This window comes from Labilibaculum euxinicum (assembly GCF_963678175.1).
GTDB classification, from domain to species: Bacteria; Bacteroidota; Bacteroidia; order Bacteroidales; family Marinifilaceae; genus Labilibaculum; species Labilibaculum euxinus.
Map to the genome: position 1 here is coordinate 3,921,656 of NZ_OY782756.1, position 115,343 is coordinate 4,036,998.

At 35.5% G+C, this 115,343-nt stretch carries 97 protein-coding genes (2 of these 97 running past the window's edge); 46 read left to right on the plus strand and 51 right to left on the minus strand.

What is annotated here, in order from left to right:
* From ACY0M5_RS15710 to folP, 8 genes are all read right to left on the minus strand, one after another.
* Positions 1–1,507, minus strand: the start of a protein-coding gene (locus tag ACY0M5_RS15710) for a T9SS type B sorting domain-containing protein (RefSeq protein WP_461629780.1). It extends 3,257 nt beyond the left edge of the window; the window shows 1,507 of its 4,764 coding nt (coding positions 1–1,507); it begins with the start codon at positions 1,505–1,507; the stop codon falls past the left edge of the window.
* A gap of 209 nt (positions 1,508–1,716) precedes the next feature.
* Positions 1,717–1,905 (minus strand): helix-turn-helix domain-containing protein, encoded by a 189-nt coding sequence (locus tag ACY0M5_RS15715; RefSeq protein WP_101308296.1) that lies wholly within the window; start codon positions 1,903–1,905, stop codon positions 1,717–1,719.
* A 160-nt stretch (positions 1,906–2,065) separates the two neighbouring features.
* The gene (locus ACY0M5_RS15720; protein ID WP_124992673.1) at positions 2,066–2,491 is read right to left on the minus strand and encodes a hypothetical protein; all 426 of its coding nucleotides are present in this window, start codon (positions 2,489–2,491) and stop codon (positions 2,066–2,068) included.
* Positions 2,492–2,840: 349 nt separating this feature from the next.
* Positions 2,841–4,226 (minus strand): sigma-54-dependent transcriptional regulator, encoded by a 1,386-nt coding sequence (locus ACY0M5_RS15725; RefSeq protein WP_124992672.1) that lies wholly within the window; start codon positions 4,224–4,226, stop codon positions 2,841–2,843.
* Between the two features lie 22 nt (positions 4,227–4,248).
* Positions 4,249–6,717 carry a response regulator gene (locus ACY0M5_RS15730; RefSeq protein WP_461629781.1) on the minus strand — a complete coding sequence of 823 codons (2,469 nt, stop codon included), beginning with the start codon at positions 6,715–6,717 and terminating at the stop codon, positions 4,249–4,251.
* Between the two features lie 191 nt (positions 6,718–6,908).
* Positions 6,909–7,787: a TIGR01777 family oxidoreductase gene (locus ACY0M5_RS15735; protein ID WP_461629782.1), complete on the minus strand. Its 879-nt coding sequence runs from the start codon at positions 7,785–7,787 to the stop codon at positions 6,909–6,911.
* Positions 7,788–7,797: 10 nt separating this feature from the next.
* On the minus strand, positions 7,798–8,589 hold the full coding sequence (gene cdaA / locus ACY0M5_RS15740; RefSeq protein ID WP_156195904.1) for a diadenylate cyclase CdaA: 792 nt from the start codon (positions 8,587–8,589) through the stop codon (positions 7,798–7,800).
* A gap of 52 nt (positions 8,590–8,641) precedes the next feature.
* Positions 8,642–9,517, minus strand: coding sequence for a dihydropteroate synthase (gene folP, locus ACY0M5_RS15745; RefSeq protein WP_461629783.1), 876 nt, complete (start codon positions 9,515–9,517; stop codon positions 8,642–8,644).
* Positions 9,518–9,616: 99 nt separating this feature from the next.
* On the opposite strand from folP, the gene ACY0M5_RS15750 reads away from it, so the two are divergent.
* The 4 genes from ACY0M5_RS15750 to prmA all read left to right on the plus strand — a co-directional run bounded on the left by ACY0M5_RS15750 (position 9,617) and on the right by prmA (position 13,125).
* The gene (locus ACY0M5_RS15750) at positions 9,617–10,159 is read left to right on the plus strand and encodes a DUF1599 domain-containing protein (RefSeq protein WP_124992667.1); all 543 of its coding nucleotides are present in this window, start codon (positions 9,617–9,619) and stop codon (positions 10,157–10,159) included.
* A gap of 16 nt (positions 10,160–10,175) precedes the next feature.
* Positions 10,176–11,429: a BT_3928 family protein gene (locus ACY0M5_RS15755; protein ID WP_461629784.1), complete on the plus strand. Its 1,254-nt coding sequence runs from the start codon at positions 10,176–10,178 to the stop codon at positions 11,427–11,429.
* Positions 11,426–12,181 (plus strand): triose-phosphate isomerase, encoded by a 756-nt coding sequence (gene tpiA / locus ACY0M5_RS15760; RefSeq protein ID WP_156195907.1) that lies wholly within the window; start codon positions 11,426–11,428, stop codon positions 12,179–12,181. Before ACY0M5_RS15755 ends, tpiA begins: the two co-directional genes overlap by 4 nt.
* Before the next feature lie 101 nt (positions 12,182–12,282).
* Positions 12,283–13,125: a 50S ribosomal protein L11 methyltransferase gene (prmA, locus tag ACY0M5_RS15765; protein WP_461629785.1), complete on the plus strand. Its 843-nt coding sequence runs from the start codon at positions 12,283–12,285 to the stop codon at positions 13,123–13,125.
* An 82-nt stretch (positions 13,126–13,207) separates the two neighbouring features.
* On the opposite strand, the gene ACY0M5_RS15770 is transcribed toward prmA, so the two are convergent.
* The gene (locus ACY0M5_RS15770; RefSeq protein WP_154675805.1) at positions 13,208–13,357 is read right to left on the minus strand and encodes a hypothetical protein; all 150 of its coding nucleotides are present in this window, start codon (positions 13,355–13,357) and stop codon (positions 13,208–13,210) included.
* Between the two features lie 25 nt (positions 13,358–13,382).
* Here ACY0M5_RS15770 and ACY0M5_RS15775 point away from each other — a divergent pair, with 25 nt between their 5' ends.
* Entirely contained in the window at positions 13,383–17,726 is a 4,344-nt protein-coding gene (locus ACY0M5_RS15775) for a hypothetical protein (protein WP_461629786.1), read from the plus strand.
* Positions 17,727–17,779: 53 nt separating this feature from the next.
* Here the strand turns inward: ACY0M5_RS15775 and ACY0M5_RS15780 are convergent, their stop codons facing one another.
* Complete coding sequence (locus ACY0M5_RS15780) at positions 17,780–17,977, minus strand: YwbE family protein (RefSeq protein WP_124992662.1); 198 nt, start codon at positions 17,975–17,977, stop codon at positions 17,780–17,782.
* A gap of 371 nt (positions 17,978–18,348) precedes the next feature.
* Here ACY0M5_RS15780 and ACY0M5_RS15785 point away from each other — a divergent pair, with 371 nt between their 5' ends.
* The 4 genes from ACY0M5_RS15785 (at position 18,349) to ACY0M5_RS15800 (ending at position 22,126) form a co-directional block, all read left to right on the plus strand.
* Positions 18,349–18,816: a hypothetical protein gene (locus ACY0M5_RS15785; RefSeq protein WP_461629787.1), complete on the plus strand. Its 468-nt coding sequence runs from the start codon at positions 18,349–18,351 to the stop codon at positions 18,814–18,816.
* 139 nt (positions 18,817–18,955) lie between these two features.
* Complete coding sequence (gene ppk1 / locus ACY0M5_RS15790; RefSeq protein WP_461629788.1) at positions 18,956–21,067, plus strand: polyphosphate kinase 1; 2,112 nt, start codon at positions 18,956–18,958, stop codon at positions 21,065–21,067.
* Between the two features lie 32 nt (positions 21,068–21,099).
* Positions 21,100–21,606, plus strand: coding sequence for a SixA phosphatase family protein (locus tag ACY0M5_RS15795; protein ID WP_461629789.1), 507 nt, complete (start codon positions 21,100–21,102; stop codon positions 21,604–21,606).
* A 49-nt stretch (positions 21,607–21,655) separates the two neighbouring features.
* Positions 21,656–22,126, plus strand: a complete 471-nt coding sequence (locus tag ACY0M5_RS15800; protein WP_461629790.1) for a hypothetical protein — start codon at positions 21,656–21,658, stop codon at positions 22,124–22,126.
* Positions 22,127–22,203: 77 nt separating this feature from the next.
* Here the strand turns inward: ACY0M5_RS15800 and ACY0M5_RS15805 are convergent, their stop codons facing one another.
* From ACY0M5_RS15805 to ACY0M5_RS15820, 4 genes are all read right to left on the minus strand, one after another.
* Positions 22,204–24,561 (minus strand): type IA DNA topoisomerase, encoded by a 2,358-nt coding sequence (locus ACY0M5_RS15805; protein WP_461629791.1) that lies wholly within the window; start codon positions 24,559–24,561, stop codon positions 22,204–22,206.
* A 103-nt stretch (positions 24,562–24,664) separates the two neighbouring features.
* Positions 24,665–25,069, minus strand: coding sequence for a response regulator (locus tag ACY0M5_RS15810; RefSeq protein WP_124992656.1), 405 nt, complete (start codon positions 25,067–25,069; stop codon positions 24,665–24,667).
* Between the two features lie 64 nt (positions 25,070–25,133).
* On the minus strand, positions 25,134–28,748 hold the full coding sequence (locus ACY0M5_RS15815) for a BamA/TamA family outer membrane protein (RefSeq protein WP_461629792.1): 3,615 nt from the start codon (positions 28,746–28,748) through the stop codon (positions 25,134–25,136).
* Between the two features lie 44 nt (positions 28,749–28,792).
* A complete protein-coding gene (locus tag ACY0M5_RS15820) occupies positions 28,793–29,725 on the minus strand; it encodes an SdiA-regulated domain-containing protein (RefSeq protein ID WP_461629793.1) in 933 nt (310 codons plus the stop codon).
* A 180-nt stretch (positions 29,726–29,905) separates the two neighbouring features.
* Here ACY0M5_RS15820 and ACY0M5_RS15825 point away from each other — a divergent pair, with 180 nt between their 5' ends.
* From ACY0M5_RS15825 to ACY0M5_RS15845, 5 genes are all read left to right on the plus strand, one after another.
* Positions 29,906–31,099, plus strand: a complete 1,194-nt coding sequence (locus ACY0M5_RS15825; RefSeq protein ID WP_124992653.1) for a Pycsar system effector family protein — start codon at positions 29,906–29,908, stop codon at positions 31,097–31,099.
* A gap of 82 nt (positions 31,100–31,181) precedes the next feature.
* On the plus strand, positions 31,182–31,883 hold the full coding sequence (locus ACY0M5_RS15830) for a 16S rRNA (uracil(1498)-N(3))-methyltransferase (protein WP_124992652.1): 702 nt from the start codon (positions 31,182–31,184) through the stop codon (positions 31,881–31,883).
* Between the two features lie 7 nt (positions 31,884–31,890).
* Entirely contained in the window at positions 31,891–32,547 is a 657-nt protein-coding gene (locus ACY0M5_RS15835; RefSeq protein ID WP_124992651.1) for a DUF4159 domain-containing protein, read from the plus strand.
* Between the two features lie 128 nt (positions 32,548–32,675).
* Positions 32,676–33,872: a 6-phosphofructokinase gene (locus ACY0M5_RS15840; protein WP_124992650.1), complete on the plus strand. Its 1,197-nt coding sequence runs from the start codon at positions 32,676–32,678 to the stop codon at positions 33,870–33,872.
* A 121-nt stretch (positions 33,873–33,993) separates the two neighbouring features.
* Positions 33,994–34,638, plus strand: coding sequence for a hypothetical protein (locus ACY0M5_RS15845; RefSeq protein ID WP_461629794.1), 645 nt, complete (start codon positions 33,994–33,996; stop codon positions 34,636–34,638).
* A gap of 42 nt (positions 34,639–34,680) precedes the next feature.
* Here the strand turns inward: ACY0M5_RS15845 and ACY0M5_RS15850 are convergent, their stop codons facing one another.
* From ACY0M5_RS15850 to ACY0M5_RS15865, 4 genes are all read right to left on the minus strand, one after another.
* Positions 34,681–34,866 (minus strand): type II toxin-antitoxin system antitoxin, encoded by a 186-nt coding sequence (locus ACY0M5_RS15850; protein WP_156195918.1) that lies wholly within the window; start codon positions 34,864–34,866, stop codon positions 34,681–34,683.
* A gap of 10 nt (positions 34,867–34,876) precedes the next feature.
* On the minus strand, positions 34,877–35,731 hold the full coding sequence (locus ACY0M5_RS15855; RefSeq protein WP_101308323.1) for an SPFH domain-containing protein: 855 nt from the start codon (positions 35,729–35,731) through the stop codon (positions 34,877–34,879).
* Positions 35,732–35,836: 105 nt separating this feature from the next.
* Positions 35,837–36,076, minus strand: a complete 240-nt coding sequence (locus ACY0M5_RS15860) for a hypothetical protein (RefSeq protein WP_461629795.1) — start codon at positions 36,074–36,076, stop codon at positions 35,837–35,839.
* A 120-nt stretch (positions 36,077–36,196) separates the two neighbouring features.
* Complete coding sequence (locus ACY0M5_RS15865; RefSeq protein WP_425436058.1) at positions 36,197–36,784, minus strand: RNA polymerase sigma factor; 588 nt, start codon at positions 36,782–36,784, stop codon at positions 36,197–36,199.
* Between the two features lie 201 nt (positions 36,785–36,985).
* Between ACY0M5_RS15865 and uvrA the strand changes: the two genes are divergently transcribed.
* Entirely contained in the window at positions 36,986–39,790 is a 2,805-nt protein-coding gene (uvrA, locus tag ACY0M5_RS15870; RefSeq protein WP_461629796.1) for an excinuclease ABC subunit UvrA, read from the plus strand.
* A gap of 16 nt (positions 39,791–39,806) precedes the next feature.
* On the opposite strand, the gene ACY0M5_RS15875 is transcribed toward uvrA, so the two are convergent.
* Together ACY0M5_RS15875 and ACY0M5_RS15880 are read right to left on the minus strand one after the other, a co-directional pair.
* A complete protein-coding gene (locus tag ACY0M5_RS15875) occupies positions 39,807–40,238 on the minus strand; it encodes a hypothetical protein (protein WP_461629797.1) in 432 nt (143 codons plus the stop codon).
* A gap of 40 nt (positions 40,239–40,278) precedes the next feature.
* Positions 40,279–41,139 (minus strand): hypothetical protein, encoded by an 861-nt coding sequence (locus ACY0M5_RS15880; protein ID WP_461629798.1) that lies wholly within the window; start codon positions 41,137–41,139, stop codon positions 40,279–40,281.
* A gap of 409 nt (positions 41,140–41,548) precedes the next feature.
* Here ACY0M5_RS15880 and ACY0M5_RS15885 point away from each other — a divergent pair, with 409 nt between their 5' ends.
* The gene (locus ACY0M5_RS15885) at positions 41,549–42,070 is read left to right on the plus strand and encodes a hypothetical protein (RefSeq protein WP_461629799.1); all 522 of its coding nucleotides are present in this window, start codon (positions 41,549–41,551) and stop codon (positions 42,068–42,070) included.
* A gap of 37 nt (positions 42,071–42,107) precedes the next feature.
* Here ACY0M5_RS15885 and ACY0M5_RS15890 read toward each other — a convergent pair whose 3' ends face one another.
* From ACY0M5_RS15890 to ACY0M5_RS15905, 4 genes are all read right to left on the minus strand, one after another.
* A complete protein-coding gene (locus ACY0M5_RS15890) occupies positions 42,108–43,112 on the minus strand; it encodes a dihydroorotate dehydrogenase-like protein (RefSeq protein ID WP_156195925.1) in 1,005 nt (334 codons plus the stop codon).
* Between the two features lie 107 nt (positions 43,113–43,219).
* The gene (locus ACY0M5_RS15895) at positions 43,220–43,885 is read right to left on the minus strand and encodes a YggS family pyridoxal phosphate-dependent enzyme (protein ID WP_461629800.1); all 666 of its coding nucleotides are present in this window, start codon (positions 43,883–43,885) and stop codon (positions 43,220–43,222) included.
* 72 nt (positions 43,886–43,957) lie between these two features.
* Positions 43,958–44,650: a response regulator transcription factor gene (locus ACY0M5_RS15900; protein ID WP_124992640.1), complete on the minus strand. Its 693-nt coding sequence runs from the start codon at positions 44,648–44,650 to the stop codon at positions 43,958–43,960.
* A gap of 9 nt (positions 44,651–44,659) precedes the next feature.
* Positions 44,660–45,904, minus strand: a complete 1,245-nt coding sequence (locus tag ACY0M5_RS15905) for a sensor histidine kinase (protein ID WP_461629801.1) — start codon at positions 45,902–45,904, stop codon at positions 44,660–44,662.
* Between the two features lie 211 nt (positions 45,905–46,115).
* Here ACY0M5_RS15905 and ACY0M5_RS15910 point away from each other — a divergent pair, with 211 nt between their 5' ends.
* Positions 46,116–46,472, plus strand: coding sequence for a hypothetical protein (locus ACY0M5_RS15910; RefSeq protein WP_124992638.1), 357 nt, complete (start codon positions 46,116–46,118; stop codon positions 46,470–46,472).
* Between the two features lie 117 nt (positions 46,473–46,589).
* A complete protein-coding gene (locus ACY0M5_RS15915) occupies positions 46,590–47,168 on the plus strand; it encodes a tetratricopeptide repeat protein (RefSeq protein WP_124992637.1) in 579 nt (192 codons plus the stop codon).
* Here ACY0M5_RS15915 and ACY0M5_RS15920 read toward each other — a convergent pair.
* Positions 47,157–49,175 carry a monovalent cation:proton antiporter family protein gene (locus tag ACY0M5_RS15920; RefSeq protein ID WP_461629802.1) on the minus strand — a complete coding sequence of 673 codons (2,019 nt, stop codon included), beginning with the start codon at positions 49,173–49,175 and terminating at the stop codon, positions 47,157–47,159. The genes ACY0M5_RS15915 and ACY0M5_RS15920 overlap by 12 nt on opposite strands.
* A 483-nt stretch (positions 49,176–49,658) precedes the next feature.
* Between ACY0M5_RS15920 and ACY0M5_RS15925 the strand changes: the two genes are divergently transcribed.
* Positions 49,659–50,624: a hypothetical protein gene (locus ACY0M5_RS15925; RefSeq protein WP_461629803.1), complete on the plus strand. Its 966-nt coding sequence runs from the start codon at positions 49,659–49,661 to the stop codon at positions 50,622–50,624.
* 123 nt (positions 50,625–50,747) lie between these two features.
* Complete coding sequence (locus tag ACY0M5_RS15930; protein ID WP_156195931.1) at positions 50,748–51,017, plus strand: 4a-hydroxytetrahydrobiopterin dehydratase; 270 nt, start codon at positions 50,748–50,750, stop codon at positions 51,015–51,017.
* Here the strand turns inward: ACY0M5_RS15930 and ACY0M5_RS15935 are convergent.
* Positions 51,014–51,853, minus strand: a complete 840-nt coding sequence (locus tag ACY0M5_RS15935) for a prephenate dehydratase (protein WP_124992633.1) — start codon at positions 51,851–51,853, stop codon at positions 51,014–51,016. The genes ACY0M5_RS15930 and ACY0M5_RS15935 overlap by 4 nt on opposite strands.
* A 626-nt stretch (positions 51,854–52,479) precedes the next feature.
* On the opposite strand from ACY0M5_RS15935, the gene ACY0M5_RS15940 reads away from it, so the two are divergent.
* Together ACY0M5_RS15940 and ACY0M5_RS15945 are read left to right on the plus strand one after the other, a co-directional pair.
* The gene (locus ACY0M5_RS15940) at positions 52,480–52,974 is read left to right on the plus strand and encodes a TlpA disulfide reductase family protein (protein ID WP_461629804.1); all 495 of its coding nucleotides are present in this window, start codon (positions 52,480–52,482) and stop codon (positions 52,972–52,974) included.
* Positions 52,975–52,985: 11 nt separating this feature from the next.
* Positions 52,986–53,585 carry a thioredoxin family protein gene (locus tag ACY0M5_RS15945; RefSeq protein WP_461629805.1) on the plus strand — a complete coding sequence of 200 codons (600 nt, stop codon included), beginning with the start codon at positions 52,986–52,988 and terminating at the stop codon, positions 53,583–53,585.
* A 93-nt stretch (positions 53,586–53,678) separates the two neighbouring features.
* Here ACY0M5_RS15945 and ACY0M5_RS15950 read toward each other — a convergent pair whose 3' ends face one another.
* Both ACY0M5_RS15950 and ACY0M5_RS15955 read right to left on the minus strand, forming a co-directional pair.
* Complete coding sequence (locus ACY0M5_RS15950; RefSeq protein WP_461629806.1) at positions 53,679–54,626, minus strand: NAD(P)-dependent alcohol dehydrogenase; 948 nt, start codon at positions 54,624–54,626, stop codon at positions 53,679–53,681.
* A gap of 313 nt (positions 54,627–54,939) precedes the next feature.
* Positions 54,940–55,512: a nitroreductase family protein gene (locus ACY0M5_RS15955; RefSeq protein WP_124992629.1), complete on the minus strand. Its 573-nt coding sequence runs from the start codon at positions 55,510–55,512 to the stop codon at positions 54,940–54,942.
* Positions 55,513–55,645: 133 nt separating this feature from the next.
* Between ACY0M5_RS15955 and ACY0M5_RS15960 the strand changes: the two genes are divergently transcribed.
* Positions 55,646–56,911, plus strand: a complete 1,266-nt coding sequence (locus ACY0M5_RS15960) for a metallophosphoesterase (RefSeq protein WP_461629807.1) — start codon at positions 55,646–55,648, stop codon at positions 56,909–56,911.
* Between the two features lie 918 nt (positions 56,912–57,829).
* Here the strand turns inward: ACY0M5_RS15960 and ACY0M5_RS15965 are convergent.
* Positions 57,830–58,531: a DNA-binding domain-containing protein gene (locus tag ACY0M5_RS15965; protein ID WP_461629808.1), complete on the minus strand. Its 702-nt coding sequence runs from the start codon at positions 58,529–58,531 to the stop codon at positions 57,830–57,832.
* A 760-nt stretch (positions 58,532–59,291) separates the two neighbouring features.
* Here ACY0M5_RS15965 and ACY0M5_RS15970 point away from each other — a divergent pair.
* The 9 genes from ACY0M5_RS15970 (at position 59,292) to ACY0M5_RS16010 (ending at position 72,526) form a co-directional block, all read left to right on the plus strand.
* Positions 59,292–61,298, plus strand: coding sequence for a DUF4365 domain-containing protein (locus ACY0M5_RS15970; protein ID WP_461629809.1), 2,007 nt, complete (start codon positions 59,292–59,294; stop codon positions 61,296–61,298).
* Between the two features lie 186 nt (positions 61,299–61,484).
* The gene (locus ACY0M5_RS15975) at positions 61,485–62,708 is read left to right on the plus strand and encodes a DUF3825 domain-containing protein (protein WP_461629810.1); all 1,224 of its coding nucleotides are present in this window, start codon (positions 61,485–61,487) and stop codon (positions 62,706–62,708) included.
* A 667-nt stretch (positions 62,709–63,375) separates the two neighbouring features.
* Positions 63,376–63,999 carry a helix-turn-helix domain-containing protein gene (locus tag ACY0M5_RS15980; RefSeq protein ID WP_461629811.1) on the plus strand — a complete coding sequence of 208 codons (624 nt, stop codon included), beginning with the start codon at positions 63,376–63,378 and terminating at the stop codon, positions 63,997–63,999.
* 507 nt (positions 64,000–64,506) lie between these two features.
* The gene (locus ACY0M5_RS15985) at positions 64,507–65,733 is read left to right on the plus strand and encodes an alpha/beta hydrolase-fold protein (protein WP_461629812.1); all 1,227 of its coding nucleotides are present in this window, start codon (positions 64,507–64,509) and stop codon (positions 65,731–65,733) included.
* A gap of 483 nt (positions 65,734–66,216) precedes the next feature.
* Positions 66,217–66,732, plus strand: a complete 516-nt coding sequence (locus tag ACY0M5_RS15990) for a DUF3124 domain-containing protein (protein ID WP_156196590.1) — start codon at positions 66,217–66,219, stop codon at positions 66,730–66,732.
* A 765-nt stretch (positions 66,733–67,497) separates the two neighbouring features.
* Positions 67,498–69,120 (plus strand): alpha-L-fucosidase, encoded by a 1,623-nt coding sequence (locus ACY0M5_RS15995; RefSeq protein ID WP_461629813.1) that lies wholly within the window; start codon positions 67,498–67,500, stop codon positions 69,118–69,120.
* A 709-nt stretch (positions 69,121–69,829) separates the two neighbouring features.
* Positions 69,830–70,399 (plus strand): hypothetical protein, encoded by a 570-nt coding sequence (locus ACY0M5_RS16000; protein ID WP_461629814.1) that lies wholly within the window; start codon positions 69,830–69,832, stop codon positions 70,397–70,399.
* A 161-nt stretch (positions 70,400–70,560) separates the two neighbouring features.
* Positions 70,561–71,664, plus strand: a complete 1,104-nt coding sequence (locus ACY0M5_RS16005) for a lipid II:glycine glycyltransferase FemX (RefSeq protein ID WP_156196587.1) — start codon at positions 70,561–70,563, stop codon at positions 71,662–71,664.
* A gap of 139 nt (positions 71,665–71,803) precedes the next feature.
* Positions 71,804–72,526, plus strand: coding sequence for a hypothetical protein (locus ACY0M5_RS16010; protein ID WP_461629815.1), 723 nt, complete (start codon positions 71,804–71,806; stop codon positions 72,524–72,526).
* A 75-nt stretch (positions 72,527–72,601) separates the two neighbouring features.
* Here ACY0M5_RS16010 and ACY0M5_RS16015 read toward each other — a convergent pair whose 3' ends face one another.
* Positions 72,602–75,643 (minus strand): hypothetical protein, encoded by a 3,042-nt coding sequence (locus ACY0M5_RS16015; RefSeq protein WP_461629816.1) that lies wholly within the window; start codon positions 75,641–75,643, stop codon positions 72,602–72,604.
* A gap of 206 nt (positions 75,644–75,849) precedes the next feature.
* Here ACY0M5_RS16015 and ACY0M5_RS16020 point away from each other — a divergent pair, with 206 nt between their 5' ends.
* The 3 genes from ACY0M5_RS16020 to ACY0M5_RS16030 all read left to right on the plus strand — a co-directional run bounded on the left by ACY0M5_RS16020 (position 75,850) and on the right by ACY0M5_RS16030 (position 78,731).
* Complete coding sequence (locus ACY0M5_RS16020) at positions 75,850–76,707, plus strand: PPK2 family polyphosphate kinase (protein ID WP_461629817.1); 858 nt, start codon at positions 75,850–75,852, stop codon at positions 76,705–76,707.
* Between the two features lie 319 nt (positions 76,708–77,026).
* Positions 77,027–77,806 carry a type I methionyl aminopeptidase gene (gene map, locus ACY0M5_RS16025; RefSeq protein WP_461629818.1) on the plus strand — a complete coding sequence of 260 codons (780 nt, stop codon included), beginning with the start codon at positions 77,027–77,029 and terminating at the stop codon, positions 77,804–77,806.
* Positions 77,807–78,035: 229 nt separating this feature from the next.
* A complete protein-coding gene (locus ACY0M5_RS16030; protein ID WP_461629819.1) occupies positions 78,036–78,731 on the plus strand; it encodes an IspD/TarI family cytidylyltransferase in 696 nt (231 codons plus the stop codon).
* A gap of 7 nt (positions 78,732–78,738) precedes the next feature.
* On the opposite strand, the gene ACY0M5_RS16035 is transcribed toward ACY0M5_RS16030, so the two are convergent.
* From ACY0M5_RS16035 to ACY0M5_RS16060, 6 genes are all read right to left on the minus strand, one after another.
* A complete protein-coding gene (locus ACY0M5_RS16035; RefSeq protein WP_461629572.1) occupies positions 78,739–80,079 on the minus strand; it encodes an IS5 family transposase in 1,341 nt (446 codons plus the stop codon).
* Between the two features lie 139 nt (positions 80,080–80,218).
* Positions 80,219–81,307, minus strand: coding sequence for a phosphonoacetaldehyde reductase (locus ACY0M5_RS16040; RefSeq protein ID WP_461629820.1), 1,089 nt, complete (start codon positions 81,305–81,307; stop codon positions 80,219–80,221).
* Positions 81,307–82,428: a phosphonopyruvate decarboxylase gene (gene aepY / locus ACY0M5_RS16045; RefSeq protein WP_461629821.1), complete on the minus strand. Its 1,122-nt coding sequence runs from the start codon at positions 82,426–82,428 to the stop codon at positions 81,307–81,309. The genes ACY0M5_RS16040 and aepY overlap by 1 nt, the downstream gene beginning before the upstream one ends.
* 7 nt (positions 82,429–82,435) lie before the next feature.
* Entirely contained in the window at positions 82,436–83,737 is a 1,302-nt protein-coding gene (aepX, locus tag ACY0M5_RS16050) for a phosphoenolpyruvate mutase (RefSeq protein ID WP_461629822.1), read from the minus strand.
* Complete coding sequence (locus ACY0M5_RS16055) at positions 83,649–84,821, minus strand: CDP-glycerol glycerophosphotransferase family protein (protein WP_461629823.1); 1,173 nt, start codon at positions 84,819–84,821, stop codon at positions 83,649–83,651. Before ACY0M5_RS16055 ends, aepX begins: the two co-directional genes overlap by 89 nt.
* A gap of 11 nt (positions 84,822–84,832) precedes the next feature.
* Complete coding sequence (locus ACY0M5_RS16060) at positions 84,833–86,233, minus strand: capsule assembly Wzi family protein (protein ID WP_461629824.1); 1,401 nt, start codon at positions 86,231–86,233, stop codon at positions 84,833–84,835.
* Between the two features lie 255 nt (positions 86,234–86,488).
* On the opposite strand from ACY0M5_RS16060, the gene ACY0M5_RS16065 reads away from it, so the two are divergent.
* Together ACY0M5_RS16065 and ACY0M5_RS16070 are read left to right on the plus strand one after the other, a co-directional pair.
* Entirely contained in the window at positions 86,489–87,523 is a 1,035-nt protein-coding gene (locus tag ACY0M5_RS16065) for a CDP-glycerol glycerophosphotransferase family protein (protein ID WP_461629825.1), read from the plus strand.
* The gene (locus ACY0M5_RS16070) at positions 87,523–88,281 is read left to right on the plus strand and encodes a hypothetical protein (RefSeq protein ID WP_461629826.1); all 759 of its coding nucleotides are present in this window, start codon (positions 87,523–87,525) and stop codon (positions 88,279–88,281) included. The genes ACY0M5_RS16065 and ACY0M5_RS16070 overlap by 1 nt, the downstream gene beginning before the upstream one ends.
* 36 nt (positions 88,282–88,317) lie before the next feature.
* On the opposite strand, the gene ACY0M5_RS16075 is transcribed toward ACY0M5_RS16070, so the two are convergent.
* From ACY0M5_RS16075 to ACY0M5_RS16085, 3 genes are all read right to left on the minus strand, one after another.
* Positions 88,318–88,851 (minus strand): NUDIX hydrolase, encoded by a 534-nt coding sequence (locus ACY0M5_RS16075; protein ID WP_461629827.1) that lies wholly within the window; start codon positions 88,849–88,851, stop codon positions 88,318–88,320.
* A 384-nt stretch (positions 88,852–89,235) separates the two neighbouring features.
* On the minus strand, positions 89,236–90,933 hold the full coding sequence (gene ggt / locus ACY0M5_RS16080; protein ID WP_461629828.1) for a gamma-glutamyltransferase: 1,698 nt from the start codon (positions 90,931–90,933) through the stop codon (positions 89,236–89,238).
* 105 nt (positions 90,934–91,038) lie between these two features.
* On the minus strand, positions 91,039–92,070 hold the full coding sequence (locus ACY0M5_RS16085; RefSeq protein ID WP_461629829.1) for a carbohydrate-binding family 9-like protein: 1,032 nt from the start codon (positions 92,068–92,070) through the stop codon (positions 91,039–91,041).
* 219 nt (positions 92,071–92,289) lie between these two features.
* On the opposite strand from ACY0M5_RS16085, the gene ACY0M5_RS16090 reads away from it, so the two are divergent.
* Positions 92,290–92,808 (plus strand): nitroreductase family protein, encoded by a 519-nt coding sequence (locus ACY0M5_RS16090; protein WP_156196573.1) that lies wholly within the window; start codon positions 92,290–92,292, stop codon positions 92,806–92,808.
* A 190-nt stretch (positions 92,809–92,998) separates the two neighbouring features.
* Here the strand turns inward: ACY0M5_RS16090 and hisIE are convergent, their stop codons facing one another.
* The 8 genes from hisIE to hisG all read right to left on the minus strand — a co-directional run bounded on the left by hisIE (position 92,999) and on the right by hisG (position 100,272).
* The gene (gene hisIE / locus ACY0M5_RS16095) at positions 92,999–93,619 is read right to left on the minus strand and encodes a bifunctional phosphoribosyl-AMP cyclohydrolase/phosphoribosyl-ATP diphosphatase HisIE (protein WP_461629830.1); all 621 of its coding nucleotides are present in this window, start codon (positions 93,617–93,619) and stop codon (positions 92,999–93,001) included.
* A gap of 20 nt (positions 93,620–93,639) precedes the next feature.
* Positions 93,640–94,395, minus strand: a complete 756-nt coding sequence (gene hisF, locus ACY0M5_RS16100) for an imidazole glycerol phosphate synthase subunit HisF (RefSeq protein ID WP_124994318.1) — start codon at positions 94,393–94,395, stop codon at positions 93,640–93,642.
* Between the two features lie 2 nt (positions 94,396–94,397).
* Positions 94,398–95,129, minus strand: a complete 732-nt coding sequence (hisA, locus tag ACY0M5_RS16105) for a 1-(5-phosphoribosyl)-5-[(5-phosphoribosylamino)methylideneamino]imidazole-4-carboxamide isomerase (RefSeq protein ID WP_461629831.1) — start codon at positions 95,127–95,129, stop codon at positions 94,398–94,400.
* 90 nt (positions 95,130–95,219) lie between these two features.
* Positions 95,220–95,810 (minus strand): imidazole glycerol phosphate synthase subunit HisH, encoded by a 591-nt coding sequence (gene hisH, locus ACY0M5_RS16110; protein ID WP_461629832.1) that lies wholly within the window; start codon positions 95,808–95,810, stop codon positions 95,220–95,222.
* 76 nt (positions 95,811–95,886) lie between these two features.
* A complete protein-coding gene (gene hisB, locus ACY0M5_RS16115; RefSeq protein ID WP_461629833.1) occupies positions 95,887–97,041 on the minus strand; it encodes a bifunctional histidinol-phosphatase/imidazoleglycerol-phosphate dehydratase HisB in 1,155 nt (384 codons plus the stop codon).
* The gene (hisC, locus tag ACY0M5_RS16120) at positions 97,038–98,105 is read right to left on the minus strand and encodes a histidinol-phosphate transaminase (protein WP_461629834.1); all 1,068 of its coding nucleotides are present in this window, start codon (positions 98,103–98,105) and stop codon (positions 97,038–97,040) included. Before hisC ends, hisB begins: the two co-directional genes overlap by 4 nt.
* Entirely contained in the window at positions 98,102–99,394 is a 1,293-nt protein-coding gene (hisD, locus tag ACY0M5_RS16125; RefSeq protein WP_461629835.1) for a histidinol dehydrogenase, read from the minus strand. Before hisD ends, hisC begins: the two co-directional genes overlap by 4 nt.
* A gap of 17 nt (positions 99,395–99,411) precedes the next feature.
* Positions 99,412–100,272 (minus strand): ATP phosphoribosyltransferase, encoded by an 861-nt coding sequence (gene hisG / locus ACY0M5_RS16130; RefSeq protein ID WP_124994322.1) that lies wholly within the window; start codon positions 100,270–100,272, stop codon positions 99,412–99,414.
* Positions 100,273–101,088: 816 nt separating this feature from the next.
* On the opposite strand from hisG, the gene ACY0M5_RS16135 reads away from it, so the two are divergent.
* The 4 genes from ACY0M5_RS16135 (at position 101,089) to ACY0M5_RS16150 (ending at position 106,305) form a co-directional block, all read left to right on the plus strand.
* Positions 101,089–101,436, plus strand: a complete 348-nt coding sequence (locus ACY0M5_RS16135; RefSeq protein WP_101308369.1) for a P-II family nitrogen regulator — start codon at positions 101,089–101,091, stop codon at positions 101,434–101,436.
* A gap of 35 nt (positions 101,437–101,471) precedes the next feature.
* Entirely contained in the window at positions 101,472–102,713 is a 1,242-nt protein-coding gene (locus ACY0M5_RS16140) for an ammonium transporter (RefSeq protein WP_461629836.1), read from the plus strand.
* A 185-nt stretch (positions 102,714–102,898) separates the two neighbouring features.
* Complete coding sequence (locus tag ACY0M5_RS16145; RefSeq protein WP_461629837.1) at positions 102,899–103,480, plus strand: DUF3332 domain-containing protein; 582 nt, start codon at positions 102,899–102,901, stop codon at positions 103,478–103,480.
* 164 nt (positions 103,481–103,644) lie between these two features.
* Entirely contained in the window at positions 103,645–106,305 is a 2,661-nt protein-coding gene (locus ACY0M5_RS16150; protein ID WP_461629838.1) for an ABC transporter substrate-binding protein, read from the plus strand.
* A 191-nt stretch (positions 106,306–106,496) separates the two neighbouring features.
* On the opposite strand, the gene ACY0M5_RS16155 is transcribed toward ACY0M5_RS16150, so the two are convergent.
* From ACY0M5_RS16155 to ACY0M5_RS16170, 4 genes are all read right to left on the minus strand, one after another.
* The gene (locus ACY0M5_RS16155) at positions 106,497–107,954 is read right to left on the minus strand and encodes a glycosyltransferase family 2 protein (RefSeq protein WP_156196564.1); all 1,458 of its coding nucleotides are present in this window, start codon (positions 107,952–107,954) and stop codon (positions 106,497–106,499) included.
* Complete coding sequence (locus ACY0M5_RS16160) at positions 107,951–109,144, minus strand: HEAT repeat domain-containing protein (RefSeq protein WP_461629839.1); 1,194 nt, start codon at positions 109,142–109,144, stop codon at positions 107,951–107,953. Before ACY0M5_RS16160 ends, ACY0M5_RS16155 begins: the two co-directional genes overlap by 4 nt.
* A 196-nt stretch (positions 109,145–109,340) precedes the next feature.
* Positions 109,341–110,630 (minus strand): YaiO family outer membrane beta-barrel protein, encoded by a 1,290-nt coding sequence (locus ACY0M5_RS16165; protein WP_461629840.1) that lies wholly within the window; start codon positions 110,628–110,630, stop codon positions 109,341–109,343.
* A gap of 98 nt (positions 110,631–110,728) precedes the next feature.
* Positions 110,729–111,901 (minus strand): hypothetical protein, encoded by a 1,173-nt coding sequence (locus ACY0M5_RS16170; protein ID WP_461629841.1) that lies wholly within the window; start codon positions 111,899–111,901, stop codon positions 110,729–110,731.
* 393 nt (positions 111,902–112,294) lie between these two features.
* On the opposite strand from ACY0M5_RS16170, the gene ACY0M5_RS16175 reads away from it, so the two are divergent.
* The 4 genes from ACY0M5_RS16175 to ACY0M5_RS16190 form a co-directional block, all read left to right on the plus strand.
* Positions 112,295–112,555 (plus strand): DsrE family protein, encoded by a 261-nt coding sequence (locus ACY0M5_RS16175; RefSeq protein WP_461629842.1) that lies wholly within the window; start codon positions 112,295–112,297, stop codon positions 112,553–112,555.
* Between the two features lie 9 nt (positions 112,556–112,564).
* The gene (locus tag ACY0M5_RS16180) at positions 112,565–113,227 is read left to right on the plus strand and encodes a DUF2461 domain-containing protein (protein ID WP_124994331.1); all 663 of its coding nucleotides are present in this window, start codon (positions 112,565–112,567) and stop codon (positions 113,225–113,227) included.
* Positions 113,228–113,650: 423 nt separating this feature from the next.
* Positions 113,651–113,962, plus strand: a complete 312-nt coding sequence (locus tag ACY0M5_RS16185; protein ID WP_461629843.1) for a hypothetical protein — start codon at positions 113,651–113,653, stop codon at positions 113,960–113,962.
* Positions 113,962–115,343, plus strand: partial view of a DUF3857 domain-containing protein gene (locus tag ACY0M5_RS16190; RefSeq protein ID WP_461629844.1) — the 5' portion only. The gene runs 235 nt beyond the window's last position; only the first 1,382 of its 1,617 coding nucleotides appear in the window; its start codon is at positions 113,962–113,964; its stop codon lies off the right edge, out of view. Before ACY0M5_RS16185 ends, ACY0M5_RS16190 begins: the two co-directional genes overlap by 1 nt.

Consider the following 115,343-nt stretch of genomic DNA (forward strand, 5'->3'; position numbering starts at 1 on the left):
CATCAGAATACCATGTAAAAGTTGATCCTGCCATACTATTTACAGCAGCTTCCAAAATAGTCAAATCTACACCTGTTGCTATTCCCGTGCCTTGAACATCTTCCCAAACAGATTGCGATTGATCATTAACTATTGGCAAAGAACGTATTATTACAGCTTGAGTAACATTATCTGTTCCTCCTGAAATCAAACTAACTTCTAAATTAACATTGTAGGTGTTTGCTGTTCCGTAAATATGATTTACTGTGAAAGGACTGGTATTAGAAGTTAATACAGTTCCATCACCAAAATTCCAGGTTGCACTTGAAATATTTGCCAGATCGGAACTGATTGTAAACTCAGTATTGTCTCCCGTGCAGTCAAACTGATAGGCAAACTCAAGAGTGAAAATACTAGTCACAAAATTTGGTAAACCTAACCGACATCTTCTTCCAGATAAATTTTTCGAATCAGCAACGAAATTAGCTCCAGCCCCAGCTACATCCGGATTATTAATCACATCAAGATTAAGACTTCCGGTTGTTCCGTCCGTATTGGTTTTGGCCATGTAAATTCTATTATCCGGAGCTAATTGCAATGCCCCGTACAACCACGATCCGTTTCCGATAATTTGAGCAGATCCATTTATAGTAGTCTGATTATTAGATGAAATATTAAACTGATACAAATTGCCACCTAAAAATGAACTTAGATATAAAAATTCCCCCGAAGGAGAAAATTCAATACCATAAGGAGTGCTGTAATTATTCAGCTGAATTGGATTTGAAACAACTCCTGAGGCAGTATTAAAATCGAATAACTCAGCCCGATCCTGAGTATAAATAGCAACAGCCAATTTCGATCCGCCCGGAGAAGTTTTCATATATCCAATAGCAGATTTCCGATCACTATTATGCCGTACTCCAACCGTGCTGATTACAGGAGTTGAAATACCTGTGGCTGTAAATTGATAAGCATAAAAATCCCGACTGTCCCATGGATGCATAAGAACCCAAAAATCAGTACCATTAGCATGTTTCACCGCGGTTACTTTTTCACAAACTTCACTTCCATACAATACCGTATTTTTAACTGTTACAGCTCCAAGTCCTCCATTTTGTGACAAATCAACAATCGAGTAATTTAAACCATTTCGAAGAGCATTTTGATGAGCATCAACAGTAAAAATATAATAGAGTATCGCACTTCCCGGTTGCTGTACAATTATTGAAGATTGGGTTGCTGAAGAATTGCCATCCAAACCTGTTCCATTAGCCATTATTGCATGGTTTTTATTATACACAGTAACTCCATCTGTATAAAATAACAGGTCTCCTTGCACTGTACAAACAGTTGAACAACCTTCCTCTGTATTTAAACTACCATCAGTTAACGCAACGGAAGGGGTTACATTAAAATCCAAACCTGCATTCTCACCAAAATACCATATCCCAGCCTGCCCCTGACCAAATGCTAAATTTGAAGACAAAAAGAGATAAAAAAGTACTATTCGAAATACAGATTTCATACTTGACAGATATTAAAAAATGGAAAGCAAATAAGCTGTTTAAGGTTGCTTAAATCTTGACCTTCTACCACTTACATGTAATTTACAAAATATATCCAATCAATTAATCAGATGCTGATTGTAATTAAATAAAAATCAGGTAATCCTTCCATGAGTCATGAATAATTACCTGATTATTAATATTAGTTAAACGGCATTGGTCAAAAAAATTAACTAAGGCCTAAGTAATCAAAGAGTTTTGACTTAACTGTTGTAGTCAATGGTCGTTTTCCATTAAGAATATAAGACAAATACACATCTGTTACACCAATAATCTTGGCAACTTTCTTCTTCTTGTCATCAAGGATTCTGAGTCTGTCTTTAATTCTAACTAAATCATCCTGAACTTCCTGCTTCATAACTTCAGTTTTATAATTTAACAATTGAGATTAAGGTTTCTTTTTTAAAATTTGAACCGGAAACAAATGATTGTTTCATTTGCTTCCGAGATTCAAATTCAATTTTTGTAAATTTTTAATCAATCTACATGGTTGGTTGAAAAGTGAATAGAGCAAAACATCAGTTCGGACTATAATCAAGACCGGAACCAATAGCTTTTTTTAAGTCGAATAAACGAAGTTGCTTCTGCAGCAGTTCGTAATTCATATAGAGTGCTTTTCGGTTTTCCAATTTGGAATTCTGTTCCTCACGGTCAACCGTAATCACAACTTTGGTTTCCTTAAAATTATCATTAATGTATTTTAGCATATCTAAATTGGATAAAGCCTTCAATGGCAAAATCACCAAATCAATTGTCGTCTGATTTAAAATAATTTCCATCTCGACCGGATCATCAGCAAAATATGCTCTGGCGTCTAAGCTCTGAATGTATTCTTTCAGCTCATCAATAAGTGATCTATTTTCTTTAACAAACAGGATATTCATAGGTTCATCTGATGAAGGAATAATTTTCAATAAGTTGCCTTCCAATATTAACAAATCCATACACTAATAATTGATAATAACATACTTCCTATATCAATCGACATACCACAAAACATATTTGCCTGTAAATCAATCAATTAAAGCAATTACAACTATTGATCTGTATTGAAAAAATTATCCGTTTACGGATATGTATGTTTAAGGAAACTAAAACCATAACCTTAACTGCCTGATCTACTTACAAACAAGTCATTTTTCAATATTTTATCCATTATCGGATACAATAAAAAACGGATACAATGGGAAACTTGGAAAATCTTGATTCTATATGCTTTTACTAAAAATAGAGCTAATCGTAAATGCAATTCACCAATTTTGGAGAAAAAAAATATCTGATCGGAACCAGATATTAAACTTCAATTTTATATTTTTTTATTCGCCTATCGAGAGATTGCCAGGTAATATTTAGGAGGTCGGCAGCTTTAGATTTATTATTATTGGACCTTTCCAGTGCTTTACGAATACAATCCATTTCAACCAATTCCAGATCCAGATTTTCATCAGTAGAAAAATCAATTCTTCGTTTTTCTTCTTTCGGGTGAGTAAGTTGGAAATGCGATAAGCTTAATCGATTCACATCACAAATAATAACAGCTCGTTCCACCATGTTTTTTAATTCCCGCACGTTGCCGGGAAATTCATAAGTCAGTAATCGCCTAATAACGGCACCATCAATCTCACTAATGTTTTTCCCCATTACACGATTAAAGTATTTCACAAAATAATCCAGAAGTAAGGGAATATCTTCTTTTCTGTTTCGCAAAGGCTCCAAATGGATAATAAAAGAACTGATTCGGTGATATAGATCCAAACGAAATCCTTTTTCGGAATGAAGTCCTTCAATGTTTTGATTCGTGGCAGCAATAATTCTTGTATCAAATGGAATTTCGATATTAGAACCAACTTTCATGATTTTCCGATCTTCTAAAACCCTTAAAAATTTGGTTTGAAGATTAAGTTGCAAATCACCAATTTCATCCAAAAAAAGAGTTCCTTTATTAGCAGCTTCAAACCATCCTACTTTAGATGCGGAAGCTCCGGTAAATGCTCCTTTGGTGTGCCCGAAAAATTCACTTTCAAAAAGTGACTCTGGAATAGCACTGCAGTTTACGGCATAAAAATAATTTTCCTTTCTACTGCTCAGATAATGAATAGCTCTGGCAACCAACTCCTTACCCGTTCCACTTTCACCCGTTATGAGCACCGAAGTATTCTCAGTCTTAGCCACTTTTCCAATAAGATTAATCAAATTCTTCATTTGAGGACTATCCCCGATGATTTCATACCCCATTGCTTTTTGAAACTCTTCTGAAATTATAGAGTAGTTTCGTTTAACTTCTATTAAACTTTTCTTTAGGTGAACAAACTTCTTGGTTCGTTCGATTGCACTTTCGACATCACGCAGGCGAAAAGGTTTTGTGAAAAAATCTGAAGCTCCCAAACGCATCGAATGAATAACAGAATCCATCTCACTGTATCCGCTAATCATAATCACTTCAATTTCAGGAAAATCGTGCTTCACTTTCTCCAGAACATCCAAGCCATTCATCTCAGGTAAATTAACATCAATAATGGCTATATGGATTTCGTTCTTATCCATAATATCGAAAGCTTCAGAAGGGCTTCCTGCTTTAAATATTCTAAAATTGGGATCAATTAAAAATTCTTCCAATTCATCACGAACCAGCTTCTCATCATCTAAAATCAATATTCTTAAATTACTTATAGACACCATATTAAGCAGACTTTACTGATGATTAATTATTTTCAAATTTGATTGCTTTTTTTGAATTCTCGAATTCAAAAGGCAATATCAATTTCATTTCCGTGAATTCGTTCTTTTCACTGCTAACTGTAATTTGCCCATTCATCTTCTGCACAATTCCTTTACTAATATACAACCCTAGTCCTGAGCCAATACCTGATTGTTTGGTCGTAAAAAATGGTTCAAAAATATACTTGAGGTTATCCGGATCAATTCCACTGCCATTATCTTTAATTGCTATTACTACATTTTCATCCACTAATTCAGCAGTAATTTTTATCCATTCAACTTTTTTCTTTGCATCTGAAGATTGTTGTCTGTACTCAATAGATTCGTAAGCATTGTTTAATATATCCACAATAACCTTCTGAAACTTATACTTGTTACCTGTTACGTATAAATCATCAGAACATGCATCAAACGAAACCTCAACAGTTCGTGTCTTATACTGTTTATTAATCAGGTTTAAAGAATCATGAACAAGACTTTTCACATCAATTAGCTCCTGCATATTTTCCTTTTGAGAAGAGTTATAAATGCCAATTTGAGACAAGTACTTCTTGATGCGGTCGATGTCGGCAAATACCTGCAAACATTTTTCCCGGATGTAGTCCTCGTCAATATTATTCGTCGATAAACGCAAAAGAATGTTATCCATAATCATCGAAATTCCAGTTAAGGGCTGATTGATCTCATTCACCATTGAGCCTGCCATTTTCCCAAGGGATTCAAGCTCCGATTTCTTCAATAATAACTGACGATGAAAATCATTGATTCTAAGTTCTTGTTCAACTTTCTCTTTTAGCTTGTTGGTTTTATCTTCAAATTCCTGCTCCTGCCGCTTCAAACCGGTTATAATATCCTTATAATCAACAGAATTATTTTCAACTTCACCATTCGTAACTATTTCCATCATTATGCCACGCACACCTTTTTCATTATTTACCAAGGTTGAATGGGCTGCTAAAACAATTCGTTTCAGTGCATGTTTTTTGGTAACAATCGACAATAATTCAAACACAAAGCCTTTTTTAGAACTGGACAGATTCAATATCTTCTTAATTTTCTTAGTGTCCTCGCCCTTAAAAAACTGTATAAATTCCATTCCCTTAGAGTCTTTTAGCGATTTACACTCCAGAAATTTACATGCGTAATCATTCAAATAGCTGATTTGATTTTTTGCATTCAACTCAAAAATGGCCTTGTCACTGTACGCATCATTTTCAAGACTTAAACTCTCTTTAAATGTCAACTCCAAAGCTTTCTTCTGAGAAATATCCGAAACAAGACCATACAGATGAAATATGTCCTCTGCTTCACGGTACTCACTGTACATCTCAATTTTGAAATGTTTAACCTCTCCGCTGTTATAAATATATCGATGTTCAAATTCAATTTTTTGATTTTTTTCAGGAAGATTTAAAAGCATGCGTTCAATTGCCTCCTTATCATCAATATGGGTTTTCAACTTAATTTCCTCAAAAATATTTTCTTTATCAATTGAAGAAATATCATAGAGTCGTAAAAATTCATCTGAACCACGAATAATCTTAGAATAGGAATCCCATTCAAAACTTCCTATTTTGGCTTTCTTTTGAATCTTTCTTAAAACACTTTCTTTTTTAACTAATGTATCTTTTAATTGTTTCCGTTCCGAAACATCACGGCCAATTGCCAAATAGTGGGTATCATCGAATTCTATCTCCTTAAAAACAGTCCATTCCAAACAAACATTATTTCCAGCAAAATTGATGATATGACCTTCAAAAGTTGTGAATTTATTCTTGCCATTCAGCTTCTCAATTCCCTGAATCAATTGTTCCTGCAAAACTAAATTAACAGAAGCCAAAGAATCTCTGGAAATACCATCTAAAATATAATTGAAAAAATCTGTAAATGCCTTGTTCGCAAATTCCACCCTATGGAGACTGTCCATTTTCAAAATGAGTTCCGATTGTCCCTCCAAAATAGATCGGTAATTGGATGCAAGATTTCGTAAACGTCCCTCCAATAAATCCTTCTCGTTAAGAGCGGTAGTTAACTTCTTGTTCTGAGATTCAATCAATCTCCGGTTTTTATATAGTTCCAAAAAGATATTGATCTTATTAATTAAGATCGTATTATCAAATGGTTTCATAATAAAATCAACACCACCGCATTCATATGCCTTTGATTCACTTTGTTTATCCAAAAATATTGCTGTTAAAAAAATAATCGGAGTTGATTTATTCACGTAACCACTTCTAATTTTTTGAGCAAGTAAAAACCCATCCATCTGTGGCATTTGAACGTCGAGAATGATAAGAGCATACTCCTTATTCTCGATATCCTGTAAAGCTTTTATTGGTGATTGAATTAACTCTAAACCAACATGTAACTTCCCTAACAAGGCTTTTAGTAATTCCAAGTTTTCAGCGCGGTCATCAACAATCAATAATTGGGGAGTAAAATCCAATTTCATAGGTTTTGAGTTAGTGGTTTACACACTTTAAAAGAAAAAAAATACCCTTACAGGGCACTAATTATTTCATACTAAGGTTGTTTAATCAAAATTAAAACTAATGCATCACAAAATCAACCCCTTTATGATTAAAGGTAACTTAATTTCCTTAGGAATACATATAACAGCGACTAACTATCCGAAAACGGCTATTAAGAATTTGATAATTTATGACTTGAAAATGAATTAAGAGTCGCACGTAAAGTTGGAAAACCGAACTGAAACCCAGCATTTAAAAGACGTTCAGGCACAACTCGCTGGCCCGAAAGAAGAACATTTGCACCTTCCCCAAAAAGGACTCTGAGAATTAATGCAGGAACATGGAAAAATGCAGGTCTATTTAAAAAAGAACTAAGTGCTTTGGTATAGTCCCGATTCGTAATTAATTCAGGTGCAATTAGATTGTAAGTCCCTTCCATTTCCTTATTTAAAATAACATAAGAATAGGCATTAATAAGATCTTTTATATGAATAAACGGAAATGCCTGACTTCCATTTCCCAATTTACCGCCTAAGGCATAGCGAAAAACGGGCAGAGCTTTTGCCAAAGCTCCTCCTATGTCACTCAAAACAACACCTAATCTAAAAATAACAGTTCGAACACCTTGTCTTTTTATCTCATTAGCAGCATTTTCCCAATCAATACAAAGTTCACCCAAGAAATCATCCGAAAAATTTTTACTATACTCGTTGTGTGTATGTTTGTTGTCGTAAATACCAACTGCTGAAGTTGAAATAAATAGCTTTGGTTTAATTTCCATCAAAGCAATAGCACTATTAAGATTTTTAGTTGTAGTAATCCGGCTATTGCGCAGAACCTGTTTATTTTTGGAATTCCACCTGCAAATTACAGGGGCGCCCGAAAGGTGAATTATGACTTCACAGCACTTAATAAATTCGGAAAGATCCTGAACATTACCATAAAGAAGTTTTCTTGAAATCAAAAGAATATCAGCATTTAGATCTCCTGCCAATTTTTCTGTTAGATGAGAACCAATCAAACCAGATCCTCCGGTAATTCCAATTTTCATTTCTTTGGATTTAAATGATAAAACTTGAAAAATCTCCTTCCAAAAATGTTCGTAATTCGTTTGTGGTAATCCTCACCTTAATATTTCCTCCCATAACATAGGAAATATTTCCAGTTTCCTCAGAAACAGTAATTACATGAGAGTCGGTCGCCTGAGTCATTCCAATCGCCGCCCTATGTCTCAATCCGAGGCTGCCCGGAATATTCGTATCATCTGTAACAGGCAATATACAGCGAGCTGCTAGTATTCTACTATTTGACCAAATCACAGCACCATCGTGAAGAGGTGAATTCTTAAAAAATATGGTTTCCAAGAGGTTTTTAGATACTCTTGCTTTTATAATTTGTCCTGTATCCGCATAATTTTGTAAATCCATGTTTTTTGCGATTACAATGAGAGCTCCCGTTTTCGTTTTTGACATGTGTTCGCATGCGCTAACGACCGATCTGATTTCGATATCCGGAATTCCTCTTTCATCAAGAGCAAACCAATTATTCAATGTGAATTTTTGACTTAAGTTGTATTTAGTTCCAAGCAAAAGAAAAAATCTCCTGATTTCGGGTTGAAATACAACAATTAATGCAATTACACCAACCCCCATAAACTGACCAAGAATACCACTTAGCAATTCCATATTAAGTGCCCGAACCAACAACCACATTAGGTAAAAAAGAGACAACCCAACAAATATGTTGATGGCAACAGTCCCCTTAATTAACATGTAAATCTGGTAAAGCAGAAAGGCTACAAGTAATATATCAAGAATATCAAAAAGTCCAAGTGTAATAAATGCTGTGGTCATTCTTTTCTATTAAATTCAGTATGTTAACAAAATTACAATTTTATTGGACATATTACTGCAATGAGGATTTGATCTTTGAATACAGCTTTACGCATTCAACAGCTTCTTTTACATCGTGTACTCTCAGAATATCCGCTCCCCGATCCAATGCCATCATATTCAACGCAGTAGTGCCATTCAAACTCGTAGACGGATCCCCACCTAAAAATTTATAAATCATCGACTTACGCGACACTCCAATCAATATCGGCAAGTTCAGCTGATTAAATTCCTGTAAATTAGCTATAATTTCATAATTGTGATCCAATGTTTTCCCAAATCCAAATCCGGGATCAATAATAATGTCTTTGGCTCCAAATTCATTCAGGCTTTTAATCTGCGATCGAAAAAAAGTAAGCATGTCATTCACTAAATGATGATAAACCGGATTTTGCTGCATTGTTTGGGGCGTTCCCTTGATATGCATCATGATATATGGAACTTTTAGTTCTCCAATAACAGAGAACATTTTATCATCCATGGTTCCTCCTGAGATATCATTAATAATGCAGGCTCCAAAATCGGTGACAGTTCTTTTAGCTACTTCTGCTCTAAATGTATCGATAGATAATATCACATTGGGGAATTCCTTTCGAATACATTCTACTGCCGGAATCATTCTGAGAATTTCCTCCTCAGCTGAAACCTCTGCAGCACCAGGACGAGTAGAGTAAGCCCCTAGATCAATAATTTCAGCTCCTTCGGACAGAATTTGCTCGCTTCTTTTCAAAATGGCTGTTTTGTTAAGATAAGAACCTCCATCATAAAATGAGTCGGGAGTGAGATTCAGAATCCCCATAACCAAAGGCTTTTCAAAATTTATTGACCGATCCCCACACTTAATAGAAAGATTATCGCTGTTAAAACAATTTGTTTTGTAATTTTGCATCACCGTTTTTTTTGAACAAATTTCGAAGCAAAAGTAAAATAAAATACCATGTCTTAAGCTATTTTCTTACTTTTACAAAGGAAATTTCTAACACTAATTATGAATAAAACAGACCAACAGTACAATTCGATTATTAAAATCTGTACGGATATCTTCACAAAAAAAATGCACGATTACGGAACTGCCTGGAGAATTCTTCGTCCAAGTTCCATAACCGACCAAATATACATTAAAGCACAGCGAATAAGAAGTCTTGAGACCAAAGGAGTGAGCAAAATCGAGGATAACATTCGGGATGAGTTTATCGGAATTGTAAACTATGCCGTTATGGGTATTATACAGCTGGAACTTGGCCCCTCAGAAAATGAGCTCCCTAATGAAAAAGCTCTTGAGTTGTATTCAAAATATTTTGCTGAGGCTAAAGAATTAATGGAAGCCAAAAATCACGATTATGATGAAGCATGGCGAAGTATGAGGGTGAGCTCTTATACCGACTTAATTCTGATGAAAATTAACAGAACCAAACAAATTGAAGATCTGCAGGGAAAAACATTAATATCGGAAGGTATTGATGCCAACTATTTTGATATGATTAACTACGCAGTTTTTGGTTTAATTAAAATTGAGTTCGAAAACGCCTGATAAGATTCGCTGAATTATGAGAATATTACAATTTGTAAGTCGCCTTTTTGTTGGTCTTATTTTTATCTTTTCCGGATTTGTAAAAGCTGTTGACCCAATGGGATCAACCTTCAAATTCACAGATTATTTTCTGGCCTTTGGTATGGATGCTTTAAAGGAGACTGCCTTTCCTCTTGCAATTCTTTTATCTACTCTCGAATTTACCGTTGGAATGGCATTGATTTTCAACAGCAGAAAAAATATTACTGCCTGGTTGGCTCTCCTGTTTATGCTTTTTTTCACACCTCTTACATTCGTTTTAGCAATTAGTAATCCGGTAACCGACTGCGGATGTTTTGGAGATGCATTGGTTCTTAGCAATTGGGAAACTTTCTGGAAAAACATTGTAATTCTTGCTTTCACTTTAGTGATCTTTTCGAGGAGAAAAAAAGATAAAAATCAGCATCCGGTTTGGGAACAAAATTTACTGGTTGGATTCGCCCTTGTTGTTTCTATATGGATCTCAACCTACTCATATCGTCATTTGCCTCTTATCGATTTTAGACCGTACCATATCGGCGCCAATATTTCTGATGGAATGAAAATTCCGGATGGAGCACCTGCTGATGAATACCGAAGTCTTTTTAAGTATCAAAAAGATGGCGTGGTAAAAGAATTTGACGAAACCAATTATCCCTGGCAGGATACAACCTGGAAATATGTAGATTCGGAACAAATAAAAATAAAAGAAGGATACACTCCTCCGATTCATGATTTTTCAATCTCGAATGAGACAGAAGGAGACATTACCAATATGGTTTTATCCGACAATGGATATACTTTCCTTTTGGTTTCGAAAAATCTTAGTGAAATCAACGAAAGTGCTTTGCTAAAAATTAAAGAACTTGCATTTTACGCTCTTGAAAACAACATACAGTTTATTGGACTGACTGCTTCGGGTGAAGATGCTATGAAAAGTTTTAAAACTACTAATGAATTGCCTTTTGAATTTTACAATACCGATGAAATTCAATTAAAAACAATCATTCGTTCGAATCCAGGTTTGCTTTTACTAAAAAAAGGAACTATTCTTGACAAATGGCATTTTAGAGATTTTCCCGAAGCAAATCAACTTCAAGGCGATCTTGTGGCCTACTCTATTACAAAACATCAAACACTAAATATCAATCTATTAATTATTAGTATTACATCAACTTTGCTATTGCTTCTTGTTCTTTTCAGTTTGTTAAGAATTCAATTTGCAGAAGCAAAAAACAGATTACGATTATGAGAAAGAAAATTGTTGCAGGAAACTGGAAAATGAACAATACACTTGAAGAAGGTATTGTATTGGCGGGACAAATCAATGATTTAGTTGAAAAGACTGAGCTTAATGGTGTAGATGTTGTTATTGGTACTCCTTTTATTCACCTGACTGAAGTAAATAAACTTGTTGGCGGTAAAATTGGTGTTGCTGCTCAAAACTGTGCAGATGAAGTTAGCGGAGCTTATACCGGAGAGATTTCGGCTTCGATGATTAAATCAACCGGCAGCAAATACGTAATTCTAGGTCACTCGGAACGCAGAGAATACTATGGCGAAACCAGTGAGAAGTTAGTTAAAAAAGTAGCACTAAGTCTTGCTAACGGTTTAACTCCAATTTTCTGTTTTGGTGAGGTTTTGGAAGAACGTCAGTCAGAAAAACATTTTGATGTTGTAAAAAGCCAGATTGCAGAAGGATTATTCCATTTATCAGCAGAAGAATTTGGAAAAATTGTTTTGGCTTACGAACCAGTTTGGGCTATTGGAACAGGAGTAACTGCTTCTTCAGCTCAGGCACAGGAAATGCACGCATTTATCCGTAAGACTTTGGTAGCTCAATACGGACAAGAAGTTGCAGACAATACATCTATCCTTTACGGTGGCAGCTGTAAGCCTTCCAATGCTAAAGAATTATTCGAAAACCCTGATGTAGACGGAGGTTTAATTGGTGGAGCTTCTCTTAATGCAGAAGATTTCATGGGAATTATTACCGCTTTTTAATAGCGTAAATACATATAATTAAAGCCGATACACTTGTGTCGGCTTTTGTTTTTTGATCAGGATTAAATTAACTTGTTGCCTTATATTATTAGACAAATAAAATGGATTATATCGAACTGAAATGTCAGATCCAACCTTTCTCGGAAGAAATCGCAGAAATATTAATTGCAGAACTTGGCGAGTTGGATTACGAGAGTTTTACACAAAGTGAAGATGCTGTTGAAGCATACATACAGGCGCCTCTGTTTGATATGAAAGAGGTAGAGCAACTTAGCATTAATCAGTTGCCGAATGCTCCTTTTAAATTGAGCTACTCGAACAAAACAGTTGCATCTCAGGATTGGAACGCGCTTTGGGAATCCAATTTCAGTCCGGTTATCATCTCAGATCAGGTAGTGATCAGAGCCTCTTTCCATACCGACACTCCAAAAGTTCCTTACGATATCGTAATTGATCCCAAAATGTCGTTCGGAACAGGACACCACTCTACCACTTCGTTAATGGTTCAGAGCATTCTTGAATTGGATCTGGAAGGGAAATCAGTCTTGGATATGGGCTGTGGCACCAGTCTGCTTGCAATTTTGGCATCGAAACGAAACGCTGAAAAAGTAGATGCGATTGATATTGACGAATGGCCTTATACCAACTCACTGGAAAATATCAAAAACAATAAGGCTGATAATGTATCTGTTTTTTTGGGTGATGCAGCTTTATTGGAAGGAAAACAATATGATGTTGTTTTGGCCAACATCAACAGAAACATATTGCTTAATGACATGAAACATTACGTTGCCTGTCTTCCGCAAAACGGAGAATTGGTGATGAGTGGATTTTATACTGAAGATTTAAAGCACATTAAAGAGGAAGCTGAAAAAAACAATTTAGAATACATCAGCCACAAAGTTGATTTAAATTGGGTTGCTGTTCGTTTCTCAAAAAAGTAAAACACAATATTTTGCCGGTATCTGTTATTCTATAAAGAAGACAGAGAACCGGCGTTTTACTTTCCAGATCCCATCAAATTTGTTAAATTGCCTTTGCAAATATATCCATACCCGAAACTTCATTTACAATGAATAAGCTTCTCTTCTCCGCTATTCTTTTTTTGGGAATAATAATTTCAACCCAATCCGTTTTAGCACAAAGTATCAATTCATTTTCCCATGACTCAATCATCTTTCAAGATGAATTTTTGAAGTTCATGGATCATCCAACCAAAAAAAAAGAAAGCAAAGAGTTTAAAGAGCAATTCCCCGCCTTCTGGTTTTCGCCGGAAATGACAAAAGACAGACGACAGAACATCTACCAGATATGTGATATTTTCCTGTCGAGAAAAGCAAGATCGTTTCCTGATTTTTACAACTATTTCGAAACACTGATGTTGTTTCAGCAACAAAATCGTGACAAAAAGGATTATTCCAATTGGGAGAAGGGTTTAATCCATCAGATCAGTGATAAAAAGAATAAGTTAAGTGCAACACAAGACTTTCTAATTCAAACACAAAACCTTTTAAAGGATACAATAATAAATGAATCGTACGCTGCCAAATGGAAATGTGAGAATGCAAAATTCAAGTTTCTCTTCGATAAAGTACTAAGTATCCAGTTCGATCAGGCCGACCTATATTGCATCGCACAACGCGACAGTTCCTGCATATACAATACAAGCGGAATATATCATCCGTTTGAAAAAATCTGGAATGGAAACAAAGGAAAAGTAACATGGGCCAGAGCCGGGAAAAGCGATACAGAAGAATACGCTGTATTTGATTCTTACACTGTTGACACCCAAAAAACATCTTTCCAGGTTGATACTGTCAGCTATTACAACAAAGAACTTTTTAATGATAAAATTGAGGGCAGTCTCTCTGAGAAGATGAACTCAGTGAAAGATCCATCTTTGGCAATCTACCCTCGTTTTGAATCCTTCGAAAAAGAAATCGAAATTAAAAATCTATTCGAAAATCTTAATTACAAGGGAGGTGTTGCCATTCACGGGGCAAAATTTTTGGGAAAAGGAAGTCCCGAAATCCCATCTGTAATAGAGTTATCCAGACATGATACCTTATTTTTACGGGCACGATCGGAACACTTCTCATTTAACAACAATCGTGTTGTTGGAAAAGATACCGAAATTGAAATCCTGATCGACACCTGTCAAATTTATCACCCCGGACTGTTGTTTCAATACTACCCAGACAAAAAAGAAGTCAATTTAATCCGAGAAGGAGAAGGAATTGCCTTGAGTCCCTACTTCAACACCTATCACAATCTGATTATGGATTTTGGAATGTTGGTATGGAATATGGATGAAAATTTAATGCACTTTGGAAGTATGAAAGGCGCTACCAGTCGTCAGGCTCATTTCGAGTCGATGAATTATTTTAGTCTCAACCGATTCATGAAAATTCAGGGCATGGATCAGGAGAATCCGCTGGTTTTACTGCGTAAATATGCCGATTATTCTTACGTAGAAACATTTACCGCAATGGAATACGCCAACTTCATTAAAAAACCGGTTAACCATGTGCGCCAGCAAATTATTGGCTTATCGTTTCAAGGCTTCGTAATCTACAATAGAAACACCGATGAAGTTACATTACAACAACGACTTACCGATTACATTAAATCGGGAATGGGACGACAGGATTATGACGTAATTCGTTTCACTACGCAAACAGAAAATAATGAAGATGATGCTACTCTTCGAATGGGAAGTTACAATTTAGATATTAACGGTGTTAAACACATTGCTGTAAGTGATTCTCAAAATGTGGTGATCTTTCCGAAGCATCAGAAAATAACCCTTAAAAAGAATCGTGATTTCCAGTTCGATGGAAAAATAATGGCCGGATTACTGGATATGTACGGGAAGGATTTTAATTTCTCTTACGAAAAGTTCAAAATTGACCTCGACCTGATTGACTCTCTGCAAATAAACATTGTAACTGATTCACTTTCTAACTATGGCAGAAGATACACAACACAATTGGGAAGTGTATTGGAAAAAATAACAGGAAATTTATTAATTGATGATCCCAATAACAAGTCGGGATTAAAAAACTACGCGGAATATCCGATTTTTAATAGTTCTGATTCTTGTTTTGTGTACTACGACAGCAAAAAAATACAGGATGGAGCTTATAAAAAGGAAGAATTCTATTTCAAGGTTGATCCCTACACAATCAACAATATAAACGACTTTAAAAAGGAAGACATTTCGTTAAAAGGAACTTTTGTTTCCGACAGCATATTCCCAACATTTAGAGAAACTCTAAGTATTAATGATGATAATTCGCTGGGATTCTACCACGTAACGCCTAAAGAAGGATTGCCTGTTTACGGGAAAGGAACTTTTACTGATAGCATACACCTTTCTAACGAAGGATTAATTGGTGATGGAACACTAAACTACCTTACCTCTATTACAAAATCTGAAAAATTAGTATTCAGACCGGAAATTATGACCACTCAGGCCGAAAGTTTCGAATTAAAGGAACTGGCTTCGCATATGAACAATCCTGAGGTAAATGGCGAGAAAATTTTTGCAACATGGTATCCGTACAAAGAAGAACTTTACGTGAAGAGTACGGCCTTACCTATCGACATGTATAAAAAGCTGGCAACCCTTGCCGGAACGCTGAAAATTACTCCAACAGAAATTACAGGAGTTGGTGACATGGAATTGGTTAATGCGGAACTTCAATCGAATTATTTTACCTACACACCTAAAACCATTGTTGCTGATACAGCTGTTTTTAAGTTGAAAAATGCAGATTCGGAAGGTTATGCATTCGAAAGTAAAGATGTTAGAGCACATATCGACTTTATCAACAGAACCGGGCAATTTACAAGCACAACAGGAGGAAGCAACAGTGAGTTTCCATCGAACAAATACATGGCCTACATCAATAGTTTTGGTTGGGAAATGGATCAACAGGAGCTTTTGTTCGGAAACGAGGATGAAAATACACTGGCCTCTTTGTGGGATCAGGATAAAATGGAAAGCTTACCTAAAACAGCCTATAACGAATTTATTTCGACAAGTTTAAAACAGGATTCCCTGAGCTTTCTCACCCCATTGGCCAAATACAGTTCCATAGACCATACAATTAAAGCAAAATTTGTAAGAGATCTGGCTGTTGCTGATGCAAAAATATATCCCGACAAGGGAGATGTAAACATTGAAAAAGAAGGACTAATGCAAACACTTCGAAACTCGAAAATACTTGCCGACACCCTGAATTCATATCACAATATTTTTAATGCTACCATAAATGTTCACAGCAAAACTTCCTATTCCGGATCGGGTAGTTACACTTATTTAGATGCCGAAGAAAATGAGCAGGAACTGTTTTTTGATGTGATAGATGTGGACAGTCTCGGACAAACCATTGCCATGGGAAATTTGCCGGAAGAAAAATCGTTTAGCTTAAGTCCCGATTTTGATTACAAAGGAAAAGTTAGGTTAGAAGCACGCGAGAAATCACTTTTCTTTCATGGTCAGACCAAAATTCATAACAAATGCGAAAGTATTGGCGACAAATGGCTTGATTTCAATTCACAGATTGATCCGAAAGAAATTTACATCCCTGTTGATTTGCACGTAACCGATGATGAAAGCCTGATGCTTTACAATAGTTTTTTCTTAACGAATGATTCCATTCATATCTATTCTTCGTTTTTATCACGCAGAATATTTTATACGGATAACGTGCTATTGGAAGCCAGAGGATTTCTTACCTATAAGCCGAATTTGCAGGCCTATCAAATTGCACCGAAAGACAAATTACAAGATATGGACGCAACCGGAAATATCCTTTCTTTCTATCCAGGCAATTGTAATATGAGAGGAGAAGGTTTAGTTAATTTAGGTGCCGAATTAGGACAAATAAAACAGATTTCAGCCGGAGCTATCGAACACGATTTATCGAGTGATCTTGTGACTCTGGACTTGATATTTGGTGTTGATTTCTTTATGAATGATCAGGCCATGAAGATTATGGAAACAGCATTTACGCAGGCAAATTTAAAACGCACGAACATCAACAAACAGAACTACACCAGAAAACTGGCTGAAATAATGGGGCGCAAAAGAGCCGAATTAGCCGTGCAGGAAATGGATCTCAACGGCACTTTTAAAACCTTGCCCAATGAACTTTTGCATACCCTGTATTTCAATAATCTCGATTTTATCTGGGACAAAGAAGCCAAGGCATATCAATCAATTGGAGAGATTGGAATTGGAAATATTAACGGCAAACAAATCAATAAAAGCATAAAAGGTAAAATTGAACTGGACAAAAAACGAAGTGGTAACCGTCTTACTATGTATCTTGAAATTGATAAATCTCCATGGTTCTTTTTCGAATATCACCATGGAGTGATGTTTGTAAGATCATCGAACGAGGAATTTAATACCATATTGCACGAAACCAAAGAAGACAAACGTGAATTTAAAGATCCGCTAAAGAAAAATCCTTATTCATATATTATCTGTCCGCGATCTCAGAAAACGAAGTTCCTGAAACGATTTAATTTGTAGAACTTAAATTCATTAGAGGTGCAGCATGCTGCACCTCTAATATTATAATATTGCTATTCTATTATTTCCTTTACACGACCAACCTGTCCATCTTCAAGCATTACCTTTATGCCATGCGGATGTAAATGCGAATTGGTTAATAACTTTTTTACAACCCCCTCTGTCAACTTTCCTGATCGCTGATCTGCTTTCAGCACAATTCGAACCTCAAGTCCTGGATGAATATCTGCCCTCTTTGTTCCGTCTTTCATTTCTTTTTTTTTTGATTTATCCTTACTACAAATATACAGGCTTTTGGGGATTTTGTATTCTTAATTAAGTAAATCATTGGTTAGACAAACAAGACCTGTTTTATTTAAGTATCATTCCAATCAAAATTCAACACCATTGTTACAATCAACCTAAAGAGGATCCCTCACTCTTCTCCACAAAATTTAGTTTTAGAAAGCCTGCAAAAAAATGCATCTTCTAACAATCAGACATTTTGCGTGTAATATTAAAAAAACCAAACAATCAGAAATAAATACAAAACTAAATATAACTAATTCCATATTGTAAAATTTTCATATATTTACATGAACATAACACAAAAACCAAATACGTTTCATAATTAGGCAAAAGAATGAACACCACTAATTATCAGTCCGTAAAAGCAAAGTTCTCATTTAACGGTCATATTTTTTTCTCTTACACCAAACTAAGTTTCCAAAAGAATCTTTTTAGTTTTGCTGTACCTGTTATTCTTATTCCAATATTAATTGTATCAAATTCGCTAAATCTTTACAGTGCATACAGAGATGAAGCAAATTACGAAATGATTTTTTTCTTATCGATTCTAATAATCAGCCTAGGTCTTACGATTGTCACAATTTTCAAATATAAAGAGGTTAAAACAATGGATGGTAAGGAGTTCACATTCCGAGAAATAAAAATGATCCGCATTAGAGAATCGAGAACGAATGCCAAATTAGCCTTTGAATTTACAAATGGTATAAAGCATAAAATGTCGATTAAAAAGGACGATGCCTATTCCGATTTCTTTAAGAACCTAAGCTATGCCAACGTAAAAATTTCAACAACTAAAAGTTAGTAAACCTGAACTGCCTTTAGCTTACAAAAAGCACCTAATTCTTCAAAATCTCCTTGTATTAGCTGAGATTGATTGCTGTGGAAACAAAAAATTGATTAATTTTATCTTACTAGTTAAACAGTCCATAGTCAATCATCATATGCAAAAATATCAATTCTTAAATAGAGATTTAAGCTGGTTATCCTTCAATAAAAGAGTACTGCAAGAGGCTTCGAATACAAGATTGCCACTATACGAGAGAATTAAATTTTTAGCTATATATTCTTCAAACCTCGATGAATTTTATAGGGTACGCTTGGGCACCTACAAACGGTTTACCGAATTGCCTGCCGAAGATAAAGGTATTTTGAGAGAGAATCCTGATGCAATATTAAAAAATATCAATGCTGAAGTTGATCGTCAGCAGAATGAATTTGGGAACATTTTTACACAGGAAATTATTCCGGCATTGGAAGAGGAGGATATTATTCTGATTCGGGACCAATCTCTATGCGAAGAACATCATCAGTTCGTGAAAGATTTTTTTCTTGATAATTTGTTGCCTCACGTTCAACCCATACTATTATTAAAAAAGCAGATTCAGCCTTTTCTTCAAAATAACGTGATTTATATTGCGGTTAAATTGTTTAAAAAAAGAAAAAAAGAAGAGGAAGAAGGTGCTCCCAAATCTCGTCGCTCCAGATATGCGATTATAAAAGTTCCGAGTCATCGTTTCCCTCGCTTTATTGAATTGCCTGATAGGGATGGCAAGCACTTCATCATGTTTTTAGACGACATCATTAAATTGAGGATGAAGCTGTTGTTTCCCGGTTACAAGATCGATTCCAGCTACAGTTTTAAGCTTAGCCGCGATGCGGATTTACTGATTGAAGATGAGTATTCGGGCGATTTAATTAAAATGATCGAGAACAGTTTAAAAAAACGGGAAACAGGTTCTCCTTCGCGTTTTTTATATGATGCATCGATTCCTAAGGATTTTCTGAAATTTTTAAAAGACTCTTTTAACCTGCAAAACAATGACATGGTGAAAGGAGCCCGATATCATAATTTTCAGGATTTTTTCTGTTTTCCAAATCCAAAATATCCTGAACTGGAACCGGAATCGTTTCACCCCTTAAAGGTGGATGATTTGCAGGGTAATAAATCTGTTTTTAAAACCATTCGGCTAAAAGATCAGATTCTTCATTTTCCTTATCAGTCGTACGAATATGTAATTCGCTTTTTAAACGAAGCAGCAGTTGACCCGAAAGTTGTAGAAATTAAAGCGACTCAATATCGGGTTGCTGATAATTCGGCCGTTGTAAATGCATTAATTAACGCAGCATTAAACGGTAAAAAAGTGACTGTATTTGTTGAAGTAAAAGCGCGCTTTGATGAAGAAGCCAATCTTAGATCGGCAAATGAAATGCGAAAAGCCGGCGTAAAGATTATTGACAGTATTCCCGGTCTAAAAGTTCATGCAAAACTAGCTTTGGTATTGCGTAAAGGAGATAAAAAAGATTATGCCTTTTTAAGTACTGGAAATTTCAATGAGAAAACAGCCAAAATTTATTCCGACCATGGTTTACTAACTTCAAATGAAGTAATTATTACTGAGTTGAAACAACTCTTCGATTATCTTGAAAACCAAACTGAAGGATATGAGTTCAGAAAACTTTTGGTTGGACGATTTAATTTGAGAAGAAGCTTAATTGAATTAATTGATCAGGAAATTCAGAATGTAAAAAATGGACACAAAGGCTATATTATTCTGAAAATGAATGGCCTTCAGGAACGTGACATGATCACTAAATTATATGAAGCCAGTGAAAAAGGGGTGAAAATTGACCTTATTATTCGCGGAATTTGTTGTCTGAAACCAAACAAAACATACGCAAAAAACATTCGGATTATTCGTATTGTCGATCAATTTCTGGAGCACGGAAGAATCTTTTATTTTCACAATTTAGGAGAAGAACTTCTGTACCTGTCTTCGGCCGATTGGATGAATCGGAATTTGCACCGACGAATTGAATGTGCTTTCCCGATTCAGGATAAGAAAATAAAAAAAGAATTGATTGATATCTTAAACATACAGCTTAATGATAATGTTAGTGCCCGAATATTAGACGGAAAATTGAATAACCTGCCCATTCCAATCAATGGAAAAGTAAAGAAAATTCAATCGCAGAAGGAAATTTTCGCTTATTTAAATAAAAAAGAAACAGCGAGTAAATCAAGAAAAAACCGAACAGCAAAAGATTCCGTGTAAATTTGTATTGTTTTAACCCAAATTAAAGCCCAATGAAACGACTTATTCTTGTAAGACATGCTAAAACAGAAGTTATTCGATACGACATTTCAGACTATCAGCGCAGCTTGGTTAACAGAGGAATAAATGATTCCAAATTGATTGCCAACAAGCTGTTCTTAAAGAATATCATTCCTGACTTGATGATTTCGAGTCCGGCCAACAGAGCTATTGAGACTGCTTTGCTGTTTGCTGATGCGCTGCAATACCCAGTTGATGAAATCGAGCAAAATGATGATTTATACGATGGTTTTACAACCAACGAATTTCTCGCTTTACTCGATCAGTTGGGAAAAGAAAATGAAACAGTTATGGTGGTTGGACACAACCCCAGCATTGAATATTTAGCCTTTAACCTAACCGAAGAGTTTTATAAGGCTGTTCCAACATGCACAGTTATCGGTATCGATTTTCAGGTTGATGAGTGGGCTGACATTGAAGTAAGAACAGGAAAACTGGCCTTTTACGAGTACCCAAAGAAATATAAAGAGGTAAAGTAGGTATAAATCTTAAGCTCAAATAGTATATGAACAATTTTGCTCTAAGCTTATGATTTCAAAACTTAACTATTTAGAATTTAAAAATAGATTAAAAGCCAATACAAAGAATGGAAATCCTAAAAGCTTTGGAACAATATTTAGCATTCTATCAATATTCTCAAAACCCAGAAAAAAATATATTGGAGAGATTAATTCGGTAAGTTTTAATTTAACAGAGAATACAACACTATTGCCAATACCATACATAATTGATGGAACTTATAAATCCAAAAGCAAATCAACAACAGAAATTTCTTTCAAAATCAAGATCATTTGGTTTGGATATTTGTGGATAAGGATTTTACCAGTTTTAGCTTTAGGATTAATTAACAGCCTTTTACTAATGCAAGGAAATAATATCAAAACAGAGATTTTTGTTATTGTGAATTTATTTCTCCTACTAATGTTTCTACCTGTTTTGATTGTATCCCGTAAGAAGAAAAAAATGATTGGTGACTTCTGTAAGCTATTTGAAATATAATTTTTAAATGATTCTAATTAACTAATCATTATTTATTCTCCAATTAGCAAAAACAACCACCTATAACTCATTTAATATTACTGCTTCCCAAAAATGATCTGTCCCTGATTATCCAAGATTAATTTGCCATCAACAGTTTCCTGCGATTGTGGATCTTTAAAACCTTTAATTAATGATGTTTTTCCTTTAGTAGCCAACGATTTTATTTGGGCTTCGCTCAATTTTTTCTCCATAAAAACAAAAGGAACAATAAACTTGCAGCCATTTCGGTAATTGGAACAACCATAGGCAGCATTCCCCTTTAAGAGTGTGCCCGTTTTGCAAAGCGGGCAAGTCCATGCTTCTGCTTCCTCGGCTATAAGTTCAATACTAAAATCGGGTGTTAAGCCTAATTGTCCATTTTGTTTTTTCCCATCAATTTCGAATCCTTTAATTTTGGGCGTTATTTTTTTCAGCACCAATGCCTCAACCTGCTTATCGGTTAATTTCTTTCCTTCAAATTCAAAAGGAATAAGAATTTTACATCCATTTCCCCAATTGGAGCATCCCCAGGCATTATTGCCTTTTAAAATCTTCCCTTCTCCGCATTTAGGGCAAGTTAATTCCTTCTTGGTTGCTGGTTTTGCCTTTGCTTTTTTCTTTTCTTTTTCCTTCTCCTCATCAATCACTTCAATTTGACTGATGTTTTTCCGCGATTTTACATCCCAAACAATTCCAACAACCATATTTTTCAATTCGGCCATAAACTGATTTACTTCGTAGTTGCCCAGCTCAATTTCCCGAAGCTTCTTTTCCCATTGTCCGGTAAGTTCTGCCGATTTTAGCAGCTCATTTTGTATGGTATCAATTAGCTGAGTGCCCGTAACTGTTGCCTCAAGTCGTTTCTTGTCTCTTTTAATGTATTTTCTTTTAAACAATGTCTCAATAATATTCGCCCGGGTGGAAGGACGGCCAATTCCGTTCTCTTTCATTAAATCCCTTAACTCATCATCATCGACCTGTTTGCCGGCGGTTTCCATGGCACGAAGCAAAGTTGCTTCCGAATAATATTTAGGAGCCTGCGTCTGTTTCTCGGCCAAATCGGGCGTATGTTCTCCACTCTCCCCTTTCACAAAATCAGGAAGAATAACTCCATCGCCAATATTACCGTCTTTAGCATATAAAACGCGCCATCCTGGTTCCAAAATCTGTTTCCCGGTTGCTTTAAAATCTATGGTGGTCACCTTTCCCAAAACGGTGGTATTACTCACTTTACAATCCGGATAAAATACTGAAATAAACCTGCGGGTTACAATATCGTAAACCTGCTTCTCATCATACGACAAAGTCCCAGGCACAACACCTGTTGGAATAATGGCATGGTGATCGGTCACCTTTTTATCATCAAAAACCTTCTTCGATTTTTTAATTTTTGCTTTTAAAAGTGGCTCGGTAAATTCACTAAATGATGTTAGCTTTTGAAGAATTCCCGGGATCTTTTTATACAAATCATCGGTAAGGTAAGTCGTATCAACTCTTGGGTAAGTGGTTAATTTCTTCTCGTATAAACTTTGAATCATTCGCAGTGTATCTTCTGCCGAAAAACCCAGTTTCCGGTTACAATCTACCTGCAATGAGGTTAAATCATATAATCTGGGAGGTAGTTCTGTCCCACTTTTTTTCTCAACAGAAACAATTTCGAATGGCTCCGAATTAATTTTATCAAGAAACTCAATTCCTTGCTCTTTTTGTTCAAACCGCCCATGAGTTGCAGCAAAACTCACATCACGATAAGTGGTTTTTAATTCCCAATAAGTTTGAGGAATAAAATTATCAATCTCTTTTTGACGATTTACAATTAAAGCCAAAGTAGGCGTTTGCACCCGACCAATGGAAAGTACCGACTTACCGTTTGCGTATTTTAGTGTGTAAAGTCGTGTTGCATTAATTCCCAACAGCCAGTCTCCAATCGATCTTGATGATCCTGCAGCATATAATTTATCAAACTCCTTACTATCACGTAAATTATTAAAGCCGTCACGAATAGCCTCTTCCGTTAGAGATGAAATCCAAAGTCGTTTAACGGGAACCTTACACTTAGCTTTGTGCAAAACCCATCGTTGAATCACTTCCCCTTCTATTCCGGCATCACCGCAGTTTATCACTTCGGTGGCATTGGCAATTAGCTTTTCAAGAATATCAAATTGTTTCTGAACTCCTTTATCGGGAATTACCCGAATTCCAAAACGCGGAGGAATAATTGGCAAATCATTTAAATGCCAGTATTTCCAATTAAGATCGTATTCATGAGGTTCTTTCAAGCCGCACAGATGACCAAAAGTCCACGATATTTGATATCCGTTTCCTTCGTAATATCCATCTTTTTTACTTTTGGCACCTAGTATCAGGGCAATTTCACGTGCTACACTTGGTTTCTCAGCTATACAAACTATCATGCTTTACTCCTCTTGTTTTTAAGGCAATATATTTTTGAATATTTCACAAAAAATCAGATTCCTGATGCTAAGGAACCAAACCATTTATTCTGTAATATAATTTTTATTTCTTTCTTTCCCGCTTCATCCACTTTTCAACCATCATGAACAATTCCATTTTTGAAACTGGTTTCATAATAAAATCGTCCATACCTGCTTCAGCAGATTTCACATGGTCATCCGAAAAAGCATTTGCTGTCATAGCAATAATCGGCCTGTCGAATCCATTCTCCCGCAATGCTGCGGTTGCCTGATAACCATCTACAATAGGCATTTGCAAATCCATAAACACCATCAAAACAGATTCTTTATTTTTCTGATAAAAATCGAGAGCTTCCCTGCCATTTTTCACCCAATGGGTAGGAATATTATCCATTTCCAACAGACGGGATATAATTTTCCCATTCACAAAATCGTCCTCTGCCAACAGTATTCTCCCATTCCCAAACACAGGCTTTTCTTCGTCCATTATTTTGATTTTTTAATTTTCAATGTAAATATGTATTGTTTTATCCAATTATCATATTCAATCGCTAAAACAAGTATTTAAATTCGATAGAAAGAATATCATCTTCTATTGAATGGCTAAAATTAGCAGTAATTACCATTAATTTATAAGGTGCGAGCCAAATTCCACCTCCATATCCATGGTGCCATTTGCTAGAACTCTCATTATCAACCCAAACCTTGCCGAAATCATTAAAACCCAAAATACCCACTTCTCCCCCCAAAAAATAAGATTTAAAACGAGCAATCCTAAGTCTCAAATCAGTATTTTGAAATACAATATCATCTCCTGCAAACCGATCCTGACGATATCCTCTTAAATTTGATTTTAAACCTAATTTATTCGCCTGATAAAATGAATATCCATTACTGTTATGACTGGCACCGGCCCTTACCGCCAATATTGTTCTTTGAGGTCTGCCAAAACTAAGATACATTCGCATATCAGTCTCCATTTTATGAAAATTATTATCATTCCTCTCCAATCCCCTATAGTACTTCCAACTGGATGACCAATAAATTCCTCTTGAAGGGAGTACCGTATTATCCCGTGAATCCCACAAGTAATTAATACTAAGTCCTAAATATCTTCTGGTATTAAAATCGGTTAAAGGATTTAAATCATTGTCAGGATTGGTAAAATCGGTTACAAAACGATCCGGTGTAGCTTTCAACTCCAGCTGCTGATAAAATGAACCAATTGAAATAAAATGTTTCTCCCCAACTTGTTGTCTTAATTGCGGATGAATAAAAAACTGAGCCATTCGAATCCTGTTGTAAGCATCATCATCGATTTTTGAATTTTCTGTTTCATTTCCCAATCCGTAAAAGTAGCCCTGAAAATTAGGTGTATTGTAATAAATATCTGTTAGAAAATCAGTTTTTCGAAACACCTGCTTGAACTCACCGGAATACTTTAACTCTATCGATGGATATGCAAATGCATAATTAACAATGAATTTATGAAATGATCCGTATGGTTCTTTCCTAAATCCTTGAGTTTTAACATTTACACCTGCACCTAAAATCAGACCATCATCACTAACAAAATTAAGGTTCGCACCAGGGCTTACAACATTATACTTAAATGCTTTTCTATCGTATGAATTTACTTCAGAACTTTTCCCAAATCTCTTTTTGTAAGCTCCATCGCCCTTAATTCTGGTTTTTGATTTATCGTAAATAAGCAGATTTTGTTTCCCTGTATCTGCCAGTTTAAACTTATCTTTTCCTTTTCCTCCAATAATTCGAAGCTTTATTCCATTTTTGTTATTTCCATTTACCTCAAACTTATCTTTTCCATCCAGTCCAAAAATTCTCACCTCATTGGTTTCATCCTTACTAAAAGTTCTGCGATACAATAGTTCTTTTTTATTCGCTTTACTGCTTAACCGATGGCTTTCAACAATTAATTTTCCATTTTCAATCCAGTTGATATCGAAACTCTCGTTATCATTCGTGCCTACAACATCAACTTCTTTCGCCAAAAATTCATAAAACTCCTCTGCCAATGCTGGTAGCTGATCTCTTCGAGCCTTTAGTTTTTGTGTAATTTCGTCACCCGAAATTGCATAGACTTCCCTTGGCAAAGCTTTCACTGATTCTTGAATAATACTATCGCTTAACTTGCTTTGAAGTTCCTTTGCCATTTCAATCCAATCATTTCTGTCCTTGGATTGTAAAAAGTTTCGATCAAAATAACGGGCATTAAAACCAAGTCCTACTACATTTTCGACAATTGAATCGAATGATTGAAATTTAGGCATAGCCCATTTTCTTCGAATCAACCAGGGAATTGCTCCATCGCTAAAGAAAAAAGCCTGATCGCGGTCTCTTGGAATCGGCCTCGCAATTGTTTTGCCATCTTTTTTGAAGGTTGCCCACCTCCACTGATCATCGTGCCGATCCCAGTCATTTAAGAAAATATCGAATAAACGGGCACGCAGCACAGCAGTTTCATCAATCTGAAGGTCTGAATTTTTGAATCTCTTTTTAAGCAACTTATCTGTTCCTAAAATATCATGGGAGTTCCCAAAATTATCCATATCAGATACATCGCCGTTGGGACGCTCTTCGAAAAGAAACAATTCATTCTTAAAACCATCCTGATAAATTCCAAAGCGAGGATCATCGGGAACGTAAACAATTTTTGGATTGGTATGATAAATACCCACTGCTTTTGCCATTTTGGGAATGGCTAAAGCGGCATACGGGTAGGATTCTGAAATTCCATCCTGTACAATTTTGGCAGCAAAGCTTCCTTGCAACCCAGGAGGAATTGCTTTTTCGGTATACTTTTCTACCGACCGCAACACATATTGTTTTCCATCTTTGGCCTCTAGCCGCAATGATCTGGTTTGCTGTCCTCCTCCTCTTTTCAAAATTTTCAGTCCGCCTTTTTCCGTTGCGATATCAAAAACCGGAACTGTGATAGGAGTAGCCCAATCTTTTCGGTAGTTCTGCCCTAAAATTTTCGTTTTTAATTTTCCATCTGTTCCATAAAATGTGCTTGCAGCAACTGAAATGGTACTATCCGAATAATTGATCTCTTTGTATTTGCTAATTAAATCTTCCTTAGAAGGAACTTGCTTAGTATAAAGTTTTTCCCGAAATGCCAAATGAGACTCATCCACTCCTTCAGCTCCCACCGACCAAAATTCGAGCCAAACCTCATCATTCGAGTAAAAATTGATTCTCGAGAAACCAACCTCACGCATAGCAACATCCATTTTATTTTTTGACACATAGTCGCTCTTACTCCCCGATCCCGAAACAACAAAAAATGAATTATCCTTTTTAGTAAACTGTAAGCTATTATCGTGAGCAGCAACAACAATAATGTTATCGTATCCCACTCCTACTTTTCGGGACATATACCTCATTTGCTTGTAAAAAGGGTAAGCGAAATCCTGCGGTGTGCCAAAAAGTTTCCGATACAACTCTACAGGACCCGGAAAAGCAAAATTTCCGCCATGCTTTCCTGCACTGTAAATAGGATGATGTGTGGCAAAAACAATTTTCTTATTCTTATTCCTCTTTATGGCATCATTTAATAGAATTAAAAAATCATCATTGCTTTCCAGATCACATTCCGTTTCCGGTTTATCTCCCAAATGAAGCCACCATTGTGAATCTACAATCAGTAAAACCACTTCATCCGTTAAGTCTATCTCAACTGGGCCGGGACAACCTCCCGAAGGAAGAAAAACATCTCCCCGATCCAAATAATCCTCTATAAATGTCTCAGTATTCAGTAAAGTTTCCCATCCATGACGTCGTCCCTCGTTCCATTCTTTTTCGCCAGGAATAAAAATAAGTTCACCCTTAAAATCCTTTATCGAATGTAAAAGTTTCATTAAATCAGGATTCTCTGCGTCTATATCCTCTAATTCATCCTCTAAATATCCTTTCGGGAAAGTGTTGCCTAAAAATACGAGTGTCCCTTTCTGCCCAACTTCATTCATTTGACCTTTTAGCATGTCGATATTTGAATCAACAATTGCCGATTCACCAACATCACCAATAAAAAAAATAGAATGATCGAGCAATGTTGATGCAGGAGCTTCCGGCAACTTAGTATTTTGAGCAAATACAGTATTTATTGAAATAAAAACACCAATATATAGTAAAATCCTCTTCATCGTATTATCAAAATTAAAATACAATCACATTTGTCAATTTCAATTTATTTGTGGTAACTGAACCTGTAAATATTAGCAGCTCTTCCTTTTCCTTCATTAGAAATATACATAGTCCCGTCAGGAGAAAAACAGATTCCCTCCGGCTGTCTGAACATCTTTCGTTTCAATTTCACAATAGCCAAAACATCGCCTTCCGGATTGAGCACCAGTAATAATTTACCAACGGATCCTAATACATATAAGTTATTGGTAATAGGATGCATTGCCACCGCCGATGGTTGAAATGTAAAATCTCCTTGTGATGGATTAATGCTTTCCACCAAGGTCACAGAAAAACTTGTATATCCGTCAAAATCAAGAATTCTCCTTATTTGTTCCTGATCAATTAAAAAAGCAGGAGAATCAGACAATTTATTCGTTTTGAGAGAATACTTATAAATTGCTCTTTTCCCTTTAAAATTATTATTAATGCCCGGATTTCCTTTGCATGCAACAAGAAGACTATTGCTTTGGAAATCATAACCTAAACCTTCCGTATTGTTTCCTGCATTCAATTGTGTTTTGGTTTTCACAGATAAAATATCCTCATTTTTCATATGATCAACTGCAAAAATATTTCCATCTGACCGGAGTACAAAAACCTGATCACCTACTACTTCAATGCCTTCATAATCTCCCGATTTATCAAACGCATATTTTTTTGTAATCTCTTTCTTCTTTAAACTGAATTTGTAAATAATTCCTTTCTCATCGTTCACACAAAGCAAACTGTGATCATTATAATAAGATAATCCGGAAATCTCTCTTAACTCATCTTTCAAATTATATTTTTCATCAGCCTCCAATATGGAGTAAGGAAATTGGTAGGTAGAATCCAATTCATATACCAACTTGGTATCAGCTGATTTCTGCTTACACGATTCAAAAAAGACAAGAAAACTTAGAAGAACAATATAGGAAATTAAAAATCTGTTCATTATATGAAGTATCTTTTGCAAATTTAATTAGGAATTTAAAATTACATAAATAAGGTTCAATTCCCAACAAAAAAGAGGGAACCAAGGCATTATTATGGAATTTTCAAATCGTTTTCCACTATAATGACTATATTTATTCATTACAATTTCATTTAGTCAACATTAGAAAAAAAAAGAGAAATGAATATCATCCATGAAGCGGAAACATTTGTTACTAATTTAATCGAAAGTACCCACCAGCCAATCTTTACCTATCACAATTTGGAACACACTCAAAATGTGGTTAAACAAGCAAAAAAAATTGGTTTGGAAACTGGATTGTCTCCCGACGAAATGGAAAATCTCATTCTAGCAGCCTGGTTTCATGACACCGGTTACTATGAAAACTTTGCTAAACATGAAGAGATAAGTGCCGCACATGCCAGAAAATTTCTCGAAGAAAAAAATTACCCTGAGGAAAAAATACAACAAATAACTGAAGCCATTCTACACACAAAGATGCCACACCTTCCTTGTGATGAAAAAGTATGTAATGTGCTATGCGATGCAGATCTGCACCACTTATCAACAAAGGATTACATAAAAATATCCGAAAAGCTGAGAGAAGAAAGAAGTGGAATTCTTCATCATGACATTCACCCCAAATTGTATTGGGAAGAAACCTTGCGTTTTTTAAAAGATCATCATTACCATACCAATTACGGTAAAAAAACTTTGGCTAAAAAGAAAGAGGTGAATTATCAAAAAGTAGTTGATAAAGTGGCTGGTTTTCAGACTAAAGAAATAAAGAAACTTACCGAAATGGTAAGTAAACTGGAGCAACAAAACACAAAGCTAAAAACCCCGCAGCGTGGCATTGAAACCATGTTTAAAGTAACTTCAAGGAATCAGATTAATTTAAGTTCCATTGCCGATAAAAAAGCCAACTTAATGATCTCTGTCAATTCAATCATCATCTCGGCCATCTTCTTTATTTTCAAAAATATAATGGATGTTCCTCATTTCATTATCCCTTGTGTTATTCTTTTGATAGTCTGTTTGTTCACCATTACGTATTCTGTATTGGCAACCCGGCCTATTGTTACGTCAGGAACATTCTCGCAGGAAGACATCAAAAAGAAGAGAGTAAATTTAATGTTTTTCGGAAATTTCCATAAAATGGCTCTTGCCGATTATTCAGACGCATTAAAAGGAATGATGTCGGACTACGATGAATTGTATGACAGTTTAATTAGAGATCAGTATTTTCTTGGAAAAGTTCTGGGTAGAAAATATCGATTTTTACGAATTTCTTATACCATATTTATGTTTGGCCTCATCTTTTCAGTTCTAACATTTATTCTGGCTGCAATTTACCAGCCTATGGTTTGGTAAAATTTTTATTTCAAATTAATCCCTGAAAAGAAATACATAAGCTAACTTTGCAACATCATGTTTTTTTTACTTGTGAAAGCTTATGAACTTATTTTATACACCAGATATCCAGAATCAATTTTATCAATTGAATGAGATTGAATCAAAACATTGCATTAGAGTACTTCGCTTAAAAGAGGAAGATATTATTCATCTGATTGATGGTAAAGGCTCTCTTTACAAAGCAAAAATAATTGACGCTCATCCTAAAAGATGCACTGTTGAGTGTATCGAGACTCAAACGGAATTTGGAAAACTGAATTACAAGTTACACATTGCTCTGGCGCCTACAAAAAATATGGATAGAACAGAATGGTTCATGGAAAAATGTACTGAAATTGGTATTCATGAATTCACTCCTCTTCTATGTCAGCACTCCGAGAGGAAAGTAGTAAAACATGAGCGTTTGTTTAAAGTAATTACCTCTGCAGTTAAACAATCGCTTAAAGCTTACCATCCAATTTTAAATGAACAAACCAAATTTTCCGATTTGGTAACTTCCCCATTCGATGGAGAAAAATACATAGCTCATTGCAACGAAGGTGAAAAAACGCATCTGAAAAATCTTTATCAGGCAAAACAAAATGCATTAATATTGATTGGCCCTGAAGGAGATTTTAGTATTGAAGAAGTAAATCTGGCTAAAGAAAATGGCTTTAAAGAAATTAGTCTGGGAGAAAGCCGTTTGAGAACAGAAACAGCCGGAGTTGTTGCATGTAATATCATTAGTTTAGAAAACCAATAATCATTTGATGAGTAAAATAATTCATATCGCGCTTTTTTTGCTCATTAGTTTGTGCTCCTTTTCACAAAACACAACGGTTCGAATCGGTTTACTTAAATACAATGGCGGTGGTGACTGGTATGCAAATCCAGGATCATTACCCAATCTCATCGAATTTTGCAATCGCAACAACATTGCAAACATCTATAAAGATGCCAATATTGTTGAAGTGGGAAGTCCTGAGCTATTCTCCTATCCATTTGTTCACCTAACCGGGCACGGAAATATTGTTTTGAACAATCAGGAAGTTACAAATTTAAGGAAGTATCTTGAAGGTGGTGGCTTTCTTCATGTTGATGACAATTATGGTTTGAATGCCTATTTCAGACGCGAGATAAAAAAAGTGTTTCCGAACGAAGAACTGATTGAGTTACCCTTTTCTCATCCAATTTATCATCAAGTGTACGAATTCCCAAACGGACTTCCTAAAATACATGAACACGATGGGAAACCTCCTCAGGGCTTTGGTATTTTTCACAAAGGAAGATTGGTTTGTTTTTACACTTACGAAACGGATTTGGGCGATGGCTGGGAAGATACTTCTGTTCACAACGATACAGAAATTAATCATCAAAAAGCACTAAAGATGGGTGCAAATATTATTTCTTACTCGTTCAGTAATTAGAATTATTCTTAATTACCTTATTCTCTTCCCATAAATGAATCTTCATCTTATTTTGGCTTGAATTTCCCTTAACAAAATGATATCTTAAACTGATATTACATTGTTTTCAGTTACTTAAGATATTTACTATGGCAAAATCGACGAAAGGAATTATTGGAATTCTAACTGGTGGTGGTGATGTTCCCGGGTTAAATCCCGCTATTCGTGCTGTCACAATTAGAGCAATAAGGGAAGGTTATCAGGTAATCGGCATTCGCAAAGGCTGGAGAGGTTTAATTGATATTATCCGTGATAAAAAAGCAGATAACAGCGAGAACTATATTTCATTAAGTGAAGAACTGGTAAACAAAGTTGGTAGAACCGGCGGCACATTTCTTCACACTTCCAGAGTAAATCCTTCAAAAACCTCAAAAGATAGAATTCCAACTCATCTAAAAGAAAAATACAATGAAGAGGTTAATGATTTAACGGAAGAGGTTCTTGCCAATCTGGCTTTTCTGAACATTGACTATTTAATTCCGATTGGAGGTGACGACACTCTTAGCTATGGTGTGCGGTTGTACAAAGAAGGATTTAAAGTTATTGCCATACCTAAAACCATGGATAACGATGTTCCCGGAACTGACTATTGTATCGGATTTAGTACATGTATCACACGTACCATTTCATTAACACACAGCCTAAGAACATCAGCTGGTTCGCATGAAAGATTACTGGTATTGGAAGTTTTCGGTCGTTATGCGGGATTTACAGCAATTTTACCAACGCTGGCCGGTGCAGCAAATAGATGTGTAATTCCAGAATACAATTTTGACATAGAACGCTTAACCGAGCTAATGATACAAGATCGATTCTCAAATCCCAGTCATTATTCCGTTGTGCTAATTTCTGAAGGTGCTAGTTTCTCGGGAGAGGATATGATTTTTCAGGATGATGTCAGAGATGATTACGGACATAGAAAATTAGGTGGCATTGGTGACCGCGTATCTGAACATCTGAAACAATTATCTCCAAAATACAACAATTCAAAACCTATTAATGTTATCAATCAAAAGTTAGGTTATATGGTTCGTTGCGGCGATCCGGATGCTATTGATTCCATAGTTCCTATGGCATTTGGAAATCTGGCATTGGATTTAATCATTAAAGGAGTTCATGGCAGATTAATAACACTCCGAAATGGAAGATATGATAATGCTCCGATAGATATTGTTACCAGCTCTAAAAAATTGGTGGATGTTGACCGATATTACAATACAGATCGATTAAGACCGAAATACAACAGCTTCGAAATGCAGCCATTATTTTTAATGACCGGATTGTAAGAAAAAAATGTTTAGTATATTTGAGAAACCTTTCGTTACCGAAAGGTTTCTGCTTTTATCAGAATATCCAAACCATTTTTGAACCCTCTTCAGAATTTATTTTTTCACTATTAAATTTATTATGCTGGAATATAACATCTTAGGCATTCAATTACTTGAATGGATTGGCTATGCAGCCTCGGTATTGGTTTTGATTTCTTTAACAATGACTTCAATTGTAAAATTAAGATGGTACAATTTGACTGGAGCTGTTCTTTTTTCTGCTTACGGATTTCTAATTGGCTCCTTACCTGTTGGAATCATGAATTTTCTTATTGTTTGCGCAAACCTATACAATCTGCAGAAAATGTATAAGCGAAAAGAAGACTTTAAAATCATTGAGATAAAAGAAAATGACGAGCTGTTAACACATTTTCTTGACTTTTATAAAAAGGACATTAAGAGTTTCTTTCCGGATTATAAAATGAGAAAAGGCCAATTGGGAATGTTTGTACTAAGAGATATGGCAGTTGCAGGAATTTTTATCGGATCTAAAGATCAAACAGAACTAAGAATTGAATTGGATTATGCATTACCTCAGTACCGCGACTTTAAAGTTGGTGCTTATTTGTACAATCAATTAAGTGATATTTTACAGAAACACGATATCAATTCCGTTTATTTCGACACGGGAATGAATCTAAAATATATGGAGAAAATGGGATTTGAAGCATCCAATAAAGATGGCAATTCCATCATGCAAAAATCATTAAAAAAATCCTCTTAATAACTTAAGCCCAAATGTTAAAATGTAACATTTGGGCTTTTTTTATTCTTCTAATTTGCCGGCATCTTCAGAGCCATTATCTTTTTTCCGTCCTGCTTCATTCAAGGCTTTATTCAAAATCCATTCAATTTGTCCATTCGTACTACGAAATTCATCAACAGCCCACCTTTCCAACTTTTTGTACATCTCAGGATCAAGACGCAGAACAAATGATTTCTTTTTTGCCATAGTTAATTAATTATTGATACAAAGTTCCGGTATTTACAACAGGAGTTACATCTTTATCGGAACAAAGCACTACCATCAAATTACTAACCATTGTTGCTTTTTTATCCTCATCAAGATCAACAATGTTTTTTTGTGCCAATTGCTCCAATGCCATATCAACCATACTAACAGCACCTTCAACAATTTTAAACCGTGCAGCAACCACCGCCGTTGCCTGCTGACGGCGCAACATTGCACCTGCAATTTCAGAGGCGTACGCAAGATAGTTAATTCTTGCTTCCATCACTTCAATTCCGGCAATTTCCAATCGTTCAGTCAACTCTCTTTCCAATAATTCACTTACATTATTTCCTCCCGAACGCAAGGTAATCTCAGCCTGTTCATCCTCAAAATTATCATACGGATACGAACCAGCCATATGTCGAATAGCAGCCTCAGACTGAATATTCACAAAATGTTCGAAGTTATCTACATCAAAAGCAGCTTTGTAGGTATCTCTTACCCTCCATACCAAAACAACCCCAATCATAATCGGGTTTCCAATTTTGTCATTCACCTTTATAGGATCACTATCCAGATTCCGGGCTCTCAAACTCACTTTCTTTTTTACCATAAATGGATTTACCCAAAAGAATCCATTAGTCATTATGGTTCCTTTATATGCACCAAACAGCACTAAAACTGAAGTTTCGTTTGGATTAACGATTGTAAACCCCGGAATAAAAGCTATTACCAAAGGAATAAAAATAACGAAAAACGGGTTCCTTACCATTACCAATCCCACTATGCCAATTACCAGCATAGCCAGAACAATGAAAACCATTAAAAATCCTGACTTTCCAGAATAACTCTTTTCTTCTCTCATAATAATTTAGTTTGATATCATTTTGATATCAAATATACATCTTTATTTTAAAATTGAAAATATTAGAACAAAAAAAAACCGGAGTACAAATACTCCGGCTATTTCTTAGTTTAATGCTATTTCTGCAATATCTGGCAATTTCAGATTCACATTTTTCGTGGACTGACGAAATCCTAAAACACGATGAAGAAGATTTGATTGAGACTTCACTTTGAATCTGTCCAGATATTCAACGAGTTCAATAGATTCGAAAACATCAGAATTTGCAATCCGATCCATAAGTGAAATCATTTCTTGTCCTGTATTTTTACGGGCAAAATTTAAAAGAGTATAAACATCATTCATAGGCAAATAATTATTTCTATTTTCCTATTAACGATTAAAATTTCCTTTTAGTATCCGGAATCAAAAAAGACTGGAAAACGCACATCTTCAGTCAATTTATTTTTAGATAAAATATTCTTACTAAAGAGTAAGACTCATATTTTTTTCTTCAATTGTTTTCCGCATATTGATTAAGGCATATCTCATACGCCCCAGAGCGGTGTTGATACTAACATCAGTATGTTCGGCAATCTCCTTAAAACTTAAACCTTTATAATGCCGCAAAATAACAACCTCTCTCTGATCCTCAGGTAGTTCATCAACCAATTTACGAACATCATCATGAATCTGATTTTGAATAAGTTCATCTTCATAGTTGCCTTCACAATATTTAGAAGAATTGAAAATATCCAATTCATAATCATCTTTAGAAAAGGTATTGTTCTGTTTCTCTTTTCTAAAATGATCTATAATTAAATTATGAGCTATTCGCAGCACCCAGGCCAAAAATTTCCCATTGTCTTGATATTTCCCCATACGGAGCGATCGGATTACCTTAATAAAGGTATCCTGAAATAAGTCCTCGGAAAGCTGATGATTTTTTACAATTAGATAGATATACGTATATACTCTGTCCCTATGTCGGGTTACAAGAGTGTCAATACTATCATGATTACCATCAATGAATTGCTTAACGAGATCATAATCGGTAGGATTAATCTTTCTCAATTTCACAGCTATTTAATAAAACAGTGTAAAAATTATTCTATAAGCAATGTCTCCTTTATTATTGATGGTTAATAAATATCCTTAACAAGATGCAATAAACTAATTTTTAATGAGATTTGAAAATGTTTAGAAGTTAAATATCTTTGTAGATTCGATTTTAGTAAACTTATAAGAAACCTAATTTAGGGTCGAATAATAAATATGGCGGACAAGAATTCAGAGAAATACATTTATATAAAAGGGGCAAAAGTTCATAATCTAAAGAACATCGACCTCAAGATTCCCAGAAATAAGTTTATTGTAATCACAGGGCTTTCAGGATCAGGGAAATCATCATTGGCATTTGACACCCTTTATGCTGAAGGACAACGAAGGTATGTGGAAAGTTTATCTTCCTATGCAAGACAATTTTTAGGACGAATTGACAAGCCTGAGGTTGATTTTATTAAAGGGATACCTCCTGCCATCGCAATTGAGCAGAAGGTAAATACCCGAAATCCACGCTCAACTGTTGGCACATCAACAGAGATTTACGATTATCTTAAACTTCTTTTCGCAAGAATAGGGAGAACCTACTCGCCCATTTCAAATACCCTCGTAAAGAGGCACTCCATTACTGATGTTGTAAAGTATATCCTTAGTCAGGAAGAAGGTGTTCCGGTAATGATTTTAGCGGAAATGCACAATGGCGACCGAAGTAAAAAAGAGCAGCTGGAAGTTTTATCTCAACAAGGATTTTCAAGAGTAGAAAATAAAGGAGAAATCCATAAGATTTTTGAAGCAATTGAGAATCCTGGTCTTCTTCAAGATGATGAGCCAATTCATATCGTAATTGATCGAATAAGAGTTTCTTCTGATGAAGATACTCAAAATAGAATAGCTGATTCCCTGCAAACTGCATTTTACGAAGGAAAAGGTGAATGCCTGCTTTCTATTAATGGAAGTACAGATTACCAAGCTTTCTCGAATCGTTTCGAGGCCGATGGAATTGTATTTGAAGATCCAAATGTTCACACATTCAGCTTTAACAATCCACTTGGTGCATGTCCAACCTGCGAAGGCTTTGGAAAGGTAATTGGTATTGATGAAGATCTGGTTATCCCAAACAAAACACTAAGCATCTACGACGATGCAGTTGTTTGCTGGAAGGGTGAGAAAATGCAGGAATGGAAAAATAAATTAATCTATTCTGCTGATAAGTTTGATTTTCCTATACATCGCTCCTATTTTGAATTGAGTGAAGAAGAAAAACTTTTACTGTGGACTGGAAATAAGCACTTTAAAGGCTTAAATGATTTTTTTAAATATCTGGAAGCAAAACAATATAAGATTCAATACCGGGTTATGTTATCCCGCTACAGAGGAAAAACAGTTTGCCCGGACTGTAGAGGAACCCGGTTAAAAAAAGAGGCCGGCTATGTAAAAGTGAATGATAAAAACATTCAGGATTTGGTGTTAATGCCATTGAATGAGCTCAACGATTTTTTTCAAAATTTACATTTGGATAAAACGGATGAAAAAATTGCCAGTCGTTTACTTGTTGATATTAAAAACCGCATCAATTTCCTATCTGATGTCGGATTGGGTTACCTAACCCTTAATCGATTATCCAGCAGTTTGTCCGGTGGAGAATCGCAACGAATCAATTTAGCAACCTCATTAGGAAGCAGTCTTGTTGGTTCGCTTTACATTCTGGATGAACCAAGTATTGGACTTCATTCGCGGGACACAGAATTGCTCATAAAAGTTTTGAGGGAATTGCGCGATTTGGGAAATACGGTTATTGTTGTTGAGCACGATGAAGATATAATTTTAGCTGCTGATGAACTTATCGATATAGGGCCATATGCCGGCCGGCTTGGCGGTGAAGTCGTATTCCAAGGAAATATTGATCAGTTAAAAAAGTCATCGGAAAGTTTAACTTCTCAATACATTTCCGAAAAAATGATGATCCCTGTGCCCGTCACACGAAAAAAATGGAATAATTTCATTGAAATAATTGGTGCAAGGGAGAATAATCTAAAAGGCTTAAACATTAAATTCCCATTAAATATCATGTCAGTTATCACTGGTGTGAGTGGCTCCGGAAAATCTTCTCTTGTGAAAACGATCCTGTATCCGGCCTTAAAGAAACATTACGGCGGGTACTCCGATAAAAGTGGTCATTTCGATGCTCTTAAAGGAGATCTTCATCTTATTAAAGATATCGAATTTGTCGATCAGAATCCAATTGGGAAATCATCACGATCGAATCCTGTTACCTACTTAAAGGCATACGATGAAATCCGAAAACTATTCGCCAATCAAAAAGCATCACAGTATAGTGGTTTTAAACCTTCACATTTTTCCTTTAATATTGACGGAGGCAGATGTGATGAATGTCAGGGGGAAGGAATAATTAAGGTTGAAATGCAGTTTATGGCTGATATTTACCTGCAATGCGAAAGTTGTAAGGGAAAAAGATTTAAAGATGATATCCTGCAAATTAGATACAATCAAAAAAACATTCATGACGTATTGGAAATGACTGTAAACGAATCGGTTGAATTCTTTTCTCAGGGTAAAAGCACAACAGAAAAGAAAATTGTTCAACGATTACAACCACTGGTTGATGTAGGATTAGGTTACGTAAAATTAGGGCAATCATCAAGCACCTTAAGTGGTGGTGAAAGTCAAAGGGTAAAACTAGCTTCCTTTTTGGCGAAAGAAAAAGCAGAACCTTGCCTGTTTGTTTTTGATGAACCAACAACTGGATTACATTTTCATGATATCAATAAATTAATGGATGCATTTAATGCCCTAATATCAAGAGGACATACGCTAATTATTATTGAACACAATATGGAAATAATTAAATGTGCAGATTGGCTAATTGATTTAGGTCCTGAAGGTGGAATTAATGGAGGACAGATTGTTTTTGAGGGAGTTCCCGAAGATGCTGTTCATTGTTCAGCTTCCTATACAGGACGATATTTAAATGAAAAAATAGATAAAAAAGGTTCCTAAAGGAACCTTTTTTTACTTATAATTTCAAGCCAAACAAAATAGAGATACAACCGCTTTTCTGTTCAGATTCAGTATCTTCATTTTTGACAAAATCTAAAGATATGATTAGTGTTTTAGCCTTATCCAATTCAAAATCAAAAAAATCAGTGTAATTACTATCTTCGTTATCAAAAATCAGATTCAGATCTGAATCGGTAATTTTAAAATGTATTGTTGGCATGTCATCTTCACAGCCAACTACTACACGATATTTTTGTCCGCTAAAAAAGGCTTTATGCAATTCGACTTCCTCGTCTTTATTTAGTACTACTCCGTTGTAATTACCATCATGAATATAATTTTCAAGTTTAGGTTTACAATGTTCTTTTGCAAAATCCAGACATTGAGAAAATACAAGATTAACAGAAAAAAAGAATGCAAGTAAGACTGACAATAGATAATATTTCATATTAAAAATGCTGTATGTGTATTCTTAAATTATTTTCACACTAATGAACTAAATAATCCCTCATATCACCTATTTTCGCAACTAATTGTACAAATATCAATTCATCAACAGAATCAATAAAATCAGCCTCCTCTTTCATATCTGAAGTTTTAATACTCATTTCAAATAATTTCTCAAGCTGCAATACGTTCTGGTAAATGGGTTTAATAATTGGATCAGCCTGATTGTCCTGCAACACCGTTTTTATACTTTCAAGAGACAATTTCTGATCTAAAATTTGTTTGATTAACTCCTCATGTGATTTCTCATTGAGGTTAACACTTTGAGTTGCTATATACATACACTCCACCCATCCTCCAATTAGCATCAAAGCAGACAGTGAATACCTGTCCTGCTCTCGTAATTGTTGATTCGATTCCATATAAATCTCCGATACAATATCAACAATCAACTCCTTATTTGTCACATTGCTTTCAAGCAAACGAACCTTGTCCTGTCCAACTGTTCTAAGAATCCCTAACGATTCTGCGAGACTTCTGGACACATTCATATACTCAATTGAGATCTGATATTGTTCATTCAAGCTTGCATAGCTTAAATCTGCACAATAAACTCCCAGCGCTATCGCTCTTGACGAGCTTGTTGAATATCCCGGTAAATTTTCCATGCTATTCAACAAATCTTCCCTAAAATGAACTCCTGATTTTTTAATTAATAATGAAATTTCAATTGGGCTGGGAAGTACAAAGAAAATTCTCTTCATCTTATCCGCATTTTCCTTCATCAACTGATACTCCAGCAATTCTCCCTCAGAAACCTGCTCTTTATTTTTTTTTGATGAAAACAAATTGCATGAATTGAACAGTAGTATAATTCCTAAACTCCAAATAATTTTTCTCATTGAACTCATTCTGAAGATTAACATCTATCTTTCAAGGAACTTAAATTACAATTTTTCAAGAAAACAACATCTTTTTTTCAAGAATATTTCACAATACAAAATGAAATGGGAAAAGATCATTTTGCTGTTAAAATGAATGTTCTCCACACAAAACTATCCATCTCCAATCATTCAACATAAAATTATTCCTTAATTTCTTGCAATCAAAATCAGCATATGCAGATATACAACTTTTGAGTCTTTGTAAAAAAAAGCAATTCAAAGCTATCCTTTCAATTAGTAAATTCCAATCAATTGGTCTTAAATCAAACTCAAATTAACGAAAATGCAATTAGTAAACAGATGATATTGAGAGGGGGTAAAACAAATAAAAATTACTAGTTTTGCATCGAATAAAAAGAACAATTTAATGAGCAATATTAGTAAAAAGGATTTACACAACTCCATAATCTTAGGACTTAGTTCTTTGGATAATAAAGTGGTACTTGATTCAATCAATCAATTACGTGAAGAAGGAAAACCAGAAGATATTACTCCTCTGTTAGATCTGATGATTTCTAATTCCAATAAGGAAATACAATCAGCAATCCATAATTTTCTTGCTGATCTAAAAAATCAGGATTCGGATAAAATTATTATAGAGGCAATCGCTGATGAAAAGTATCTGACAATTAGAAAAATTTTAATTTCAATTTGCTGGGAAACCAGTATTGATTTTTCAAAATACATCTCAACTTTTGTTGATTTGTTAATTGTGTCGGATTTTGAAACTTCCTTTGAAGCATTTACAGTAATAGAAAATCTTACCGAAAAAATATCAGAAGAAAGTAAGCCTGTGGAGATGGCGAAACTTAAAGATGCCATTTCAGGAGCATCTCCCGAAAAAAAGGGAATTCTTCACGAAGCCATTCATATAATAGATCAACTATAAGAAAAGAGAAAGCCGCTTAAAAAGCGGCTTTTGTTTTTTATATTAAAACGTCCTTTTCATTATTTGAAAAATATTTCATAAACTGCGCTCTTTCATACAAACCAGGATCTTGAATACTGCCATAATTAAGACTGCCACGAAATTCATCAATAGTTTTAAATCCTTTTTTGGTCATCCAATTAGTTAAATCTTCCAATATATTGGTAATTTGATCGAAACCATGCTCATATACAGTAGAACAAATCTGTACTGTTTTAGCTCCTGCCAACAATTGCTTTATTGCAGCCTCACCATTATGAATACCTGTTGAAGCCGAAATATCAATTCCTTTAATTTTATCGGACAACATACCAACCCAACGAAGAGATTTACGAATATCACTTGCTGAACTCAACACTTCGGCACTGGTAATTTTCATTTTCTCAATATCGATATCCGGCTCGTAAAAACGATTAAACAACACCAACGCATCGGCTCCATCGGCATTTAAACGATTAGCAACTGAAAATAAATTGGTAAAGTATATTCCAATTTTCATTGATATTGGAATATTTACTTCCTTTTTAACGGCGTTAAATATGTCGTAGTATAAATTTTCGTATTGCGCAGAACTCATGTTTCTGTCGTTTGGAACGATAAACACATTTAGCTCAATAGCATCGGCCCCGGCTTTTTCAATTTCTTTAGCAAAAGAAGTCCAATCCGATGAAGAAACACAATTAATACTTGCAATTACAGGAATAGAAACAGCCTTCTTAGCTTCCTTAATAAGTGTCAAATAATTCGAAACGGAATTTCCTTTGATGTAGGTCTGAATATAATCTTCAGCTTCAGGATAACTTGTATTTGAAGGATCTTTACCAATCAAATTTTTAGCTTCGTTGCGAATTTGTTCTTCGAATAAAGACTTTAAAACAACAGCTCCTGCCCCTTTTTCTTCAATGATTTTAATTTTTCTTACAGAATTTGTAAGCCCGGAACTGCTGACAATTAAAGGATTCTTTAACTGCAATCCCATATAGGTGGTTTCAAGATTAATCATGCTATTTGATTTTTTAATATTTTTCAATCGATAACGAACAAATATAGTAAATTCAAAAGAGATATTTACATCCTTAGCACTGACTTAGACTATAAAAAACCCAGAATTTAATATCTCGATCCGAATATTGTGCTTCCTACTCTAATTATTGTACTGCCCTCACTTATTGCCAGCATATAATCACCCGACATTCCCATTGAAATTTCTTTAAATTCAGGACTGTCAATAAAAAAATCTGATTTTAAACTTTCAAATATGGATCTAAGATTACCAAACTCATTTCTGATCTGGATTTCATTATTGGTGTATGTGGCCATTCCCATTACGCCGGCAATTTGAATCGCTTTTAATGATTTAAAATCTTCCGAAGTAAGCAATTCTTTTGCCTCATCGATAGTAAGACCAAATTTAGTTTCCTCCGAAGCGATATGAAATTGCAGTAAGCAACTGATAACTCTATTATTCTTCTCTGCCTGCTTGTTAATTTCTTTCAGTAATTTAATACTGTCAACAGCATGAATAAGCTGCACGAACGGCGCTATATACTTCACCTTATTGGTCTGAAGATGACCAATAAAATGCCATTCTATATCCCTGGGAAGGTCGTTATATTTTTGTGCCAGCTCCTGTGGTTTATTTTCACCAAAAATCCGGTATCCTCCTTCGTAGGCTTCAATTATATCCTCTTTGGGTTTGGTTTTAGATACTGCTACCAATTTTACGTCAGCAGGAATTTTCGCTAGAATAGTGTTAATTATTTGAGGTATGCTCATGGCAAATTGCAGATTTTAAATTTCAGATTCAAAATTACAACTTTTATGGATTTTGATGTGTTGTTTGGGATTTTAATTATTTTCTGATAAAATAAAACCAACTCCATGCACATTTTCAATCTTTATGGTAGAATCCAATTTTAAGTGCTTTCTTAATTTAGTGATAAAGACATCCAGGCTTCGTCCCATAAAATAATCATTTTCGCCCCACACATTTACCAGTATATCTTCTCTTCGCAATACATTATTTTTATTCTGAAGCAAAAGATACAATACATCCCCCTCTTTTTGAGTAATCCGAAAAATTTCTCCATTTAAAGTCAAAGTGAGATTTGCATGATCGTATACAAATTTACCCACATTAAATATTTGTTCTTTTACTTCAGGAGTTGTATTTACTCGCTTTAACACAGCATTAATTCTTCGGACTAACTCGTCCTCATCAAAAGGTTTCGTGATATAATCATCTCCACCCAAATCAAAACCTTTTAACTTATCCTCCTTCAGCGATTTCGCAGTTAAAAAGATAATGGGAATCTCTTGATTAATTTCACGAATCTTTTTCCCCAAAGTAAAACCATCCATTTTTGGCATCATGCAATCCAATAAACAAAGGTCAAACTTAGAATTAGAGAAAGACTCGAATCCTTTCTCCCCATCTCGGGCTAAACTTACCGAAAAGCCCTCCATTTTTAGAAATTCATTTAAAACAAGACCTAAATTAGGATCATCCTCAACTAGCAATATATTTTTAGAATTGGTCATAAAATAATTTTAGATTGATGGTAAAACAATAGTAAAGGTACTGCCAGAGTTTCTTTTGCTCAAAACATTTATTGAACCTTTATGAGAATCAATGATCATTTTTGAATAGGACAAGCCAATACCAAAACCTTTCACATCATGCAAGTCGCCGGTTGGAGCTCTGTAATATCTATCGAATACATGCTTCTGTTCCTCTTTAGTCATTCCAATTCCCTTATCGGTTACCGCAATATAAAGATGTCCATTCGTGTTTTTAGTCTCAACTTCTATTTCTGGTTTAGATTCGGAATACTTCACTGCATTATCCAGAATATTTAACAATACATTCTGCAGTAAATCTTTATCACCACAAACCATATCATTTTCCGCATTCAGCTTGTACGTTATGGTTCCTTCCCGCTCTGCCAATTGCACGGAAATAAAATCGGAACACTCTTTTAATAAGGAGTGCAAATTTATTTGATCTGAATTTAACTGCAATTCTCCGCGTTCCATACAAGCCAGTTTCAACAACTGATCTACTTGACTTTTCAAGCGATTATTCTCTGAAAAAATCATGCTTGAATAATGAACTACTTGATTGGGATCGACATAAACCTTATTTCGTTTTAACATTCCACTGGCCAGCGAAATTGTTGCCATCGGTGTCTTAAACTCGTGTGCTATATTATTAATCAGATCAGTAGTTCTACCCAAAATCTTTTTATCATTTATCAATGAAAAAACGGTTATCCCGAAAAATGTACAAAGAATTAAAATAAGAATTAATGAGCAAATAAACATACTTCCCATACTATCCATTAAATTTTTCTCTCTTTTTTGGAAATAGACATTTAATATTGCCTTATCGTGACTTAATGCTTTACGCAAACTATAGTAAAAGCATTTACTTTTAGGCTGCTCGTCAGCAGTACTTAATACTTCAATGGTATATGGCGATTGAATCTGATAATTTTTAAATTGCTGATGAATAATTGAATCCAGGCGGCTCACCTCCATCTTTAAAAGCTCACTATCCGAAGCGTTGTATTTCGATTTAGACATGCACTCCCGCATCTTCTCACAACTCTCCTGATCTTTTGTAAACTCATCGACAGACTCATGCAAGGCCAAGCCAACACGATGATTGAATTGCTCTTCGTTTAAGCTTCTGGCTCTGCTTATCCATCTAATTTGAATTAAAAGAAGAAGAAGAAGAACAATTATTGAAATAACAATAAATATCTGGATTCTATAAACTTTAAATTTTCGCATTGTATTTTTAAGCAACAAACTCATAGACTAATTACTTCCTTAACATCCATATCTTATGATCTTTTTCACAACTCAAAATTAGTGTAAATTTTAAGAGTTTTTGATGCTTTAACAATTCATTAACAAGAGATAAAAAGATCTTTTACGTTCTTGTAGTATTCAATTCAAAATTAGACTAAAACGGATTAATTAACATTTAAATAAAAAAAACATGAAAAAGTTATTATTTGGACTCCTATTTGTATTTGCGATAAATGTAGTAAGTTTTGCTGCTCAACCGGTAATTTCAATCTTTGACAATCAAATTTCTCTGTCTCAGGATCAAGATCAAAAACAGGATCAGGAGAAGAAAAAAGTTGAAAAGAAAAAATGTTCCAAAGACTGTACAAAAGCCTGTTGCACCAAAGAAGCTAAGGCTGAAAAATGTGATAAAGCAAAAAAATGCACAAAGGAAGCTAAAGCAGAAAAATGTGAAAAAGACTGTAAAAAAGCTTGTTGTACTAAAGAAGCCAAGGCAGAAACTAAATGTCCTAAAGACTGCAAAAAAGAATGTTGTAAGAAATCATAAGGATATCTTCTATATCTGCAAACCCTTCAATAAAATTGAAGGGTTTTTTTATGCAGTTTGGTACAATTTATGTTCTTACTTTAAGAGTTAATTCAATAGAACGTAAACTGTTTTACAATGAAAAATCTGCTGTTTTTATTTATTGGTGTTTTTGGTTTTTCCGGAGTATTTTCACAGAATGTAGAAAGATACATGGAATATCATGACAATGGAAGAACTCTTATATTGCAGGGGGAATATGAAAAAGCCATCCTTTACTTAGACACTGCCATTACTATTATGCCTTACTATTCCACCATTTTTCAAGATCGTGGATACGCAAAAATGCAGTTGAAAAAATACGACGAAGCAATTCTTGATTTTGACCATGTGCTGAGTAAAAAACCTTACCTATCCGAAGTAAGACTGCAAAGAGGCATGGCACTTTACCATCTAAATCGTTTAAACGAATCTGAATCTGACTTACTAGAAGTCTTAAACAGTAATCCAAATAAAAGCCGGGAGGTAATTATTTATCTTGATAACATTCAAAGGGAACGGGAAATAACAGCACAACAAAATTATGATGCGATGTTGCAGTCAATGCGGTTTCAAGTAGAAAATGAACGAATTTACCGGGCTCGCCATCGCGAAGAAGTTATCTGGAATACTGTCGTTCCTTTGGCATTCTGGACTACCGTATTTTTAACCTGGTAAATCCAGATCTGTCTTGATTGACTTTCTTTTGAATGAAATTGATTTTCCCATAAAACGAGCTTTGTTATAACCAGGCAGGTCTGTATCTTCCATTTTTAAACGAACCTTTTCCAGACTTTCCACAGATCCAACAACGGTTAACACATCACCCAACCGAAGTCGTGTATAGCCGGTAGAAATTAAGGTGTTATTATTACGTTTGGTAGCCAAAATAATAACATCGGTAGGAATTTGTAAATCCCTTAAAGTGATGCCGTGCAATTCTTTATTTTGCATTTCAATGTCCACAGTATCCTGATCTTTTTCCATACCAAGCAATAATGAGGTGGCAATTGGTGATCGCACCAGATGATCCATTAAGCTTACCATTACTGTAGAAGGTTCAACGATCAGAGCTCCCAGCTCGTGGAATTTACTTACATAACTCCTCTCATTTACCCTAACAACAATATCCCGTGTGCCAAAATGTTCATAAGCTAATTCACAAAATTTAAGATTATCCTCATCCTGGTTCAGCAGCACTATCGCATCCGCTTTATCGGCTTCAAGCCGTTTTAATTCGGGCAAACTTAATTCTTTCACATGAGTTACATCCACTCCCTGGTATTCCAACCTGGCTCTCTCCTCATTACGGGTTACTAATTTAACCACCCAGTCATGTTCCTTTAATTGCCGAGCTAAAGCAAGCGATTGTCCTTCCAAACCGAAAATAATAGCTTTCTGAATTTTGTTTTCGTGCAATAAGTCTCTTCTTTTATGGCTTTCACCTACCAACAATATTGACCACTTAAAAAGTGGTGGACCCAAAATTTGATTCAATACAATTACTGCAATTAAGATCGTAGAAAACTCCGGTCCCCAATCCGGGTATTTAACTGAAACAACTTCAACCAAACCGATAGCAACACCAGCCTGAGTAACATATGGCATCCAGGAAATACGATTAAAACGCGGCGGATCCCCGCCCAATGAACCTCCGATAAAAGCTCCAATAGCCATGCTTATTAAACGAATTGTAAAAAATAAAAGCGCAATGGCCCATGTATCTTTTAAAATATCTATTGAAATGGAAGCACCTGTAAGTGTAAAGAAAACAACATAAACAAAAGGAACGACCATCTGAATTATATTAACGAATTCTCTGCGAAACTTACCAAAATTAACAACTACAAAACTTCCAATGATACATACTAACAGTGGTTCAATATATAAATCAAATCCAAAATATATCTGACTTTTTTCATGCACAAAATGTGCGAACAAATAAACGCTGTAACCAGACAGTAAAAGTAAAAATGACTTCATCCATGTAGCCAATCTTAACTCAAGAACAAAATTCATAAGTAACCCAAGCAAAAAGCCCAGTAAAAGTGAAAGACATAACTCTCCAAACAAAATAATCAACAACCAAATATCAAAAGGAATATCAGATATTAAGGCATCTGCAACTGCGAAACAAATGGTAAATAAAATAATTACTAAAACATCTTTTACTACCGTTACACCAATAGCTGTTTGCGTAAATGGCCCCTTGGCTCTCATTTCGTTTATTACTGCAATTGCAGAAACGGGAGATCTTGCAACAAAAATAACTCCTATAAGCATCACGATTGCCAATTTCATATTAAAACCGGCATCCTTTAAAAAATGAATATGATCAGACAAAAGCATAACAACAATACCACTCAGCACAAAGGTGAAAAACAATTGCCCAAAGGTCATCCATTTAATACTTTTCATTCTTCCCTTCAACTCCTTTAAGTAAAGTTCAGCTCCAGCTACAAAAGCGATAAAAGAAAGAGAAATTTCATTAATGAAATACAGTTTAGATATAGCCGGTTTAGGAATTAGATTTAATACAAAAGGCCCGGAAACAATTCCGATAAATAAAAGACCGGTTATTACCGGCAATTTTACTTTTGGGAAATATTTTGAAATCCGGTTCGCTGCTGTTGCAACAATCAGGAATCCTGCAATAAATACAATTATTTCAAGGTAATTATTCATTCAATCAGATTAAGGTTAAAGAGATACTTTCATTTATCTATTACACTTCCAACCAGTTCTTTAATTACAAAACTCAGAATAAGATTCATCCCAATTAGAACTCAGTAAATTTTCACAAATTTTCATTTTTAAGATACAGAATTATATCAATCAAAGCAACGCAGTAAATTGATTAGCCATTTATTTGGAAAAAAACCAGAATGCCAATTCATTCAAATAATTCTGATTAATGATAAAAACAGGTTCACTATTTTGGTTCTATTTCACAAACATTTAAATTGTTCATATCCGAACACCAACTGTACGATACCCAACACTATTAAGACTCTATAAAAATAGATCAAAGCCACATTACACACTGACATACATATAATTAGAGTTGATGGCACAAATACTGATGTATAAAAAGTGCAAAGCCACTGTGATTCAATACGAATCATAACTCTATTAATAATCAGACAAATAACTAATTAACCAACTCGAATGAAAAAATATAGTTTTATATGGATTTTCCTGTTTCCAGGCATAGTATTAATGTCTTGTTCATTGAGTATGGCAGAATCATATGATCTTAAAGATATTGAGACTATCCTAAAGGAAACCAAAGCGTTATGTCTTAAGGACAATGGCATGCTTTGGGGAAGAACTCTTGATGTTCCAATTCTTTTAGTCGATAAAGAAAATGGACGAATCTACTCAAATAACAATAGCAAAAAGTTAGGTTTAAACTCCTATAATGAAATTTACACCGGTATTCTCCCAAATTTTGTTGATGTAATAAAAGGACCAGCCAAAATCGGCAATCAAATTTGGGCCGTTATCCCACTGCCCTTGCCTGAAGATAAAATTGAAAGACAATGTATTATTCTTCATGAAGCTTTTCATTGTGTTCAACCTGAAATGGATTTAAAACCAGAACCTTATAACAACAAGCATATGGATGAAATGGAAGCCCGTTTTTGGTTGAAGCTTGAATGGAAAGCTCTTGAGCTGGCTCTGCAAAGTGAAGGAGAAAATAAAAAACAGGCGATTACTGATGCGCTCTGTTTTCGCCATTACCGCAGAGCTTTATATGGCAAATGTGACGGCTGTGAAAATCGATTTGAGATTCACGAAGGCATGGCCGAATATACAGCTCAAAAATTATGCAGAAACGATAAAGATTTAAAGACATATTTGCAAAATAAGCTGCACGCAATGTGGGAATCTCCATCTTTTGTAAACTGCTTCGCTTATTTTTCCGGACCTGTTTATGCATACCTTCTTGACAAAACGGAAACTAACTGGAGAACACACTTAGGCGCCAAAGATGATATTGCAGCGATAGTTCAATCGGCCTATGAAATATCCTTACCGTTCGATATTTATATGGAGGCAGAAGAAAGGTCAGTGCTTTACAGCGGCGCCCAGATAATGGGCGAAGAATTGGATCGCGAGCTCGCATTATAAGAATACTTTATCAAACTTTCAATTAAGAAATCAGATACGGGGCAACTTAATTAAGTTGTCCCGTTTTTTCTATTTACTTTGGTTTAGACTTTATGTATCTTTTAAATACTAAATGAAAATATCATGAATATATTATTGGATCAGGGTTGGAGTGAAATAGACAGTAAATTGGTTAAAAATTATGAATTGCCGAACTTCATTGAAGCAATCAATTTTATAAATTTAGTGGCTGCCGAAGCTGAAAACATGGATCATCATCCAGATATCAAACTGTACAACTATAAAAATGTACGTCTAATTTTAACCACCCACTCCAAGGGTAAAATCACAAAAAAAGACATTATTCTTGCCAAAAGCATCGACAAAGTTTTTGACTCGATGAAAGTCTTTTAGGTGATCACAAGACCTTTGTTGTAAGTACCCAACACTTGCATTCCTTTCGTGTAAGCTGATATTTTATCCAACGCATCCCTAAACTGCCGGGGTCCCTGAAATTCCAAATCGACATGAAAAAAGTATTGCCAGTTGATACCAGGAATCGGCAAAGATTGAATCTTCGAAAGATTAATGTTCTCCTTGGCAAAACAATCCAAAATATAAGACAAGCTCCCCGGTTTATGACTGGTACTAAAATATAATGATGCCTTATTGTATCCTCCGTTTGGAACAACATCTTTCTGTCTCTTTAAAAGAAAAAAACGGGTTTGATTGTCTTTTATACTTTCAATTTCCTCAGCTATAATTTCCAAGCCATACAATTCTGCCGGATAATCACCGGCAATAGCTCCCACACCCATCAATTGATTGTCTCTCACATTCTTCGCACTTAAGGCCGTATCCTCCATTTCCACCAATTTAATATCAGGATAATCGTGAAAGAAAGCACGACACTGATGAATTGCCATTGGATGGGAATGAACTTCTTTTAAATCTTCAATTTTTTGCCCGGGCAAAGCCATTAAATTTTGCTTAATTCTCAGAAATATCTCCCCTTCAATTACAAGACCGGAATCCTGAAGAAGCCCGTAATTCTGCAGAATACTTCCGGCAATAGAATTTTCAATCGCCATTATTCCACCATCGCATACCGATTCATCCTGTATTAATTCAACAAGTGTGGCAAAATTACCGGCAGGAATAATTTCAACATCTTCTCCGTAATAGGCATTGGCAGCCAAATGGTGAAAACACCCCTCAACTCCTTGAATTACAATTTTTCTTTTCTCCATGGTTATAGTTAGATTTTGTATCACAAAAAAGAGTCCTAAATAATCAGGACCCTTTGTGAATAATATTACATTTTATTTCATTGGAATCCTGTTCTTCTCTCCGCTAAAAAAGAAAAAAATAAAAAACCAACTATTAAAAAATACTGTTTTCATCTGTTTATAATTTTAAGTTTTTGTCATATGGTCCCGAAAGCTTTCGGGATTACCATGCTGGAATAGTCATCTCAATGTTTATCAAAACACCTATAACATGGACGTTTCATATAGTCAAAAAAAAAGAGCCCTTACAGAGGCTCATCATCAATTAAATAGTACGTGAATCCTCTTCTAACAACAGTTGCTAAAAAAGAAAAATCGCCCGATATGGATATTGTTATTCATACTTTCTGTACTAATTCTTTTCAAAGGTAAAAAAATATTTCATACAACCTGACAATTATCATTCTGATGCACAAAGTTGTGCTGTTAAACCACTCAATTTTACCATGCAGCAGCTAAGTTATTCTTCTCAACACCCGCACAATCCTCTTGCAACCGTAAATTTTAACAGATCAATAACAACCGGGTCTGTTCTTTCTCAATCAATAATAGTATATTTAATACCTCAACATCTTTATATATAGAAAATGAAATTTAGATCCCAATTATTACTACTTAGCTTGCTTATTATTTCTATAAAATCAGTGAGCGCTCAGGAAATAAAATCCTACAATTTTAATGAATTGGAACCTATTTTCCATTATCAGAATGATACCACTTACGTGATTAACTTTTGGGCGATGTGGTGCAAACCATGCGTTGAAGAACTCCCCGAATTTGAAGATATCCGTAAAGATTATACAGATAAAAAGGTGAAAGTAATACTGATTAGTCTCGATTTTGGAAAAAATACAGAAGATCGCTTACTCGGCTTTTTAAAGAAAAAGAATATAAATGCTGAAGTTGTTTTGCTTGATGATCCGGATGCAAACAGCTGGATTGGAAAAGTGGATAAAAACTGGGATGGTGCTCTTCCTGCAACTCTTATCTATAAAAAAGGGATTCGAAAAGTTTTTACCCGTCAGATTTCGTACGACGAATTGGCGGGCTCAATTGATAAATTAAATAATCAACCGAATTAAAATTTATAATTATGAAGAAAGTATTGATTTTGGGTCTGTTTATAGTGGCCGCAATAGGAATACAAGCTCAAGGCTACCAGATAGGCGACAAGGCGAAAGACTTTAAACTGAAAAATGTTGATGGGAAACAGATTTCGCTCGCCGATTACAAGGATGCCAAAGGATTCATTGTGATTTTCACATGCAATCATTGTCCTTATGCTGTAGCTTATGAAGATCGAATTATCGAAATTGACAAAAAATACAAGGAAAAAGGATTCCCGGTAATTGCGATCAATCCAAACGATCCGGAATTGTACGAAAGCGATTCTTTCGACAATATGATTGTACGGGCAAAGGAAAAAGGATTTACATTCCCATACTTGATGGATGAAACACAGGATGTATTTAAGAGATTTGGCGCAACCAAAACTCCTCACGTTTTTATCTTAAGCAATAAAAGCGGAGAATACACAGTAGAATATATTGGTGCGATCGATAACAATTACAAAGACGCATCTCAGGTTACAAGCACATATGTTGAGGATGCTGTGGATGCACTCTTACAAAATAAAAAACCGGAAACTACTTCGACAAAAGCAATTGGTTGTGGAATTAAGACCAAAGGATAGAGAAAGTATCAAAGGAAAAGATCCGGGTATCAAATGATACCCGGATCTTTACTAAAATTCAATTACATTCTAATCTGAGGATTTGAATCCTGTTTATTCGGCAATTTTTAAAGAGAGCTTTCCAACCACCCTGCCCGTTTCACTGTACTGATGAGCTTTGGCAACATCCATTAAATCGTAAGATTTATCGATGTAAGTTTTTAAAAGACCTGCATCAACAAAATCAGCCAATAATTCGAGATCTGCCTTACTTTCCTGCACAAATATCTTCTTCATTTTTTTGGAACTAAGCAGGTTATGAACAGACCCAAGCAAAAGAATATTGAAAGAAGGAAGAGTTGTCACAAAAACTCCTCCCCGCTGCAAAATGTGTTTTACTTTTGAATATTCCTGATTTCCTACCACATCGAAAAAAATGTCGTACTCTTCCTGAAGCGAAACAATATCCTGTTTGATATAGTCAACAACACGGTCGGCACCCAAATCTTTTGCAAACTGCACATTTCTGCTGCTGCAAACTCCTGTAACTTCACAGCCATAAGCTTTTGCAATTTGAACTGCAAAAGACCCAACACCTCCCGAGCAGCCATTCACCATTACATTCATTCCTTTGCGAATTCCACCCATATCACGAAGTGCCTGCAAGGCTGTTAATCCTGCCAAAGGCAAAGTGGCAGCCTCTTCAAAATTCATATTTTGCGGTTTTAATGCCAGATGGCTTGCAGTGGTAGCTACATATTCAGCATACGCACCATTCTTTGTAATATCAATTTTCCCAAACACCTCATCGCCAACCCGAAAGAACTGTACTTTTTTGCCTATTTCGACCACTCGTCCGGCTATATCACCTCCTAAAATACAGGGTAATTTCTTTCTCATGAATAGCTTCAAACTGCCTTTACGGATTTTCCAATCGACCGGATTTACTGATGAAGCATAAACCTCAACCAAAACCTGTGTGTCATTTATCTGCGGGCGGGAAAGATTGGCAATCTCCAAAACATCCGGCGTCCCGTATTTTTTCATTACTACCGCTTTCATCTGTTTATAATTTTTATGCAATTGTCAGATGGAACTTACAATATAATCATCTCCCTGTGTGTAGAAAGCTTTATCCATTGACGTTTCATCTGTTTATAATTTTAAGGTTTTGTCAGATGCAACTCCCAAATCACACTCAATATCCTGTGTGTAATACTTTTTACATGGTTGTTTCATATCCTAAAAGATTACTGATCCAAGACTCTCATAATGAATTTCTTGTACGTAAATCAAGTTACAACAAGTTTCCTGTATTTTCAAAATAAAAAGGCTTACCCCTAAGGATAAGCCAAGTCTATATTCCAAATACATTTTATTTCATATCGTCCCAATCGCCATCGAACAGAATTTTATCCAAAGAGCGCCGCTCCCTTTTACTCGATTCCATTTCCCTGATATTTTCGGGCAATTGCATTGGATCGCCTCTATAACCAACAGCGATCATTGTTACAATATCAAAATCGGAAGGAATTTCGAACATCTCACGAGCCTTTTCAACACTAAAACCAGCCATTTGATGCATATATAACCCCATATCTGTTGCTTGGGCAGACATATTTCCAATGGCCAGACCTAAATCATGACGTGCATGAAGATTTTCTTTTTGATTCTGAGCAAACTTTTTTGCAGCTAGTGTCAAAATAATCATAGGTGCTGTTTTTACCCACATCTGATTAAACTCTACCAAACAAGACATCAGTTGATTGTACCGTTCCGGGTAATCTTTTGTTGCGTAAACAAACCGCCATGGTTGTTCATTAAAACAAGACGCAGCAAATGATGCTGCCTCGAATAATTTTTCAATCTTGTCTGGTTCAATTTCCTGATCCGAAAAGGCTCTTGGACTCCAACGTTTGTCTATCAATTCATGAATTTTCGCACTCATTTCTCTATAGGTTTATAAGGGTTACACTCCTCTGAAGATAAGTATATTTTAACAAAAATTAAGGACTTGCTTGTATTTTATTGTCTATATTTGGGCCTATTTAATAATCAATGAACCACTTATAAAAATCTGGATGAAAGCAAGTGTATATTTATTGATTCCTCTGTTACTATTTATGCTGTTGGTAGATATTTACACCTACCGTGGCATAAAACCTCTGATTGCCAGAATAAAATATTCGCTGGCAAGACAATCATTAACCATCTTGTTTTGGGCTGTTTCAGTTTTAGTTTTTGCCGGTTTTACCCTGTTCATGTTCGGGATTAAGCATGTACAACAATCTGAAACCTACGTTTATGTTGGATACCTGGTAGCTGGTTTTTCATTGTTTTACATTCCAAAGTTTGTATTTATACTTTTCGTTCTATTAAAAGATATACTAGGGGCGATTGCAGGAATCATTAATTGGTTCGGGGAGAGAAAGAAAAAAAGTGTACCACAATTTAATTCGAAGAGAAAAATGGAGAGATCCGAGTTTTTGTATCAAATGGGATTGATTTTAGCAGCCATTCCGTTTGCATCCATATTATATGGAGTAACCAAAGGGAAATTTAACTACAGGGTAATGCGCGAAAAGATCGGTTTCGATCACCTTCCCAAATCATTTAAAGGACTGAAAATCGTTCAAATATCAGACATGCATCTGGGCAGTTTCAATAAGAATTTTGAGAAAATTGCCAAGGCTGTTGAACTGATCAACGAACAGGAACCGGACCTGATTCTATTCACAGGCGATTTGGTAAATAACTTTGCCGAAGAAACAGAAGGATGGGCTCCTATACTATCCAAAATGAATGCTAAAATTGGAAAATATTCCATCATGGGAAATCACGACTACGGTGATTATTCGTACTGGAAATCTCCTGCCGACAAAGCCGAAAATTTACAGGCAATTAAGGATTTCCATAAAGATATGGGCTTTAAACTGCTTTTAAACGAATCGGAAACCATATCATTAAACGGGGAAGAAATTGCACTGGTTGGTGTCGAAAATTGGGGCAAACCTCCTTTTCCGCAACACGGCGATTTACAAAAAGCAATCAACGGATCAGCCAATATCCCCTTTAAAATTCTGATGAGTCACGATCCTTCGCATTGGGATGCGCAGGTTCTGGATACGGATATCGCCCTTACCTTCTCGGGTCATACGCATGGCATGCAGTTTGGACTCGAACGGGCAGGCATAAAATGGAGTCCGGTACAATATAAATATCCTCGCTGGGGCGGATTGTACCAGCAAAGGGATCAATACCTTTATGTGAATCGTGGCTTTGGTTACATCGGATTCCCCGGCCGGATTGGTATGCCTCCGGAAATTACTTTTGTGGAACTGACCTAATTGAACGCCGATTTTAAAATTTTGTATATTGAGGATGCGCACTTGCGTATCCTTTTTTTTATTCTATACTGGAATTCCTGCAAAACACCAGACAGTATCTTTGTTTTTGAAGGAAGGTTTTCCACTCTATATTTCAGTACCTCATCTCCGGCCCTTCTCCATCAGCTACTCTTTATACCCAAATATTCGCTTTCCCAGGCAAGAGTTTGATTGTAAACCAATTGCGTCCTAAACGTTTTTTGAGAATAAGTATTAATTACTTCTTTTATAAAAACTTACAGCTCGTGATAATCTTAAGGGGTACAATTTAAGTTAGGTATTTGATTGGCATCTTTTTTAAAGAGCTTTCGTTTTAGTTCAAACCTTTAGTAAGACCGGGAAGCTGAGAACTTGTTCGAAGATCGCCCGTACGCACTTAGGTTTGAATTAAATAAGGAAGTTTTTTAAAAAGCAGCCTTGAATTTCTTTGCTTCGTTTTTTGTTTCAAGACAAGAAATGATGTCGGGTTTGGGCGGAAAGCCCAATTGTTAAAATCAATTAGGACAATATTGATTGTAAACCTAAGCACCCCTCCGCTCTTCGAACATTTCCCCTTAAAACGGGAGAATCGTTCACAAACAAAATTTTCCCATCTTAAAGGGAACACTGCGCCCCTGTACTATCTGGTTTTAGAATCAACACTGAAAGAACCCGAAAGAGTCTTTTTTTTTGTACTGCATTTTTTGAATTCCTTGTTCGATTGCCGGACTACTACTAGTCCAGGTATCGGACAAGTACTTGTACAGGTATCGGACCACTACTTGTACAGACATCGTACAAGTACTGGTCTTATTCTAAAAACAGGTATAAGTGGTAATATCCTGACAAAATAAAAGCCAATTCGTAAAAAATTGGCTTTTATAACAATCAATAAAACAATTAACTAACAGGTACAAGATCAATTAGCAAACGACCTGCTTTAATATTTTTACGATTCTTTTTTGCCGCTCTCACCTCCACCTGAAAACTTCCTGTTTTTAAGGCTTCAGGTACAAAAAACAACAATTCAGAGGGTTTGTTTTTCACCACATTCACTACTTTGGTTGCCGCACCATCACCCGCGATAAAAAAGATTCCCTGATCATCATCTTCCTCATCGAATTTTAAAAGTGATCCTTTTAGGGAAGCAATCTGACCCGGACTAAAGGTCTCGTTTACGGCTTTGGTTTTTAAATCGGTAAATTGTTGAATTACTGGCTGTGCCGCAGATATTTCTACCTTACGCAATTCGATATTCCCAATCGCTTCGGACAAACGATGGCCGGCATTCAACTTCAAACGAATAGAATGGCGTGTTTTATCGAAACTATCGCTCTGGTTAACAAACACCCCCGAAATACTCGGATACACCTTAAACAGCTCGGTGTTTACATTGTTGCCACTGGCCACGGCCTGCACCACAGCGTAATTAAATTCTTCGATTACCGATAAGGCCTCAGCCTTGGTTACGGTAGAGCCTTTGCCAATCATTTGCTCAACAATTTGCTCTGTGCCAATGGTTTCGTTATCGGTCACCATGCCCATGTAATCATCAGGATCATCAGTTAGATGATTCGGAATTAATCCGTATCTTAACGTCATAATTTGAAAAAATTATATAAAAGGGACAGGGTCCGTTGGCTGCATTTCCTACCCGCAAAAGTTGAAGATGCTCGGCCAATGGGTTGCCTGTTTTTTTTTGCATTGTTAAAAGGTGGCTATTTGTTGCCAAACCCCCTCCCCACGTAACAAAAACAGACTGAAACTATTTAATTATCCCCACATATCAAAACCATAATTGGTAAAACAGATCCATTTTTATGCTAATAAAAACACTTCAACCCGCGGCACACTTTCTGTTTGCAGGGCTTTTGAGGGAAACTGTAAAAAATGTTAAATTTATCAGATTCTCAAAAATTCACCACAACAGCTCACAGCATACAAACAGACATTTATTCCTGACTAACAACACTAAATCCTAAATAAATCAATTTTCCTTAATAAAGCCAAGCTGGCAACACAAGGCACAACTCCCTTACTGCGAATCCTTTCTTCACTATTTATATTGATAATTAATAAGCGAAGCTACTTTTCTGTTTATTTTTTATGCTTACTTTTAGAGGCGACTGTGAAAAACTACAGAATGTGAATCCTCTTGATGAACTATGGAACAAGACTTAACCAAAAGGTGCACAATACACCCCAATATGGCATGTATTGTGCACCTTTTTATCTGATATATTAAAAATAAGTGCACATATAAACAAGTTATAGCTAATTTTAAAATCAGGGAAATAGGCTTTTTGAAGAGAAAAATATTTTAGAAATAATCTTAGATTACATCAAATAACTAAATAAATCCATGGCATTTAATGATAATCCGATAGTAGATGATTATTCAAAGAATTGTGAAGATTCAATTATTGCAGTTAAGAATTTGCTGAAGCAAAAAAATGGTTTTATATGTAGAACTGTTGTCCCAGATTTTGGAATTGATGAAGATGTTGAACTTAACTTGTTTAACGAAATTACGGGAAAATATGATATAGCCTCAAATAAACATTTCTCTCTCCAATTAAAAAGTATTGATAAGAACGATAAGGATAAGTTTGTAACTAAAAATGATAAAGAATATATCAAACTTCAATTTGAAACTTCACGTCTTGGTTATATCCTTAGGAGACCTCCTGCATATGGATTAGTAATTATTTATGATGTAAGAGAAGAATTGCTTTATTTTGACTATTGTGAAAATATTTATTATAGATTAAATGATTTACATGGAGATGATAAGTGGAAAAATTTTAAAAAACCGCTAATATATATTCCAACTAAAAACATCCTTGACAAATCTTCTATTGTAAACATCTACAATTTCATGGTTGACAGACATAAAAATGCTCAACTATGTAATATTGCAAATGCCTCCAAATACAATATTCCAATTTTCGAAGATAATATTGTCCAATCTGAAATTGATTATCATAATCCTGAAACTATCGAAAACTGTTTATTAGATTATGGTTGGACTTTAATCGATAGCAATGATTTTATTTTAATACAGTCAATGCTTGACAATTTATCTTTTAGCAAGATAATGACGTCCAGTGATTTGCTGTTGCTTTCAGCTGTTGTAAATTGTGAAATTGGAAATTTCATTGATGCTGACTACTTCTTAAGCAAGTATGAGTTATTTAATGATTCAAATGTTGAAAAATTAGAAATTAAAATCTTTACTGGTTTCAAAGTTAATTTTGCTTTAGGCAAACTGGATTATGATGAATATTTGATAAGTCTGAAAAATCAAAAAAAAAGGGTAAAAAGTGAATTTAATAAACTTCTAATTGAAGTAAATATCATCTATTTTAAACTACTTGAACAAAGTAAAAAGAAAGAATTTCGCGATGATATTATTAAAGAGATTGAGGAGCTATTTTCCATCATAAAAGCATCAAAAATTGACGAAAAGAAAAAATACCACCTGATTAATTACCATACATTTAATTTCAATTTTTACGCAACTAACCTTATATCAGAAAAAATTGGGGAATTTAAAATAAGAGAAAGTCTAAATATATATACACCAATTACAGAAAGATTGGAAGATGCAAAACTAACTATTGGCATTACTGAGTTATCTCAAAAACAATCAATGGAAGCATGGAAATATGCTGAAAAAACTGGTGATGACTATCTTAAGGCAAATTCACTATATAATTTATCGCATTTCTTTTTCACGCTGAGATTCAATATTGCTTTGCTTGAGAATCAAGTACCCCAAATGGATGATGGAATCAAAAGTATTTATGAAAGAAATATAAACTATGCATTTAATGCTTATGATATCTTTCGGAATATGGCGAGAAATAAAGATGCATACAATGCCATTACTATTGCTTATGAACTTACTGCATTGTTTCAAAAACTATATAACCAAACAATACTAAATGAATTGGGAGAAATTGAAAAACAAATAATGCTTATAGAAAAATACTTACACTTGCCTGAGTATAAGTCAATTGTTTTAGAAGCTTTTAATGATAAAAATAAAGAAGATTCAAAAAACGACTTTTATATTAATGAAAGTGACTTTGACATATCAGCAGACAAAATTCTAAAGGCTTTAAAATTGCCTATAGAGCGAAAGGAAAATATAATAGCTGACATGAAAAGTCAAAAATATTTTTACGATAATAGACAATCTGAAAATTTAGAATTATTACAAGATTTAAGACACACTCAAAAAATAGAAACTTATTATGAAACTGTTCCATCCCACATAATTAGATGCAAAAAATGTGGATTTCAGACAATTCAAAATAAAGACGTAAAACATCTTTTATCTATGTTTGATTATCACAAATGTTAGTTACAAAAAAACTAGCTATAACAAAGTACATATTTCAGAGCGGGGTTGGTGCGGTATTGTAACTGCGGCTCTCGCATCATCGTTCCGTCCGTGCGGACTGGAACGCGCTCCGAAATCCGCTCCGCAACATGTACCAACCGTTGTGCACAATTAAACAAAACAGACTGCAAACCTAAAACCACATAGATGAATAATACAGAAATCTTACAAAATCTAATTCAAGTAGTTGATTCAAATAAAAATCAAGATGGTTGGACTGATTTAGCATTAGTTGGTAAACCACTAAATGATTTAGGAGTAAACTATAAAGCTTTAGGATATTTAAAGCTTAGAGAATTAATAGAAGAGTATTCTGAGAATATTGAATTGAAAAAAGACACTTCAAATCAAGTTCCTGTTTTTTATGCAAGAATTATTCAGAATATCAGCCCTTCAAAAAAATCAATATCAAGAAAACATCAAACTAGAGGCGACTCAATTCCAAGTAATTTATTACAATGGGCATGGATGGGAGATTTTAGACAAGCAGTTCTTGATTTAAAAAACATTGCATTAAAAGAAAGATGGTATTATAAAAGTCAAAATCCAACATATCCTTTCCCTATTTTAAGTAAGTATCTGACTTATACTTTTTTTAGATTGTCAAAAGAATCAGGAAAAATAAAAACGAATGAACAATATGCTGCTTTTAATACTGGGTTAGTGAATAATTTATATGAACCAATTTATGCCCTTTTTGAAAAGAATAAAGTTCAGGGAAAACAGGAATGGTTTTTTCATGAATTTTGCATTTCTGGTGTTGGTAAAGCCGGCAAAATTCTAGCAAGTAATTTTAATCCACTTCCAGAGAGAGCCCAATTTTTCAATTCATCTTCCGAATTGATTTATGACATGGAGGCTCCTGAACCTCAGATGAATTGGAACCACATCATTATTGACAATGTCTCTAGATTACCATTAGAATTTTTAGAAGAGAATAAACCCTCAGGTTTTCTCTTTAGGGAGACTGCGAATATGGATACTATTGAAAAAAGTAAATATTTCAAATCATTAGCTGATGCAATTGAAAATGACAGTAAAAAATTTAGAACAATAAAAAATAGATTTGCAGATAGTTTGGATTTAGCATTAAAAAGAGTTCAATGGAATTTTAAGACTGCAATTCCAATGTACTACCCTTCAAATAATAAAATGTCACTACTTCTTCCTCTATCACTTATTGATGATGAAATAATTGACTTAGCTCTTGTAACCGAGAAAACACAGTCAGGTAGTTATTTAGGTCATACCATATTACCATTAGCTTGGGCTTATAGTAATGCCAGACTAATTACAAGACCTGATAGTGATTGGTTAATAGCAGAGAAAATTGAAACAGATTCTGATGTTGAAAATGACGAAAACGAATAACTGTGCACAATCGAATAGCCCGCCCCGCTAGTAATCACTAGCAGGGAGAGGCTTTCACACCACCAGATACTTCGCAAGCTCAGCATAAACCAAGCGGGTCTCGTATACAGTCCCGAGGAATCGGGATTAAGTTATGGGGAATAAGGAATCACGTCGAACAGGCGTGATTTGTTTGTAAATGTCGAGCATAGATTCATAACCACGTTTCAGCAACCTTTCCAGAGTAATAGTCGTTCTCAAAATTGGACTTTATTCACCATGTTTGTTATTTCTGACGTTCATGATGGCTTCGCCGCAGCCCAACCACCTGCTCTAATGCTTCCAGGAGTAACCCCACATAAGGGACTTGCCCCCTCTGGACTTTCTTTCATAATAATTAACTACATAAAAGGACTTTTACTAAATTTACCATTCAAGGCACACTCACTTTGTATAAGTAATGGCAGGGAAATTGCTAAATATTAAGGTTTTTAGCCCGCTCAAACTGCGTAGCGGTTTGACAGGAAACTACCACGCAATCTGCCACTACTCATACAATTTACCGTTAGCACCAATTTGAAGCAAAATCCGTATAAATCAGTAAATGCCGTAAAAATGTCGTATAGAAATCGCTACAAATTGAGGACTTGATGAATACTTTTACCTGAATAATTAAATTTTAAGATTCATGAAAGAAATTGGAAAAAGAATAAAGGAAAGAAGATTAAAAAAAGGTTTGACTCAGGATGATTTAGCGGAACAAGCAAAAGTGAATTTGAGAACAATTCAACGAATAGAAAATAATGAAGCTACACCAAGAAGAAAAACTCTTGACTTAATATTTGAAGTTTTAGACATCGAGGTTATTGAACAAAACAAATCTGTGATAAACAAGTACTTGATATGGTCTTCGTTTTTGACATTATTGATAATTATTAGCACTTTTTTGGGATGGATTAGACATTTTAAAATGTTCGTTGATGGAGAAAAAACATACAGAGCATTTACTGGCTGGACGGGATATACTTTTTTAAATGATTATCATTTTCATAATTGGATTCTAAGTATTACCAGTATCTCTCTTGGATTAATTGTAATTGGTAATTCACTTGAACTAATAAAAAATAAAAGTAAATATATTATAGTTCAATTAGTGTGTTTAGTTCTATACTTAATAGGCTTTTGGGGGTGGAGTCATAGACAGGCTATTGAATTGCGACCAGGTTTATTTATAATTGTAATTGCAACAATTCTATTGGTAATAGCCTACAAAAAGAATGGAAAAAAAACAGGTGCTAGTCGAGTAAGCTAGGGGAATTTGACTTCGTCGATTTTCAATTCACCCCTAACTTCTCACAGAACCGTATCCCGAAAAAAATCGGGACAGGCAATAAATCTCTCAATTGGCTTCGCCGAACTTCGTTTCATACGGCTCTTATTATGCAGTCAATTCAATTTTAGGTCAACTGATAGCCTAATGTCCAATGATAAAATAGATTGGGATAACAATTACAGATACGCCTTAACCATCTCACAGCTTTCACCTTGCTACGCTTAAAGCCTTTGTATTTGTTCAATATCCACTTTATCAGACGATGATGTAGGTAATAAAACACGGGTTTTATGCACCGTCTTTTATCCTGTTTTCTTGAATTAATACTGCTATTAAAGTTAAGTGTCGCCCAAATAAGAGCCTCAATTCTATTTCCAAATAAAAGCATTTTCAATTTTTATGTATCCTTAAAACCGCTATATTTAAAATTCAATCCAGCAGTTTGATTTGTTTTTAGACAGACTGACGTTGGCTACTATAAAAATTATGAAGAAAATACTAATAATTAGCAGTATCCTATTTCTATTGGTTTTTAATACTTATGCTCAAACCCCGACAATTGGATTAGGAGAAAATGAAATAAGAATAGGGATTGTCGATAGCATTTATTCGGCAATACTTAAAGAGAATAGACCAATATGGATTTCCATACCAAGAAGTGCTGAAGATTCACAAAAGAAATTTCCGGTTTTGTATGTTCTTGATGGAAGAGCCCATTTTTACTCAACGGTAGGTATGCTTCATCAGCTAAGTGTGTCCAATGGCAATACCATTCTTCCTGAAATGATTGTTGTAGCGATTCCAAATGTCAATCGAATAAGAGATTTAACCCCGAGTCAAGTATCTTATCTCCCAAATTCAGGGGGAGCCGAAAATTTCTCTGACTTTTTGGAAAAGGAGTTGGTCCCTTATATTGATGAAAAATATCCTACTACACCCTATCGTACACTTATTGGTCATTCCTGGGGAGGTTTATTTGTGCTTAATACCTTAATTCACCATTCTGAGTTTTTTGATAACTACGTAACAATTGACCCAAGCATCAAATGGGATCATATGAACTTCTTTAAAGAGGCAAGCCAAATATTAAAAAATGAAAGATTTGATAGAAAGTCCCTCTACTTAGCAGTAGCTAACAGGCTTCCAAAGGGCTTAGATCTAAGCTCGGTTGTAAATGATACCTTGAAATCATCTGAACACATGAGAACGATCTTGCAGTTCAATCAAATTTGCTCTAAATCATCTGGACTTAATTTTGATTGGAGATTTTACCCAAATGACAATCATAATGGCGTGCCTTTTATTGCCATCTATGATGCGCTTCGGTCCTTGTTCGAATGGTATAATTTTGATGAGGAGTTTTTGTTTCAGGAAGGGACAGATATAGGGGTACAGGAATTGATGGATACAATCACTATGCACTTTGAAAACATCTCTGATCACTTTGGCTATACCTTTTTGCCACCAGAAACCACCATCAACCGATTTGGAAACATTATAATGTCTGAGCAACAGTATGACAAAGCATCTGCGCTGTATGATCTAAATGTCAAGAATTACCCAAACAGTTTTCGAGTATATGATGCTATGGGAGATTGCTATCGCAACCAGGGTAAAGCAGAAATGGCAATCACATTTTATGAGAAATCCCTTGAAATTGAAGAGACAGAGAATGTACAAAGAAAGTTGAACAATCTATTACAATCAAAATAATTGTCAGGTCTATTATTAAAATTGCTCATTTTAACTAAATATGAATTAAATACGGAAGCTAGTCGAGTAAGCTAGGGGAATTTGACTTCGTCGATTTTCAATTCACCCCTAACTTCTCACAGAACCGTATCCCGAAAAAAATCGGGACAGGCAATAAATCTCTCAATTGGCTTCGCCGAACTTCGTTTCATACGGCTCTTATTATGCAGTCAATTCAATCTTAGGTCAACTGATAACCTAATGTCCAATGATAAAATAGATTGGGATAACAATTACAGATACGCCTTAACCATCTCACAGCTTTCGCGTTGCTACGCTTAAAGCCTTTGTACTGGTTAAATATCCTTAAAAACCGCTATATTTAGATCCTAAATGGGTAGTCAAATGAGTTTTTAGACAGACTGCCGTTGTGTGCCATTAGGCAGAACTTCATACATGAAAATTTATTGTAAATTTATGACCAAGAAATAGAAACTTATATAAATGAGAAATATATTTAAAATATTAGCTATCGCATTGATTATTAATGCTTGTAGTGGAAAGGAAACCGATAAATATCCGATTAAGCAGGCTGACTGGAAAAGTAAACAAACTAATATCGACAACTTTGAGGACTATTTTCAGGGGAAAACCTATCTCCCTGTTTACTCTCATATATATCATGTTCACGAGCATAGGACATTTGACCTTACAATTACTGTTGGTATTCGAAATATTTCACTAACCGATTCAGTTTATATTTTAAAAGCTGATTATTTTAATACCATTGGAGAAAACATTAGACAGTATATTAAAAACCCCATTTATTTAAAACCTCTAGAAACCTTAGAAATAATAATAGAAGAACAAGATATCGAGGGAGGTTCAGGAGCAAATTTCGTTTTTGACTGGGCAAAAATAAATGATAAAAATCCGCCATTGTTTGAGGCTGTAATGATTTCAACATATGGTCAACAAGGATTATCATTCACAACAAGAGGAGTACCGATATTTGAATAATATGAAACGTCCATGCCAAAGCGATTTTGACACACAGGGAGATGATTATCTCAGCATGGTAATCCCGAAAGCTTTCGGGACCATATGGCAATTAAAAAACAAATTATAATCATATGAAACGTCCATGTCAAAGCGATTTTGACACACAGGGAGATGATTATATGGTAAGTTCCATATGACAAAAACTTAAAATTATAATCATATGAAAGAATTAATTAACACCATACTATTTTTTATGAATTAAGTAATAACGGTACACAATCGAGTACCAGCCACTAGGTTATTAGTCTAGCGGAAAAACTCTCACGCCACCGGATACTTCGCAAACTCAGCATAAACCAAGCGGATTTATTCATAAAATAATTTCACAATAAGGTATTCATTAAGACTTCGCCGTAGAGCGATGACTCATAAAATCATTTATAGTAAGGTATTTGAAAAGGCTTCGCAGGAGCCCAACTATCCATGGCTCATCAAACTACCTTGCTCCCGAGGCCTCGGGACTAATGCTTCCAGGAGTCACCCCAGTGCATAAGGGACTTGCCCCCTCTGGACTTTCTTTCATAATAATTAACTACATAAAAGGACTTTTACTAAATTTACCACTCAAAGCACACATTGACTTATGAATCATTGGCTTGCCGTGGGCGCAACACGAGCCACGCTTCATAGCCAAAATCCGTTAGTCACAAGTGGCGATCCGTGCACAATGAAACTTAATCGATAAAATAACATGGCTACTAAATATTTTAAAATGAATGAATCATGAAAATGAAAGGTATTATTATAATATTCATTTGCATTATCTCAACGATTTCATGTAAAGAGAATGTAAAAGAAAAAATGCAGACAGGAAAGTTTGGACCTAATTGGGAATCTTTAAAACAGTACGAAATACCTGAATGGTTTCGTGATGCCAAATTTGGTATCTGGGCACACTGGGGTCCCCAATGTCAACCCGAAGCCGGAGATTGGTATGCAAGACATATGTATTCTCAGGGGCATTGGCAATATAAATACCATTTGGAGCATTATGGTCATCCATCCGAGTTCGGTTTTAAAGACGTTATAAATGAATGGAAAGCTGAGAAGTGGGATCCTGAAAAATTAGTTGCTTTATATAAACGAGCTGGCGCAAAATACTTTTTTGCAATGGGGAACCATCATGATAATCTTGATTTGTGGGACAGTAAATATCAGGAATGGAATTCTGTTGCTATTGGCCCCCAAAAAGATATATTGGCAGGTTGGGCTAAAGCTGCCAAAAATAATAATCTTCCCTTTGGAGTGAGTATTCATTCAGCTCATGCCTGGAGGTGGTATGAGTCATCTCAGATGGCTGATAGCGAAGGAGAATATGCAGGCATTCCTTATGATGGAAAATTGACGAAAGAAGATGGCAAAGGTAAATGGTGGGAAGGCCTGGATCCTCAAAATTTATATGCTCAAAATCACCTGTTAAGTGCTGAGAGTGCCAATATTGGAAGCATTCATAAACAATGGAATTGGGAAAATGGTGCTACTCCTCCTTCAGAGGAATATTGCTTAAATTTTTATAATCGTACTGTCGACATGATTAACCAGTTTAATCCCGACCTAATTTATTTTGATGACACCGCATTACCATTATGGCCTGTAAGTAATGTTGGACTTGAAATAGCTGCACATTATTATAACTCAAACAGTAAACGACATGAGGGTAAACTGGAGGCTGTTCTTTTTGGTAAAATACTTTCCGATGAACAAAAAGAATGCATGGTTTGGGATGTAGAGCGTGGTGCACCTGATACTATTCAGGAGAAACCATGGCAATCGTGCACATGTATTGGAGGTTGGCACTACGACCGCGGGATATACAACCGAGGTGGATACAAGTCAGCAAAAACAGTCATGCAATTATTGGTCGATATTGTCAGTAAAAATGGTAATCTTTTACTGAATATTCCTGTTCGCGGCGATGGTTCTATTGATGAAAAGGAATTGAAAGTTGTGGAGAATATTACAAAATGGATGGATATTAACAGCGAATGTATTTTCGAAACCCGTCCTTGGCAAATTTATGGTGAAGGACCAAATGCAGAAAATGCAAATCCCATTAATGCACAGGGATTTAATGAAGGTAAAGGAGAACCTTACACTTCAGAAGATATCAGGTTTACCCAAAAAGGAGATGTTCTTTATGCTGTGGTCATGGAACTACCTAACAAAGGACAGGAGGTAATGATTAAATCATTGTCGCCTAATAACCAATATTACAGCAAAAAATTTGATCAAGTCGAGATGCTCGGAGGGAATATTATTTCATATAAATTTGATAAAGAAGGATTAAGTATTACACTTCCTGATAAAATGGATTTAATTGCTCCTATTGCATTTAAAATCCAATAATATCAATATTTCTTAAGGTTATTACCAATTAAAAAATCCACTGTGACCTTGATACAACAATGGATTGACAACAGTATAAATATGCTGGAGAATTAAACCGTCAGTGCCTAATTGAATAGCCCGTCCCGCTAGTAATCACTAGCAGGGAGAGGCTTTCACTCCACCGGATACTTCGCAAGCTCAGCATGAACCATGCAGATCTCGTATTCGGCGGTTCATTAAGTTATGGGGAATAAGGAATCACGTTTATTAGGCGTGATTTGTTTGTAAATGTCGGGCATAGATTCATAACCGCGTTTCAGCAACCTTTCCAGAATAATAGTCGTTCTCAAAATTGGACTATTCACCATGTGTGTTATTTCTGGCGTTCATGAGAGCTTCTCCACGACCCAACCTCCTGCTCTAATACTTCCAAGGAATCACCCCAGTGCATAAGAGACTTGCACCCTCTATACTTGCTTTCTATAAAACTTAACAACATAAAAGAACTTTTACTAAATTTACCATTCAAGGCACACACACTTTGTATAAGTAATGGCAGGTGATGTGTAAATATCAAGGTTTGTAGTCCGCTCAAACAGCGTAGTGGTTTGATAGGAAATTACTACGAAATTTGCCTCTACTTCTAAAATTTACCGTTAAACGTCATGTTAAGTCAAATTGAGAATTCCTGAAATTATTATAGCTCACATTAAAAAAAAGAGAAAACATGTCAACAAGTAGAAAAGACTTCATCAAAAAACTTTGTGTATCTGGAACTTGTCTATGCGGATTTAGTTCTATTATGCTAACAGCTAAGGGTAACTACAACACAAATACCGAAACAACAAGTCAAAATGAAGGCAATCAATTAATTCAAGAATGGATATCGAATGTACTATCAAACTTAGATATAGAAATAGATAAAGAGTTAATAAGAGGAGTTCTAAAAAAATCATCTATTGTACATTATAACAACCTGAAAATGGATGAAATGCTATCCAATTATATCGGTGATTTAGACAAATTCATTAATTTTATTGAGGATAAATGGAATTGGAAGATTGATTACAATAAAACTACTAAAACATTAATTGCAGACGAAAATAAGAACCATTGTGTTTGTCCAATTTCGAATTATGAAAAAGGAATTAATTCATCTGCAATGTGTTTTTGTTCTGAGGGATTTGCTGAAAAAATGTTTTCTACTGTCGCCGGGATTCCTGCATCGGCAGAAGTTATTTCATCAATTAGAAGAGGAGATGATAGTTGCAAATACAAGATAAAATTTCAGGATTGATAAAGATTGAATAAATCACAAACCTAGGATGAGTGGTGATATGGTTTCGAAAGCTCGGGATTACCATACTGGAATAATCATCCTCCTGTGTATGTCACAAATTCCTTTCACGGGCGTTTCATATTAAGTATTTAATTATTTAATTTTGTAACAAAAAAAGGATGATTTGTAATTTAGAGAAGAAAGATATTGAAGAATTTAAGACTACAAATATATTACCTCAAACTCCTTTCTGGGCACGCGTAAAAAGAAATCAAGGATTTATTCCAAAGGGATTTGAGTTGACAATCTCAAAAGATTTATTATTTAGCACAGCTAACTCTTTGGAAAAAAAAAGTGAAGATTTATTGGTTTTAATCAAGTACGTAGATAATGTTAATTGTTTTGCATACATCCCATACGGGCCAAAATTAGAACCTGCATTTGAAAATCAAGGATTATTTTTAGAACAATTATCTGAATCTATAAAACCATTTCTTCCACCAAACTGCATTTTTATTCGTTACGATTTGATTTGGGAGAACCAGTGGGCACTTGAAGAGGAGTATTTTGACAATCATGGAAATTGGATAGGACCACCACCAAGTGCAACTCAGGAATACCGACTAAATTTTAATACGGCTAATTGGAATTTGCACAAAAGCATAGAGGACAATTTGCCAAAAAATACCTTTTTTCTTGATTTGACTTTAAAAGACCAGGATTTGCTCAATAATATGAGATACAATACTAGGTATAACGTAAAAAAAGCAAATAAGAAAGGAATCAGAGTACTTGAATATGGTATTGACCATATTGGACAATGGTATAAATTGTATCAAGAAACAGCTATGCGTCATAACATGCCGTTGCAAAATCAAGAATACTTTGCGGCCATATTAAAAAATCAGGACAACAGTAAAAAAGGAGTAAGCGTTAAAATGTTAATGGCTGATTTTGGCGGTAGTTTTCTTTCATCAATGTTTTTGGTTTTATCAAAAAAACGGGGGACATATTTATATGGAGCATCTACATCCTGTAAAAATAACTTAATGGCAAGCTATTCTTTGCAATGGGAGTCGATACGAATTGCAAAAGAATGGGGATGTTCTGAATATGATATGTTTGGTTCTGCTCCTAACTTAAATCAGGCTCATCCTTTACATGGAGTACATATTTACAAAAAAGGATTTGGTGGAAATATATACCATAGAATGGGATGTTGGGATTATCCGTACAATAAAAAGTTGTATAATTTATATCGGGTACAAGAGATCAAAAAATAATTTGTGTTTATGTATTTTCTCAGCTATGGATACTAAGAATAGTTGCCAAGCATAGTACGTGTGAGCGTGCAGATAATTGTCGTAAGATATGAAAGTAAAGATTAACATGCTTACGACATCTACATTAAACCAAATCACAATGAATACAAACAGCCTTGCCCTCATCCTGTTCTTTCTGCTAACGGGATGTGCTCATCAGGGAGTCTATAACATCAAACAATTAAACGTAAAGCCCATAAACAAGGAATTGAGAAGAACTATACTGCAAAGTGATTCGTACGAATTACAAATGACTCCCGATGGAATGTTTCAACGGCAAATGGTGTTCGATGTGCAATTCAAAAACACCTCAGCAGATAGCCTGATTATTGATCCCTCACAATTTACATATTGTCCTGTTTATCCAAAAAATTACGTTTCTACAGATCAAATACATGTGCAATGTGTCAATCCGGATGCAGCACTTGAACAAATGCGGGAAAACAAGACAAACTTAATCGCTGCAAAAAATCCATATAGCTTAAAAGATAAGAGTATTGGAGATATACTAACCGATGGATTAATTGAAGGCTCAATTAATCTTATTTTTGGGATCGATACAGATGATGAAAACTATGAAACCCGGGAAGAGAAAGAGCTTGCCTGGAACAAAGAAAAGGAAAGTGAATTAAAATCAATTGCTGCGAATATTGATTTTTTGGAGAACAAGGCATTGCTGAAAACAACCTTGCCTCCCAATAAGACAATTGGTGGCAAAATACTTTTCCCAATTGAAACAAAGGCAAGTCAAATACAAATAATTTTGCCTGTTGGAAACCAATCGGATACAGTTTGTTTCAAGCAAACTATTGATTGGTATTGACCGGAACAATTACTCACATTTACAGCCGTATTTGCATACGCTTATTCAAGTTCAACCATTCCGGATCACCCTCTGCTAAAACGCACTCAACGAAAAGGATATCAACAAATTAGCAAACATGCTACCCGTTTGATCCTCATATCCGACACGAATACCCAAATCGACAGGAGCCGAAAAGCGAAGTACATGCAAATCGGTACTTAGCTCAGCACCAAAAGATGTGAATGCATCATTATAGGCAAATAGATTCTGATTTACATCTGATACTTTTCCTTTCTGATATCCGTAATCTACAAAAGCGTTCATCTTTACTCGTTTAAAATAGGCCAATGGTCCCATATTCCAGTCTGGATAAAACAGAGGCAATGCATAATCAAAGCCTGTCGAAAAAATATCCTTACCATAAATATCAGTCATTCCTCGCGGACTTTTAATCATATTTGAAAAACGGGAATTGTAGCTGGAACGGTTTTGGTATCCGCCATACAATTTAATACCATGATGCTTCACAAATCCAGGGAAATACAAGTGCCCTTCGGCCGACCATGTTTCACCCAGTTTTGAATCGCCAAATGGTGTGTGTCTAAAGTTAAGTTCCAATACTTGTGCCCATTGGTACTGCACATCGCGCGGAGCCGTTTTTGCAATGTTATAGGCAAAAATCTGATACTCCATGATCTCCTGAGTAATATTTTTACCGCCAAAATCATACTCCCCTAATCCTAATGAATTCGTTTGGGTAGTAGCCAAAGGAGTATATTTTATATTGGCCAGCTTTGCCAAATTGTAGGTTACCTTAGGGATAATGCGTGTGGAATATTTTCCTCCTGAAAGATCGAACGGCAACTTGATACTATTCTCCCATCCCCATTGTTTTAATGTGCGATACACTAAGATTGTGTCTTTCTGAGGAGGTGATATTCTATTTGCCTCCATCGCAAACTGCGCTTCCTTATTCCCCACAGTCAGTTTTGAGTCGATAATTGGAAACCATCCCTGATAAGACATGTTCACATAAAACTGCCCGTTTTTATAGCCCTGTTCTTTCTTATACCCTACGGTAGTCAACAAAGTACTCAACTTATTTTGAGAAGCCACAGATACGCCAATATCAGATTCCTGTTCCAGTCCATCGATAAACAGAGGTGCCCAGGAATGAAAATTGAACAAATGACCCAATTTCGAATAGTTCTTCACCTCGAAACGGCCCAAATTTGTTGTGTCGGGAGATAACTTTACACCCGATTGCTCAGATAGACTTTCCGCTAATGGGAATGACGAATAATCACCCTCCCACTCTTTCCAATTACTAACCCGGTAATCTGTCTTTACAGGCAAATAGCCATCGGATGTGTAATCGGAATAGTAAAGTTGATTACCATTCGCATGCAGATCGCGTGCACCAAACCTTGATGATGTTACCTGATAAACTTTTCCACTCGATTTATCAAAAGCAAACACATTATCGATTCCTGTAAAACCGGCTGTAAAAAAGATATGGTCATGGCTTACCTCTAACTGAGATATGTCCTGTTTCCCTGAAGAAAACAAGCAGGTTCTGTTTCCTGTATTTACATCGAGAGATACCAATTTCTTTCCTTTTTTATTCAATAAAATGCATACTATCGATTGGTTCCCATCCCACTTTGGTGATAAAATAAACTCACCTTTTCCAGCATCAATTCGTTGTTCGATCAGCTTACTTTCAGCATCGATTATTACCAGATGATTATCACCCAATTCATCTGTTTCCACTGCTGCAATCTGCTTCCCATCCTCTGAAAAAGCCGGTGCAAACAAAGAGTTTTTGTTGTTAATTTTGCTTCTCTTTTTTGATTTGGTATCATAAATTACCAAAACACTTTTATCGGCTTTTTCCCAACGCAAATGCTCTTTCCGTTCCGACCAAATCAGTTTTCCGTTTTTGTAGTCAAACCCTGTATTAAAATCGTATCCGGGCACGAACAATTTCTCTTGTTTTCCTTCTTTACTGATTTTCTCAAAATAAGCAGCATCAGCCAAACCTTCTTTCAGTACAATTACTTCACCCGATTCGTTAACATGGGGAAAGCGTTTGTTGGTATATATTCCCTCACGATTTGCCAATGGCACAAAATCAGTCAAATTCAATTGAGCATCCTGGACTTCCCATTCCCATTGCAATTCCTTCATGGTATCGTAATACAACATCAGCTTGCCGTCGGCCCGGGTATTTTTCTCTTTTACCTGTTCCCAATCAATATCCTCTACCTTTATTCCTTTGGCAAAAATCTCTTTTTGTTTTTCTGATAACGAATCGAATACAGCATCCCGTTTCCCATTCATTCCCTGCTTAATTCCATCAGCAAAACTGGTAATCCCTAAAGGTCTTCGCCCAACTCTATTCAGTGTTTTTTCCCACAATTCATCTCCGTAATGTATTCTTGCTTTACCCACCAAATAGTAACCCAATTTGTAACGATCGGTTGCATAATCCTGATACGATCCGTTGATTGCCTTATCGTAAGAATGATTTCCTTTTTCAATCAATTGAGCCCGCAGTTCCTGCTCGAAAAACGGCAGGCGTCCCCGCCCCGATTCGCTTAAAGCAGTTTCAGTACAAACCGCATCGCCTTCCAAAAACCAGGGAGGCAAATACAGCCCAACCACAACTACGGTAGATTGCTGACCAAATACATAGTTCAAAAAGCGCGTAAATCCTTGTTCTAATTTATCCATCTGAATAACATGCCGGAATTCATGAGTGGTTACATGATCAATCCAAACCTGAGCATCATTATCGGGTGCAGAAGTATTATAAACATCCATTCGCTTCGGAGCCCAAGCTACCATACCATTTGTGGTTGCACTTTGGGTATGCACTACAACAGAAAACTTTTTAGGTTGATGTTGGAGATCCTTCCCTCCCTTTAAGAGTAAATCCTGAAAAATGGCTGCCATATATCCGGCCTTTTGTTCGTAACCTTCAGGAAATATAATTTGAAAATCCTTCGTATTAATTTGTTTCCAGTTTATGGAAGCAGGGTCTTGTCCCGTACTAAAATATTGCCCCTTGGCAAGGCTGTAAGTTGTTATCAAACAAAAGAAAACAAAACATATTCTAACAAATTTCATCATATCAAAAGAGTAATAATATTGATTGTACTTTTAAAATAGTATCGGGAAAATTTATAATATTGATTCAAATCAACAAAGCCATGCACAAAGAATAACAATTAAACTGAACACCACCAAAACAGTACATGTAAGCTCACAATTCCAAATAAATATTAATTTTATAAGCCACTAAAAATACTTATTTTTAATTGAATATAAACTTCCCTATGAATATCGATCAATATAAAATCTCAAAAAAAATAAGCTTAGCACAAACAGACACGTTCAAAGAAATTGAAGGTGCTAAAGAAAAGCTAAAACACATCCGCAGAAAAATCAGCGAATTGCAGGACACTATGTATGCGCATGGAAAATACAATATGCTTATTTGCCTGCAGGGAATGGACACATCCGGAAAGGATAGTTTAGTGAGAGAAGTGTTTAAAGATGTAAACGCCAGAGGTGTTGTGGTACATAGTTTTAAAGCTCCTACTTCTGCAGAATTAAAACATGATTTTTTATGGCGGCATTACATTGCGTTGCCGCAAAGGGGCAAAATTTGTGTTTTTAACCGCACCCATTACGAAAATGTTTTGGTTACACGGGTACACCCGGAATATATTTTGGGTGAAAACATTCCTTCGGTGACCAGTCTTAACGATTTGGACGATGCCTTTTATCACAAGCGCATGGAACGGATAATAAATTTTGAAGAGCACATTGCCGAGAGTGGTACCATTATTTTAAAATTCTTTTTACACCTCTCAAAAGACGAACAGAAAAAGAGATTGTTTCGAAGACTTCGCCGAAAAGAAAAAAACTGGAAGTTTTCCAAAGATGATTTAAAAGAACGAAAATCGTGGAGTGCTTATCAGGAATGTTACGAAGATGCTATTAATCGTACATCAAAAGACTTTGCTCCCTGGTACGTTGTTCCTGCAGACGATAAAGCAACTGCCAGATTGATTGTAGCTGAAACAATACTTCAAAACCTGCAATCTTACAAAGACATGGTGGAACCAAGCCTCGACGAAGAAACTTTATCTCATTTAGATGAATTTAAAAAGCAACTCGAAAACGATTAATAAGCCGAATTCGCTTACTACCTCTTTGAACAATCAAAACTCTTCTATTTTTATTTAGTTCATTAATCGAAAAAGTAATTAGTAACCGGTACTTAGTAGTCAGTTAACTAAAAACTGAAGTCATGTCAAACCTAATGATTGATTTAAGTGATATGAGTTCGAAGCTCCTGGCAGCGTTAACTCCATCAGATATCCAACTCGGTCGGATTAACAAATCACCTGAAATTTGAGTCTTATTTGATTTGCATAATTCGATTTCTATGCAGACCTTTGCCTTTCTAAATATGCAAAACAATCAGGTTGTTGCGAACACAAAATTATGAGTAAAATTATTATTAAAACTCCGGAGCAAATTGAGGGGATTCGAAAAAGTGCTCAGCTAGCCGGAAATACTCTAAAATATATTAGCGATTTCGTTAAAGAAGGAGTTAGCACAGAATACTTAAATCAGTTGATTGAAGACTACATTCGAAACAATGGTGCAATACCAGCTCCGTTGAATTATCATGGTTTCCCAAAATCATGTTGTATTTCTTTAAATGATGTGATCTGCCACGGTATTCCGGATGAAAAAACCATTCTTAAAAATGGTGATATTTTGAATATTGATGTAACTACAATTCTGGATGGTTACTATGGTGATACCAGTACCATGTTCACAATTGGTGAGGTTTCGCAGGAAACAGCAAAATTAGTTGAAGATACCGAACATGCTTTGTATTTGGGAATTGAGCAAGTGAAACCGGGCAACTACTTTGGCAATATCGGATTTATGATCGGAAGATTTGCGAAAGGAAAAAAATATAGTGTTGTTTACGAATTTTGTGGTCATGGTGTTGGTATCGACTTTCACGAAGCACCTCAGGTTGAGCATATCGCTCCAAAAAATTCCGGACCAAAAATGAAAGCAGGCATGATTTTCACCATTGAACCAATGATTAATCTCGGAAAACCAAGAGCCGTTGTTGATGAAAAAGATGGATGGACAGCACGCACGATTGACAAGAAATTATCCGCTCAATTTGAACATACCGTTTTAGTAACTGAAGATGGATATGAAATTCTTTCGGATGTTGGAGAATACGATATTTTTAAATAGACTCTAAAAATGAGACCTTAAAGAGCACTTCCAGTAAAATACGATTCTCCTGCTCTACTAAAAAAACAAACCGCTTCCATTTGGAGCGGTTCTTTTTTGCTTTTTAAAACGCCGATTTAATTGTAATTTCGATACGTTAATTTAAATCAGAAAAACGAAACGTCCGTAAGTAAATAATTATTTGCAAAGGGTAAGTTCCATCTGACAACTGAATAAAAATTATAACCAAATGAAAAATATTGCTGTTATATTGGCCGGAGGAAGCGGAAAACGTATGGGAGGATCATTACCTAAACAATTCCTGATTCTTGGAGAGAAACCAATCATTCAGCATTCTATTGAAGCGCTTGAAAATCACCCGGATATCGATGAAATATGCATCATTATGCAGGCTGATTTTATTCATGAAGTTGAATGCATTGTAAAAGAGAATAACTTCAATAAAGTGAAGCACATTTTGCCTGGAGGCAAAGAAAGAAGTAATTCAAGTCTTGCTGCTATTCATGCATATCAAGAAGAACAAAATATCAACTTAATCTTTCATGATGCTGTACGCCCCTTTGTTTCAAGTGAAATTATTTCTAATGTAATTCGAGAACTTAATGCTGGAAAATCAGTTGCTGTTGCCATAACAACTGTTGATACCATTTTTGAAGTTGACGAGAAAAACAAAATTATTTCTGTTCCGCAAAGAAGTTTTTTAAGAAGAGCACAAACGCCTCAGGCCTTTCCTTACCATACAATTAAATCAGCTTATGAAATTGCTTTAAAAGATCCTGATTTTGTGGCAACAGATGATTGTGGTGTTGTATTGAAATATCTACCAACAGAAGCCATCTACATTGTTGAAGGTGACGAATCCAACATCAAAATTACTTTTGAAGGAGATTTAGTGTTGGGGGAGCGGATTCTAAACGATAAATAGTCATCCCTTAAAAAGCCAGATATTTTGGGAGTTTGATTTTTGAAAATAATTGCATCCAAAGATTTGGTTTTTTAAAAAAGACACAAAGGATTTGCTCTTTAATTCTATTGAGCATTTTCTTTAGATTAAACCCAGTTCCGGCAAAAATTGTATTTAATTGATTACCTGGAAGACCTTTTAGATAATTCCTTAACATTCTGTGATCTTGCTTAATATGTCCAATAACCGGTTCTATTCCAGCTCTGGATCTAAAACGTTTCCTTGCTTTTTGTTTTTCATACTGAGTCGTTTCTCTTTTAGGAACAGAAGGTGATATTATTTCAGTACCATTGATTTTCTTTTTCCCTCTGTATCCTCTGTCTACGATCCCTATTTTTGGACAACTTCCTGTTAAATATTCTGTTTGTTTTAAATGTTCTTCTAGAGTGTGGCCATCGTAAGGATTATTTTCAAAGGCAATAGCGCCAACTACTATTTTTGTGGTTTTGGTCAAAACAAACCCAGTCTTGTTTCCAAACTCAAATTTCTTTGCTTCTTTTCCTTTAGCAATACAGCGAGTCTCAGGTTCATGGATACTGTAAATCTTGTTCTTATTTCCTTTTTGCTGCGTTAAGACTTTATCGAGAATGATAAATAATTCCTGATATCTGTTTTGTTGAGATGTGGTGAATTGTCTTTGGATATCTCTGACCTGGCGACCAGCAATAGTCTTGATTTTTCGTAATGCAGCTTTGGCTTTCTTCCTTCTTTTTGGATGATTATGAAAACGTTGGTCTATCATCAACTGCTTTAAGGTTCGGGTATAAGTTTGGCGTAATGTGATTCCTTCTTGTTTGGCTATCTTGTTTACTTTCTCAATTATACGCTTGTGTAGTTTTGCGTCGGTTGGGTAAGTGATATTCTTCTCTTGTACCGTACTGTCAATTAATACTTCTTTTTCCTGAGCTTCTTTGCCAAATAACTGAATTGATACTTTCAATAATATTTCTGCTCCTTCTTTCCCAATACGGTTTCTAAAATGTATAAACTCGGTTGGATCAAAAGGCTTTTGTGTTTGAAAAACTTTCTCCCCGCTAAAATACTGCCAATAGGGATTTTCAATCCATCTGTCAACGATGGACTCATCACTTAAATTATAAATGTGTTTCAACAGAAGCAACCCTACCATTCTTCGGATTGGAACAGATGGACGTCCGATTTCGGAAAAATAAACAGAGAATTCTATTTCTATTGAATCCCAGTCAATTCGCCTTGATAAAATACACAATTCATGCTCTAAATTGATGAATCGTTCCAGTGGTGTGTCAAAAATACTTAATTGAGGTGTATTGTCCTGTTTTCCAACCATATCTGCAAGATTTTCAACTAAGATACTTATTTGCTTGCAGATTTAAGTAGGGAATAAAAAAGTTTATCAGTTGATTATCAATATTCTGGAATCTTTTTAAGGGATGACTAAATAGTATCCGCTTTACTCTTTTTGGGTTTTAAACAATACTCCTGAAAAGATTTTCAATGTATTCTTTTGTCAGCAATGCCGGGTTATTCTTCAACCTTTCCAGATTACAATTGGATAGCTTAAAAATCTGGTTTTCTTCAATCCCTAACTGACTTAACTTCATGCATAAACCAATTTCTGACCAAAATGTTTCGATTTTTACTACACCATCAGATAGATTATCTGCATTAATCAACGAAATAATTCGTTGAATATCTTCTTTGGCATATTCATAATTTGCCTTCATCACATGAACCAAGGTAAGCGCTACAGCGTGTCCGTGAGGTACATCAAATAAGGATGTCATTTTGTACGACAAAGCATGACTCGCAGTTGTCTTGGATATATTAATTGCTTTTCCTGCCCAATAAGCACCTTCGCTTACAGCATCTTTCGAAGCATAATCATTTTTTGTCACTGCATCTACCAAATTATTCCAAACCAAGAGAATCGCTTTCTTTGCATATTCTTTGGATTCCGAATTTCCTCCGGTTGCCCACATCGACTCCACTGCCTGACAAAAAGCATCTGCTCCGGTACATGCCGTTAGGTAAGCTGGAGTAGAATACGTGAATTGAGAATCTACAATTACATATTCAGGTAAGATATATTTGTGGGCAAAAGAATATTTCTCTCCATTAATATACATCACTGCGAAATGCGTTGCCTCACTTCCGGTTCCTGCAGTTGTTGGAATGGCAACAAAAGGAAATGGCTTTTGTTCCAATTGGTTTGCCTTAATAGTTTCTTCCAGATTCTCATGAACCATTGATAAACTATTAATCAGTTTTGCGATGTCAATCACACTTCCACCACCAACCGCAATGGTTAATTCACAGTTCTCTTTTTTAAAAAGCTCAATTCCCTTCTCAACATCTTCCAGTTTAGGATTCTCTTCAAAATCAGAAAATCTAAAATATGGAATCCCCTTTAAAAGAGATTCCATTATTTTTTGAGCTCCGGATTTCGTGTAAGAGGATTTACCTGTTACTAAAAATATCTTTTTGCCTGAGTGTAATTTCAATATTTCCGATAAGTTGGAAATACTTCCCTTACCTATGTATATATTCTCAATCATTATTTTAAGAATTCCATCAAACTTAGCTTGTTCTCAACTGGGGTTGTTGTTGGTCTTCCCAATTCGTTTCTTGCACCCTTTTTAACACGAATTTCCAATATCGATGGTCCTTCACTAGCGATAAACTGAGGTAGAATTGAATTCAATGACTCATGAGAATCTGCAAAAAAAGATTCTTTGTATCCAAACCCCTTTGCTATCTGACCAAAATCAATATCAAAACCAACCGTTGGCTGTCCGCCTACCGAATCGTGAGCTCCGTTATTAAATACAATGTGCTTTAGATTTTTGCAATCGGCCGCTGCAATTATTCCAAAAGATCCTGTATGCATAATGATTGCACCGTCGCCATCAAAACAATACACTTTTTTGTTAGAATGCATGGCAACACCCATGGCAATTTGAGAAGCGTGCCCCATTGACCCAACAGTAAGAAAATCTTTCTCGTGTCCGGTATTGTGCTTTTCTCTGATCTCAAAAAGTTCTCTGGAAATCTTACCCGTCGTAGAAACAACTACTGAATTATCCTCAATTATCTCCACCACTTTTTCAATGGCTTCTTCTCTTTCCGGATAGTTGTTTTCAACTTCGTTTGAAGCCAGCTTATAGGTTTCGAATGTTCCTTTTTTAACCAAGAATACAAACGGACTTGAGTTTTCCTTACAAACTCTTAAGGCTTCACCAACTTGCTTGTTTGCCTCCTTAGTATCTGTACCTAATACTTCACACGGAATTTGCATTGCATCAAAAAGATCTTTCGATACCTTCCCTTGCTTAACATGCTGAGGTTCATCCTTAACTCCCGGCTCACCGCGCCATCCAACAAAAAGAATCATTGGAATTTTATAAACATCCTCATCGGCTAATGACAATAAAGGATTTACTGCATTTCCAATCCCTGAATTTTGCATGTAAACAACAGGAATCAATCCTGTTGCCAAATGGTATCCGCTTGCCAATCCCACCGAAGCACCTTCATTTGAGGCAATAATATGCTTATTTGCTGGATAGTTATCAAACATATAAGCGGAAAGTGAAGCTAAAAGAGAATCTGGAACTCCTGTATAGAAGTTCACATCATTGCTCTCCAGATTTTTAAAAAATGATTTTAATTCTATCATTCTAATCTTATTTAGTACCTGGGATTAATTCAAGGATCTCTTTAATAGGCATACATTTATCATTTGCATCTGATGAACGTCCATTTGCAAGAATCGATTTTGCAACATCCATCATTGCAGGATAAGAAGCTCGCAACATGTGATTTGCATAAATCACTACATTTACACCCATTTTGCTAAATTCCTCTTCTGTAATGTGATTAAATGTAGATGGAACCACTACAATCGGAGTATTCTTATTATCTGCTCTGAATCGTTCACAGAACTCTTTTATGTCATCTCCTGTATTCTCTTTGCTGTGAATCATCACTCCATCGGCACCTGCTTTAACATACGCATGCGCTCTTTCCAAAGCCTCTTCTACCGTTCTTCCAAGAATCAAACTTTCTACACGTGCAATAATCATGAAATCTTCAGTAACCTGAGCTAGTTTTCCGGCTTTAATTTTTGCCGAAAAATCTTCAATTGTATCCTGAGTCTGAGCAACTGATGTTCCAAATAAAGAATTCTTTTTTAAACCTGTTTTATCTTCGATAATAACTGCAGAAATGCCGTGACGTTCCAAAGTTCTCACAGTAAATACAAAATGTTCTACTTTTCCTCCTGTATCGCCATCGTAAATTATAGGCTTCGTTGTACACTCCAAAGTGTCATTTAAACCATGCATTCTGGTTGTAATGTCAACGGCCTCAATATCAGGCTTTCCCTTTGAGGTAGAATCAGTCAAACTACTTGACCACATTCCATCAAACTCTTGATTTAAACCATTTACGCTCACTTTAGCATTTTCTGCAATTAGTCCTGTCAGTCCACTGTGAGATTCAAGAATACGAACAATAGGTTTGGCTTGAATTAGCCGACGTAATCTCTTCATTCTTATTTCAGGAGTCGTTCCTATCGACTTTACCTTCTCATTTAATTTAGAAGAAGAAATCCCCTGTGTATAAGGAACATCAATAACCTTACCATTCCATTCTTTGATGGTGTCGATTACACGTTGTCTGGTTTCCTGTTGAATTCCTTCTTTCCAATCATCACCATGAACAACAAAATCAGGTTTCACCTTCATTAAGTTTGGTACATAGTCAAGAGAATCCTGAGGAATTACTTTTTCAACTCCTTTTATATTTTCAACGATCATTTTTCTCTGTTCGTAATCCAAATAAGGTAAACGCTTATAACTTGCAATTGCCTTATCTGTAAGAACACCAACAGTAACACTACCCAACTTTTCGCCTTCTTTGATAATATTCAAATGCCCCGGATGAATGATATCGGCACTCATCCCTATGTAAACACTTTTGCTCATGATATATATATTTTAGATGTTTCACTATTCTATAAGCAACTTTACCATCCACATCACCCACAACCATTCTAACTAAATCTTGTCTTTGATTGATGTTTTTATTGCTATTTTCTAAATTTTCTTTCAACAAACTAACCATCTGTTGGTAATCATTGGCATTATCGCCTACGTTCCACAAATCAAAATTAAAGAGATCCAGCCTCTTATTCAATTTGTTTGGCATTAATTTATAATACCATCTGGATTTTACAAAACGATTAACGATTACTGGTTTTCTCATAGCGGCAAATTCATAAATAGCCGCTGAGAAATCAGATACCAAAATATCTGCTACCTGCATAAATGGGATCAGTGAATTTTCCGATAAGTCTGCGAAATAAACATTATCCTGCTGATTCCACTTTTGAATTAATCGTAGCTCACTAGAATATTTTTTCCTCATGTAGATATAAAAATGAGGTTTAATTATAATATTATAATTTGATAATAACTTCGGTAAGTTGGCTGGGATTTTTCCAATTGATGAAGGATAAAATGTAGGTGCATAAAGAATGGTTTTCTTAGTTGGATCGAAAAAATACTTTTTCCTTAAATTCCGAATTGCATCATCATCATTCCGCAGTAACAAATCTAATTTCGAATATCCAACAACAACAGTGTTGTCCTTCTTTTCTGGATGTGCACGAAGAATATTCTCACGAATAAAATCTGTTTCAACAAAGCGAATATCAAATTGAGTAAGCTCATCTCTCAAATACACATTTTTACCTCCCCAACATCCATGGAAAATTGATACTGTTTTCTTAAAAGTAATATTGGTTTCTTGAATCGAATTGCCAAATACCAAAAACTCACAAACTAATCCTTCCCGTTTTAGAGGCAAATACTCAATACCATGTTCACAACAATGGGCTATGGTTGTTTTATTTTGTTCTTCAAGATTTCTTGATTTTTCTTCTGGAATTATAATCGCAAAAGACAGCCCATTAACTCTCAGCTCATCCATCACAGAAATAAAATGAGGAAAGAAATAATTATTTTCTAAATAGAATAATGCAAAATATGATTTTCTTTTATCAGGCATATAAAAATAACTTATTTCAAAGATTTTTTTGAACTTAAAATTCCTTTTTTCGATAGTCTAATCCAAAATCCCAGATTATCACCAAGTAATTTCCCTCGATCCAAAGCACAGGCAAGATCAATTTTAAATGGGATCTGTTTTACGGGCACATTCACCTCTGCATATCCAGAAAATTGCTTCAATTTAGATGCGTATGGAATATTATATGTACCATAATTGCTACTGTAAGTAAAGTATGTTTTATAGGGTAAACCAAATATTTCGCCTCCAATACCAAAATGAACAGCCTTAAAGCGATTATTTGCGATTACAACGTGTCCATCTTTAGTTCCGGTCGTAAATAAAGGCGAACCAATTGTTCTGCCTTGGTGAGTCCATCCTGATCGGTATTCGCCATGATTAAAATAATTATCACGCCCTCCTAAAATATGATCTCCTATCTGAAAAATCGATCCTCCTTGATAGGATGTGTGATAATATTCAATAACAGCTGATTGAATTAGAGCATTATCACTTTTTTTATTTTTATAGTAGATGCCGTACAAACCATCAGGGTTATTGTTCATCCGTTTACCTGAACCATCTTCAAAAACCGTTTGGAGATAAGCATTCAAACTAAATTTATCATCATTATAATAAACATCAAATCGATAACTTCCGATATGATTACCTAAGCGGTACTCGTCATTATTAAAAGAACCGGCATCATCTCCTTCAATCATAAAAATCTTCATATACTTACTTAATGAGCCCGAAATATTACCATTTACAGGATGCGTTCCTGCCCACAATGCATAATGTTCAATACCTGCACTTGCACTCAGCTTGTAATCTTCAAAAATCCGCAGGTAAAAATTCTTGTGATGAATTCTTGCATTATCAATATACCTGTTGTCCATTGTAATTCCATCAGATAAAAGTCCTTTAAAAGAAATAAAGCCTTTTGTGTAGGGTACATTTGTCCATTCCGGAACACTTAATTCATATTGAGGGTATGCCCGCGAGTTATTTGAATACAATAAATCACCATTAGTTGAAGATAATCCGTCATATTTTTGAGCATGACTTTTTTGCCCAATATAAAAATGGATGAACCTCCATCGTATACCGCCATATAGATGATTAACCATCAACTTTGATTCTTTTCCCGTATAAACAAGTCCTGAAGCTTTCCACATAAAATCAAATGACTCATTTTGATTTTCCTCAAAATTCATACCAAGGGATAAATCACCCATTACATAACCATGAGTAGGCACAATCCCATTTTGATTAGAAAGAAGCCAAAAAGGAAGATTATTGTCAGTACCAACTGCTGAAGAAGCACCTATCTCGTAATTAGTTTTCTTCTGAGCAAAAACAATTATACCTACAAACATTAAAACGATTAAAAGACTACCTTTTTTTTGCATTACTCATCAAAATTTAAAATTCAAGTGGACAAAGATAGGTATTATAATCTGTGTTTTTTATAAAAAATGTGTTTTATCAATGGCTTGCCAGACTCCTAATATTGCTTAATTGGTGCTGTAAAATTGAATTAGAATACAATTTTTGTTTTCTTTGCATGCTAGAGTCAAATTTAGTTCAACACTATATTTACATTTTAATATAAACTCAAATTTATATCGCATCATACCCAGTAAATTGATCCTAAAAATAACAGAATGAGAATAGTTTTATTTTGCGAACAGAAGTATACAATATCCATGGTTGAACCAATATATGAAGAAGCTATTTCGGAAGGTTGCCATGAAATTCTATGGTATATTCATGAAAAGAACATCCCTCATTTCGACAAGGAGGTTCCTTGGACTCACAATATTAGTGACATTTATAAATTTTCGCCGGAAATAATCTTCGTTCCTTGTAATGTAGTTCCTTATGATCTGCCGGGAGTTAAAATTCAAATATCACATGGCTATGAGTGTGGTGAGAAAAGATACTTCAGAATTCGTGATTATTTCGATCTTTATTTAACTCAAGGTCCTTATTTTACTAATGGATATAAGAAATCGCTTAAGAATAGACGGAAAGCTGAAGTTGTTGAGACTGGCTGGTCAAGAAGAGATAGTATTTTGAGAGATCTGACAAGATACAATGACTACAAACAAGAATTACTACTCAAATACAATAAAAAAAAAATAGCTTTATACGCACCAACTTTTCCTCCTTCAATCACCTCTTTACCTTTTATGCAAGAAGGGATACAGAAATTTGTGGAAGAAAGAGATGATGTTTTATTAATTCTGAAATTTCACCCGTTAACAGATCCAAAATGGATGAAGGATTATGAGAATATTGCAGCATCCAATAAAAATATGCTTTGGATGGCTGATGTTGATATTAATAAATTCCTTCTGATTTCAGATGTAATGATAAGCGACTCATCTTCGGTTGTTTTTGAATTTCTATTACTCGACAAACCCGTCATAACCTATAAAAACGCTTCTCCGGTAAAGTACTGGAGAGATATTACGGATCCATTACAACTATCGGAAGCTTTTGAAAAAGAAATAACTCTTGATGAGTATGCGGACAAAAGAAAGGAAGCGATTGAATACTTCGATCCTTATTTTGATGGTAAATCATGCAAAAGGATGTTAGAAGCAGCAAAGAACTATATTGCGGAAAACGGAGTCCCTAAAAAAAGAGAGTTAGGTTTTTTCAGAAGAAAAAAATCTTTAAAAAGATTTAAATAATGCGTTATCATATAAATCCCATCTACAAACACCTTAAAAAGCAGATTCTGGAAATTCCCGGAATATTTGAATTGCAAGGTAAAATTTTACAGGATGGACGAAACACGATAAAGATACTAGAAATTGAGGGGCTAAAGATTAATGTTAAATCTTTTAAAACCCCTAATATCATTAATAAGTATGCTTATCGATACCTAAGAGAATCAAAAGCAAAAAGATCTTTCGACTATGCTACAAGGCTTTTAGAAATGGAAATATCAACTCCTGAACCAATTGCTTGTATTGAGTTTTACAAAAATGGGGGTTTAAGCAACAGCTACTATATATCAATTCAAGAAGAATGCGATTATACCTATAGAGAATTAATTGGGAAAGAGATCGCTGAAATCGAGAAGGTTTTGATTGAATTTACTCGTTTCACATATGACTTTCACAAAAAAGGCATGTATTTTATCGATCATTCACCAGGAAATACACTAATCAAAGAAGAAGGCTTAAATTTCAAATTCTATTTGGTTGATTTAAATCGAACCAAATTTAAAAATGTTGATCTTGATTTAGGAATTAAAAATTTCTATAGAATTGGAGCAAATGAGGAAATGATTAAAATAATGGCTAATGAATATGCTAATCTGTGGAATGCGGATGCAAACTATGTCACAAAAAAGATGTTGAACATTACACTACGCCATAACGATGCTGTTCGGAAAAAGAAATTAGCCAGAGCTAAAAAACAAAGGCAAAAAACAGAAGTATAAAAAATCACAATTCACAGAATGGATCTTGTGATTTTTTTAGCGTTCAGTCATCTTACTATATTCTTGTATTATTTGAATTATTGAACCTGAGCAAATTTCATCCTGACAAATATTATTTGGATGTATAAATTCAAAACCCACAATGTCATCCTTTGCATCAATTTCTTTAAAAGATTTTATTTTGCAAATATAGGCCAAATCCAATGTAAATACAGATAATCCACCAAAAACATATTCGTTTGGATAAGACATAAAATAGGACAATTCTGCAACTTCTAAATTCAACTCTTCTTTAATTTCACGACAAAGTGCCTGTTCTGCTGTTTCCATTACATCCACAAAGCCTCCTGGTAAATCGAGCATTCCTTTCTGGGGTTCAACAGCTCGTTTGGCAAGTAACAACTCTCCTTTTTCGTTAACTATTAAAGCAGCGACTGCAGCAGAGGCATTTACATACAAATGAAAATAGCAGTTCTCACACAAAAATGAATTATCACTTTTGTAAAGAAACTCTGCTCCACCACATTTGGGACAATATTTAATTACTTTTTGAGGGAATGTTGGACTCATCTTCTACTTTTTTTTATGAACAGCAAATCTACTGGAATGAAATTTGTTTCACAATAATCAAACGACATTTTTAACTGAATATTGGTATTGCATTTATTTGGATTGACAAAAAATAAGCCTGTGATTCCTATCCAGCTGTTTGATATTTTGAAAAAGTTATTACTTTTAAAACGAAGCAAATTATTAATGGGACGAGCCAAACTCGTTTCTATCCTGACACTTTTTGAGGTTTATCTTTTTCATGTTTCATTAAGTCGCTATTACTGATTAAGAAAAGATATTCAGGCCTCCCATTTTTTTTTGCTGTTTAAACAGGAATAAATTTCTAACCCAATTACCATAAGTTCAAAAAAGGCAAATTTCAAATGAAATTTGCCTTTTTTACTAATAACCAGACGCCCGGCTGTCCTTATGTCTTTTAGTATCTGCAACACCAATGTATTCTCCCGAGTCCGAAACAAAAATATCGGCCATCGTTCCAATTTTCGATTGAGGTTTTACTATATGTTTCAGATCTTTAAGTTTATCTACAACTTCCTTCGATGGAAAATCCGTTTCTACATATATTTCATCGGGTAACCATTGCGAATGAATGCGAGGCGCATCAACAACCTGCTGTGGGTTCATCTTAAAATCTATTTTATTAATGATATTTTGAAAGACTGAGGTTATTATTGTCGATCCTCCGGGAGAACCCAACACCATAAACAGTTTCCCATCCTTCTCAATAATTGTTGGTGTCATACTGCTCAGCATTCGTTTCCCGGGCTGAATTGAATTGGCTTCACCTCCAACCAATCCGAACTGATTTGGAAAACCGGGTTTGCTGCTAAAGTCATCCATTTCATTGTTTAGAAAAAACCCGCCTCCTTCAACCATCACTTTACTACCGTAATTTCCATTTAACGTGGTGGTTACAGCAATTGCATTACCTTCCGAATCGGCGATTGAAAAATGAGTGGTTTCAAAACTCTCTATCAGCTCAACACTTCCTGCTTTTATATCCTGCGAATTTATTTTCTTATCCATTTCAATACCAGCAAATCGATTCTCTAAATATTCATCGTCAACTAATCGATTAACAGGAACCTCGTAATAATCAGGATCGCCAAGCCATGCAGCCCGATCGGCATACACTCTTCGCTCTAATTCGACCATTAAATGAATGTGCTCAAAAGATCCAAAACTATACTTATTCATTTTATACATCCCGGCTCCTTTCAGCAACTGAACCAATGCCACACCTCCACTTGATGGCGGAGGCATTGAAATGATTTTATGTCCCCGATATTCACCTAACAATGGCTTTCGCCAGATAGATTGATAATCCTGTAAATCTTTAGCTGTAATAATACCGCCATGTTTTTCCATCTCTGAAACAATCAATCCTGCAGTTTCCCCTTCATAAAATCCATTGCGTCCACTTGCTTTTATTCGTGATAATGTTCTTGACAATGCAATATTACTCAAGGTATCTCCCTCTCTAAAAAGACCTTCCCTTAAATAAGGAACTAAACTCTTCCCTTTGTTTTGATTTTGTATTTGATCGTGGTAATCATTTAATTTATTTGCTTCCAACAAACTTAAAGCAACACCATTCTCAGCCAGTTTAATTGCTGGTTCTAACAATGCCTTCCAATCCATTTTCCCATACTTCTGATGCAACTTTACCATTCCATCTACGGTACCCGGAACTCCAACAGCCAAATCCCCATTTTTACTCAAATCAGAATTAACTCTTCCATCCTCATCACAATACATCTGTTCATATGCAGCTTTTGGTGCTGTTTCCCGAAAATCAAGAGAATTATAATCTCCGCCAGAAGTTCTGATAACGGCAAAACCTCCTCCGGCAATATTTCCGGCTCGTGGGTAGACAACTGCCAACGCAAATTGTACGGCAACAGCCGCATCAAAAGCATTTCCACCTTTTTGTAATATATCCTTCCCAACTTCAGAAGCCAAATAATGAGCTGTTACCACGACCCCGTTTTTATAGGATTTTGATTCAAGAGGAACATTACATGAAAAACCCAGAAGAATAAAGGCTAAAAGGATTGAAGTTAATTTTGTTTTGCACATGTTAAATTTGCTAAATGATTCAGAATTCTAAAGATAAATAGGATTTATTCAGTACCATACACTTAATAAAAAAAAGGTGCCCTTTTCGGACACCCTCAAATTTTCTTATTCACTCCATATCTTACTTTCGTGATCGATATACCAAGTTTTCCCCGTTTTTCCTTTGGCATAAATTATAAATTGCTTTTTCGTTACTTCCACCTGAATTGCGAAAGGTGATTTCAGTTCTTTTTGATAAGATCCTTTCTCGCTGCAATACTGCTTCTGCTGCTTATACAATTTAATCAGTTCCCTTTTTAAAGGATAATCTTCATCCATTTTAAACACAACACTTCCCTCGCCTGCCTTTGTTGTTGAAAACTGTACATATCCCCATGTTTCAGGCTGATGCATTGCAATAACTCCTTGTGGAGACCATACCCAATTGTGTTCCGGGAAAGTTTTTCCAGTTTCTGGATCAATACATTTTAAGTACGTTTCTTTATCTGCTTTCACATCCCAATTTACCCGAGAAAAATTGACCCGCCATTGTTCTCCGTTTTTCGGCTTTCGCTGTTCAGGAGCACACTCCTTCAATACTTCCCATGGGAAAGCAATTTCCAATGTCCACTTCTCATCCTTGTCCGAAGAATCATTTATTGTTCCGTAAATGGCTGTTGCCGATTTTAATCCTTTTATATCCCATGCATTAATTGCAGGAGCACCATCACGATATGGTTTTGCCAACATCAAATCCCAAATGGTATTTAAAGCATTCATTTCAAACTCATAATACCTATGATTATCCCCCTGAGGATCAATAAACACCTCGAAATCATTATCGTAAAATATTACTGTATCCCGTTGTTTTAACTTTGCCCAAACATGTGGTTCTTCCAATTCTGCAGCCACATAAAAATAATCCTCATCCCATGCCATTTTAACATGAGTTTTATAGGTAGGCAAAGGTTTTTTATCTCCTTCTATATCCACAAAATATTCTGACCAATCTACATCTCCCCACTCCGAATCACTTAAAACTCCATCTATATTTATTGGATTAGAAGTTTTATAGCACATATATGATCTCGCCTGATCCTGAGCCTTTCCCAAAGCAATAACAGTTAGCATCAAAACGATTAGCAATGTTGTTCTCATATCAAGCAGTGTATTTATTTTTATTTAAAATTAAGTAATAAAATAAGTGTTTAAATAATTTCAAATCTAAGGATAATTTTCAGCATTAAAATCCGGACTTTGCAACATTTACGGGAGTTTAAAATGGAATTCCGCTACATCATCAGTACTAATCTGGTTTAGCAGGATGAAAAAAAAACATTTATTCCTACTTTTGGAACGAAGCTAAAAATCAAACTCATGTTAGAATTATTTTACAAACGACGAAGCATTCGAAAATTTACCGACAAACCTATCGAAGCAGCAAAACTTGAGCGCATTATGCAAGCTGCCTTATTGGCTCCTTCATCAAAAAGTTCATATCCATGTGAATTTGTAATTGTTGACCAAAAGGAAATCAATGAAAAACTTTCAGTTTGCAAACCACTTGGAGCTGGATTCCTAAAAAATGCAGCTTGTTCTATTGTAGTAGCAGGCGATGCTGATAAAAGTGATGTTTGGATAGAAGATTGTGCTATTGCAGCCACTTTTATTCAGTTACAAGCGGAAAAGGAGGGATTGGGAACCTGTTGGATTCAGATAAGAGAAAGAGAATACAATGATGAGCAATCAGCAGAATCTTATATTCAGGAAGTGGTAAACATGCCTGCAAATATTAAAATTCTGGCAATTATTGCTATCGGCTATAAAGATGGCGAGAAAGCAGGTCGCGATGAAACTTTTCTCAAAAAAGAAAAAATTCATATGAACACATTTTAAAATACGACTAAGAAGGTGTCCAAAAAGGAATATTTTGTAATGGATTGTCATGTTAACCGATCCCAATGGCTATCGGGACGAAACATCTGTTTTCTAAAGTAAAAGATTCTTCGTCCCGATTCATCGGGATCAGAATGACAATAGAACAAAACTTTTTAGACACCCTCTTTTCTTTCTTTCAAATAAATTTTTATTTGCTGTGGCGTTCTACCAAAAGGCTAACGACTTCTTCCAACTTGTAATCTTTAGCTGCAAGGAGCACCATGTAATGAAACATCAAATCAGCAGCTTCACCCATAAATAAATCTTTATTGTCATCTTTGGCTTCAATCACCAGCTCAACAGCCTCTTCTCCTACCTTTTGGGCAATCTTATTAATTCCTTTATTAAAAAGACTTGCGGTATAAGATTTCTCAGACAAATTCTTCTTTCTCTCGGTAATTACCTGCTGCAACTGCAGCAAAAAATCAATGGATGATGCTTTGTTCTCTTCCTGCCAGCAAGTATCCGTGCCTTTGTGACAAACCGGACCTACCGGTGCCACTTTTATCAGTAAAGTGTCATTATCACAATCTAAACTTAAATCTTTCAATTCAAGAAAATTACCACTTTCTTCTCCTTTGGTCCAAAGTCTTTTTTTACTTCTGCTATAGAAAGTTACTTTTCCAATCTCGATTGTTTTTTCGTACGATTCCTTATTCATGTATCCCAGCATCAACACCTTTTGTGTTTTAACATCTTGAATAATTGCAGGCACAAGTCCTTCTCCTTTTTCGAAATCAATTTGGTTTGTCAGATCTTTAAAATTCATCTTTTATAATTGTGGTTCGTTTATATTCTTACTGGTATATTCTTACTTTTTAGATATGTTTTCAAATTGGGAATTTCTATTTCCTTAAAATGAAAAACACTGGCTGCCAAAGCGGCATCAGCCTTCCCTTCGGTAAATGTATCTGCAAAATGTTCCATATTTCCAGCTCCGCCCGAAGCTATAATTGGAATATTTATCATCTCGGATAGTTTCGCCAAAGTTTCATTCGCAAATCCATTCTTGGTTCCATCGTGATTCATTGACGTAAACAAGATTTCTCCTGCACCCAATCTCTCTGCTTCCAGAATCCAATCGAACAAATCAATTCCGGCAGCTAATCTTCCGCCATTTAAATAGACTTCCCATTTGCCATCAGCAAAGCGGGCATCTACGGCAACAACAACGCACTGACTGCCGAATCGGGAAGCCAAATCTGATATTAGCTTTGGATTTCGGACAGCCGAAGAATTTATGGATACCTTATCGGCTCCGGCATTCAACAGAATGCCAACATCCTCCGGTGTAGAAATTCCTCCACCAACAGTGAAAGGTATATTTAGTTCTTTTGCTACTTTCTGCACCAAATCAACAAGTGTTTTCCTCTTTTCATGAGTGGCTGTAATGTCTAAAAAGACCAATTCGTCCGCTCCTTGCTCTGCATAATACGCAGCCAATTCAACAGCATCACCGGCGTCTCGTAAATCGACAAAATTAACTCCTTTAACCGTTCTTCCGTCTTTTACATCCAAACAGGGTATTATTCGTTTCGACAGCATATTTACAGGATAAATTCGTTAACCAATTCGTTCATATCAATTCTCTTTTCGTAAATCGCTTTGCCGATAATCACGCCCCAACAGCCAATCTCATTCAAAATGCGAACATCTTCGATGTTACCAACTCCTCCGCTTGCAACCAGTTCCAAATTGGGAAATTCTTTCATTACCGATTGATACAACTCAACAGCTGGTCCCTGCAGCATTCCATCTTTCGAAATATCGGTACAGATTACTGTTTTTACACCTTTTTTCTGATAATTCTCCAAAAATTTGAACAGATGATAATCAGAATCTTCTTTCCATCCGGAAATTGAAACCATTTCGTTTCGAACATCGGCTCCCAAAATCATTTTTTCAGATCCGTATTTACTCATCCATTTTTCGAACATCTCAGGATTCGAAACGGCAATACTGCCACCTGTAACCTGATTCGCTCCGCACTGAAAAGCCAATTCGATATCTTCATCAGATTTCACTCCTCCACCAAAATCGATTTTCAGATTGGTTCCGGAAGCCACTCTCCGCAACACTTCCGAATTGCAAATATGTCCTGATTTAGCACCTTCCAAATCAACCAAATGCAGACGGGTAATTCCTAATTCTTCAAAGCCTTTTGCTACCTGCAACGGATCTTCACTATATACTTTTTCGGTATCGTAATCTCCTTTTGTTAGTCGAACACATCTCCCTTTTATGGTATCGATGGCTGGTATTATTTTTATTTTAGTCATTTTTTTTAGATATAAGACATGAGATGTGAGATTTGATATACGAGATTAGCGCACATCCTCCTATTTTCTCACAATAAATTCCAATTCCTTTTACAGATTGATAAAATTTTCGAGTATCCTAACTCCTACTTCTCCCGATTTTTCAGGATGAAACTGACAGGCATAGAAATTATCTTTCTGAAGTGAAGCACTGAAATTCAATATATAGTTACAAGATGCAACAGTCTCCGAAGAACTTGGCACATAGTAAGAATGTACAAAATAGGCAAATTCCATTTCAGAGACTCCTTTAAACAAACTGCCTTTCAGTTCCTCCAACTGATTCCATCCCATATGCGGCACTTTACGTTCATTGGTAAAGCGTTTTACTTTTAGCGGAAAAATACCCAATCCTTTTGTATTGCTTTCTTCGGAACTTTCGCACATCAGCTGCATTCCCAAACAAATACCTAACACGGGTTGTGTCAATTGAGGAATCAATTGATCCAAGCCATTCTTCCGAAGCGAATTCATGGCCCAGGCGGCTTCACCAACTCCGGGAAATATCACTTTATCTGCACTGCGAATCACTTCTTCGTCATTTGAAACAACAGGAGTAATTCCTAATCGCTCAAAAGCATATTTTACCGATTGAATATTTCCTGCATCATAATCGATGATAACAATTTTCTGATCTTTCATTTTATTTAGACTAAGATGAGAGTCCCGAATTCCCGGGATTAGATAAATCACTTCCCTTACACATTTATTTAAACTTTTAAAGCTTCCCCTTCGTAGATGGCAATTGCAAACAATTTGCGTCTCTTCTAATCGCCATGCGGATGGCCCTGGCCAAAGCTTTAAAAATACCTTCTATTTTATGATGCTCATTTTGTCCTTCGGCCTTGATGTTCAGATTGCATGAAGCTCCATCGGAGAATGACTTAAAAAAGTGGAAAAACATCTCTGTTGGCATTCCTCCAATCATTTCGCGATTGAATTCAGCTTCCCAAACCAACCAGTTTCTACCTCCAAAATCAATAGCAACCTGCGCCAAACAGTCATCCATCGGCAAACAAAAACCATAACGATCCAATCCCAATTTATTGCCAAGAGCTAACTTAAATGCTTCTCCCAAAGCAATTGCAGTATCTTCTATGGTGTGATGTTCATCAACTTCCAAATCACCTTTTACGCTAACGCTCAAATTAACTCCGGAGTGTTTGGCAATCTGATCGAGCATGTGATCAAAAAATCCGATTCCTGTATTAAACGAGCCTTTTCCTTCACCATCCAGATCCAAAACAATTTTGATTTGTGTTTCGTTCGTATTCCTTTCAATCGTTGCGGTTCGTTCACTTAAGCGCAAAAACTCATATATTTTCTCCCACGATTCTGTGCGCAATTCGATACAAGCTTCCAATTCCTGTTTCGATTCCGACAACTCATCATCACCAATATTTCCACTTGATGAAATAAAAATTGCTTTTGCATTCAAATTCTTAGCCAATTCAACATCAGTCCAACGATCACCAATCACAAACGAATTTTCCAAATCATACTCTTCCGAAAAATACTTTGTCAACAAAGCGGTACCGGGTTTTCTTGTTGGTGCATTTTCATGAGGAAAAGTTTTATCAATGCATACATCTGCGAATTCAATTCCTTCACTGGAAAATGCCTGCATCATTTTATTCTGAGCCGGCCAAAAGGTATCCTCAGGATATGAACCGGTTCCCAAACCATCCTGATTGGTAACCATCACCAGTTCAAAATCAAGTTGCTTTACAATTTTCGCCAGTCCATTAAAAACACCAGGATAATACTCCAATTTCTCCAGACTATCCACCTGATAATCAACAGGAGGCTCCAGAATCAATGTTCCATCTCTATCAATAAACAGAACTTTCTTTTTTGTAGTTGTATCCTTCATGATTTCAATTCAAATTTTGTTAATGTATTTTTCAAAATCGCATTTTCCTCACTTGTACCAATACTAATGCGAACACAGTTTCCCAGACTTTGAATTTTTGACCGGTCCCGAATAATGATTTCATCGGTAAGCAAATAATCATATAAGCCTCTTGCATCATTCACACGAATCAAAATAAAATTAGCATCAGTAGGATATACTTTCTCAACAAAAGGCAAACCATTCAAAAATGTGATCAAACCTTCTCTTTCTGTGATGATATTCTTCACTTGCTCTTCATACAAATTAACAGTTTCCAATAATTCAAGAGCTTTGGTCTGAGTCAGGCAATTCACGTTATAAGGCGGCTTTATTCTATTCAAGACATTGATGATTTCCTTGGAAGCCAAACCAATACCCAAACGAATTCCTGCCATTCCCCATGCTTTTGACAATGTTTGCAGTATCACTAAATTAGGATAACTCTCCAACCTGTCCGACAAACTTTTACCCGGAGAAAAATCGATATACGCTTCATCAACAATTACAAGCCCTGGAAAACTCTCAAGCAATTCAACAACCTTACTCTCATCCAACAAATTAGCTGTTGGATTATTCGGCGAACATAGAAATAACATTTTCGAATTCTGATCGGCAACTGAAAGAACAACATTTACTTCCGGCTGAAAATCCTTATCAAGCGGCACTTCACGATTCTCAATCGCATTGATTCCTGCTGCAACTTCATACATCCCATAGGTTGGCGTACAAATAATTACATTATCGATATTCGGCTCACAAAATGCTCTAAACAAAAGATCAATAACCTCATCACTGCCATTTCCAAGAATCATATTTTCAGGATTCACAGCTTTCAACTCTCCCAAACGTGATTTTAATGTTCTTTGCATAGGATCCGGATAGCGATTTACTCCATTTTCATACGGATTTTCGTTGGCATCCAAAAAGACAGATCCCTTTCCTGAAAATTCATCTCTTGCAGAAGAATACGGCACCAGTCTTTTCACATTCTCCCGAACCAATTTATTCAAGTCTATGCTTGATTTTATTTTTGCTCCCATCATGAATTTAATTTTATCTTATTCAAACGAACCGTTACTGCATTACTGTGAGCATCCAATTGTTCGGCTTTCGCCATGATTTCAATTACAGGCCCCAGATTCAGCAAGCCCTTCTCACTTATTTTTTGGAAACTGATACTCTTCATAAAAGAGTCAAGACTCACACCGGAATACGCCTTTGCGGCTCCGTTTGTAGGTAAGGTGTGATTGGTTCCAGATGCATAATCGCCTGCACTTTCGGGAGTATAATTTCCTAAAAAAACAGATCCGGCATTTTTGATTCCATCAATCAACAAATCTTCATCTTTTACTGATACAATAAGATGTTCCGGCGCATACGAATTGCTTAATTCAAGAGCTTCTTCCTTTGATTTCACCAAAACAATTTTCGAGTTCTCCAATGCTTTGGCTGCAACATCTCTTCTCGAAAGAGCCTGCAATTGTTTTTCAAGTTCTTGTTCAACTCCTTCTATCAGCTGCTCAGCCCAAGTCACTAATACCACCTGACTATCAGCACCATGCTCTGCCTGAGACAATAAATCTGCGGCAACAAATTCCGGTTCTGCTGTTTCATCAGCCAAAATCATTACCTCCGAAGGTCCCGCCGGCATATCAATTGCCACTCCTATTCTATTTGCCCGCTGTTTGGCCGCAGTCACATACTGATTTCCCGGTCCGAATATTTTATGAACTTTTGGTATCGATTCGGTTCCATATGCCATTCCTCCAATTGCCTGAATGCCGCCAACCTGAAAAACCCGATCGATTCCAACCAACTTGCAGGCATATAGAATGGCCGGATTAATTTTTCCATTCTTCCCTGGAGGTGTACAAAGAACAACCTCTCCACAACCAGCCAATTTTGCAGGAATGCCTAACATTAACACCGTTGAAAACAAAGGAGCGCTTCCACCCGGCACATACAAACCAACCTTTTCGATTGCTGTTGATTTCCTCCAGCAACGAACTCCTTCACTTGTCTCAATCACCTCAGAATCCTGAAATTGAGCCTCATGAAATGTCCGGATATTCTTTGCTGCAATTACCAAAGCTTGTTTTAATTCATCATCGAGCATACTCTCCGATGCATCGATATCAGCTCGGCTAACTTCCGTTTTATTAATATTTACGCCATCATACTGCAGGGTATATTTAAACAATGCTTTATCGCCATCCCGTTTTATTTCTCCAAAAACCAGATTTACGGCATCCTCTAACTCATCCACATTAAAGATAGGACGGGTTAATACACTATTCCAAGATTCTTTCGCCGGGTACTTTATTACTTGCATTTTCGTAGGAATTAAACTTACAACACCATTTTCTGAATTGGAATAATCAATATTCCTTCTGCACCATTCAATTTTAACTGATCAATGACTCCCCAAAAATCATTCTCGTTTATAACAGAGTGAATAGAACTCCATCCTTCCTGTGCTAAAGGCAATACAGTCGGGCTTTTCATTCCAGGCAGCACCTTAATGATATCCTCCACTTTATCATTAGGAGCATTCAGCAAAATATATTTGTTGTTTTTTGCGGCTAAAACCGATCTCATCCGAAACAGTAATCGTTCCAATATTGCACTCTTCAGATTGCTGATATTTTTATTCGCAACCAAACAGGCCTCCGAAACCAAAACCTCTTCCACCTCAACCAGTCCATTCTTGAACAATGTACTGCCGGAACTCACCAAATCGCAGATTCCATCGGCTAAACCAATATTAGGCGCAATTTCAACAGAACCGGAAATTACGTGAATTTCACAATCTAAGTTATTGGCATCTAAAAACTGCTGCAAGGAATTTGGATAGGAAGTGGCTATTTTTTTTCCGTTAAAATATTCCAATCCGGTATACTCCACATCTTTCGGTAAAGCCATTGCCAACCGACATTTCGAAAATCCCAGTTTCTGCAGAACCTCAAGTTCCTTTTGTTTTTCGATAATTACATTCTCTCCTACGATAGCAATATCCGCAACCCCATCCTGAACATACTGAGGAATATCAGAATTTCTTAGGTATAAAACTTCGAGCGGAAAGTTGGAGGCATTTGCTTTTAACTGATCTTTTCCATTATCGATGGAAATACCACACTCTTTCAAAATCCGCAATGAATCTTCCTGCAGTCTTCCTGATTTCTGTACTGCAATTGTTAATTTTTCTCCCATGGTTAAAATTTTTGGTGCCTTACGGTATCTGTTTCAGGCATAAAAAAACGCCCGACTGTTACCAGCGGGCGTTTAAATGTTAGTTAAAATATCTTTAGAAATACTGCATAACATCCTCAGCTCACCGGTTGGTAAGTATAATGATGATGATGATGAATTGCAGTAAATTTCATTTTTTCTTTTTTGATATGCCACAAAGATTAGTAAAATATTTTAAGCATCCAAATTCAGACTCAAAGAATTACAATAATATAAACTTAAATTAACAACACCTGATTTAGGCTGCATGTGATAAATTACATGACATTTTACGATACAAAACCAAACCTTATATGGGGGTCATCTCAAAAAAAAACAATTTTTCTTCCTTATACCCCTTATCGTAATCGTTATAAATACTAAAAACATCATTTTTTATAAATTACCCCCTGTTTTTCTGTTGTAGTTTTGATTTTTTTAATACTTTTACAAAATCAAACTATTAAATATAGGGGTCACATTAAAAAAAACCACATTTTACAAACCGACACCCCCACATTACAAATAGTCTGATTGAAATAAACCATTTTTACTAACTATTATAGAAAACCTAAATTTTTACCACATGCAAAAACATTATTTAGCTCTTCGAAACAAAGCCACATTGCATTCCGAAGATAAAAAAGAGCAATCCCTTTCTTCAAATTTTCGACAACGGTCGAATTTACGCTTGGTCTAAACCCGAAACCCGAGATTCCTTAATCCGGGGAATCTCGGTGTTTCAATTAGCCAAAAATGAAAGAGTATGATTTGAGAAACTATTAAAACAATTAGCTCATGAAAAAGATCGAAGCAATTATTCGCAAAACAAAATTTGAAGAAGTAAAAAAAGGCCTGCACAATATCGGAATTGATTATTTGTCATTCTGGGATGTAAGAGGTGTTGGAAAATCAGTAGAAGAGAGAGTTTATCGAGGTGTAATCTATGACACCAGCAGCATTGAAAGAACATTAATTTCTTTCATTGTGCGGGATAAATATGTTGATAACTGTATTGTAAGCATTCGTGAAAATGCTTTCACAGGAGAAATTGGAGACGGTAGAATTTTCGTTTACAATGTTGAGGATGCTTACCGGATTCGAACAGGAGATTCGGGTGATCGTTCCTTATACGACGAAGAGTAATCAACAAACATTTTTCACTATTTAAATTACCTATCATGGAAGAAACACTTACTTTAAATACTTTACAAGCAGCCGTTACCGAAACGGGACACTCAATTGATATTGTTTGGGTTTTAATAGCAACAGCACTTGTTATGTTTATGCAACCAGGATTTGCCATGGCTGAAGCTGGTTTTACAAGATCAAAAAACACAGCCAATATCCTAATGAAAAATCTTGTTGATTTTGCTGTTGGATCCATTGCATTTTTCCTAATTGGATACGCCCTGATGTTTGGAACAGATATAGGAGGATTGATTGGAAAACTGCCTTTTATGGAAGATGTCAGACCAGATATTGACCTATCATTTTTAATGTTCCAAACCGTTTTTGCAGCAACAGCAGCTACCATTGTATCCGGCGCCGTAGCTGAACGAACCGAATTTAAAGCCTATATACTTTTTAGTATTGTAACTACAGCTATTGTTTACCCAATATCAGGACACTGGATTTGGGGTGGTGGATGGCTAAGCGAACTTGGCTTTCACGATTTTGCCGGATCAACTGTTGTTCACTCCGTCGGAGCATGGATGGGACTTGTAGGAGCAGCTATAATTGGCCCCAGAATAGGAAAATATAATGGTAAAGTCAATGCAATTCCCGGTCACAACCTTACCTTTGCAGCACTTGGTGTATTTATTCTTTGGTTTGGGTGGTTCGGTTTTAATGCCGGCTCTCAATTAGCTGCTAACGGAACAGCAAATACTGTAGCAATATCTCATATATTCCTGACAACCAACCTATCTGCAGCTGCAGGTACATTAGCCGCACTGCTAATTAGCTGGATTCGCTATAAACGTCCTACTCTTTCATTGAGTCTGAACGGCTCATTAGCCGGCTTGGTAGCAATTACTGCCGGTTGTGATATTGTATCACCTGAATCTGCTATTATTATTGGTTTAATTGCTGGTACAGCACTTGTATTTGGAGTTGAATTTATTGACAAAGTTTTACGAATTGACGATCCGGTAGGCGCTGTAACCGTACACGGAATTAATGGTGCCCTGGGAACAATATTAGTAGGATTTTTCGCCAAAGAAGGCGGTGTATTCTACGGAGGTGGTTTCAGTTTACTGGGAGTTCAGGTTTTAGGTGTTGTTGCTGTTGCAGCATGGGCCCTGGGAACAGCATATATTATTTTTAAAGTACTAAAAGTAACTATTGGACTAAGAGTATCTGCCCGTATCGAAGAAGAAGGTCTTGACATCTACGAACATGGAGAAAAAGCATATCACTAACACTTTCTCATAAACTTGTTTCTCATAAACTTGTTTCTCATAAATGGTAAGGTACAATTTGTTCCTTGCCATTTTTTTTTTGCTTAGCCATGTTTTATTGCAAGATACTTTGTAATTTCATGTAAAATTCAGCGTTAGATTAGAATGAATAATCACAAGTTTTTAACCAAATAAAATTAAATCAAATGAAGAAAGTAAATGTATTTTTATTAGCCTGTTTTTTTCTAGTGCTAAGCATTGGACAATCCGGTTGTTACGGACCATTCCGCCTGACAAAAAATTTGCACGAATGGAATGGTACTGTAGGTGACAAATTCATTAATGCACTGGTATTTTTTGCTTTTATTGTAATTCCTGTTTACGAAGTTGCTGTTTTTGTTGACGGCGTTGTACTAAATACCATTGAATTTTGGACCGGAGATAATCCTGTTACAATGGGCGAAAATGATAAAGATGTTCAAATTGTAAAAAAAGACGGTAATAAATACCGTATCACAGCCACGCAAAATAAATTTCATATAGAACAACTTCAAGGTGACAACAAAGGTGATACAGCAGAATTAATCTTCAATCCTGAGAATAACTCATGGAGTTTAAAAGATGGCAATAAAGAACTTCAGAAACTTGTTGATTTAAATGTTGAAGCGAATCTGATTCACATCTACAAACCTGATGGTCAGACTGTAACTTTTGATCAGAATACAAATAATATGGCATCTATTGAAGCCCAACTAAAAACAGAATCAGTAAACTGGGCTCGAAAATAAACGATAAACCCAGCCAGAACGAATGAAACCCCAATTGTTGTGTCTGACTTTTGGGGTTTCCTTCAATTACATTGGCCTCAACTCTAAAATTATATAGTCTAAAAATTTTTTCCTTGAACTGATAGATGTAACTTTATTTGGTAATGATTCAACTTTAGGACAATATGAACGCAAAAGTAACTGAACATATCAAAAGTGCTTTTTCAAGGTGTTTTTTTATCTTTCTTTTACTTTTATCACATTTATACTCTTTTAGTTTACCTCTCAGTAAATCTCCCGAAAACAAAAAAATCACCCTACAACTTAAATACTTTCATCAATTTCAATTTGCAGGCTATTATGCCGCTCTTCACAAAGGATTTTATGAAGATGCAGGATTAACAGTTGAATTAATTGAAGGGGGTACAATAAACTCAATAAGTAAGGTATTAAACGATGAGGCTGATTACGGCATCGCTGCTAATGATTTACTAATAGAACGACTTAACAACAAACCAATAGTTTTATTAGCCTCCATATTCCAAAGCTCTCCTTCCATATTTATCTGCCTGAAAGAATCAAACATTCATACGGCGCATGATCTTATCAACAAAAGAATAATGTTGTTGGATGAATACAGAGACCCGGAACTAATGGCCATTTTTTATAAGGAAGGGATTCAAATAAATAACATCAACCGGATTAGCACAACCTACGATATTAATGATTTGATTGATGGAAAAACTGATGCATTAAATGCGTACTCTACCAACGAGGCCTTTTATCTGGAGGAAAAAAACATTCCATACACTATAATATCACCCAAAACCTACGGTATCGATTTTTATGGTGACTGCCTGTTCACAAGCGAAAAAGAAATCAAAAATCACCCAAAAAGAGTTAAGGCATTTCTAGAGGCAAGCAAAAAAGGCTGGGAATACGCGCTAAAGAATCAAGATGAAATTATCGATTTAATTCTTGAAAAATATTCAGTAAATAAAACCCGGGAGCATTTAGAATTTGAAGCAAATGAAATTCAAAAGCTAATTCTGAATGAGTATGTTGAGATTGGTCATATCAACCCCGGCAGATGGGAAAACATTGCCGAAACATGCTCTAAGATGGGAATGATCTCAAAAAACTACGACTTAAACGGTTTTATATACCAACAAGAAACATACAACACTCCTGCATGGCTAAAATGGGTACTGGGAATTGCTATATCACTTAGTGCTATCGTAATTGCCATATCTTATTATCTGTATTTCTTTAACAAACAATTGCAAAAAGCCGTTTCGAAACAAACATTAAACCTACGCCAAAAAAACATCGAATTGCAAAATGAAATATCAGAAAGAATAAAAACTGTAGCTGCACTAAAACAATCTGAAAAGAGATTTCGAGAGATGATTGAAAATCTGCCCTCAGGAGCTATTTTAGTAGAAGAAGATGAAAGTTTGTTCTCCAATAAAAAAGCATTTGAAATTACCGGTTATACCAATTCCGAACTGCCAGATATCAACTCATGGTTTTCAACCCTTTATCCAAAGAACAGGGGAGAAAATATTCAATTGTATTTGGAAAATAAAATCAACAACTTTAAGAATGCATCGATCTCAAGCATAATATGTAAAAATGGTGATCGCAGGCATATTGAATTTCATGCCTACAAGTTTGACAACAAGGAAATTTGGCTGATAAATGATATAACAGAAAGATTAAAAACTGAAAATGATTTAATCTCCAGCGAAAATAAACTCAGAACTTATATTGAAGAATCTCCAAACGGTTTGGTTATTTTCAATTCAAACACAAAGGTGAATTTTGCTAATCAGGCGTTTAAAGACCTTATGGAAATTTCTGAATCCAAATTAGATGATATTTGTATTACTGATTTTTTTGCTCCCACACATCTTCAACAAAATAAAAAACTCTTCAATCAGCTTTTAAACAAAGGAAAAACTCAAGGCGAAATATTCATTCATACAACATCCGGCAAAAACATTCCGGTATACATCAGTGCTGTTCAATTAATCAATCAGGAATTTTTAGCTTTTATTGTCGATATTTCAGCAATAAAGGAAGCAGAGAACAAATTAACCCTGGCATTAAAACATGCAGAAGAAAGCGACCGTTTAAAATCTGCATTTCTAGCCAATATGAGTCATGAAATACGAACTCCTATGAATGGAATTTTAGGATTTAGTCAACTACTGCTAAAAGAGGATCTAAGTCAGGAAAAAAAAGAAAGATACATTGATATACTAACACAAAACGGGAAACAGCTTTTAGTGATTATCGACAACATTATTGATATTTCCTATCTGGAAGTAAATCAACTTAAAATAAATTCTTCTGCTTTTTCGATTCAACAATTATTCGATAATCTGCAGCTTTTTTTTTCTGTTGATAAAAACAGATACAAAAAAGATCATTTGGAAATTCGTTTCAACAATACAGTCTCCGTTGAACATGATCAAATAAGTTCTGACTATGAAAAAATCAATCAGATACTCATCAACTTAATAAACAATGCTTTAAAATTTACCGAAAAGGGAACAATAGCCATATCATCAAGAATTGAAAAATCCTTGCTTTACATCACTGTTGAAGACAGCGGGATTGGCATCCCCAAGGAAAAACAGGATATAATTTTTGAACGTTTCGGTCAGGTAGAAAACACCTACACCCGTCAATTTGGTGGTGCCGGCCTCGGCCTACCTATTTCGAAAGGCTTAATCGAACTTTTAGGTGGTGAAATATTTTTCGAATCCAATGTCGGAATTGGCTCAAAATTCGAATTTTACATCCCTATCAACAAAAAAAAGAAGATGACAAAAAATTAGCCTTGAAAGTAGAAAACACAAACTAATACCAAATTAATATCAAAACATGCCTTATAAAATGTTTCTTTTCAGCTATATCTTCGTTAAAAAAGATGCATCGTAACATGGCTGTGCTTTACTTTTTTGCCTCGACACAGCTAAAAATTAATTCATTTTAATTAAAGTCTATTTTGAAATTAAATTGGTATAATTTAGGACTTGAATCTATTTTTTTTAATTTTTTCCTTTTGGTGAAGAAATCCTTTTCGCTCCATTTTACCCCAACTTCTGTTTCCCATTAAATATTCTATATTTCCTTTAACTGCGAAAAATAAACTTATTGGATGAAGAATAAATGGCTCTAACAAGGCCGCAATCCACAAGCGGAAAACGTCCATTTTTCGTTCGTAACGATGAAAAGTTAATTCCTCGTACAAAATTGCCCACGTAGAAAAAAACACCGCAAAAGTATATACAAACAAAGATGTAACCAGTATAAAGCTCACACTTAAATTATCTGTAAAAAACAACACAATCATATAGATTATACCCACCACTTCTACCAGAGGTGCTAACCACTCAAATAAAAACCAGAAAGGATAACCCAACAAACCCATTGCACCATATTGTGGTGAAAGAAATATTTTTGAATGATCAGTCAGTGTTTCAATCGTACCACGGGTCCACCTACTCCTCTGTCTGCCAAACACCTTCAAACTTACAGGAGCTTCTGTCCAGCACAAAGGATCAGGAACATATTCGATCTTATACTTCTCGCGATTCTCGGACATGTATCGTCGAATTCGAACAACCAATTCCATATCCTCACCAATAGAATGTGCATAACCACCACTTTGAACCACCACTTCCCTGTCGAACATTCCCATTGCACCTGAAATAATAATCAGTCCATCGAGCTGAGCCCAAGCCATTCTGCCCATTAGAAATGAACGTGTATATTCTAAAACCTGCATTCTGGCTAAAATATTCCGAGGAACTTTCACATTGGTTATTCGTCCGTTTTCAACCAAACATGAGTTGGCTATCCGCACAACGCCCCCGGCAGCAATTACCCTTCTGTCGGTTCTTTCCAGGAATGGCTTAACTAATTTCAAAACGGCATCCGGCTCCAAAATAGAATCAGCATCAATCGCCATAAATAAAGCTTTATCTGATACATTAATTCCTGCATTCAAGGCATCTGCTTTCCCTCCGTTTTCTTTGTCGATAACCACTAAATTGGAATAGGTAGAAAGAATCGATTTGTACACTCCTCTCACCTCTTTAGTTGGAATCTCCATATTAACTGCAAAATCAACCTTCTCTAATTTAAATGCAGTTTGCAAATCCTCAAATGTCGAATCCGTACTCCCATCATTAATAACGATAACATCAAAATTATTATAATGAATCGTATAAATAGACTCAACATTATCCACAATGGTTTTGGACTCATTAAATGCCGGCACAAGCACCGAAACAGAAGGAACCAAAGGAGAATCAAGAATTACATTGTAATCTACAAAGCTATTCTTCTTCAAATAATAATTCAAAGCAACTCCGGAAATAATACTCAGCGTAGTATAACTAAAGATCAAAAGAAATGCATAGGAGATAAAAATCCCATCCAAAAAATAACTTATAAATCTTATAAACTCATCGTAATTCATATTCTTGGATCTAAAACATGACTGATTATCCTCTTCAATTCTTCATCCCCGTTTTCGGAAAGTGATTGCAGCTTCACAATACCGGGCACACCAACAAGTGCCAGAGACTTACAGCATTCCATTCTAATCTTAAACTCTTCATTGTTGATATTTTCAATAAGGAAATTCATCTCACTCTCCAAACGCAACTGACCAATCGATCTTATGATATTAATCTGATTAGGAAGCTCCTCCAATAAAAAAAGCTTTTTCAATTTAACAACAGCCTCCTCACTCTCCAAATCAACCAGAGTTTTAATAGCCTTTCCTTTCACCAAATCATTGTCATGATATAGTAACTCCATCACTTTTGGAGCTGCTTCCCTTTGTTTTAAAACGCGTATCATGTCCAAACAAAACATTACCACAGAGTCATTCCAGTGATCAAGCCACAAATGAAATTCTGGTATTTCAATTCTCTTTTTGCGAATTAAATCGAAAACATTAATCTGCTCCCAAACGGTGAATGGTTTTTCCTGAGAATCCAGAAAAGCAAAGGGTACAAAAGGCAGCAACTTAATTAATCCCATCTGAGATTCAATACGAAGAATTTCATTTGGTCTTTTAAGAAACTCCATAATGTTTTTGTTCTCACTCTTCACTCTCATGTGACTGAGTTCACGAATCCCTCTAATTTTATGGTGCCATCCCTTACGAAGCTTTCTTACAGAATCCTCATTTAATTTCATATCCAGATACAACTTTCTAATTTCACTGCTTACCAGCTTACTCTCTGCCGTATCAATTGAAATTAAAACCGCTGTCAATATCTTTCTATGAAATTTAGACTTGACATTTTTTAAATCTGACAATTCTTTCTCCGACAAATCATCGATCAAAAACCGAACAATGATTTTAGAATACTTTCGATGCAGCAATTCTGTTTTCCTCTTTAGATAAGAAAGGTATAATTTAGAAAAAAGAATTGATGGAAGAAGAAAAACCAATACAACAAAGAAAACAATGATCATGTAAATGATCAATCCATTCAGTGCATTGTATGGCAGCCGTTCAAATGCATAATTTACAATTGACTGAGTTTTCTCTATAAATGTCTTTAAAAAATCAACAAACACGAGTAATACCCCCTGAACATGACCAGCATATTCTAACAGCTCAATTAAAATTATATATATAAACTTTATCTGCATCCTACTTCTTGCTCTCCTTCTTAATTTCCAATTCTTTTTTCACAGCCTCTATTTGTTACGCAATAAATGATCCCTGTCCAGAAACATAAGCTCCAAAATTCTCCACATTCCCAATCGCTGAATGAATATTTGTCCCGAACTTTTTGTTGGTATACATTTTAATGAATTATTAACTGGAATAATCTATTCCTAAGATTTAAAATTGATAAGATAACTTCACCAAGAAAGAAAATGCTTTCCTCTTTTCATTAACCCGATACTCTTCCCGTTCATAACCAAATTTCAGGAGATAAAGCAAACGATCGGTTCCTAATCGGTCCTGATAAGACAATCTTAATTTTCTACTTTTGTATTTGTAGACATCCGGTGACGAAAAATTCCCTCTGGGTTCATCTGGCGAAACACCTGTGGCTAATTCAAGACCTATATAATTCTTCGAATCTCTTAAATACCTTCTTACTTCCAACCAATACACTTGTGAGACATTACCATTTTCAGGGGTCAGGTATGTTCGAAAAGAAAACCAGTATTTCCTGTAATATTTTTCCAGCGAAGCTGTGTAAATGAAAATATTCTTATTCCCTGCATCAGAATTAAACTGAAGAAACCGCATGCCTGCAGACACACCAAATTCCTCTGGTAACTTATGATACAACTCAGCTCCTGCACGATGTTTAGGAAACAAATTATCGGGAGAATATCCATAATTTAAATAAGCATAACTCATTTTAGTCACCCGCGGATAGGCATCTATTTCAAATTGTTTCGCCACCCCCTTGGACCAAAAACTTTCACCATCAGAAATTAAATCACCCAAATTTATCTTCCCTATAACAGTACCCCAACTATTGCGTCGAGCCAACTGAAACGAACTTAAATGCCACTTTCTATTGTAAGGCTCTTTGAAATACTCATAATCATGCTGATAAATCGCTTTATAAACCATTTTGGATGATCTATATTTTTTCAGCAGAGCCAATCCCGCTTCACTGCCAGGATTCAACTCTAACAATTCATCAAGAACAAGTAACGATTTACTTTCCTCACCAACATCCTGCAGTAACTTAACTTTCTGAACTAAAAAGGCCTCTTCGTTAGGAAAAAACGACAAACCATACTCACAATAAAAAATTGCCTTATTAGGATCTCCTGCCCATTTTTCTATATCAATCATAGCAAAAATGGCATCACTGTTATCAAAATCCTCATCCAGAACCAGTTGCAACTCCGCTCTTCCCGGTTGAAAATTTTTATCCCAGCCATAAGTTCTCCCAATCAGTATTCTCGCATCAAAAAACTTTGGATTTTGATTCAAAATTTCATAACAGATACTTCTGGCTTCTTCACGATTCCCTGCAAAAGCCAATTCTCTCGCCCGATTAAATTCATCCAAACTATTTTTCTTAGGCACAGAAGTTTCCTGAGCAAAACCTTGCCCAATCATGCAAAATAATAAAAGTGTTAAGAGAGATAAAAATTTCACCATCCAAAATACATTGTTTATGTTTATTTAAAATAATCAATTAAAGAAAAACAAAGCACTAATGTCCAATTTATACTTGACAATATCAAATTAGTTTAAGTTTAATCCACATACATCACCTTTCGGCCCTTTCTTACTGATACACTATCCATTACAGTCCCCATGAACGGTCGATAATACTTCCAGAAAAACATTCTTCTATCTTTAACCTGATTCGCATTGTAAAATGCACCACTCAATCTATTAATTCCATTAAAGTAGGAAGAATAAATTCCCATTTCGTTATTTGAAAAATCACAGGCAAAATAAATAAACCGATAATCCTGATCGTGTTCCAAAATTGCCGGAAACTTTTTTGGCAAATTAAACTGATCCAACAAAGCCTTTCCTTCTTCATTCACATCTAAATTAAACCACGCCAAAACATGATTGCGTGAATCGGTTGAATTGATGTCAAACCAAAATGGATAATATATCGATTCAGGTACATTATATTGCAATTGTGTACTCAATTCACTTTCCAAAATGGGAAAATGTCTGTTTAAATGTTTTTTAGCATCCAGAATAACAATTCTCTCTTTATTATCAACCAAAACGATTCCGGCATTTTTAAAATCATACTCCTTCTTATAATTCTTTTTATACAAATCCGGCAACCAGTGAGGAATTTCCGGATCAAGCACTGTATCCAAAGTATGATAATATTTACCAACCCAACCACTCCATTTTAGTCCCAGCAATTGTTCTGTTTGATTTCTAACCAATTCCGAAGTAGGTGCTGCAATAAAATTAAACTCTGCAATGATCGTTTTGCCTTTTCTCTTCATCTCTCTTATCAGGTTGAACTCTGCCGGTTGTAATCCGCCATAAAATAAGGATATTGTATCCTTTCCATAATCCGGATGATCTTTCCAGTTGGAATTATAAATTCCATATGTATCGGCAAAAAAAGCGAGATCCAAAGAATCAGCAAGTGCAGACAACCCCTGTTTTTCAAAAATGCGCAGATCCTTTATTACATACCTGCCATCATCTCCGGGATGAAAGCCGTAAAAATCCTCCGCAAAGTTATATTCCTTTCCATTCGATTTTACCCAGCGCTTTTGATTGGCAACCCAAAAAAAAGACAGATGCTCAGAATAATTGCCGTTTGGAACTGTTTTATCAACAACTAACAGGTTCATTTGTACTTTATCTTTAAACTTCCAACAGATCCAGGAAATAACAGGAATCATCAGAAATAAGAGAATTATTATTCGTAGTAATTTCCACATTCGCTCTTTTTATTTTAAATTACCTGCAATATTCATCTTTATAACGGACTTAGTCAATATTAAGTTTCTTTTTTTTGATAAGTAATTTTTATTTAAGGACGTAAGGCTCTTTTTTTTACTTGACTGATTTCATCCTTTTTATAAAAAATACAAATTTCTTGGCTAAAAACCTGATATTCATTTATTAATTAAAAGTATTTTTCCATAAGAAATATTCTTGCCGCAACATTTTCCGCTTTCAGGAAATCTGTTTCAATTCAACGGATTCTTATTGTCAAATCACCAATACTCATGAACAAGATATGAACCATAACAGAAAACAAAAATTAGCAGTCGTCTGGACAAGCGGAGACCGGGATGTGACCCTTAAAATGGTATTTATGTACACCTACAATGCTAAAAAAAATGGGCTGGTGGGAAGAGATTAACCTTATTGTTTGGGGACCATCCTCAAAACTGTTATGTGAAAATGCAGAGCTTCAAGAATACATTGAAAATATGCAGCAAGAAGGAATATCCATTTTTGCATGCAAAGCCTGCGCTGATATGTATGATGTTTCTCCTCAACTTGAAAAATTAAATATTGATGTCAAATTCATGGGTGAACCACTAAGCGAATACCTTCAAAAAGACTATAAAGTAATTACCTTTTAACATTACAACATGCTAAGCAATAGTATTTACGAGTTTTTACTCGAACTAAGAGAGAATAACAACAGGGATTGGTTTCATGCGAATAAGAAAAAATACGATAAGGCCAAAAAGGATTTTGAACTTTTCGTTGAACTAAGTATCGAACAAATCAAAGTTATTGATCCGGATCTATCAGGACTAAATGCCAAAGACTGCATTTTTAGAATATTCCGGGATGTTCGGTTTTCTGAAAACAAACAACCCTACAAAACACATTTTGGAGCTTTTCTGTCAAAAAATGGCCGAAAAAGCAAATACGGAGGTTATTACATCCATATTGAACCCGAAGGAAGCTTTTTGGGTGGCGGCTGCTACATGCCTGCACCAAATGTTCTTAAAGCCATTCGTGAAGAAATATTTCACAACCCACTGGAATTTAAAGAAATAATCACGAATAAAGAATTCTCATCTCATTTTCCTGAAATGTACGGTGAAAAACTAAAAACTGCTCCACGTGGTTATCCTAAAGATTTTGAATACATCGACCTGCTAAATTTCAAGAATTATGCGGTAGGGAAAATGGTGCCGGATCGAATCGTGTTATCAGAGCAATTTTCTGATGAGATTTTAGAATGCTTCGCCAGTTTGCGAACGCTTAATGCATATTTAAACGAAATACTGGCAGATTTATAAAACGAAATTCTCTTTTTATGATGAAATTTCCTTACTAATATTAGCGGGGAAACCACAAAGCAAAACCTTTTCTTAGTCGGAGCAGATCACTCTTAGCCTCGTAAAAGAAAAGGTTTTCTCATTAATTACTGCCGATACAATTTAAATTACCTGTTCAATTTAAGTTGATAAAACCAAGCATGCGGAGATTTAGATTCATTCTTTTATGTTCGTTTACTATATTAGATGAGCTGTACAAAAATTTACTTGACTAAGTACAATTGAGATTGAAAATTTACAGCCTGCCACACATCTTAGATCAAAAACGAACAAAATGAAACGTTCATGCCATAGATATTCTAACACACAGGGGGATGATTATTCCAGCATGGTAATCCCGAAAGCTTTCGGGACCATATGGCAAAAACTTAAAATTATAATCATATGAAACGAATCACACTACTAAGTCTAATTGCTTACTTTTTACTTCTTACACCTGTCTTTGCAAAAAAAGAAACATTTAAATATCCTGCATTTACCATCCCTGCCGAACTTAAAAAAAATGCCAATGCCGTAGTTCGTTTGGATGAAGCCGAATTTACAGTACACTCAAGAAAAAGCTCCAGTCTGACACAAAAAATGGTGATTACAATTCTAAATAAAAAGGGAGAAGCATACGCATCAATTCCATTTGGATACAGCAAATTTGAAACTTTAGAGAGTTTAAAATCACCATCTATAATTCGCTTGGCTTAGTGATTAAAAAAGTAAAGGAATCAGAAATTAAAGATTACAGCTATAGTTCTGCAGGTGAGTTAATAGGAGATTCGCGTTTCAAAATTTACGAACCTGTTCAAAAGCAATATCCATATACTATTGAATACGAATCGGTATCAGACTACAAAGGTCTTTTTGTTTATCCAAGCTGGAAAGCTTATCCCGGTTATCTTGTAGGTGTGGAAAAATCCATCATGAAAGTCATTATTCCTTCGGAGGAAAAATTACGATACAAATGCATTAATTTTAAAGATTCAATCAGTACTACAACAATAAATGATCAAAATATCTACCAATGGGGTATCGATAGTTTACCTGCCTTAAAAAGTGAAGCCTACTCTACCGGCGTACTCTCACAATCACCTCAAATTCTTTTGGCTCCTCTCGATTTTGAAATGGATAATTACCCAGGCAGTTTAGAAAGCTGGAATAGTTTGGGGAAATGGTCAGCTGTTTTAAATCAAGGACGCGATCAGATTCCTGAAGAAGAACAGGCTCATATTATAGAACTTACCAAAAACTGCCAGACAGATATTGAAAAAGTAAAAATATTGTATGAATACATGCAATCGAAAACACGTTATGTTGGCATACAATTGGGAATAGGTGGCTGGCAAAGTTTTCCGGCCGAAATGGTTTCAGAAAAAGGTTACGGTGATTGCAAAGCATTGTCGAACTATATGAAATCCCTGCTTAATGTCGTTCATATTCCATCCAATTACACTTTAGTGAAAGCAGGGAAAAGCAATAATTTGCAGTACACAGATTTTGTGCACAGCTATTTTAATCATGTTATTTTACGGGTTCCGCTGCAGAAGGACACCATTTGGCTCGAATGCACAAGTCAGAAGATGCCTTATGGCTATCTGGGAACCTTTACCGACGACCGCGATGTATTGTGTGTAAATGATGATGGCGGAGAACTATGCCATACTCCTATATATACCATAGAACAAAACCAGCAGATTCAAAGCGGTACTTTTACCCTATTGAAAAATGGGGACACCCATGCTGAAATATCAACTATTTTCACTGGAATTCAATATGAAAACATTGAAACTCTTTACCATAGAAGCAGTGTGGGCGATCAAAAGAAATTCCTTTACGAAGAACACATCAACCTACCCGATTTTACAATTAATGATTATCATTTTCAGGAAGATAAAAAACAAATTCCATCGTCAGTTTTAAGTGTAACCCTTGATGTAAGAAACTATGCTTCGCAAACAGGGGATCGTTTATTCATCCCTTTAAATAAAATCAACAGAATTACTTACATTCCTCCCAAATTGGAAAACAGGCTCACCGATATTCGCTATATCAGATCAACTGAAGATAAAGACAGCATCTGTTTTATCCT

Excerpts from the sequence above, each read along its gene's own strand:
- ACY0M5_RS16030 (WP_461629819.1), top strand. The coding sequence starts at position 78,036 with ATGAAAAATATTGCTGTTATATTGGCCGGAGGAAGCGGAAAACGTATG.
- ACY0M5_RS15945 (WP_461629805.1), top strand. The coding sequence starts at position 52,986 with ATGAAGAAAGTATTGATTTTGGGTCTGTTTATAGTGGCCGCAATAGGA.
- ACY0M5_RS16135 (WP_101308369.1), top strand. The coding sequence starts at position 101,089 with ATGAAAAAGATCGAAGCAATTATTCGCAAAACAAAATTTGAAGAAGTA.
- ACY0M5_RS15835 (WP_124992651.1), top strand. The coding sequence starts at position 31,891 with ATGAGTAAAATAATTCATATCGCGCTTTTTTTGCTCATTAGTTTGTGC.
- ACY0M5_RS16075 (WP_461629827.1), bottom strand. The coding sequence starts at position 88,851 with ATGAGTCCAACATTCCCTCAAAAAGTAATTAAATATTGTCCCAAATGT.
- aepX (WP_461629822.1), bottom strand. The coding sequence starts at position 83,737 with ATGAGCAAAAGTGTTTACATAGGGATGAGTGCCGATATCATTCATCCG.
- ACY0M5_RS16070 (WP_461629826.1), top strand. The coding sequence starts at position 87,523 with ATGCGTTATCATATAAATCCCATCTACAAACACCTTAAAAAGCAGATT.
- ACY0M5_RS15900 (WP_124992640.1), bottom strand. The coding sequence starts at position 44,650 with ATGACCAATTCTAAAAATATATTGCTAGTTGAGGATGATCCTAATTTA.
- ACY0M5_RS16020 (WP_461629817.1), top strand. The coding sequence starts at position 75,850 with ATGAATATCGATCAATATAAAATCTCAAAAAAAATAAGCTTAGCACAA.
- ACY0M5_RS15810 (WP_124992656.1), bottom strand. The coding sequence starts at position 25,069 with ATGGACGAAGAAAAGCCTGTGTTTGGGAATGGGAGAATACTGTTGGCA.
- hisG (WP_124994322.1), bottom strand. The coding sequence starts at position 100,272 with ATGGGAGAAAAATTAACAATTGCAGTACAGAAATCAGGAAGACTGCAG.
- ACY0M5_RS15755 (WP_461629784.1), top strand. The coding sequence starts at position 10,176 with ATGAGAATATTACAATTTGTAAGTCGCCTTTTTGTTGGTCTTATTTTT.
- ACY0M5_RS16010 (WP_461629815.1), top strand. The coding sequence starts at position 71,804 with ATGAATACAAACAGCCTTGCCCTCATCCTGTTCTTTCTGCTAACGGGA.
- ACY0M5_RS15880 (WP_461629798.1), bottom strand. The coding sequence starts at position 41,139 with ATGAGAAAAATTATTTGGAGTTTAGGAATTATACTACTGTTCAATTCA.
- uvrA (WP_461629796.1), top strand. The coding sequence starts at position 36,986 with ATGGCGGACAAGAATTCAGAGAAATACATTTATATAAAAGGGGCAAAA.
- ACY0M5_RS15965 (WP_461629808.1), bottom strand. The coding sequence starts at position 58,531 with ATGACGTTAAGATACGGATTAATTCCGAATCATCTAACTGATGATCCT.
- hisB (WP_461629833.1), bottom strand. The coding sequence starts at position 97,041 with ATGAAGGATACAACTACAAAAAAGAAAGTTCTGTTTATTGATAGAGAT.
- ACY0M5_RS15910 (WP_124992638.1), top strand. The coding sequence starts at position 46,116 with ATGAAAAAGTTATTATTTGGACTCCTATTTGTATTTGCGATAAATGTA.
- ACY0M5_RS16085 (WP_461629829.1), bottom strand. The coding sequence starts at position 92,070 with ATGAGAACAACATTGCTAATCGTTTTGATGCTAACTGTTATTGCTTTG.
- map (WP_461629818.1), top strand. The coding sequence starts at position 77,027 with ATGAGTAAAATTATTATTAAAACTCCGGAGCAAATTGAGGGGATTCGA.
- ACY0M5_RS15895 (WP_461629800.1), bottom strand. The coding sequence starts at position 43,885 with ATGAGCATACCTCAAATAATTAACACTATTCTAGCGAAAATTCCTGCT.
- ACY0M5_RS15845 (WP_461629794.1), top strand. The coding sequence starts at position 33,994 with ATGCTGGAATATAACATCTTAGGCATTCAATTACTTGAATGGATTGGC.
- hisA (WP_461629831.1), bottom strand. The coding sequence starts at position 95,129 with ATGACTAAAATAAAAATAATACCAGCCATCGATACCATAAAAGGGAGA.
- hisD (WP_461629835.1), bottom strand. The coding sequence starts at position 99,394 with ATGCAAGTAATAAAGTACCCGGCGAAAGAATCTTGGAATAGTGTATTA.
- ACY0M5_RS15850 (WP_156195918.1), bottom strand. The coding sequence starts at position 34,866 with ATGGCAAAAAAGAAATCATTTGTTCTGCGTCTTGATCCTGAGATGTAC.
- ACY0M5_RS15785 (WP_461629787.1), top strand. The coding sequence starts at position 18,349 with ATGAACACCACTAATTATCAGTCCGTAAAAGCAAAGTTCTCATTTAAC.
- hisC (WP_461629834.1), bottom strand. The coding sequence starts at position 98,105 with ATGATGGGAGCAAAAATAAAATCAAGCATAGACTTGAATAAATTGGTT.
- ACY0M5_RS15795 (WP_461629789.1), top strand. The coding sequence starts at position 21,100 with ATGAAACGACTTATTCTTGTAAGACATGCTAAAACAGAAGTTATTCGA.
- ACY0M5_RS15735 (WP_461629782.1), bottom strand. The coding sequence starts at position 7,787 with ATGAAAATTGGAATTACCGGAGGATCTGGTTTGATTGGTTCTCATCTA.
- ACY0M5_RS15990 (WP_156196590.1), top strand. The coding sequence starts at position 66,217 with ATGAGAAATATATTTAAAATATTAGCTATCGCATTGATTATTAATGCT.
- ACY0M5_RS16155 (WP_156196564.1), bottom strand. The coding sequence starts at position 107,954 with ATGAATTACGATGAGTTTATAAGATTTATAAGTTATTTTTTGGATGGG.
- ACY0M5_RS15940 (WP_461629804.1), top strand. The coding sequence starts at position 52,480 with ATGAAATTTAGATCCCAATTATTACTACTTAGCTTGCTTATTATTTCT.
- ACY0M5_RS15930 (WP_156195931.1), top strand. The coding sequence starts at position 50,748 with ATGAATATATTATTGGATCAGGGTTGGAGTGAAATAGACAGTAAATTG.
- aepY (WP_461629821.1), bottom strand. The coding sequence starts at position 82,428 with ATGATAGAATTAAAATCATTTTTTAAAAATCTGGAGAGCAATGATGTG.
- ACY0M5_RS15780 (WP_124992662.1), bottom strand. The coding sequence starts at position 17,977 with ATGAAAGACGGAACAAAGAGGGCAGATATTCATCCAGGACTTGAGGTT.
- ACY0M5_RS16180 (WP_124994331.1), top strand. The coding sequence starts at position 112,565 with ATGCTAAGCAATAGTATTTACGAGTTTTTACTCGAACTAAGAGAGAAT.
- ACY0M5_RS15890 (WP_156195925.1), bottom strand. The coding sequence starts at position 43,112 with ATGATTAATCTTGAAACCACCTATATGGGATTGCAGTTAAAGAATCCT.
- hisF (WP_124994318.1), bottom strand. The coding sequence starts at position 94,395 with ATGCTGTCGAAACGAATAATACCCTGTTTGGATGTAAAAGACGGAAGA.
- ACY0M5_RS15815 (WP_461629792.1), bottom strand. The coding sequence starts at position 28,748 with ATGAAGAGGATTTTACTATATATTGGTGTTTTTATTTCAATAAATACT.
- ACY0M5_RS15805 (WP_461629791.1), bottom strand. The coding sequence starts at position 24,561 with ATGATAGTTTGTATAGCTGAGAAACCAAGTGTAGCACGTGAAATTGCC.
- ACY0M5_RS15775 (WP_461629786.1), top strand. The coding sequence starts at position 13,383 with ATGGATCATCCAACCAAAAAAAAAGAAAGCAAAGAGTTTAAAGAGCAA.
- ACY0M5_RS15905 (WP_461629801.1), bottom strand. The coding sequence starts at position 45,904 with ATGCGAAAATTTAAAGTTTATAGAATCCAGATATTTATTGTTATTTCA.
- ACY0M5_RS15800 (WP_461629790.1), top strand. The coding sequence starts at position 21,656 with ATGATTTCAAAACTTAACTATTTAGAATTTAAAAATAGATTAAAAGCC.
- ACY0M5_RS16145 (WP_461629837.1), top strand. The coding sequence starts at position 102,899 with ATGAAGAAAGTAAATGTATTTTTATTAGCCTGTTTTTTTCTAGTGCTA.
- ACY0M5_RS15730 (WP_461629781.1), bottom strand. The coding sequence starts at position 6,717 with ATGAAATTGGATTTTACTCCCCAATTATTGATTGTTGATGACCGCGCT.
- ACY0M5_RS15715 (WP_101308296.1), bottom strand. The coding sequence starts at position 1,905 with ATGAAGCAGGAAGTTCAGGATGATTTAGTTAGAATTAAAGACAGACTC.
- ACY0M5_RS16170 (WP_461629841.1), bottom strand. The coding sequence starts at position 111,901 with ATGTGGAAATTACTACGAATAATAATTCTCTTATTTCTGATGATTCCT.
- ACY0M5_RS15885 (WP_461629799.1), top strand. The coding sequence starts at position 41,549 with ATGAGCAATATTAGTAAAAAGGATTTACACAACTCCATAATCTTAGGA.
- ACY0M5_RS16065 (WP_461629825.1), top strand. The coding sequence starts at position 86,489 with ATGAGAATAGTTTTATTTTGCGAACAGAAGTATACAATATCCATGGTT.
- ACY0M5_RS15995 (WP_461629813.1), top strand. The coding sequence starts at position 67,498 with ATGAAAATGAAAGGTATTATTATAATATTCATTTGCATTATCTCAACG.
- ACY0M5_RS15915 (WP_124992637.1), top strand. The coding sequence starts at position 46,590 with ATGAAAAATCTGCTGTTTTTATTTATTGGTGTTTTTGGTTTTTCCGGA.
- ACY0M5_RS15875 (WP_461629797.1), bottom strand. The coding sequence starts at position 40,238 with ATGAAATATTATCTATTGTCAGTCTTACTTGCATTCTTTTTTTCTGTT.
- ACY0M5_RS15855 (WP_101308323.1), bottom strand. The coding sequence starts at position 35,731 with ATGAGAGAAGAAAAGAGTTATTCTGGAAAGTCAGGATTTTTAATGGTT.
- ACY0M5_RS15770 (WP_154675805.1), bottom strand. The coding sequence starts at position 13,357 with ATGATTGAGTCATGGGAAAATGAATTGATACTTTGTGCTAAAACGGAT.
- ACY0M5_RS15925 (WP_461629803.1), top strand. The coding sequence starts at position 49,659 with ATGAAAAAATATAGTTTTATATGGATTTTCCTGTTTCCAGGCATAGTA.
- ACY0M5_RS16055 (WP_461629823.1), bottom strand. The coding sequence starts at position 84,821 with ATGCCTGATAAAAGAAAATCATATTTTGCATTATTCTATTTAGAAAAT.
- ACY0M5_RS15980 (WP_461629811.1), top strand. The coding sequence starts at position 63,376 with ATGAAAGAAATTGGAAAAAGAATAAAGGAAAGAAGATTAAAAAAAGGT.
- ACY0M5_RS15920 (WP_461629802.1), bottom strand. The coding sequence starts at position 49,175 with ATGAATAATTACCTTGAAATAATTGTATTTATTGCAGGATTCCTGATT.
- ACY0M5_RS15860 (WP_461629795.1), bottom strand. The coding sequence starts at position 36,076 with ATGAATGATGTTTATACTCTTTTAAATTTTGCCCGTAAAAATACAGGA.
- ACY0M5_RS15830 (WP_124992652.1), top strand. The coding sequence starts at position 31,182 with ATGAACTTATTTTATACACCAGATATCCAGAATCAATTTTATCAATTG.
- ACY0M5_RS16005 (WP_156196587.1), top strand. The coding sequence starts at position 70,561 with ATGATTTGTAATTTAGAGAAGAAAGATATTGAAGAATTTAAGACTACA.
- ACY0M5_RS15820 (WP_461629793.1), bottom strand. The coding sequence starts at position 29,725 with ATGAACAGATTTTTAATTTCCTATATTGTTCTTCTAAGTTTTCTTGTC.
- ACY0M5_RS16140 (WP_461629836.1), top strand. The coding sequence starts at position 101,472 with ATGGAAGAAACACTTACTTTAAATACTTTACAAGCAGCCGTTACCGAA.
- ACY0M5_RS16185 (WP_461629843.1), top strand. The coding sequence starts at position 113,651 with ATGAAACGAATCACACTACTAAGTCTAATTGCTTACTTTTTACTTCTT.
- ggt (WP_461629828.1), bottom strand. The coding sequence starts at position 90,933 with ATGTGCAAAACAAAATTAACTTCAATCCTTTTAGCCTTTATTCTTCTG.
- ACY0M5_RS15960 (WP_461629807.1), top strand. The coding sequence starts at position 55,646 with ATGAAAGCAAGTGTATATTTATTGATTCCTCTGTTACTATTTATGCTG.
- ACY0M5_RS15970 (WP_461629809.1), top strand. The coding sequence starts at position 59,292 with ATGGCATTTAATGATAATCCGATAGTAGATGATTATTCAAAGAATTGT.
- ACY0M5_RS15825 (WP_124992653.1), top strand. The coding sequence starts at position 29,906 with ATGAATATCATCCATGAAGCGGAAACATTTGTTACTAATTTAATCGAA.
- folP (WP_461629783.1), bottom strand. The coding sequence starts at position 9,517 with ATGCAAAATTACAAAACAAATTGTTTTAACAGCGATAATCTTTCTATT.
- ACY0M5_RS16165 (WP_461629840.1), bottom strand. The coding sequence starts at position 110,630 with ATGGTGAAATTTTTATCTCTCTTAACACTTTTATTATTTTGCATGATT.
- ACY0M5_RS15985 (WP_461629812.1), top strand. The coding sequence starts at position 64,507 with ATGAAGAAAATACTAATAATTAGCAGTATCCTATTTCTATTGGTTTTT.
- ACY0M5_RS16160 (WP_461629839.1), bottom strand. The coding sequence starts at position 109,144 with ATGCAGATAAAGTTTATATATATAATTTTAATTGAGCTGTTAGAATAT.
- tpiA (WP_156195907.1), top strand. The coding sequence starts at position 11,426 with ATGAGAAAGAAAATTGTTGCAGGAAACTGGAAAATGAACAATACACTT.
- prmA (WP_461629785.1), top strand. The coding sequence starts at position 12,283 with ATGGATTATATCGAACTGAAATGTCAGATCCAACCTTTCTCGGAAGAA.
- ACY0M5_RS15950 (WP_461629806.1), bottom strand. The coding sequence starts at position 54,626 with ATGAAAGCGGTAGTAATGAAAAAATACGGGACGCCGGATGTTTTGGAG.
- ACY0M5_RS15750 (WP_124992667.1), top strand. The coding sequence starts at position 9,617 with ATGAATAAAACAGACCAACAGTACAATTCGATTATTAAAATCTGTACG.
- ACY0M5_RS16035 (WP_461629572.1), bottom strand. The coding sequence starts at position 80,079 with ATGGTTGGAAAACAGGACAATACACCTCAATTAAGTATTTTTGACACA.
- ACY0M5_RS15725 (WP_124992672.1), bottom strand. The coding sequence starts at position 4,226 with ATGGTGTCTATAAGTAATTTAAGAATATTGATTTTAGATGATGAGAAG.
- ACY0M5_RS16060 (WP_461629824.1), bottom strand. The coding sequence starts at position 86,233 with ATGCAAAAAAAAGGTAGTCTTTTAATCGTTTTAATGTTTGTAGGTATA.
- ACY0M5_RS16090 (WP_156196573.1), top strand. The coding sequence starts at position 92,290 with ATGTTAGAATTATTTTACAAACGACGAAGCATTCGAAAATTTACCGAC.
- ACY0M5_RS16000 (WP_461629814.1), top strand. The coding sequence starts at position 69,830 with ATGTCAACAAGTAGAAAAGACTTCATCAAAAAACTTTGTGTATCTGGA.
- ppk1 (WP_461629788.1), top strand. The coding sequence starts at position 18,956 with ATGCAAAAATATCAATTCTTAAATAGAGATTTAAGCTGGTTATCCTTC.
- ACY0M5_RS16015 (WP_461629816.1), bottom strand. The coding sequence starts at position 75,643 with ATGATGAAATTTGTTAGAATATGTTTTGTTTTCTTTTGTTTGATAACA.
- ACY0M5_RS16150 (WP_461629838.1), top strand. The coding sequence starts at position 103,645 with ATGAACGCAAAAGTAACTGAACATATCAAAAGTGCTTTTTCAAGGTGT.
- ACY0M5_RS15840 (WP_124992650.1), top strand. The coding sequence starts at position 32,676 with ATGGCAAAATCGACGAAAGGAATTATTGGAATTCTAACTGGTGGTGGT.
- ACY0M5_RS15720 (WP_124992673.1), bottom strand. The coding sequence starts at position 2,491 with ATGGATTTGTTAATATTGGAAGGCAACTTATTGAAAATTATTCCTTCA.
- ACY0M5_RS16040 (WP_461629820.1), bottom strand. The coding sequence starts at position 81,307 with ATGATTGAGAATATATACATAGGTAAGGGAAGTATTTCCAACTTATCG.
- cdaA (WP_156195904.1), bottom strand. The coding sequence starts at position 8,589 with ATGACCACAGCATTTATTACACTTGGACTTTTTGATATTCTTGATATA.
- hisIE (WP_461629830.1), bottom strand. The coding sequence starts at position 93,619 with ATGAATTTTAAAGATCTGACAAACCAAATTGATTTCGAAAAAGGAGAA.
- hisH (WP_461629832.1), bottom strand. The coding sequence starts at position 95,810 with ATGAAAGATCAGAAAATTGTTATCATCGATTATGATGCAGGAAATATT.
- ACY0M5_RS15935 (WP_124992633.1), bottom strand. The coding sequence starts at position 51,853 with ATGGAGAAAAGAAAAATTGTAATTCAAGGAGTTGAGGGGTGTTTTCAC.
- ACY0M5_RS15955 (WP_124992629.1), bottom strand. The coding sequence starts at position 55,512 with ATGAGTGCGAAAATTCATGAATTGATAGACAAACGTTGGAGTCCAAGA.
- ACY0M5_RS16175 (WP_461629842.1), top strand. The coding sequence starts at position 112,295 with ATGCTAAAAAAAATGGGCTGGTGGGAAGAGATTAACCTTATTGTTTGG.
- ACY0M5_RS15975 (WP_461629810.1), top strand. The coding sequence starts at position 61,485 with ATGAATAATACAGAAATCTTACAAAATCTAATTCAAGTAGTTGATTCA.